Consider the following 92873-nt stretch of genomic DNA (forward strand, 5'->3'; position numbering starts at 1 on the left):
TTTGTGCTTCATTGATCGCGTCATCAAGCTCTTTTTCCGACAGATGTTTCACCAACTTGGTCCGACGAGAAGCCTTCATTAGCGCCTATACGCGCTCCGTAGATTCAAACATAGCGCAGACCACTCCAGACTTCTGGTTAGCAGTCAGAACTCAGAGAGTTCTGACGACACCCTCAAGCGTGAGCCGTCAGGCGAGCGATAGGGTGGGGTAGTTCACTCACACTCCGCATTGTCTGGACGGATAATTTGCCGTTATAAATAATAGGTAGCCGTCATCAGCTGCTTTTCGTATCAGCGCGGTGTTCGCTGATGAGTTCGTCGACCATGCTCGCGTTCTGTTCGCGTTTTCGCTCTTCGGCCCGCTGTTGCCAGTCGTCGATCACGGCTTCGATTTCCTCGTCATCCACGACTGCCAACTCGTCGATCTCTTGAATCGAGACGTCCTTGGCGGGACCAACCGGAATCTCAGCCTCAAAGAGCACCTCGTCGGCCGCATCCGACAGCCCGCCCTCCCGCAGGACGACACGGGGCTCGATCTCGGCCAATCGTTCGGCGGTGCTCCGGCCGGCTCCCGAGGCATCCCGGAAGTAGACGATATCGCCGCTCGTCAGGCCGATGTTCTCGTCGACCGCGTCGATCGCATGCTTGGTGAACTGGTCGACCACCTTCACCGAGACGAGGTTCCGGTCGCCAGCCCAGTCGACGTTCGAGTGGTCGAGTTTCCAGAGCTCCTTGAGTCGATCCAGCTTCGATTCCAACTCGTCGGCTCGCTGTCTGGCCTCGTCACGCTCGCGTTCGAGCCGATTGATCTCGCGGTTTCGCTGGGAGATCTCTCGGCGTTCTCTGGCCTCCTGGCGCTCTTTGCGTCGTGCATCCGACAGCTCCTTTTTATACTCCTCGATAGTCGACTCGCGTTCGTCGAGTGTCGCTTCGAGTTCGTCGGTGTGCGACTGCAAGCGGTCGACCTGATTTTCCAACGCTTTGATCCGCCGTTCCTCCTCGGAGAGCTCCCGCGGCTCGTGGTGCTGCTCCTCGTCGTCCGGATCGGGTTCGTCCGACAGCTCCCGCAGGGCGGCCTCGACCGAGGCTCCTCCGGCGACGACGTGGGCGATCACCTCCTCGCGGTCGAACTGTCGGGGGGTTTTGCGGGCGATCCGATCGAACTGGTCTTCGTGGTCGTCGTAGGCATAGAGGGCTGCTGCCATCGCATCGCGCTCGTGGTCGTTTTCGTACTCGTGGTCGCGGGTCCGGTGGACCTTTTCATCGATTGGAATATCGCTTGGTGGTATCCAGCTCGTCGCGTCGAAGCTCCGCCGGAACTTTTCGACTGTTTGGGGCATCGGCGTCACGTCGGCAGCGACGATCAGTGGTCGACCGCGGTCGATCAGCCACTCGATGAGTTCGGCGGTGTCGACGGTTCGGCTCGAAAACCGATCCAGGACGCGCCCATCGAGCGAGACGACCGCCGCCGCGGTGGTCGTGCCGGGGTCGATGCCGACGATCACCCGGTCGCGCCGCGTGACGAGGGGTTCGTAGCTGATCCCGTCGCGCTGCTCGCGCTCGATTTCGATTCGCGTATCGCCCGCACGGTGGCTCGAAACCGGCAGTTCGGATGGTGTCGCTTCGACAGTGAACGTTGCGTTCGAAAAGCCACCGTACTTTTCGGTGATGTCAGTCTCGAACTCCAGGTTCGCCTTCTTCAGCTTGGATTCGGCCTTTCGGGCCATCCGTTTGACGCTGCCGTGAATCCGGCGTGTGTAGCGGTCCTGGCTCCAGCCGCCCTTGCCGGTCGACCGCCCCCGAGAAACCTTGACGGTCGTCGTGTTCGTAAACGCCGAAACCTCACAGCCGACGTTGGCCGCGGCGAGTCGGGCGGCAGCCTCGGCCTCCTTCATCGGCTTTTTGCCGTATGGGACGCCGTGACGGGCCGCAACCCGCGAGAGGGGTTCGGGCCGCTCGTCGCCCGTCACTTGGACGAGCGTCGTTGCTGAAGGGAGCCGCCGGAGAAAGCCGACGAGGGCGTCTTTGTCCTCGGCGAGTTCGTAGACGTTGTCGGTCGCCAACAGCGCTGGCTCGTCGTTTTTGATCAGTCGACAGAGTTTGCGAAACGAGACGACGTCCCGCTCGATTTCGCCATCGTCCAGGACGGCGAGTGCGTAGGAGGGCGCATCGCCGCGAATGTCGCCGCTCTGGATGTCGACGCCGAACACCGGCCCGTCGAGTGCGTTCGTCCGGACGGTCACACCCTTGATAGAACCGCAGGCAGTAAATACTCCACGCCGTCGGTGACACACAAACCGGTCTCATGGACCAGTCGGTGGTAGGTCAACTGCTGCGTCAAGGGTCGGTCGACTGTCGCGTCAAGGGTCGGTCGACTGTCGCGTCAAGGGTCAGTCGACTGTCGCGTCGACGTTAGGCCGCGGTCGTTGGGGGTGTGTCGTGGCTATCGCTGGAGCTCGCTTCGACGAGAATTCGAACCACGGTCACGAGCGATGTGCCCATGTTCGGCCCACCTTTTCGGACGAAAGCGTGGCAGGAAACCGAAGCGGGAAGCTCGGCCCGCGGTCGTTCGGCGGCAAGCACTACCGGAAGCTGCGGTCGCTCGCACCGAAGCGTTTGATGAAGCTCTCGAACGCCACGGTCCGAAAGCTCCGTGTCCAAGACGACACAGTCGACCGACCGACGGGCGAGCATCGAACGGGCCGCCGAGAGCGTCGACGCACAGTCGATCGACAGCTTGGGAGATCGGCCGAATGCGGCGGTCGTGTAGTCGCCGAACAGCGAGTCGTCGGTGACCACGAGCAGCCGAACAGCGGAGGTGACCGTCATACATATCGCTCCGAACGCAGTGCCGAAAAGGGCTGCTACGAGGGCTACTGTGTGCTCTATAGTCGACGAGACCGTAAGCCGGCTTACTCGCTGGGATACGGAAGTTCGAGAATCTGGCCGTCGGTCGCGATAAACACCTCGCCGTCGAACGCGGCTTCGGCCTCCCGTCTGATGGGTGATGGGTCGGCCGCATAGCGCGAGGAGATGTGTGTCAGTGCGAGTCGCGTTGCTCCGGCGCGAGCGGCGATCTCACCGGCTTCGCCACCAGTCGAGTGGGCAGTCGACCGGGCGCGGTCGGCGTTGTCGGCCGCGAACGTCGCATCGTGGATCAGGAGGTCCGCATCCTGAGCGACCTCGACCGTCGCGTCGACCGGTCGCGTATCGCCCGTATACACTACTTTTCGGCCCGGTCGTGGCTCACCGACGACTTCGTCGGGCTCGATCACGCGGCCATCGTCAAGTTCGATCGACTCTCCGGTGTGGAGTCGACCGTAGGCGGGTCCCGGTGGAATCCCCAACTCCGTTTCGGCTTTCTCGCGATCGAACCGGCCGGGGCGGTCGAACTCGACGAGCACGTAGCCGACTGCATTGGTCTGGTGATGGGTCTGGAACACCTGAACCTCGTACTCGTCGGTCTCGCGGACGACGTCACCAGCGCTGACTTCGACGATGTCGACCGGAAACGCCGGTGTGTAGTCGCCGACCGTCAGCAGGGTCTCGATGTCGTGGCCCGTTCCCTGGGGGGTGTAGATGGTGAGTGGATCCTCGCGGCCGTTGAAACTCCAACTCTGGACGAGTCCTGGAATCCCGAGAATATGGTCGCCGTGGAGATGTGTAATAAAAATCGCCGTAATATCGAAGCCGGTACCGAACCGCATCATCTGTCGCTGTGTGCCCTCGCCACAGTCGAACAAGAGGCCGTCGCCCTCGCGGTTGATACAGATCGCACTGGGGGCCCGGTCGGTCGTCGGCACGGCCCCGCTGGTGCCGAGAAAAGTCACACGTAACGACATGGAAGGGAGTCGACCGCGGGCGACTAAACGCCCTTCGGAACGTCCGTGGTCGCTAGAGCGCCGCGAACGCGCGTGTCGACCGGACTCAAACGTACCTGAGCGGCAACATCAGGATCACGCCGAGCGCGATGCCGCCGACCAACTCGGGTTTCCCACCGCTGGGGACGTTCTCGCCGAGATCGAGTGCTTCGGGGATGAACTCCGAGACGACGAGATAGATCATCGCCCCGGCCGCAAAGCCAAAGCCGAACGGGAGGAACTCGCGGGCGACTCGGACGAACCCGAAGGCGAGCACCGCGCCGATAGGCTGTGGGAGACTCGAAAACACCGCCCACCAGACCAGTTTCCAGTTGGCCACGCCCATCGATTTGAGCGGGATCGAGATCGCTGTCCCCTCGGGGATGTTGTGAATCGAGATGGCGACTGTCATGAAAATCGCTAACACGGGCACGGTCGCGCCGAGAATCTGGGTCCCGCCCGCTAAGCCGATATCAGCAAATGAGACACCGACCGCAACCCCCTCGGGGAAGCTGTGGACGGTCAGAATCCCGAGAATGAGAACGAGCTTTTTGAAATCGGCCTCCTCGTACTCTTGGGGGTCGATTTCGGCGTCGACCAGCAGTTCGTGCGCGATAATAACGAGCAGCACGCCCGCGGCCATTCCGACGGCGATCTCCCACCCACTTCCCTCGCTGAGTCCTTCTTCGACGAGCCCGAACAGCGACGCCGAGACCATGATCCCCGAAGCGAGCCCCCACAACACGATGTTCCGCCGGTCGCTGATCGTCTCGAAAAAGAAAAACGGCAGCGCGCCGATCCCGGTCGCCAGCGCGGTGAGCAAGCCAGCGACGAAGACGAAGGTGAGGTTCCCCAGTAATTCCATCAACAGGCACTACTATCTGCGAAAGAATAAACCACCCGTCGACCGTATATGGATAATTATCGATCAGCCAGCCCAGAAAACGAGCATGTAATTAGCTGGCTGCTCAAATACATCTTGTAGTCATGCTCGAACTGTACCAATCCGAAGGCTGCCCACACTGCGCGAAAGTCCGTGAGAAGCTGTCGGAACTCGGCGTCTCCTACGTCATTCACAACCCCCGGCTGCCCGGCGACGTGGGTGGCGACGTGACCAACGACGTTACGCACGACGAACTGACCGCCGGTGGCGCAGATCAGATCCCGTATCTCGTCGACACCGCCAGCGGCGTCACGATGTACGAAAGCGACGACATCGTTGAGTACCTCGACGAACACTCCGGGTAGTCAGCCGCTACTTTCAAAACTCTTCGGCGTAGGGTCGGAGTTCGACGCCGACAGCATGATACCCGATACGAGGCCCGGTAGCGTGATATGAGGCCTCACAGCAGGACGTTCTGCCGGTCGCTGATCGTCTCGAAAGCGAAAAACGCGAGCGCGCCGATCCAATCGCCAACGCGGTGATGACTCCGGCGACGAAGACGAACGCGAAGGTTCCTCGCAGTGTCATTTGGTCTAGTACTCTCGTGTTAATATAACCGATTGTGACGCTGTGCAGGTCGCCAGAACCGCCCACTGTCCGACAAGCACATCGACGAGATGTGGCCCAGGACGTCTCGACGAGGTGCACCCGAGATGGACGTGTATGGATCTACGTTTGCGCTAGCGGTTCCACTCGATGCGGTACACCTCTGTGTCGACGTCGCGTTTCTCCTCGGTGTGGTGGTCGAACTGCCGGGGCATCTCGAAGGTGGCCGCGAAAGCGTGGGTCACCTCGCCGCCGTTGTCGGCAGCGAACGCCTCGATGAACTCCTGGCTGCCCGTGTTGTGCACGGAGTACGAGACGCGGGCGAGTTCGGCGGCGATTTCGAGAAAGGCTCGATCGGCACCCTCCTGGCCGTTTTGGGCGCCGAACGGCGGGTTCATCACGACCGTCACGGGCTCCGAAAGCCGAAGCGGTGGCCGCGTTGCATCCGCCTGTATCCAGTGAATCGGCGTGGTTGTCCCGACGCGTCGACGGTTTTCGATCGCGGTTCGGAGCGGCTGACGGTCGAGTTCGAGCGCCACGACTCGCTCGGGGCTCCGCAGGGCCGCCCCAAGGCTGAACATCCCCGTGCCAGCGCCGAGGTCGACGACTGTTCGAGCTTCGATGTCGCCCTGTAAGTCGGCCAGATGGATGACGTGGGCGGCCAGTTCTGGTGGCGTCGGATACTGTTCGAGCGACGCCCGTGGGTTCTCGAAGCCCGCGACGACCGCGAGCTGGCCTTCGAGTTCGCGTTTGGTCGCCATCTCAGTCTCCTCCGGTGATCGAACGGTCCCGGCCACACCGTGGGCGGCGATCAGGCATCATACAGTAGTTCTTCGCCGTCGACGCAAAAAGCCTTACAGCGAAATCGACCCTTGAAACAACGGCAGGAGGTGTCCCGATTGCACTAACAGAAAGCATACATAGCCGACTGGCTGCCTATGGAGACGCTATGCGGCCCGCCACCCGTCACGACACGAACACGAGACCTGTCGACGCCGATCCCGGTCGATTCAGGCGATTTCGTCGAGCCGTCGACCGTCGTGTCTGACGTTTATTTCATTAGACAAGTCGGTAATATTTCAATAACTTTTAAATATGGGTAGAACCACAAACCTTATAATGGAACGTCCGAGCAGGCAGCGCCAACAGGAGCGAGAATCGGAACAACAGTCGGACGAAACCCTCACCTGTCCGGAGTGCGGCTCAGATGAGATCATCACCGACGCCGATCAAGGCGAGCTGGTCTGTGATGACTGTGGGTTGGTTCTCGACGAACAGCAGATCGACCGCGGCCCGGAGTGGCGGGCGTTCAATCACTCGGAAAGACAGAGCAAATCCCGGGTCGGCGCACCGATCACCGAGACGATGCACGACCGCGGGCTGACGACGACCATCGACTGGAAGGACAAAGACGCCTATGGACGGTCGCTGTCGTCAGAAAAACGAAGCCAGATGCACCGCCTGCGCAAGTGGCAAGAGCGCATCCGCACCAAGGACGCTGGCGAACGCAACCTGCAGTTCGCGCTCAGCGAGATCGACCGGATGGCGAGCGCGCTAGGCGTTCCCCGGTCGGTACGCGAGGTCGCTTCAGTTATCTACCGACGCGCGCTCAGCGAGGACCTGATTCGCGGGCGCTCGATCGAAGGCGTCGCAACCGCCGCCCTCTACGCTGCCTGTCGACAGGAGGGCATTCCACGCTCGCTCGACGAGGTCGCTGAGGTATCGCGGGTTCCGCAAAAGGAGATCGGCCGGACGTATCGGTACATTTCGCAGGAACTCGGTCTCGAACTTCGGCCGGTCGACCCCAAACAGTTCGTTCCTCGGTTCGCCTCCTCGCTTGGCCTCAGCGAAGAGGTCCAAGCCAAGGCGACCGAGATTATCGACGTCTCTGCCGAACAGGGCCTGCTGTCCGGCAAATCGCCCACGGGCTTCGCGGCGGCGGCGATCTACGCGGCCTCGTTGCTCTGCAACGAGAAGAAAACCCAGCGTGAAGTCGCTGACGTCGCCCAAGTGACTGAGGTCACCATCCGGAATCGATATCAAGAACAGATCGAAGCGATGGGCTTCCGCTAACCCGTCGACACACCACGGACGTTCTCTGTCGAGTCGACCAACAGACTACCGAACGGTGTGTCGAAGCGTTCCAATAGTATACCAGTTTATTTGTGTTTATTCCAACTGTCTCGTTTCATTATACATCAATGATATTTATCAAAGAGAGATTCTAAAGGGAGGTGAGATGTTCACACGTCGGCGGGCATTACTGATGGGCGCGGTGGGGATGACAGCACTGAGCGGTTGTTCCGAGTTGGCGTCGGGAGACGAGCCGATCGCGAGAGAGGCCGATCCTGGCGAAGTCGACGCATCGGCGCTCGACGAGACGGGCCACGAACTCGAAGACCGACGCGAAGAGACGATCTCCCGAGAGGTCGAGGCCGCCGGGGAGTCCCGAGAGATCGAGGCGACCAACTACGCGACGATCTACACCAAAACGATCGGTGACACTGAGGCCGAAGGAAGTGTGTTCGGCGTCATCTCGACGCCTGCGTTCGAAGTCGCTGGTAAGTCGTTCAATCCGATCGCCGATGCCGACAACGAGGAGATCCTCGACTATGTCAGCGGTGAGTTCGGCGAACTCTCGGTCGACGAGGAGGTCGACGACACCGAACGGACCGTTCTCGGCGAAGACGCGACGATCTCGATGTTCGATGCGGAAGCCGAGTTCAACGGCGAACGGGTCCCGATCTACATACACGTGACCGCAGTCGAACACGAAGGCGACATCGTGATCGGTGCGGGAGCGTACCCACAAGAACTCGAAGATGCCGAAAAAGACAATATCACGGCCCTTTTCGATGGTATCGACCATCCGGTCGACGACGCCTCCGAGTGGGAGTAACGCCGGCTCAGGGTGATCGCCGGGATACTCGCGGAGCGAAAGCGACCACTATCGATCGACCACACCCATAGCTATATGTGTGTGAGCATCGTTGCCACGCATGGAGAAATCGCGAATGGCAAAAGGTACGGTTGCGTTCTTTAACGACACAGGCGGCTACGGATTCATCGAAACAGACGACGCGGACGACGACGTGTTCTTCCACATGGAAGACGTCGGCGGTCCTGACCTCGAAGAGGGTGAGGACGTCGAGTTCGACATCGTGCAGGCCGACAAAGGCCCGCGCGCGAAGAACCTCCAGCGCGTCTGACTGGCAAACGAACACCGGTTTTACTTATTTAGTACGACCGAGCGACCGCTGTGTTCTGGTGAGACCACCCACGTTGGAGTCAACCGAGCCACAGCAGCCGCACGTCGACGTCCTCGGGCGTCGCTTCCAAGCGACACCGCTCGCCGAGTCGACCACGGACTGTCTGACGCCACTGCTCGATGCGGGCAGTGTGCTGGCGTCGCTGCGCATCGAGATCGGCGTCAGCCGCTGACTCGGCGGTCTCGTCGGCGGTTGGATACGGCGGCACATCAGTCACGAGCGACTCCGGACCGAGATGGACCGGGTCGACGTCGCCGTCGTAGCTACCCTCGCCGCCAGCGAGATGAAGCCGGGCGCGCATTCGCCCCGAAAACGGCGGCGTGATTCGCAGGACTGCCCCACGATCGGCGCTCAGATTGGCTTCGAGTGCAGCGACGAGATCGTCGACCGTGATCGCGACCGAGCGGATCGCCGCCGGATCGACGTTTCCGACCAGCCTTTCGTCGGTGTCTCGCCTATGGTGAGTGGGCATACAGTCTGATTGGGCCGAATGGACCAAACCGTTTCGGCGGCACCCGAAAGACAATCGTTAAAAGCCGCGCTCCGGTCAGTAGTGGTATGAGCGAATCCGCACAAGAAACCGAGCGACAGTGCGTCTCCTGTGGCATCAAGGTCGCAGGCATGAACGCCGCGTCGTTCAGCTGTCCGGACTGCGGTGCCGATATCCACCGCTGTGCCAAATGCCGCAAGCAGAGCAACCTCTATGAGTGTCCCGACTGCGGATTCCGGGGGCCATAACGATGGGGAAAGTCGCCGCCAAAATGAAGGTCATGCCGTCCAGCCCGGACGTCGACCTCGACGACCTTCAAGAACGGCTCGAAGCCTCGCTGCCAGAGGGCGCACAGATCAACGGCTTCGAACGCGACAACGTCGCGTTCGGCCTCGTCGCACTCCTGCCGACCGTCCTCGTCGCCGACGGCGCTGGCGGCACTGAAGTCGTCGAAGAAGCCTTCAGCGGCGTCGACGACGTCGAAAGCGTCGCCGTCGAGAACGTCGGCCGCGTTTAACTACTGTTTTTCGCTGCACTGTTTCGGACGCTCCCGATAGCGTCCGCAGTAGTATCGTTGCACGCACCAGCGACGACTATCCAAAAATAATCGACTTCGACCTACCAAACACCGAGGATTTCGATTTCGAAGACGAGCGTGTTGTCGGCCAACTCGTGATTGAAGTCGACTTCGACGACGGTTTCACGAACCGCGGTTACGTCGCCGTGGAGCCCGTTTTCGGCATGGACGTGCATTCCCACTTCCGGGGGAGTGCCGACCATCCCCTCGAACGTCTCGGCGTCGTACTCGCGGACCCACTCGTCGTTGAACTCGCCGTATCCTTTTTCAGGTGGAATGGTGACCGTCTTCTCGTCGCCCTCGGCCATGCCGACGACCGCCTCGTCGAGGCCCTCGATTACGTCGCCCTCGCCGACCGTGAACGACAGCGGGCCGTAGTCGTCTTCGTCGGTTTCCTGTGCCTCGACGAGGCCGACTTCGGCAGCGACCTCGAAGCGCGAGGTATCGAAGACGCTGCCATCCTCGAAGCGTCCGACGTATTCGATCGTGGCACTGTCTCCAGTCTCGATACTCATACGCACGTCTCGGCGGTCGTGACAGTAAAACGAGTCGGTCGACCCGTCGGTTATCGCGCTTTCTCATCCGGTACCGGGTCGTCGATACCCAACAGCGCCGCACTCTGCTGCCAGAGCCGTTTTTGGGTTGTCCGGTCACGAGCGGCCCGCGATGGATTGATCGGCTTGCAGTCGACGAAGTAGCGACCCGACACGGCATCGACCCGAGGCGAAGCGGCGAGATACACAGCTGTTGCTGCTCCATCAGAGACCGTTGGAACCATCGGCAGTGCACTAAGTCCGCTCAAAATCCGGGGAAGTGGGCCGGGGAGGAACCGCCCAAAGCTGCTACCAGGGATCGCTCCCGGATGAAACGCGTTGGCAGTAATATGCCGATCCGTTTGGTCGAGCCGCCGGGCCAACTCAACGGTGAACAGAACGTTCGCCAGCTTCGACCGCTGGTAGGCCCGAAACCCCGAGTAGGAGTCGACCGACCGGATGGCCTCGAAATCGATGTCGACACCTCGGTGGGCGTCCGACGAGGTGGTGACAATCCGGGCGTCATCAGCCAGTGTCGGCAGCAACTCGGCGGTCAGCAGATACGGCGAGAGGTGGTTGACGTGGAACGTGTACTCGACGCCGAGATCGGTTAGTCGACCCTCCCGAAACAGGCCCCCGGCGTTATTGCAGAGCACGTCGAGTTCATCGGTCCACTCGCCGACGGCCACTGCGAGATCCCGCACGTCGTCGACGCTGGCGAAATCCGCCTTTTCAAATGTCGCCTCCCGTCCCATCGCGGTCAGTTCGTCGACGACCTCCCTTCCGGCGTCGGCGTCGCGGCCGTGGACCATCACGTTCGCCCCGAGCCGACCGACGGCGAGTGCGGTCTCGCGGCCGATTCCGCTGGTCGACCCGGTGACGAGTGCGTATTTCTCCGAGAGGTCGACACCGTCGACGCCAGCGATCCGTTCCGGTCGGTCTTCCATAGATAATCGAAGGGCTGGACGGCCAAAGGTACTCGGTCGCTGCAGACGTTACGGTCAGGGTTAGTTACTCGACGCCTTCGACGAGCCGCCGGAGCTGTTCGGGCGGCACTGCGCCACGGGCTGCGTACCCGTCGTAGGCGAAGGTCGGCACACCGGTGATCCCCTGCTGCTGGGCGCTGGTCCACTCGGCTTCGATCCGCTCGCGCAGATTATCGTCCTCTATCGCCGCACGGATTTCGTCGGGGTCGATACCCACCTCGTCGGCGAGGTCGGCGAGCACGTCTACGTCACCGATATCGCGACCCTCGGTCCAGAGTGCCTCGAAGATCGCCTCGTCGAACTCAAGCCACGTGTCATAGGGGTACTGTTCGGCAACGTAGTAGGCGGCGATCTGGGCACCGAAGGAGTCGACCTCGATGGCGAGATCAAGTTCCATCTCGACGTCGTATTTCTCTTGAAGGCGGCGAACGGACTGTTTGGCCTGCTCGAAGTAGGCGTCGTCCTTGCCGTCGTCGACCGAGTAATCGATCGTGCCGTCGGGGTTGCGTTTCCCGCTCCGGAGATCGAAGGGATGCCAGTCGATCGCCAACTCCTCGTCGCGGGTTTCTTGATACCGCGAGAGCGACTCGCGGCCGAGATAGCAGAACGGACAGACGTAGTCGGAGTAGACGGTGATCTGCTCAGTGGATTGCGTACTCATCGGTTAATCGCACGGGACTCAGCCGGAAAAGCAGGGTGGTGGTGTGAGCCGACGTTGCACAGCCGTGAGATCGAGCGACCAACTATTCTCTTATCAATCGCGTCACAATACGCAACTATGCTTCAACAGCTCCGAGAAAGCGGTCCAGGACTGCTCGTTCCCTTGGCATGGGTGTTCGTCGCGGCCGCCCATCTCGACCTCGTGGCATCGCGGTCGATCTTCATCGCCCACCTCGTGATGGCCGCGTTCATCACGTTCTTCCTGGCAACCGGCTGGGCCGACATGTCGACTGGCGCGCTCGCGGGCTGGCGGGCGGTGATGGTCGTCGGCCTCGCGGTGACACTCGCGGGGGTCGCGGGCTTTGTCTTCGATTCGACTCCCCTTCTCACAACGAGCCTCGTGGGGTGGATGGTCCTGCCCGCCGTTGGGTTGGCCTACACGGGTCGACTGCTTGACGACGCCGCGGTAATATATTTCACAAGTGCTGCCGTCGGAGGGTTTGGCGCGATTATTTATATACTCTCGCTGATTGGTGTTAGGTCCGGTCTCGTCGGACTCGCGTTGGTTGGGATTGGCCAGACGGTTGGGATCGTCGATGCCGTTGTTCGGTTTTAAGTAGGATTTGTATATGATCGGTCGACGGCGGTGGGACAGGGATTCGAACTCACTCACAGATCAAAGATCTGTTCGCTGTTCGAATCCCATCCACCGCAGCAGCCGCTCGCGGACGTTGCTCGCGGCAGAATGCGGTGGGACAGGGATTCGAACCCTGGAGGCCGAAGGCCACCTGCTTTCAAGGCAGGCGCAATAGTCCACTCTGCCATCCCACCCCGCGTCCGAACTGAGGTCGACGACGATAAAAACGGTTCTGGTCTGTGCTCAGACCCTAACGACGGGATGCCAGTTAACCGAGTCGTTGTCACATGTATTGGATTGCATCCAACCAACGACGCTAATCGAACCTCAATTGAACCATGACAACAGACTCGTTTGAGACACAAAAAGCACCAGCTAAAGACCGACACAACGGAATTGTATTAGTAACTGAACCAACCAGAAACAAACTGAATGAGAGACAAAGAATCGAGTACAGAAGCCATCGACGTGGGTTCATTGAATGGCTCTCACTCCGTGGAAAGTCACCAGATACAATGGAAGGATATGCCTATGATGTAGTCAAACGACGGGCATACGACACAGACGCCTTTTACAGATGGTTTTGGAAGGATGTGAACGATGGATACTCTACTGCCATCAATACGGATCATGCTGATGCGTACATCCGTGAGTTAGCACGTGGTGATACTTCTCGACACCACAAAGAAAACGTCGTGAAATCCCTCAAATCATTGTATAGGTGGCATTCAAATACCAAAGAGTGGACAACCTCCATTTCATTTGGAGCCACCAGTTCCCACGCTCCAAGGGACTATTTGACCCGCGAGGAACGAACAGCGATCCGTGAAGCAGCGTTAGTGTACGACAGCATCCCATCATATGCTGCTCTATCACCAGATGAAAGAAACAAATGGAAGCACTATCTCGCTGAAAGAACGGGTAAACCACTAAATGACGTTTCACCTGATGATTTTGAAGACGCAGAGTCATTCAAGTATGCTACCTTAGTATCTGTGAGTCTTGATACAGGGTTGCGACCTGCTGAAGTAGGAAAAGCACGGGTTTCGTGGGTCGACATTGATAATGCTGTTCTCCGAATACCGAGTAGCCAATCGGTAAAGAGTCGTGAAAACTGGATCGTCTCATTACGGAATACAACCGCTGAAATGTGCGCAACGTGGCTTAGGGAGCGTGAATTATACGACCGATATGAAGACAATGATCGACTCTGGTTAACCCGTCACGGAAACCCATACGGATCAGCGTCTCTCAAATACGTATTGGAAACTCTTGCCGACGTAGCAGGGATCGACACTGAGAACCGTTCACTAACATGGTACTCGATTCGTAATTCTGTTGGCACATATATGGCTCGTGAGGAAGGATTAGCAGCTGCTCAATCCCAACTACGTCATACGAATCCAAAAACAACGATGAAATATGACAAAACTCCTATTGAGGACAGACGTGATGCACTTGACCGTATGGGGTGACGATATTCAGTAACAACACATTTTTTGCCGTTCAGATATATACCTATGATAAGGATTCGTAGAAGACCAAGAATTGGGTACACTGCGAATGGAACCTACGGTTCATAGGGACTCGTACCAAAAGATAATATGCTATAAAAATTAGCAGATTTGTAAATAATACATTCTTTGTCTACAGCAGTCTCGTTAGTGGGTATATTTTTTATTTAGTGATTTAGTTTCAGATATTTTAACATAGGGCAACGTTTATGCGTGGTATGGTATTTCATGATTCTTTAAGTGGGGGTATGACCTACTTGTATAATGAAGGAGAGTCATGAGTTTCTATAGTTGAATAGTTATTCATCAACAATTACATTCATCAACAATGTCTGTGCGAAACACCACAATTGCCGTGAGTCCAGAAGAAAAGAATGAGCTAGACCAAATTGCCGAAGATGTTTTCGGAGAATCTGATTCTATTCCGTATGGATCGACAGTCTCGATGCTAATCACTGAGTTTAGAGATAATTAACCGACGTTTGTAGCATAGTGTAGCAATAGACCAAGCCGATAGTCTCGCAGTCGACAGATAGTTCCTAACTAAGACTACAACTAATTTTACGTCTCTATTTATTTAATTTTTTGGCATATAATTTCATACGCTATAAGATGATATAGAGACGAGACTGCCGAGACTGTCGGGACCAACTTATTCCCGATTATGTCTAATGAAGATACGAACAACGATAGCGACAGCAGTACCGAACAGTACAGTACTCACCAAGAAGCCGAACAAGCCGCTAAGAAGCTCTTTGAAGGAAATAACGAGGTTTCTATCAAGCAGATACAGAACTTCGATTGGAACCAGTTTGAGCTATCAGAGGCAGAATCAAACGTCAATCATCCACACCGTGAGCATCATATTTTGGCCTATTCGTACTGGATTGAAGGACTGAACCAGACGGAGATTGCAGAACGGTATGGATATACTCCATCCTGTATTTCCAAACAAATGGACCAGATTCCCACTGGTCCCGATCCGAGTAAGCACAATGGTTCAGTTGGGTTCTATTTCAATGATGGTCATGGGAAAATATACAGTATTTATGACGGAGAAACTGAATTTGTCTATTCCCACCGTTTACTTGCAGTAGCAGAATATGGGATTGATGCAGTCAAAGACAAGGTAGTTCATCATGAGACAGGCTGTGGCCTTGATAATAGGCCAGATTCAATTACACTGTTGGATACAGACAAACACACACATCTACATCGGACTGATGACTCGGAATTTGTAATTGAAGATCGGGAACCACGGCTAAGAAATGGTAATGCAGAACCTGATTCAATCAGTGCAGTCAAAGCGTGGTGTTCTCCCGTCGATGATGAAGATGGAGATGCTAATGCACCTACAGACAGTGTAGCATCCACTTCTGAAGGTAGCTCTGCCGACTAAGGGCAATGACTCTTAGTACCTCTCTTGGTGACGCAAAAGCGGCTCTCCGTACAAAAGAACGTCGTCAGAATCAAGAGTACGAACGTGTCGACAGTGAGCCTGCTGATCCGAGTTACATAAATCACACCCAACGGAGGAAAACACGACTTACTGAACCTTCGTTCAAAGTCGACCGATTGCCGAATCCCCTGGTTGAATGTGGGTGCAACTGTTGCCCTGATCTTGCTGATCCATTAGCAGATGACTCACTATTCAGAGACACTTATGCGGCTAACGTTTGTGATTCACCACGGCCTTTGACTCTTGAACGGGCAAGGAGGGTATATCTAAAATACAAACGGAGTGAGATGAACGACCCCGAAAAAACATCTCCGTTGGAACGTCTCAAAGGTCTTTACGGGAGAGTTCTTGACGGGGAACGGCAGTTGATGGATGACATGAACGATCCGTCTCTCATCTTTCTCTCGCTCCGTCAAAGTCCTATTAGAGAACAAAGCCTAGAACGTGAATGGATCGAACCACTCCGTCTATGCAGTGAGCTAAACAAGCCGTGGAGTAACGTCAGACGTACATTACAGAGGAAATTGTCGGGTTATCCACGGTGGGAGTATGTAGCCGTCACGGGATATACTCGGTCTGCTGCAACGCCACATATGCACGTTCTGGTATACGTAGAAGACGAATCAGACGATCTATCTATTGACATAGCAGATTCAGCAGTCAACTCCTATCTTCGTGGGAATGACTATGCCAACAAGGAACATCACCCCGTTATCGAGGGTGAACGGGATGCAGGTATCGTAGTCAATTCTGTACCACGAAATGACGACTATATCCACGATTCCAGTTACAAGAAAGCATTAGAGTACCGAGACTACCAATCGTTTGCACCCACGTCGAATTTTCTACTATACATGATGACTCAGTTACCTCATTGGGTACTCGATCACATATGGGATTCTCACAGTGACATTCATGCTAACTCAACTCTGGTTGATGGAGCTGTGATCTCTTGGGCATCAACCTATGATGATTACCGTTCGAGTAGGGGGTTCCCTGATTGATCGGGAAGTGAAGACTACTATGGGATACTAACGACATCCCTTCACGTCTGTTGGTTTTCTTAATTCTACAGTGTGCGATCCACTCGTGAAAAGATATTTGTGTAAAGGGAATTGTCTATCTGTATGACTAAAAATTATCCCTCTGATTGGAACTCCCGTCGAAAGAAAGTCTACAAACGGGATAATCACACCTGCCAAAACTGTGGTATCAGTGGTGGGCCAAATGGCTCAGTAGAACTTCACGCACATCATATTGTACCTAAATCAAGTGGTGGTAGTCATAAACTCAGTAATTTACAGACGCTCTGTTCTGACTGTCATAAGGCAATTCACGGCAATAGCATGGCCCCTACTGGTGAATCTCAGTTTGATGATAAGCTCAGCAAAATTAATTTCTTGTCAAAATTACTCAAATTACTCCCAAATAGTATTAAAAACTGTCCCATTTGTAAAAACAGCAGTTTTAATTATTACAACTACAATAGTAATGAAGAAAATTACAACCTTCTTATCTGTACTTCTTGTTCTTCTGTTTTCAAAGATAAAAACCAATATACGCTAATAGACGGTGATAGAGAATATTTAATAGATCAGATTGGCGAAGATATTTTAAAAAAGATATACAATGAGGAACTATCAGCTCACGCATGGAAAATAATCCGTGGAAATACAACGAAAAATCTTGATATAAATGTATTAATTGAAAAGTCACAGTCGAAATTTCAATTACAAAAATATGTTACTGTCCTTGTTTTTCTGACTTTCGTGACTGGCATCCCAATTATAATGGCATTATTTTTACCAGATTGGCCAGTATATACCATTTTTATTGTATATTTAATATTCATATTGCTGGTGAAATGGGTATACCCAATGACTACTGTGGATGAAAAAGATGTACTCAAGAAAACGAATTAATATATCTAAGGTGCATGATGTACGGCCCTATTATTGGAACATGATATAGGTTAGGAATCAGATTGTTTTGAAGTCACCCACTATGCATAACAAATCAATACGGACAGTCAAGAATATTCACAGTGAACACAAATCGAGACGTTTTGCTCTTGTGGCAGTGTAATTCCGATAGAGACGGTATTTGGTCTATTAAATACACATACACAGTGGAGCATGGGATGCCCTCACATACTCTCACAATATCCAATTGAACGCTAATAATGACCGTGGGGGGTACCCTGGGGTCAATAGATGGTAGGAGGTCACAGTCTCGACATCCACCAATTGGATCAGCAGTATTATTTCCGTAGTAAGATTCTTAAACCAATAAACTGAATTCACGATTAATTATATATGCAAACCAGACATTCATTGAAACGTGATGTACGAATTAATCACAGACGATACTGAATGGAAAACGATCAATCGACTCGATCTGGTCGAAGACAGACAACAAGTTGAGATTAACTATGGTGCGAGAGTTACTGATCTTTCACCCCCAATTAGAAACCATTTGGTGAGTGTAGCCCGTAATTTGGAGGTTGAATTTCAGGAAGAATTGGGCTGTGAGAATCCTGTTCGTGAAGATACTGTTAGTGAATTACCCCTGTTTCGTGAGGAAGTAGTCCTACAAGCATATGCACCATTCGATGGCAGTAGAGCTGAAGCACAAGCAGTCTGCAACATAGCAAAAGGGTATGAGGCTCGATTTCGGAGGGAACTACTCCGATTAAGAGAGAAGTTCGATGAATACACCCCACCAATACCAGTTGATGAACTTGATGATGACCACCGCATTGTAGAGAGGTTGGATCAACTCGACTGGAACAACTGAACTATCGTAGCGGTCCAATGGCTTTTCTGGTGGAACCAGCAGAGGATTCGACCGCCACATACGATTTGAACTAATACACGGATTAATACAATAACTGTGTACAGATTCTCTTTGATACTACTGAGACGGTTAATTACAGGTGTTTCAAGGTCAGCATGGTCGGATCGAAACGTCTCCGATGGAATTAATACACGGTAAATTAACTATCCGTGTATGGTAGACATAGATGATTCAGGCGTAGAGGTGAAGTGTTGGCTTAGTTACCCCACAGAGATAGAACAGTTAGCAGACAAAGCCCGTGATGTCGACTGGAAACGACGTATTGCCGTTCTCTTGATGGGAAAAGTTGGGCTACGGGCTTCGGGTGTTCCGACAGCAAAACCCCAAGGACTGATCTACAACGACGAAGGAGAGTATTGGCAACTCACCGTGAAAGGGAAAAACACCAAAGGTGGTGAGAAGACCACGAGAGACGCTTTCATTCCCATTGAAGTGAAGCGAGAGTTGACAAATTACGCCAAAGAACGAGATATTAGTCCATCAGAACCACTCGTTGATGTGTCGACCGACTCTGTGCGTCGATGGGTTAGAGAAGCCGCTACGGAGCTTGCAGAGGATACAGGAAACGAACGGTGGGATGATGTATCGAGTCATGACCTCAGAAGATCGTGGGCCAATCATCACCTTGTCGAGAAGGAGGTGAACCCGCGGGTTATGATGAGTATCGGTGGATGGAGTAGTTACAATGCAATTGAACCCTATCTTACCAAACCATCATCATCCAAGATTGGTTCTGAAATGAACGGACTTAATCACTGATCTACGTTTCCAAACGTCTATCCTACACACGTCTCTTATGAGACGTTATTTCCCAAAGCGTGTCGTGGTGGTCGACGGCGTTTGTCGCGCCAGCGATCAAACGGCAAGATCCACCCGACCGCGCATACCCCCTTTCCTAATATAGAATTACTCTGTTAGAACAAGTTTGATCAATTCTGCTTGGATTGGCTACAGGCTATCTCGGATCATCTTTATTGTCTAAGAGTCGGTTGTGGGACGTGTGACAACGACAGGGATGGTAACGATGGAGAATGCTCATCTCCCCGAAAACAGGTCACAAGGCCACCTGACTTCGGTTGCAAAGAGTCTCACTGTTTGCAACCCATGAAAGTCTGTGAGGCAAAGCCGCTACTGGCTTTCGACAAGGCAGGCGCAATAGTCCACTCTGCCATCCCACCCTCGTCCGAAATGAGGGCGACCGACCATCAAAACGGTTCTGGTCGACGCCACACCAGCCGACTCACCCGAGTTTGTCGACCGCCGTCAGATAGCTCACGTACAGTACCACCGCGAGCACGAGCGCTCCGGCGAGCACGGTCAACCCCACGTAGTCGTCGGTAGCCACATCGGGATTCTCCCAGAGAAAGACCGCCCCCTCGACCGCAAAGACGAACAACGCCCCGTAAACCACCGTCAGGGCAAGTGCACGAACGAGCGCATACAGTCCGAGCAGTCGACTGTTGAGCAACTCGATCGCAAACAACAGCGCGAAGACGAGTATATAAATCGGTTCGGGAAACGCCTCGCCCAGCTCGCGGCCAGCCTCGATCGCCTGCACGCCGTAGTAGGAAAGCGCCAGCAACACAGCGCCGATAAGGGTGACCGTCACGCCGTAACCGCTGGGGGCTGCCGTCGACGTGAGCCCCGGGTCGTCGTTCGTGGACGTATCTGCCATTCCCTCCCAGTATCCACCGACTGCGGTTAGTTAGCCGGTGCAAAACAGCCAACTCCCAGTAGACGTCTCGATAGCCCGCCGTCGGGCGAAGTAAGCACCACCTACTGGGGGTCGACCACGAGTGTCGGGCCGTCGGCACCGTCGACTGCGTCCAGTCCGCGCTCGTGAACGAACGCGGCGGTGTACTCGGGGACGATCCGTTCGGCCGTAAAGCGCGCCCGAAGCATCGAAACCAGCGACAACAAGTCCCGGCCGGTATCGACACGGGGACTCATCGGCAGGAACTCGGTATCGAGGCCCGCGTCGACCGCGCGGTTGGCGAGTCGCTGGAGTTCGAGCCCCTCGAAGCTCTCGCTGAAGTCGATCGGCTCGGTGAACCCGGCGTAGAAGCTTCGGCCCTCGGAGGCAGGCCCGATAACGACCTGGTTGGTCCGCAGCTTCATTGCCGCCGAGTCGACGACGAGCCGGCTCATCAGCGGGGCGGTTCCGAAGACGACCGCCGCCGAGGCGACGTCTTCGGTTTCGAGTAGGTGCGTGACCGTGTTGCCAGCGCGTGCCGAGACGGTCGAGCCGACCTGTGGTTCGAACCGCACGTCGGACACGTCGTCGAGCGTGTCAGCGGCGATCGACCGGAGTTCGGCGGCCGGATCGATCTCGGTGTGATACGCGGCCGGGAACTGGTCGGCGGGCAGGTAGTTGACTAACAGTTCGCCACCCGAGCGGTCGACGGCCAGGAAGGTGTCGCGGAGCATCGCCTCGTACAACTCGGCGACAGCGGCCTCGCTCAGCGGGCTCGTCTCGGCCAGTTCCGGCAGAACCAATCCCGCACGCGGTGGCTTAGCGAGAACGGCGATTACAGTCATATCTCACCGTTGGTCGGTGGCGTCTTGAACGCGATGATATCCTTACCTGCTTTGTCGACCCTTCGTCTGGCGGTAGTCACGAGAAAAGATGTCGTTGAGAACGTGGTCGACGAACGCCTCGCTGTCGGCGTCCGTTTGGCGATCGAGTTCGAGCATGGCCACGAGTTCGAAGCCGCGACCGCGGATCGTCGTGGCGTGGTCGGCGTCGATATCGAAGCTCTCGGGGCTTCGAGTCGTGTACTCCATGGCGAGCGATTCGAGCACGCGCTGGCCGATCGGCACGATGATCTGCGGGTTGATCATCCGGATCTCGGCGTTGAGATACGGCTCACAGATATCGATTTCCTGGTCAGTCGGCGAGCGTTCGGGATGTCGACACCGCGTCAGATACGTACAAAAGGCGTTCTGCATGTCGGGCTCGGCGGCGTCGGGCTCCGAGCGGACGAAGCCAAGTTCGCCCAAAATCCATTGGAGCCGTCGGCCCTCCGCATCGCCGGTGAAGGGAATGGCAGTTTCGTCGGCTCCCTCGCGGGGTGCTTCGGCGACGAAGAGGAACTCCGCACCCACGTCGCCGTAGCCGTGAACCACGTTTCGACGCGTCTCGCAGAGGTCGCAGTTCGTACACTGCTCGTCCATGCCGAACGGGTTTTCGAGCTGCGGTTGGTGAGCGTCCACACACGACCCACGGCCGCCGACAGTAAAACCGATACGGTTAGGCATCGAACTCAGCCGAACAGAACGAGCGCCGCCTCGGCGTCGGTCGCCAGCTCTTCGATTTCGGGCGCGTAGACCGTGATGAGATAGATTAGCACGAGTAAGATCGAGTTGTAGATGCCGTGGACGAGCGCGACGACCGTCAGGTTCTCGGTCCACTCGTAGAGGCTGCCGAAGACGATCGAGCCGCCGACCAGCGCGGTCATTGAGGCGGCCGTCGACAGGAGGCCGGCCTCGCCGAAGCCGTGGGCCGGGATGTGGATCAACGCGAAGATCAGACTCGCGAGCAGGATCGCCGCCGCCGGGCCGAACGATTCGCGGAGTCGACGCTGGATAACACCCCGATACAGGAGCTCTTCGAAGGGGCCGACAACGAGGAGCATGAGCGGAACCAAATATAAATAAAAGGAAGGGTCGACGTCGCCCAACTGCCCGAGGGCGTGTTCTGAGGGCTCGACGCCGACCAGCAGGCTCAGCTGGGTGATAATCGAGGAGACGAAGATAACCCCGAACGGGGCGATGACGATGAGCGCTGCCTCGACGAGCGTCGGTCGCCGAATCGGGACGTACGACAGCCCGCGACCGGTCGACCGGAGATAGAGGACTGAAACCCCGCCCATGACGAGCACCTGGCCGATCAGTAGTTCGATCCCAGTGAGAACGATCTGCGAGTCTGGAAGCGAAACGCCGAGTTCGGAGGTGAGAAACAGCAGCGGAAACACGACTGCGAACGTGAGCCCGATCGTACCGAACCCGAGACCCGTAGCGACACCGACCGTGCGGAGTTTGTCACGGATCGACGCAGTGCCCCGTGATTTGTCGTACGGTGGCGCTGTTTGCGATGCGTCTGTCTCGGTCGATTCGCGGGCTGGTTCGGTTGGCCGGCTGGCCGTCGAGGTCGACTCGATTGCCGACTCGGCCCCGTTTCCTGCGGCGCCGTTGTGTTCGGAGTCGGTCGAAGGGTCTGTGGGGTCACTCATAGGTATCTGTGGTCGGTGTGCGGAGGGCCATGCATGAGGATCAGTACGACTGCGATGCGCAAAAGACTCGTGCTTTATCAACAACCAGTCGCGTTGGTCGACCTCAGACAACGCCGAGGACAACGGCCACCCAGCCCGCGGTCACCAGCAAACCCAGGCCGAACAGACCGCTGTTGGCCAGGCGATTGTTGGCCCGTGCCAGCGACACTGAGAACGTCCGGCGCGACAGCGGCCACAGGTAGTTTACGCCCGCCGGCGTCAGTGTGTCACCGATCAGATGGGCGATGACAGTCAGCGCACCGATCCCAAAGCCGACCGTCGACAGTGCAACCCCCGGGTCGACTTCGACGACGGTTTCGGCTCCCATGCCGATCGCCCAGCCGACGCCGCCGACGAGTGCCGCAAACGCGAGCGAGTGGGTCGGCCCCCGGTGTTCGATCAGCGGGAGGCGATGGTCGACGTCCGGGAGCATCGTGAACCAAACCATACAGAAGCCCGTGATCGCGGCGAGTTCGCCGTGGCCGAGCGAGGCGAGCGTGTAGCCGATCGGCGCGAACACGAGCAGTGAAACGCCGAGATGGCCTTTACGATACATAGCGACGGGTTTCACTGGGGTAGCAAAAGCCGTTCGACTCCGAGAGCAGTCGATCGAAGCGGCGTGTGTGTCGACCTCACGCATGAAATCAGATCACATGATGCTATCGTTTAACTGTTCGGGGCTCCAACTACAGCTGTGTCTGAAGAATCTGGGCGGAAGAACCTCCGCATGCCGAACGACAACGAAATGTTTGCAGTCGTCACCGACATGCTCGGCGCGGGCCGAGTCAGGCTTCGGTGTAACGACGGAAAAGAGCGTATGGGCCGCATTCCCGGTCGAATGCGGTTCCGAACGTGGATCAACGAGGACGACATCGTCCTCATCGAGCCGTGGGACTGGCAGGACGACAAAGCAGATGTCGAGTGGCGCTACTCCGGACAGGACGCCGCACAGCTCCGCCAAGAAGGCCACATCGACTGAACACCGATTTCTTCGAGCCCTCGTGTACGCCAGAGAGCCGCAGGACTCGACGACTAGTCTTCCGAGCGCGTCGTCGTCCGGATCGGCTCACCGAGTTCCGAATCGACACCGTCTGAGAACTGGCTGCCAGTTCGACTGCGAGCCGACGCTTCGACGGGATCGACCGTCGAGGCCTGGTCATCGGCTGCAGTTCCATCGGTATCATCGCGTGGTAACGAGAGCGTGACGACCGCTCCACGAGGGTTTTTGTTCTCGATCGAGAGCTCTCCGTCCATCCCTTCGACGATCCACTTGACGAGCCAGAGGCCGAGTCCGCTGATGTGTTTGAGAGGTGTTTCGATGCCAGCTGTGATCACGCGGCGTTCGGCCTCGGGGATCCCCGGACCGTTGTCGCTGACTTCGAGTTCGATCCAGTCGGTCTCGGTCGACTCCGAGACAACGACATCGATCTCGGGTTCGTCCTGATCGTTGTGTTCGATTGCGTTTTCGATGAGGTTCTGAACGGCAGTCCGAACGAGGCTATCGCCCCAGATCGCGGCCTCGTTGATTCGGGTCCGAATCGAGGCGTTCGTGTACGACGCATGGATTGCAGTGACCTCCTCTTCGACGATTCGTGCGAGATCGATGCGCTGGAACTCCCGATCCTGCCCGTGGAGTCGTTGGTCGATCTTCCGAACTTTCTCGCCCAACCGAACTAGATTCGACGCCTTCTGTTGGATCGTCTCGGCATGACCGACGCGTTCGGAGTCGAGTGCTTCGGTCAGGATCTCTGCATGACCCACGACGACGTTCATATCGTTACGGAGGTCATGTCGAAGCACCCTGTTCATGACCTGTCGGCGTTGTTGGTGCTGGTAGCGTTCGGTGATATCACGGATGGTGACAACGACGTCATCGGCGACGAGCGATGAGTGGCCACCTCGAACGGTCGTTTCGACCATCCGCCAGTTTCGGTCGCCGGTTTCGATCCGATACTGCGAGTGTATCGTCTGGTCAGTCTCAACGACCGCCTGTATTTCTCCTTTGATCGCTTCCGTATCGTCTGGGTGAAACAGCTCGCCTACCTCTCGACCGACGAGTTCGATCTGTGTGTACGCCAACTCGGATTCGACTGACGGACTCACGTACGAGATCGTCCCGGAGGCGTCGACGATCGAGACGATATCGGTTGTGTGTTCGACAACCGCATCGAACTGCCGTTCTTGATCGCTCTGGGAAGTCAGATCCCGAAACACCAACAACCGACCATCGACAGCTGTCTCAACAGGAACCGGTTCGGTCGTGACGATGAAATGGGCCTCCGTTTTTGGGCCGGTCAAACGCAGTTCGACGCCCGCAGGATGGGGCCTGAGACGAACACTCCCACCATCGGTCCGTGAAACAGGGTTCGAATCCGACACCGAATCCAACCGTGAACTGAGATCGCGATCCGAACCGCCCGTGACGCCGAACAGTGCAGCTTGAACGTCGGATTCGTCCGTCTCGTTGCAGTACTGGAGCAGTTGCTCACCACCGGGCAGCACGCTTGCAGCATCACGACCGATAACCGAGGTTGGCAACGAAAGCTGTCGACGTGCCGCCGTGTTTGCCAGGCGAATCCGAGCCTCGTTGTCGACCAACACCACACCATCTTCCATTGTCGACAGCACGCGGCGTCGGGGAATTGGTAGCAGATCCAACAGATGGAAGCCGAAGATCCCAACCAACAGCAGCCCGGCCGTCGCACCCAGCCAAATCGGTGTGAGGTGGATCGCCGCTGTCGAGGGAGTGACGATCTGCTCGATCGGCCCGACCAGGGGCACTGTGCCAACCACAAGAAGGAGTACCACCTGCGGATGATACGCTCGATCAGTATCGCCGAGCGTGCGGACGAGATACAACAGCGCGAGGTTCCCCAACACGAACACGTAGGCTAAATGGAGCGCGTACAGCGGCTCTAAGGCCGGAAGCAGGACTGACTGGCCGCCAACCGACCCACTCGTCGATCCGCTAACAAATAGATCGTGGGCGGACGTCGTGAGCGCCGCACCCAGCATTCCCACCGGCTCGATTGCCAACAGTCCGAGCGTGGGTCGCGAGATGAGCCTGTCGGTGCCAGTGTAGCTGACAACAAATACGAACCAACACGTACTGTACGGAATCGCTCCGAGCCACAGCCAGCCCAACGCGGCGTAGCTGTCGGCGGGCTCGACCAGCAGATAGCCCACATACCCAAACGCCCACAGTGCTCCTGAAACCGAGAGACCAATGAACGAATAGCGGAGCAACCGAGACGCCGTCTGCGTTGTTCTGAACGCAACTGCGGCGACGATCATCAAAAGAAGCCCAGAAAAAGACACCAGTTCGAAAACCGGAAGGAACGTAAACATATGTTCTCTCAGTGTCCGATCTAATCTATCCTGTATTAACATGCTCGTCTTAAGTATCGATTTTGAGAACCATGGATCGAAGCGGTGAGAGACGGGCCTCAGTCGTGAGATACCAACCGTTGTTGAGGGTGCTGAACAAGCGTCGGGAGTGTGGAGCGATGGCCGACTGTCAGTGATCGAGCGCGTAAATTCCATGCATCCGTCACGTTGTTTATATACTATCCGGTCGTTCGTACGGCTGAATGGATGTGCGCCGCTTGGTCCGCGGCCGGATCGACTGGCCCGATCTCGAGACTGTCGCTCGATCGATCGCAGAGCGGTACGACCGCCAGGACGTCCGCGTCCGGTTTCTGGACGCTGATAACTGGCTGTCGACGCCGATGGTCGTCGACGAGAACCTGTTTGTCAAAGTCATTAGCACGCAGAACACACGGGTGCAAGCGCTGTTTACCACCGGACGGAACCTCGGGGCGTTGTCGAGTGGTACGGAGGGTTTTTTCGAGTCGTTTCAGACACCGTACGAGATGGCACGCCACGAACTGGAGGCGACCGACCGAATGCGATCGCTCGGCGTCAACGCGCCCGAGCCGATCGAGGCCTTCGAGGTCGACGGCTTTGGCGTGTTGGTGTTCGAATACCTCCCGGCGTTTCGGTCGCTGGACGAACTCGACCCGGAGACCGAAACGCATCTGACTATCGAGCTGTTCGATGCACTGTCGACGCTGCACGACGCCGGGATGGCCCACGGCGATCTGCGGGCCGAAAACGTGCTTATTCTCAACGAAGAGTTGTTTTTCATCGACGCAACCAGCGTCAAAACCGAAGCCCGAGACTCGATTCGCTCCTACGATCTGGCCTGTGGGCTGGCCGCGCTCGAACCACTCATCGGTGCGCGAAACGCGGTTGACGCGGCGCTCGAACGCTACTCGGTCGACGCGTTGCTGGAGGCACTGAACTTCCTGAGCTTCGTCAAAATCCGACCGGACCACGATTTCGAGTCGGCCGCGCTCAGAAGCGAAATCGAAAAACGGGCGACCGATGCGCGGAACATCGAAGGCTGAATCCTGTGTGGATGGTTCGATCTATTCGGCTCTGGTGAAACCCTCTGTAGAATATAGCTGTGAACCGCTATGCAGAAGAATCAGAATATAAATGAAAGGATTGCGAGCACGACGAAGAGGATCACGAGCCACTTGGCAATATTCATGCTCAATCCGGCAACCCCGCTGGCCCCGGCAATCCCTGCAATAACCGCCAGCACCAGAAAGACAATCGCAAGGCCGAGAAGATCTCCGCCGAACTGGAGAGGAACGAACGCGGCTCCGTCGACTACGGTCTGAGTAAGTTCCATACCATTCGCTCGATCTCCACGCATATAGTTAATACACGGATATAAGATAACTAAAAAGAAGTATCTCCGTATAAGATAGCATTACTGCGCTGCAGAGTTCACCAAGATCGACTACTCAGCTGACGATATCTCGACGCTCGACTGCTCGTCAACATAGAACTCCCAGATGTAGAGCGTCGCAAGCGATCGATACGGGGCCCACGTTTCGGCACGCACTCGCATTTCAGCGCGCGTCTCGTCGCCGAACAGGGCGGTCATTCCACGGCGAACCGCGAGATCCTCGACCGGAAAGACGTCCGGTCGCCCGAGTCCGAACATGAGCGTCATTTTCGCGGTCCAGTCGCCGATACCTTTGATCTCGGTGAGTTCGTCGACCACCGCAGCATCGGATTGGCCGGCAAATCGGTCGGCGGTGACCTGTTCGTCGACGAACCAAGCGGCAACCGCCCGGACGTATTCGATTTTCTGTGGTGAGAGCCCGGCCTCGCGGAGCGTCGACGCTTCGGCAGCCACGAGAGCCTCGGGAGTGATCTCGACGGCAGCAAAAAGGCGTTGGCGGATCGTTCGGGCAGCTTGGGTCGAGATGAGTTGGTTGACGATCGAGGTGACCAGTCGCTCGAAGAGGTCGTCTGCCGGCTCGACTGACAGTTCGCCGTAGGCGTCGACGAGGGGTTCGAGATCCGTCTGGCGTAATCGGTCGTGTGCGTCAGCCACAGGGGGAGTCGACGGCGAGAAGCCAAAGCGATTGTGCCACGGACAACCTGAAACAGCAGGTGATGAGTGATCTACCAGCGGAGTGTGTATTAGAACAAGAAGATTATACACCCTGACATCATATACCGCACTGATGAGTGAGACAGACATCAGGGCAGGAACACGACTCACGCTCGATCTGTGGCACCCGAACTGCTGGGCAATCGATGCAACACGTGAGGTTCCGGGCGGCGTGTTGGCACACGCGATTTATACTAGCCCGACGACGGAGCTGAGTTCGGCGTCGGTCAACGGGTTGTTCACGGCGTTTGGTGATACCATCGAGGAGGTCGAAACGTTGCTCGACCACATCGACGCCTCGCCGCACAGCGGCGAGCTACTGGAACTCCAAGAACGGTTTGGAGCGGGACACGCCGCACCGGGCAACGTCGTCCGTGAGTTCTTCCTCGAATACAAGCCCGGTGACATGATCTGTCCAGTGCTGCTGGAACACGGCTTCGTCCACAGTGCTCCCGTCCGTATCGAAGACGGCCGCGAAACCTGGGAAGTCTGTTTCGCTGGCGAGCGGAGCGATATCGAACCCTCGCTTGAGGCTGTCCGTGCGGATGCGGGTGCCGATATCGAAATCAAGCGGCTTACTGCCGCCGGAGACGTTCGACAGCCCGAACGACAGCGTCGACTCGACTCGCTGACGCCCACCCAGCGCGAGGTGTTCGACCTCGCACGCGATGAAGGGTATTACGAATGGCCCCGCGGCACGTCGACGCGCGAGCTTGCAGAGCTATCCGATGTCTCGAAAACTACACTACTGGAACATCTCCGTAAAGCCGAAGCAAAACTGCTCAATCCGCGAGATACGACCTGAGCACCGACGTTAGTTGCCGACGATCGCCCGCAACGCGAAAAGGGCGTTTTCCTTCCGTTCGCGGAGTCGACGGTAGAAGTACGAGAACCACTTGTCGCCGTAGGGTATGTACTGGTAGGTCCGCACGCCGTCGGCCGCAAGCTCGGAGCCCTGCTGCTCGGTGAATCTGTGGGTCCTGCATTCGTCGCCGGTGGCGTGATCCTGGCGGTGGGTATCTATCTCGTGAGTACGACGCACGCGGAATGATCAATCGGTGTTATTCCCGACGTGGACGAGGCCAGCGGGCTGCTCGACAACCGAGATCTCTCGAATCTCTATCTCGGCGGGTAGCTAATCGCGGGCGTTTGTTTCCGTGGCTCTTGGCTACTCCGGTGAAAACAGACAGTATGCAGACAGTACCACTGATTGTCGTGCAAGATATAGAGACTGTAGTCAGTACGCAGCCACCAATTACTGTGTTCGGCAAAAAACACAGATCTCCGAACCGTGCGACGAGGCGACGACCGCGCCGCCGGCTCAACCGGTCGTCTTCCGGCCGGTTATCTCGTAGGGGTCGAGTTTGTAGATCAACATCTCGACTTCGGGGACAGCCTCGTCAAAGAGGCGAAACGGCGGAAATTGCTCGTTTACTTCGGTGTCGGTGAACCGAGCCTGCTCCTCTGCGGAGAGGGGGCGTATCTCGCCGCGGATCATCACACTCCACGAGTTGCCCCCCTCGTCCATCTCGTAGATGATGAACGTAGCAGTCTCTGTCGACTCCGCGTACACTATTTTGGTGCTTTCGGGCTCGTCGCTCACCCGAACGAGTAGCCGGGTACCGTCATACAGGTAGTTCAGCGGCACCGCGTAGGCGTCGTCGTCTCGGGCCAATGCGAGGACACCGTGGCCACGCTCTGTGAGTAGCCGGCCGATCTCCTCCTCGTCGATCCCTTCGGTATAGACGTACTCGACATGGTCCATGGGCTATGGATGGGTCGGTCAGCTAAAGAGGCCTCGTCCGTCCGACTCAGAGAAGCCCTGGTGTAGTCGCGTGGTTACATAACACTGTTTTCAGATCCATAGCATCGTTTGTATTCACTACTCAACGTTGTGGCGCTTTTGAGACACATCATTTGATCAACAACAACATGCAGAGGTTATATCCAACAGTTGTGCGTGACTGAATACAATGCTACTTCCTAAGCTTCACAATTTATCCGAGCCAGACATGAATATGTCAGTATGTCCCCAGACGCAAAGGAAATAGCCTTTACCATTGGCGGGATAGCGGTTACGCTTCTTGTAGTTGTGACTGTGCTATCGGAAATAACCCCACTTCTCGGGGGGCCATTTAGCCCAGTGCTTGACGTGCTAACTCTGGTCTATGAACTCCTCCCGTACCTTTTCGGTGGAACATTTCTAGTGCTTGGATACCTACTTTATCACTTCAATCAAGGTGGATTTGGGAGATAATAACCGGAGCCATCGCTGCATATGCGCGGTCCATTTTGCACGACACATCCAGACAGAATCTATGAATGAATGGTTTCGCCAGGATCTATTTTGATGATTGAAAGGAGGATCCACACTGCGTTTCAATGGGTCGGCACACCCCGAGTGACCCGGTCTCGGGTTACTCCCCGCCGCCGGTGACCGTGACGGGACGGTCGGTGTTGAGCAGGACCTCCTGGGTGACCGAGCCGAACAGCACCTTGCCGGCGGGCGAGCGTTTGCGACCCCCGAGGACGATGAGGTCGACGTCAAGGTCCTCGGCGTCGGCGATGATGTCGTCGGCCACCTCGCCGCTGTCCTCCAAGAGCTGGTAGTCGACACCGGCGTCTTCGAGGCATTCCTCCGCCCGGCGGACCGACGCGACGCGCTCGGCGGAGTTGAATCGCCGCAACTCCGCGGGCAGCTCCTCCGAGCCGGTCCCGTCGGTAAAGACGAACAAGAGGTGTGCTTCGACCTCCTCGTGGGCGTTCGGAAGGCTGGCAACGAACGCCGCCTGTCTGCGAGCACGGTCTTCGTTGTCGTCGATCGGAACGAGTACACGGTACATATGTTGGTGTTTGTAATTCAAAAGAGATTGTCAGTCCGTCTCAGTCGTCCTCTACTTTCACGTCGGCCGACAGTCCCTGTGCGAGTTCAATCTCGGGGGCGTTGTTGAGCGTCCACGCCGTTCGCTCGGTGACGGCTTCGATTACCTCGCGGGCCGAGGAGTAGCCGTTGCCCGACTTTTTGACGCCGCCGAAGGGTAACTGGACCTCCGCGCCGATACATGGGAGGTTCCCGTAGGCCAGCCCGAGGTCGGCGTGGTCGCGGTAGTAGTTGATCTGCCGGTAGTCCTCCGAAATGATCGAGCCCGCGAGCCCGTAGGGCGTCGCGTTCTGGAGTTCGACCGCGCGTTCGATGTCGCCGTCGTACTCGATGAGCGCGACGTGAGGGCCGAAGACCTCCTCGCGGATGCATTCGAGCGACTCGTCGTACTCGATCTCGTAGACGAACGGCCCGGTCCAGTGGCCATCCTCGTGACCCTCCGGAATTTCTTCCTCACTGAGTTCGCCTCGGTCGACCAGCACGTTCGCGCCCTCCTCGCGGGCTCGCTCGTTGCCAGCCAGCACCTTCTCCTTGTGTTCGGCCTCGATCAGTGGTCCCATGAACGTCGACTCGTCGAGTGGGTCGCCGACCGCAACCCGTTCGGCCGCCTCAACGTACCGCTGCTTGAACTCCTCGTAGACATCGGTGTGGACGATCAGCCGCTCGGCCGACACACACCGCTGGCCCGTCGTCTTGAACCCCGAGAGTACAGCCGCCGGGACGGCGAGATCGAGATCCGCTTGGTCAGTAATGACGACCGCGTTTTTACCGCCCATCTCGCAGGCCGCGAGTTTGCCGGGCGTGCCCCCGACCTGATTGGCGATATGGTGGCCGACCTCCGCCGAGCCCGTAAACAGCACCGTCGCGACGTCATCGTGGTCGACGATTGCAGCCCCCGCATCGCCGTACCCCTGAACCATGTTGAACACGCCATCCGGAATTCCGGCGTCGATCATGAGTTCAGCGATCGCCTGGGCACAGCGGGGCGTCTGTTCGGCGGGTTTCCAGACAACCGTATTCCCCTCGACGAGCGCGACCGCCATGTGCCAAAACGGAATGGCGATGGGGAAGTTCCACGGCGTGATACAGCCGACGACGCCGCGGGGCTTGCGGCGCATGTAGGCGTCTTTGGAGCCGATTTCAGAGGGAACAACATCGCCATGAGGATGTCGACCGTTACCTGCAGCCCACTCGACCATGTGGGCTGCCTCGACGATGTCGGCTGTGCCCTCGTTGATTTCCTTGCCACACTCGCGAGTGACGAGTTCGCCGAGTTCGTCGGTGCGAGCCTTCAGTTCCTCATAGACGTCCCAGAGGTACTCCGCGCGGTTCGGATACGAGAGCTCGCGCCACTCCTCGAAGGCCTCGTCGGCCGCCGCGATCGCGCGGTCGACGTCCTCGTCTGTGCCCCGTGGGAACTCGCCCAACTGCTCGCCCGTTGCTGGATTTTCACTGATGAATGTCTCGTCGGCATCGACCCATTCGCCGTCGATATAGTGTGCAAACGTCTCCATACATCATCTAGATTTTGTATGCCCGAATAGGTCACACCGACCATGGAAGGGCCCTTGTGCTCGCTGGCGTCCTGTCCCGACGACAGAAAAATGTAAACGATTCAGTCGACCCTGGCTTCAGCAACCCCCAGTTCGTCGAGGGCGACCTCGATGATCCGCGCCTCGACGAGCGCGCGCTGTTCTGTCAGGGGATCGTCGACCGAATCGAGAACCTCACGGCTTCGGTCGAGGAGTCGACGTTCGAGTTTGGTCTGGTCAGGGGCATCTTTTACACTATTTAATAAGGCCTCGAAATCCTCTCTGAGGTCGAACGAGGCGTAGGCGACGTTACACCGAGAAAGTGGGTGGTGTCCCAGGTCGAGCGCAAGGTCCGCAACGAGTTCCCAGTCGTCGGCACAGAACTGGAGGGTCACTGGACTGACGATGTCCTGCCAGGCGATCGGCCCGCTGTTTTCCATCAGCGTCACCGCCCGCGGCGGCACCTCGATCCGACTGGTGGTTTTGGGACCACCACAGAGACAACAGGGAGTGTCGGTTCGCCCAGTGTACATACGCGTTGTAGGGCGTCGACCGGTATGGTCCTTTGTGTCGAGTCGACTACTTGCGGGCGTAGGCTTTCTCGAAGCGGTCCGGCGGCAGCCGAAGGTCGTCGAGATCCTGTCGGTGTTTGACATTATACACTACCTGCATCTCGTCAGTTGTCGGCCGGCCGTTACACGAGAGGCGAATCCCCTGGTCGAGCAGCTCCTCAGAGAGGATGTGGTCGACTAACTGCGAGAGCTCGCCATCGAGCAGTGACACTGCACAGTTCGCACAGGCCCCGCCGCGACAGGCGTACGGCCAGGCAAAGCCGTTGCGTTCGGCCGCCTCCAGCAGGGTTTCGTTGTCTTCGACCTCGAAGTGGCCGAAGTCGACCGAGTCGAGATTCGCGGCGGCGGCCTTCTCGAAGAGGTCGTCGTCGTCGAGCTCCCAGCCGTAGTCGTCGAGCACCTCGTAGTTGAGAAAGTCGACCTGTGCCGGCTCGTCTTCCGGTTCAGTCGAGCCCTCCTGGTCGGAGACGAACTGCTCGTGATCCAGCTGGTCTTCGGGCGTTTCGGTCGACAGTTGCTCGTAGGCCGCTTTGACACGCTTGAACTCGGCCTCGGAGCCGCCGAGATCGGGATGCGTCTCTTTGACCCGCTGGCGGTAGGCCTGTTTGAGCCCGTCATCGTCTACGTCGGTGTCAACCCGGAGAATATCATACGGAGACGCCATGGAAAGAGTGGGATCTATCGATTGAAGGGCCTCGGCGAACCTTAAGCCGTCGACTTCGGCCATATTCGGTCGGGAGAATCGATCGTAGTTGGTTGGCACACTCGGCGGTCTATGGTCGTACACCGCGCACCGTTATGACCGCATACAGGGCACTTTTTGCCGCCTGCACGGAGAGGTTGCAGTATGGCGTACACCACTGTCGACGGCTGTTCGATCTACTACGAGACCACGGCCGCCGACCCCGAGGCCGCTACGGTCTTGTTGATCGGCGAACTCGGCTTTGGACCGTGGCAGTGGGGCTGGCAGTATCGTGCGCTTGCTGGCCTGTTCGAGACCATCGTTTACGACCCCCGCGGCTGTGGTCGGTCCGACGCACCACCGGGTCCCTACACGATGCGAACGCTCGTCGACGATCTGGTGGCCGTCCTCCGCGAGACGAACACCCGCCGCGCGCACCTCGTCGGCTGTGGGCTCGGCGGCTGTGTGGCCCTCGCGGCGGCCCGTCACACGACCCGCGCCGAGAGCCTGACGCTGATCGGCACCCCCGTCTCGGCCGAGGCGTTTGATTACGCTGACCTCCGCACGGATCCTGCCGATACCGTCGACCTCCGCGCGTCGACGACCGCGCTGCTTTCGGGCGACTTTTGCGACACACATCCCGAGGCAGTCGACCAAATCGTCGACTGGCGCGCCGACGAAGACGCCTCGCCTGACGCACAGCAGGCCCAACTGGCCGCCTTGGATGGTTTTGATGCCGAGCCACTCTACGAACTGACACGGCCGGCGCTCGTCGTCGCCGGTGGAGACGATTCGGTCGTCGACAGCGACGAGAGCCGTCGACTGGCCGACGATCTTCCACGAGGGGAATTTCACGAGTTCCCCGAAGCCGGACACCTGCTGACCGTCGAGCGGTCGGCCGCGCTAAACGACGAACTGGTCGGGTTTCTGGAGTCGACCGACGAATAATGAGTCCGTGAGACCGGCAGCAACCGCGTGCGACGCAAGGCACTTACTTGCGGCTCACCTGACAACAGATAATGGAACGGCTACGGTTTGGGCTTCTGCAGGCGGCTCACGACGACGAGAACACGACGCGGAACTTCAGACGCGAACTCGATGCCGACCTCGTCGAGTTCGACGTCAACAACGGCAATCTCCCGCCGACCACCGATTTCGACGCCCTGGTCGTCACCGGCTCGCGGGCGTCGGTCTACTGGGACGAGGAGTGGATCGACCCGCTCGTCGAGTACGTCGCCCAGGCGGCGGCCGAGGGTGTACCAATCCTCGGCGTCTGTTACGGCCACCAGGTACTGGCCGAAGCGCTTGGGGGTCGCGTCTCGGGGATGGACGCGTTCGAACTCGGCTACAACGAGGTCGAACAGGTCGACGACGACCCCCTCTTTGCGGGCATCAACGACCGTTTTACGGTCTTTACGAGCCACGGCGATTCGGTCATCGACCTCCCGCCGGGGGCGAAACTCATCGCGCGCAATGAATACGGCGTTCACGGCTTCCGCCGCGAGCACTGCTGGGGCGTCCAGTTCCACCCCGAGTACGACATCGAGACCGCCCGCGACATCGCCGAAAGCAAGCGCGAGCGACTCGGCGACGAGCAGGTCGACCGCGTGCTCGCCGAGATTTCGGCCGAGCAGTACAACGCCGCCTGTGAGGCCAAGCAGCTGTTCGAGAACTTTGCGGCGTACGCCCGCGAGCAAACCGCTGAGCGGGACGAGCTTGAAGCGACGGCCTAACGTTCGATCATTCTTTCTGTGGGCTCCGTCTTTCAACCTGAGTCGTAGAGAACGCCCTTAAGTAGCCGCCTCACGAGGATTCAGCAATGGCTATCGACCCAAATTTCGATGTAAATAGGGAGAAAGTCGGCGAAGAAAACGGGGTCGACGTCTGGGGCCCGGTCGATCCACCCGAGAAACTGGGCATCCACGGCACCCACGTCGCGGTCGACTACGACATCTGCGTGGCCGACGGAGCCTGTCTCGAAAACTGTCCCGTGGACGTCTTTACGTGGGTTGAGACCCCCGACCACCCCGCCAGCGAGCGGAAGGTCGAACCCACCCGCGAGGACCAGTGTATCGACTGCATGCTCTGTGTCGACATCTGTCCGGTCGACGCAATTGATGTCGACGGCAGTCGAAAATGACGGTCGTTCAACGACGGTGTTTATAAATACCCGACGAGACGGCGGTTTCTGTCATGAATCCCAGCGTAACAAGAACAAAGGGCCGAGAGGACCAAAACGGGGTCCCGTCGAGTCATCGATCCAGTTAGAAAAAGAGGATGCCGATGACGATCAACACGAGAATCACGAGCACAGCGAGGATGACGTTCGTATCGAGTCCTTGTGGGCTACTACTTCTGGTGTCAGTGCTTTCGGTACTCGGTGACTCCGAGGAGTCGGTCCCTCGGGCAGGGTTCGTCTCGTCGACGGGGGCGGACTCCTGGCTGACTGAGTCGTTGTCTGAAAGGTCGACGACGCCTTCATACTCGTCGCGAGTGTCTCTGACGAGCGTGAGCCGCGCGCCGGTTTCGGCGGCGATGTCGGCGTTCGAGAGTTCGTGGTCAGCCGCCGCCGTACGCAGGATCGAGCGCTGTTGGGCTGAAAGGTCGCTGGCGGCGACTGGGTCTGCTGTGTCGGTGTCTTCGGAGTCTTCAATTGCTTCATCAACGGGAGTTTCGACCGGCCGTTCGGCACCCTCGGCGAGTTCGACCTCGTCTTCGTACTCGTTGCGGGTATCTCTGACGAGCGTGATCCGCGCACCGGTTTCGGCGGCGATGTCGGCGTTCGACAGCGAGGGGTTCGACAGCGCGGTTTCCAGGATCGCTCGCTGTGTCTCGCTGAACGCCTCGTCGTCGGTCGTCTTCGTCATCGAGATGTCCCCCACACACTCGCCGTGCCGACCGAGTGTGATCGTCGACCACTGCTGTGATGCGCCACCGCACACTCATTGAACCCTGTTGGCATACACCTCTTTCACTCTAACCTACAGTAATCAATCTACCCCTGTCGACACCGTATCCTATCGACACCGTATTGCCTACAGAGTCGGCCCCGTTCTAACTGTCCAATCGACTGCGTTCAGCCGTTTTCGGGGTTGGAAAGCGGTACACCCTGGTTGAACTCCGAACTCGCTGAGACCGGGGTGAGTGATAACAAAGCCATCGATAGCCCGCACGACGTTATAGCGACTGGCTGTCGAGGCAGTGGTATGGCTGACGTACAGTCCGTAGACACCGAAGACGACTACATTGACGTCCGGTTCAACGATCCCGACCGCTACGAGACGATTCGGACGCCCGACTGGGCCGAAAACGCCGCCCAGTCTGTCTCGGAGAACGCGGAGGTCAGAACAGGCAAGCAGAAAGAGGGCGACGAGAGGGAGATCCAGAGCGTCCTTATACCAAAGACCGTCGACGCTCGCTATCGGACTCGTGCCGCTGTCGGTGCTCGCGTCGTTCTTTTGGCGAACCGCAACCGTCACCACGCTGACGGCCGCAACGCTACCGTTTACCACACCCGAACAGGAGCGCTGACCGAGTTATCCAACCGAAGTTTCGCTACCACAAGCAAAATTGTTTTATTGGCGGGGTCAGTCGACAGTGCCAATGCCAATTGCGCTGCCACACGACGCCAAGGCTGGACCGACCAAGTCTGAGGTTCGGTCGGTACTGCTGGGGAAACTCGATCTTAGCGACCGAGACCACTTCGCCGAGGTCGGCTCCTGTACCGGCGCGGTAACTATCGAGGCCGCTCGGCGCGCGGGTCGCGTGACCGCCCTCGAACGCAAAGCCGAGCGCCTGGAAGTCACGAAAAAGAACCTCGCGGCCAACGAGGACCTGATCAATGCAGAAGTCGACCTCAGAAACGCCGAGGCTCCCGAGGGACTTCCCGCCGAGGCCGACGCCCTCTTTTTGGGCGGGAGCCGGAACTTCGAGGCGGTGCTCGACCACGCCGTCGACACGGGTGTCGACCGGATCGTGATGAACGTCTCGCGGCTGGAAGTGGCTGGCCGCGCCACCCAGGCGTTCCGCGACCGGGGGATTCTCGAAGAGGTCGTCCAGTTTCAGGTGAGTCACGGCTACGAACTCGCCGGGGCGACGAGCTTCAACTCCGACAACCCCGTTTATATGCTCGTCGGGAGTGCCAGCGAGGACGGCGATGGCGGCACCGACGGCGAGCCGGTGGAGGCCACACAGTGACGCTGTACGGTATCGGGCTCGGTCCCGGACAAGCCGATCTGGTCACGGTTCGCGGGAAAGAAGTCCTCGAATCGGTCGACGTCGTCTACTCGCCCGGTCGACTCTCGCGGACGGTCGCGCTGAACCACGTCCCGGAATCAAAGATCGGGGACCTCGATTTCCCGATGACTCGCGACGAGGACAAACTTCGGGAGGCGTGGAAAGCCGCCGCCGCCGAAATCGCCCCGCGAGCCTGCGAGGGTGACGTGGCCTTCGTCACGCTTGGCGATCCGAACGTCTACTCGACGTTCGGGCATCTGCGCCGAACCCTCGATGCGTTTCATCCCGACGTAGCGGTCGAAATCGTCCCCGGCGTCAGCGCGATGACCGCCTTTGCCACCGCGTTGGATGTCGAAATCGAGGCCGGGGCGGGCCTCTCGCTACGGGAAGCCGCCAACGGCCACGCGCCGACCGGCCCGGATCGGATGATCCTCTTCAAAGTGACCGACGCGCCCGCGACTCACGAGAAACTGGTTGAGGCGGGCTACGACGTGACCTACGGTCGACGGCTCTACATGGAGCAAGGCGAGACGACCGTTACCAACGATCCCAGCGAGATCGACGATCGGGACTACTACACGCTGGCCTACGCAGTGAAACGGGATTTGAATATCGAGTCAGCGACCGCGACGTTCGCCGCTAGCGAGGCCGACGAACGCGACAGCGAGGAGGGCGAGGCATGAGCGACGAGTCAGGCGAAACGGACCCACAGTCCGCCATCGATGCACAAGGCGAGCGTCGACGCGCCGAACTCGACGACCGGATCTTCGATCACAGTGCAGGCGACGAGCAAACAGGAATTCCGTTCGTGGGAGCCGGTCCAGGAGACCCTCGCCTCCTCACAGTCGCAGGCAAGGAACTCCTCGAAGACGCCGACCTCGTCGTCCACGCGGGCTCGCTGGTCAACAGCGAAGTGCTCGACGAGTACTGTTCGCACGCCGAGACGGTCACCTCGATCGGGAAGGATCTCGAAGAGCTGATTCCGCTGATGCGGGATGCTTATAAAGAAGGCAGAAACGTCGTCCGGCTCCACAGTGGCGATCCGGCGATCTACGGGGCGGCACTCGAACAGATGGATGCGCTCGAACACGAGGGCATCCCCACGCATCTCGTCCCGGGCGTCACCTCTGCCTTTGCGGCGAGTGCGACCCTCAGAACCCAACTCACGCTCAATGAGGTCTCGAACCACGTCGCGTTCACCCGGCCGCAGGGCAAGACGCTGACCGCCGAAGAGGACCACATCAGCGACTTTGTCGGGATGGGCGACGTGACGACCTGCATCTATCTCGGTACCCACGCGGTCGCCGACACGATGGATCGACTCATCGAAGACGGCCACGACGAGGACATTCCGGTTGCGGTGGTCTACCACGCCTCGTGGCCCGACGAGGACGTGATGGTCGGAACTATCGGCACGATAGGTGACATTCTCGAAGATGCGGGCCACCGCGCCTCGGCGATGGTCATCATCGGCGAGGCAGTCACGGGCGCGGGCTACGAGCGGTCGTTCCTCTACGATGGCTGGGCGAACCGCGGTTCGAACAGCGATACCGATGCAAAAACAGCCGACCAGGAGACAACACAATGAGCACTGACAAAGACAGTTCAGAGAGCACAGACGGTTCCGGCGGCCACTGTAGTGTCGCCGACAGCGACGGCGAGGTCGCCGAGGAGATCGCGATCATCTCCTTTGGCCGAAAGATGGAGACCGCCGAAGAGATCAAGACGGGACTCGCCGACCGCTACGAGAAAATCGACATCATCGAGTACCACGGCACAGTCTTCGATGAGCACTGGGGCGAGTACGACTGTTTTATTGGCCTGATGGCCAGCGGGATCGCCATGCGCAAAACCGCCCACCTGCTCGACGACAAGTGGGACGACCCCGCGATCTGTGTCGTCGACGAAGAGCTCACCTGGGCCATTCCGATCACCGGCGGCCACCACGGCGCGAACCAAGTGGCACAAGACCTCGCCACGATGGGCGCGATTCCGGCGATGACGACGGCCTCTGAGGCCGCAGGCAAGCAGGGTGTCGAAGCCCGCGCGAAGGCGATGGATTCGCACGTGGTGAATGGTCGGTCGACGATCAAAACCAATCTCGCAGTCCTCGACGACAATCTCGGTCCAGTCGCCAGACTCGACGGCCCGAAAGCAGTCCTCGTCGGCGATGATGTAACGGTTCTCAAACGGAACAAAGACGAGGGAATCGTCATTGGGACCGGTAGCGTCTCGGGTGCGTCGGCCGAGTCGTTCATCGCGGCGTGGGAGACCGCCCTCAATGAGACCGACTACGGGTTCGAGGATGTCGACTTCGTCGCCACCGCGACCCGAAAGGAAGACGAGGAGGGACTTTTAAAAGCGGCCGAACAAGTCGGTCTCGGTGTCGTCGCCTTTGATAAGGAGACGCTGCTCGACCACGAGGGACCGACGCCCTCGCGGTCGAAGGAGTTGATCGGCTGGCCGGGCGTCTCGGAGGCCTCGGCGATCGCCGGTGGTCGTGAGCAGGAACTCCTGCTCGAAAAGATCGGCTACGAGAACGAAGTCACGGTGGCGATCGGCCGATGAGTAGCGAACTGGCCGACGCAGAGACGGCCGTCGACAGACCCGACGACTTCGGTACACTCTCGGTCGTGGGTATCGGGCCGGGACTTCCCGACGACATGACCCAGCGCGCCAAGGAGGTCATCGAGACCGCCGACTGCGTGATCGTCTCGGATCTCTATCAGGCATTCCTGCGCGAGGACGGAACGTTGCCCCCGAAGGATCAGGTCGACGACGATGGGTTTGTCACCCGCGAGAACGGTCACGAACAGGAGATCATCCGGTCGACGATGGGCCGACAAATAGAGCTTGCAAAGCTCGCCTTCGAGCGCGTCCGCGCGGGCGAGGACGTGGCCCACGTCTCGGGTGGCGATCCCTCGGTCTACGGCAAATCCGACCTGATCTTCAAGATGGCTGACGAAGAAGAGGCGACGGACATCCCCATCGAGATCGTCCCCGGTGTGACCGCTGCGCTGGGCGGTGGGGCGATGGTCGGCGCGCCGCTGTGTAACGATTTCTGCACCATCTCCTTGTCGGACAAGTGGCGTGGGTGGGACGAGATCGAACAGAAGCTGCGGGCCGCCGCCATCAGCGACTTCGTGATCGTTCTGTACAACTGCTGGCGCAACTACGAACGCGCGGTCGACATCGTCCGCGAGGAGCGCGTCGACGATGCGCTCGTCGCCATCGTCAACGACGCTGGCCGGAAGGACGCTGGCCGCAACGGCGAGGGCCACTTCATCACGACGCTCGGCGAGGCGACCAATCACGACGACAAAGTGTCGGGGATGGGCACCTCGCTGATCATCGGGAATCACGAGACCGAAACGTGGGAAAACGACTATCGGACGTTCCTCGTCACCCCGCGCGGCGGGCGTGACGTGGAGGATTTCTAATCATGAGCACGGACACAAACACGGACACGAGCACAGAGCAGAGAGGCGAATCGGCGAGCAACGAATCCGGCGGCTGTACGGCCAAGTCGGGGTCGACCAAACAACAGTCAGTCGACGAGAAAATCGGCTCGACGGTCGACGACTTCGACGCCGACCCCGGAAAACTCACGGCCGTGGGCCTCGGTCCCGGCCACCCGGAGGGGATGACACAGCGCGCACGCGCTGCGCTCCTCGAAGCAGAACACATCGTCGGCTACACCACCTACATCGAACTGTTGCCCGAGGAGATCACAGCGGAAGCAGACGAACTGTACGACACGCCGATGTGCGGGGAGGTCTCCCGAACGGAGGAGGCGATCGACCGCACGCTGGCGGGCAACGACGTGGCGATTATCGGCAGCGGCGACCCCAACGTGTATGCGCTGTCGGGGCTAGCCCTCGAAATTCTGGAATCGAAAGGTGCGACCGCTTCGATGGTCGCCTTCGAGGTCGTCCCCGGCGTCCCGGCCGCCCAGTCCTGTGGGGCCTTGCTTGGTGCACCGTTGGTCAACGACACCGTCTCGATTTCCTTATCGGATCACCTCGTCCCGATGCCGGAGATCGAATCCCGACTCCACGCGACCGCAGGCGAGAGTTTTACCATCGTGATCTACAACCCCTGGAGCCGCAAGCGACGCGACAACTTCGAGAAATGTTGTGAGATCCTGCTGGCTCACCGTGGCCCTGACACACCGGTCGGTATCGTTCACGGCGCAGGCCGAGACGACGAGGAGGTCATGATCACGACGCTTGACCAACTAGAGGAACTGGGCGAGACGGATATCATCGACATGACGACCACGATTCTCGTCGGCAACGAAGAGACCTACGTCTGGGACGACCGGATGGTCACCCCGCGCGGCTACGAGACCAAATACGACTACTGACCATGCGCTACGAAGTTACCCTCAAAAAAGACCCCTGCGACGGCATCTTTGCCTGTCTGACCCGCGACCCGCGGTTCGTCGAAGACGACGACGGACTGGCAACCATCGACCCCGACGGCGATCCGATCTACGACGGCGACGGCGAGGTTCGGGAGGTCGACGGCGACATCATCGCCAGCTTCGACGACGACCGAATTGATGAGGCCCGCCAAGCGGCCGCGGCGTGTCCGACGAACGCCATCGTCGTCGAGGAGGTAGAGCGATGAGCCTTGCCGCGCCCGAGGACCTGCTGGCGGGCCATCCGTCGACCGCGTATTTTTGGGGTCGCGTGGCCGGTGACGGCGAGGTCCACCGCGACCACCTCACGGTGTCGACCAACGACGAGCAAGCGGCCGAAACGATCAGCCGGATCGTCGACGGCAACGTCGACCACGAGACCACCAGCCGCGAGTACGCCCACAACACCGACCTCACGAAGACCGAAGACGAGTACACCGTCGAGGTGACGAGCGACGATCTGTTCGGGATGAGTGGCTCGCTCGGCCTCCCGGTCGACGGCCGCGGGAACTACCGATTTAGTGCCTTTGGGGACTACCGACGTGACCTGCTTCGCGGAATTCTGGAGGGCTGTGGGACGATCTGTTTCAAATCCTCAAGCGGCACTGTGGGTGTCTCGTTCGTCCATGACGACGCCGACCTGCTCGAACTCGTCCAACAACTCATCGACGATTGTCCGGTCGACGCGCCGTACGGCGACCTCTCGGCAACTTCGTCGGGTGGCTACTGGTTCGGTGTCGACGACGATGTCGCGGCCGAGTTCGGGATGTGGCTCTACGAAGGCACCGCCGAGACCGGTCTGTTTGCGCCGAGCCGACGCCGCAAACTGGTCCAGAGCCTCGATCAAGCGACCGACGTCGACTTCGATCGTTCACAGTTCGAATCAGATTCATGAGCCAGCTTCGGAACAGCATCTCGGCGGTCGACAACGAGGCCGTCCTGCTCGTGGGACACGGCTCCCGGCGCGAGAAGTCCAACGAGCAGGTCCGTGAGCTGGCGGCGATGCTCGAAGACCGGCTGGAGATCCCCGTGGATGCGGCCTTCCTCGAACTCGCCGAGCCCGCGATCCCGGACGCCATCGAAGGGTTGGCCTCGACTGCCGACTCGATAACCGTGGTCCAACTCTCGTTGTTCGCGGCAAGTCACGTCAAAAACGACGTTCCCCTCGCGGTCCAGCGCGCACGGTCGACCCACGAAGCCGAGATCAAAAACGGGGCCCACCTCGGCATTCACCCCGCGATTGTCGACCTCCTTGATGACCGAGCAGCGACGGTCGAAAAGGAGTTGGGCGTCGACCGCACGGTCGACGACGTTGCGGTGGTCGTCTGCGGTCGCGGATCGAGCGACCCCGACGCCAACGCCGACCTTCACAAGCTCTCGCGGCTGCTATATGAGGGCCGTGAGTTCTCGCACGTCGAGGCCTCGTTTATTGGAATTACTGAGCCAGTCCTGGACGACTCGCTGTCGACCATCGCCAAACAGCGCCCCGACGCGATCGTCGTTGTTCCGTATATGCTCGGTGACGGCGTGCTCACGGGTCGGATTCGGGAGTGGACCGACGACTTCGATTCGGAGTACCCCTACGTCGACGCCAAGGCTGGCGATCCGCTGGGGACTGACACGCGGCTCTTGGACGTGCTGGGCGACCGCTGGCAGGAGGCTCGGACCGACAGCGTCGAGATGTCGTGTGACACCTGCAAGTATAAGGTCGACCTCACGGGCTACGAGGAAGATACTGGTGGGGCGCGGGCGATGCTCCGAGCCTTGACGCATCAGGAAACGCATGCGGATCGAAGCGATGTCGACGACGATCCCCACACCCATGACGCCCCCGAAAAACACGTCGCGGTCTGTACGAACCAGACCTGTGCAGCGGATGGTGCGCCCGCCGTCCTGGAGCGGCTTCGCCAGGAGGCCCGTGACTCGGATCAGTGCGATGTGCGAATCACACGGTCGTCCTGCTTGGGGCGGTGTGGTGAGGGGCCGATGGTCGCCGTCTACCCCGAGAACGTCTGGTATGGGGGTGTCGACGGGAGCGATGCCGAACGGATCGTTTCGTCACACCTCGACCGCGACCGGATCGTGAGCGATCTGGTCGACCAAACGCTTTAATTATATTTAATTAGTTTTTGCGTGTTGATGGCCATTCGAATGTGAACAACCAGAAAACCCCCGAGCTATCGGCTCCCGCGGCTCGTTGCGTGCTTCGGCCGCGTAGCGGCCTGCAGTGCTTACTTCGCCGGGGTTCGCCGATAGCTCGGCCCCTTTCAATCCCACCCACAGCCCGTGGACCAGCCGCTCTCGGGCAGGACTGAAAGGGGCGACTTGCTCCAGGAAGACGGCCGACGCAAGCACCGGAGGCCGTAGGCCGAGGAGCACAGCGAGGCCCTCGACCGGAGCCAGTCGGGGCTTTCTGATTATTCGAAGCACTATCTGTAAAGTAAATCCAAGGCTATTATCGAACTCAGAGAAACAATCGAATTAGTGATATTGTCACTGGCTGACGTGCAAGATAGACTGCGCGTATCTTGCAGAGAATGTCATCGCGCCTGGAACGTGAATTCGATATTCTTGCGCAAACGCCTTGACTCGTGTCTACGCTCGTCTTTCGACCCCTATCACGAGTGTGACCAGCAGGTCGCATCGCCCCCAGCATCAGTCTCCAGCCGCCCGTTATCAGAAAAGACGACCCATTGGTATAAATATAATATTAAAAAATAGCTATTGGTATATATATGGTTTATAAGCGTTCAGATCATAAGTAATCTGATAACTATGCGAACCAGAGTACAGTTAGAACTGTCAGACCTTCGGGGGAAGTTGGCCAACATGAGTAGCTCGTTCGAATCGTGGCCACCTCACATCGTGTCTTCGGGACGTCTGTACACCACCATCTGGGCCTTATCGCTCGCCGTCGCGCTCTCGGGAATGATCGGTGTTGGGCTGGGCCCAAACACCCGGCCTGCGGGCTATGCGCTCCTTGCCATCGGCGGTACCGCCCTTGCGCTCTTCGCACTGTTGACAGAAATCAGGACGACGCCCAGAGGTGAGACGGGGGGAACACTTCACCCCGTTGTCGTCGCCACTGGGGGGGTGACGTTCGTTGTCGGTACCGCGTTCGCCGCCAACATCTTGTGGGCCACTCCAGCCCCGCTCGCGGTTCGGTTGGTAGTACTCGCCACCGCATTCCAGGCACTCCTGCTCACTGTCGACGTCCGCGCAGTCAGGCGCAGCGTCCGTGCTCGCGCCACGATGTTGGGCTTAAGCCATGGGTCGATATTCGCGGGGTCCCTGTTCACGCTTTCATGGGGGCCGACTGTACCGCGTGCGGGGCTGGTGCTGTACGCGAGTGGGTTCGCGTCGCTGCTGCTCAACGCGTTTTGGGCGCGGACGCTCATGTCGCAGACGATACCTCCCAAACCCGAGACGGATCGCCGGCGTTGGGAAGCCCTGCTGCTCGGTGCGGTCGTCGTCGGCATCCTCGGCGCGATCATGATGGCTCTGAGCGCACAGACAGGGACGCTGACGCTCCAATCGCCCGAGAGGCGTATCCTTGCGACTATGACCGGCATAGCGGCAATCGTCGCGCTTGCGGTGCTCGGTGCGCCTCGGTGGGCCCCACCCGTGCTTCGGTTCCTTGACGGCCCCGTCATGACTGTGGCACAGCACGTGCTGACTCTGTTTGTCATCGTGAACGCGTTTCTGTTGGGCGGGTTCGTCGCGGCGCCGTGGCTGCTCCCACCAGTCTTCGGTGCGTTCATGCTCCTCCTTCTCGTCAGTGTGGCGCTGAACTACGGGATGCTCGTTCACGCATGGCATCGAGATCGTGATAACGGACAGGCCGACCCTATATCTCTCGAAGATGCAGAGGTCACCGTGGTTGTCACGGCGATGAATGAAATCGATGCGCTCTCGGCGTCGCTTCGGGAGAATGTATCGGCGCTCGCGCCACTCCAGTTTCTCTTGGTGCCGGCGGCCCGCTCAACGGACGGCACGCAGGAGCTGATGTACGCGGTTCAGGATGACTACCCAGTCCGCGTTCGGGTCGTTGAGGCGACCGGAGGCTCGAAGGCTGCCGACCTGAACGCGGCGTGGGATCACGTTGAGACACCCTACGCTCTGATTCTCGACGCCGACGAGACGGTCGACCCGGCATTCGTCACCCGCGCCCTGGGAATCTTGACGGCGCAGCCGGACATCGGGATCGTTCAGGGACGGAAGGTGGCCACTGACACCGACGCCTCACGGCTGTCGCGGTTCATCAGCCCGGAACGACAGCACAGTACGTGGATCGACCACCGCTTCAACGCCGATATCCTCGCGGTGGCCCACTTCGCGGGATCAGCGGCAGTGCTTCGGCGAGAGGTTCTCACGGATGTCGGTGGCTTCTCGACCGACACGCTCACCGAGGATATCGACCTGACGGTCCGACTGTATCTCGAGACTGACTGGGACGTTGCGTACGTTCCGGAGATGGTGGCACGCGAGCTACTCCCGGGGACGCGGACGTCGCTGTTCGGGCAGCGCGAGCGGTGGACCCGTGGCTGGGCGCAGGTGGCCGGTCGCCATATCAGCGATGTCTTCCGTTCGTGGCGGCATCTCGGACCACGGCGGAGCCTTGGACTGTCGTGGGTGCTGTTCCTTGCGTTGAGTGCGCCGGTGTACGCAATCTTCCCGGCACTTGCACTCCCGACTCTCGCCCTCGATGTCTCGCTCGGTCTATCGCTGTCCGTAGTTGTCGCACTTACCGTCTTCCTCATTCCCGAACGTGCGGTGTCGTTCGCGTACGCGGTCTTCCACGATCCGGCAATCTCGGAGCTGGCGACTCCACGCCGCATTGTCGAGACGGTCGCCATTGCCTACCTGTGGATCGCCTTCGGCTGGATTCTCCAGTTCCACTCGCTGTACCTCCAGCTTGCTGGCGCCCCACAGACGTGGATAGTGACACGGAAAGCACAGTCGGTCGTGGCGTCACCCCCAGCGAACGCTTGAGCGAGCATTCGATCCGCTCCCCCAGTATCTCCCCCCGTATCCTCGGGATCGGATCGACCGTCTACGGGCTGTACGGGTCGGCCGACGAGTGAGTGGACGGTGGCTGGGTTCGTTCGGAACCGATGACAATCGCTAAAACAACGACACGGCAATCGTCAAGTTGCTGCATCCATCCTCTCTATGTTGCACGGTTGCACCTTACAACTCTGAAATAGACATTGCGTTTCACTATCTTCGATAAGAGCCAAATCCAAACTCCCGCTTCCAAAGTAAACAGCACCGTTTAGTCACTCACTCCACACAGATACGTATATGAGCTGTTACGAGATCGAAGCGCTCCGGCTCGGACTGATGAACATCCTCGGAACCGAAGACCCTGCGGCCCGCGAACACGCCGAAACAGAACTCGATGGCCACCTCACTGGCCCAATCGAAGCCCTCGCCGACGCCGACTCGCTGGCCGCTATCGAACGCCACCTCGACGCCGCCCTGGTCGACCTCGAAGAAGAAGTCGCAACCACCCCCAGCGACGATCCAGAGTACAACTATTTAAGAGGGAGACTTGTCGCTGTCCGGGATGCCGAACAAGCTGTCCACCGAATCACCGCCCAGAGCGAGAGCGTCCTTTCGGGGCTCGGCGACGCACACGATATGCTCCACGAGACGTTCCCGGTCGAAGACTAGCATGGCAGACTCGACCGACGCGTTCCGAACCGTCGACCTCGGCGAGATCGACCCGGCACGAAGCCGTCATATGTGGGCTCGGTCGAGTCTCGCACTCACCGACACCCTCGCCATCGTCGGCCAGTGGGACGGAACGATCACTGCGTTCGACCGTGATATGCTCGAACCAGCGTGGACAGTCGACCACGTCGACAGTCCCGGGCGATTGCTCGTGGTCGACGACCTGCTCATCGCGGGCGGCCGCGGTGACGCGGGCCGGATTGCGGCCTACGACGTCGCGACTGGCGAGCAGGAGTGGTCGTACGCCACCGCCCGCGACATCGGCGACCACTCCTCGGATCGAGTGTTCGAACAGCCCTATGTGGTCGACGTGGTCGCCACTGCGGACCGCCTCTTTGCGGCGGCCCGCCGCTACGAACGCGACGGCGAGACCCGACGCTGGCACAGCACCGTCTACGCGTTCGACCGCGATGGCGCGGTCGACTGGCGCTACTCGGTCGACGCTTCCCCCATTTCGCTCGCGGTCAATGCCGCGGGCGACCGGCTCGCAGTCGGCTACAACCGCTGCATGGGAGATCACGACCACGGCCTCGTCGTTCTCGATACCGCCACCGGCGAGCCGGCGTGGATGTGGGACCCCGGAACTGAAGGCGACCGCCGGGTGGGTGACGTCTCGTTCGACGGCGACTCGCTGGCAGTGACGAGTCACGGCGACAAACGCGGCTATCTGCTTGGCCCGGGCGGTCGTCAGCAGTGGCACGTCGACCTCGCGGTCCCGACCGAAGTCGACGGCGAAACGCTGTATGCCTACCCGAACCACGTCCATGCCCACGACGGCCGAATCGGCTTCCTTACGGGCAACACCTACGCCGTCGAGAGCCGCGAAACCGAGGGTCGACATCCAAACGAACATCGGCTGCTGATGATCGACGGCGACGGTGGCGAGCGATGGGACGCCGACCTCGGTGGCTTCGTCCACGGCCTCGCGGTCGACGGGAATCGGCTCGTTGTTCCCTGTGCGCAGAACTTCCGGGTTCGTGATTCGTCGACCCACGCCCTCCGAGAGTTCCATCTCGCTGGTGGTCTAAAGAGAGTGACCGCGGTCGACGGGATCGCGACCGCGGCGGCCATCGCGGGTGACGCGGTGGCAATGGTCGAAGAGCCGATCGTCTACCACGACGAGGGCGAAAGACGCGGCTCGTACGCGCTGCACCTCTAAGGGCTCCGAAGCCAACCCTCTTTGCGACGCCACTGCTACCGGACGTAATGAGTGCCGTCGACTCGGGCGACGAGGACGATCCGTTTGCCGCACAGCGCGAGCGCGTCGACAACCCGATGGGTCGACTCCTCGGCGACTACGGCCGACCCTACTGGCTGTCGGTCTCGCTGGGTATTGCCGCCAGCCTCGGAGCGCGACTGCTGGATCTGCTTCCAACTATCCTCTTGGGAATCGCTATCGATAGCCTCTTTCAGGGCGTCGAACCCTTCTCGCTCCCGCTCGTTCCCCAGACGTGGCTCCCGGCGGCTGAGGTCGACCAGTTCTTTCTCGTTATCGCCCTGATCACGGGCTCGTTCGTCGTTGGGGCGGGCTTTCACTGGCTCCGCAACTGGGGGTTCAACGCCTTCGCCCAGGACATCCAACACGACGTCCGAACCGACAGCTACGACACCATGCAGCGTCTCAATATGTCGTTTTTCGCCGACAAACAGACCGGCGAACTCATGTCGATTCTCTCGAACGACGTCAACCAGCTCGAACGTTTTCTCAATGATGGACTCAACTCCGCCTTCCGGCTGGTCGTCATGGTCATCGCCATTGCGGCCTACCTCATTTATCTCAACCCGCAACTCGCACTCGTCGCACTCTCGCCGGTCCCTCTTATTGCGATTTTCACCTACATATTTATCAAAACGATCCAGCCCAAGTACGCCGCCGTCCGTTCCAGCGTCGGGACGGTCAACTCCCGGCTCGAAAACAACCTCGGGGGCATTCAGGTCATCAAATCCTCGAACACCGAAGAATTTGAATCCGGCCGCGTCGACGACGTTTCGCGCGACTACTACGAGACAAACTGGGGGGCGATCACAATCCGGATTCGGTTTTTCCCTGGGCTCCAACTGCTGTCGGGTGCGGGGTTCATTCTCACCTTCCTCGTCGGCGGCTTTTGGGTCTTTTCGGGCTCGGGTCCCGGCCCCTTCTCCGGTACGCTCTCGACGGGTGACTTCGTCGTCTTCATTCTGTTTACCCAGCAGTTGGTGTGGCCGATGGCGCAGTTCGGCCAGATTATCAATATGTACCAGCGCGCTGAAGCGTCGGCCGAACGCATTTTCGGCCTCATGGACGAGACAGAATCGCTCGAAGCCGATTCGGAGACCGACGAACTGGTCGTCTCGGAGGGACAGGTCGACTACGACCAGGTCAGCTTCGGCTACGACGACCAGCCGATTCTCGACGGAATCGACTTCACCGTCGACGGCGGCGAGACACTCGCACTTGTCGGCCCCACAGGAGCTGGCAAGTCGACCGTTCTGAAACTCCTGCTTCGACTGTACGACGTCGACGATGGCGCGATCCGCATCGATGGTCAGGATATCAGGAATGTGAGCCGGACCTCACTCCGGCAATCAATCGGTTACGTGGGCCAAGAGTCCTACCTCTTTTATGGAACGGTCCGCGACAACATCGCCTACGGGAGCTTCGAGGCGGGCGATGGAGAGATCCGTGAGGCTGCCGAAGCCGCCGAGGCGCACAGTTTCATCCAGAACTTACCCGAGGGGTACGACACCATGGTCGGCGAGCGTGGCGTCAAACTCTCGGGCGGCCAGCGCCAGCGGCTGTGTATCGCCCGCGCCATGCTCGAAGACCCCGATATTCTCGTACTCGACGAGGCCACCTCGGACGTCGACACCGAGACCGAGATGCTGATCCAGCGCAGCCTCGACGAACTCACGGCCGATAGAACGACGTTCGCCATCGCTCACCGTCTGTCGACGATCAAGGACGCCGACCAGATCGTCGTGCTCGAAGACGGCCGAATCGTCGAACGCGGCAATCACGAGGAACTCATTCGGGAAGACGGCCTCTATGCACACCTCTGGGGCGTCCAGGCCGGTGAGATCGACTCGTTACCCGAGGAGTTTATCGAACGCGCCGCGCGTCGACAGGCCCGGACCGAGGCTGCCGAGGACTAATCGCTTAGAACGACCGGGTATCGTCGCTATCTGAATCGACCCCACGGTCACTCTGGCCCGGCTCGCCGACGGCCCCGTCGCCGACCATGTTGAGCACGGCCTGTCGGACCTCTCCGGCATCGGTGAACTGCTGGTCGGCATCGGTGTAGGGGCCGAGCACCTCGCCGAACGACTCCTCGCCACCGGGAAGTTCGAGTTCGTGGTCGCCATACTCGTCGACGAGAGCGTCTGCAGTGGTCGGATACTCGTGGGCCTCTAGCTCGTCGTCCAACTCGCCGAACTCGACGCCGAGTTCCCGGCTACCCTGGTCGGTCTCCTCGATTTCGATGTTTTCCTCGTCGTCAGCACCTGTGTTAGCCATAGCTCCTGAAAGAATGCCCGGCAGTCACAAACAGGTTTGGAGCCGTCGCACCGCCGACCAGTCGACTGTTTGGGATTTAAATAGCTTTCAGACCCTCGAACCGACATGCACCTCTCGGAGTCGACGTGGCCCCAGATCCGTGACCTCAACACCAGCCTCGCGGTCGTCCCGGTCGGCAGCACCGAACAACACGGCCCGCACGCACCGCTCGCAACCGACTGTCTCACCGCCGAGGCTGTCGCCGCCGCAGGTGTCGACCGGTATACAGACGAAACGGGCGTCGACGTGCCGATCGCCCCGGTGATTCCGGTCGGTATCGCCGAAGAACACCGCGCGTTCGACGGCACGCTCTGGGTGTCGCCCGACACGTTTCGAGCCTATGTCCGCGAAACAGTGGCGAGCCTCGCCCACCACGGCTTCGACCGCGTGGTGATCATCAATGGCCACGGCGGCAACAGTGACGCACTCCGTGAACTTACGGGGACGATCTCGCGACACGACACGGCCTACACGGTCGCGTTCACGTGGTTCGAGGCCGTCGACAGCGAGCTGGCGATGGGTCACGGCGGCCCGCGCGAGACGGCGGTGCTCCGGCATCTCCACCCCAGGTATATAAATGAAGCAGTAATCGAGGCGGCCAGAGAGGGGGCGAGCGACCACTGGGGCGAGTGGGTCGCGGGCGTGAATCTGGCCCACGACTCGGCGGAGTTCACCGACAACGGAGTTGTTGGCGATCCGTCCGAGGCGAGCGCCGAACTCGGCTCGGCGTTGGTCGACCAAGCTGCCACCGGGCTCTGTGAGTTACTGGAGGCTGTCGCAACGCGAAAGCGACCGTAATAACCGTCTATTCGGCTTCTTCGGCTTCCGCAGCCTCTGTGGCCTCGCCCGTCGACTCCGCACTGGCGGGTTCGTCAGTCGACACGGCCTCTTGGGCCTCGGTTAGCTCGCCGCGCAGGGCAGGAATCGTCGACGTGAGTTCGGCGACCTCGCCGCTAGCACCTTCGACCGTTTCGAGGAGCGATTCGACCGATTCGATTTCTTCTTTGAGTTCGTCAGGGTCGTCGAACGCGTCGGCGCGTTCGCCGAGCGTGAACCACTTTTTGGCCTGTCGGAGGTGGTCGGCAGCCTCGCCCACATCGAGCGCGGATTTGAGGCCGTTGAGAACGCCGAGAACGTTGTCGGCGCTGGTCTCCCAGATCGATTCGGGGGACGGCAGTTCAGCGCGGGCGGCTGCGAGCGCTTGTTCGACGTCGTCGCTCATTTCGGCGGCGGCCTCGCCGAACAGCTCGTCGTCATCGAAGTTGGTTTGGGACATATATAACGATTGGTTCGCACTCCTATAAAAACGAGCCCGAAAGTGAAAGTGAAAACCGCTGATATAGTGGCTGAAAACGCAGGTTAGTCGTCGACCATGGATCGGTTATGACTGGTTACTCGTCGACCGAGACGAGTTTCATCAGTGGGTAGCCGTCTTCCATCTCCATGCGCGTGCGCACGGCAACTTCCTCGTGGACGATCCGCATATCGACGGTCATCAGGCTGCCCGTGAGCTCCGTGTAGCCGTTTTCGTGGTCGATCGCCGCGTCGACGCGCTCGTCGTCGATGTCGACAGTGACCGACTCGCAGAACGGTTGGTTTTCGATCGCTTCGGCCATGGCGGTTTCGAGGCTGCGCGTGCTCTCGGGGCTCACGGGGGTGCCGGCGAACTGGTGGTACAGCGAGCCGAACTTGATTCCGGCTTCGAAACAGGCCTGTTGGACGTCAGTAACCATATCTGGGCCTTTGGCCGGGCGGGGTAAGGACTGTTGGGTTTTGGCAAAGGGTCATTACGCAACGGAACCGCGCGATACTTACGCTTCGTGCACGCTTTGCCGAATGAATGGCGCGATCTGTCCTTCTGACTGGGGCCGGTGGGCGTGTCGGCCAGGCCATCCTCCGGGATCTCGGCGCGGGCCACGACTGGCGACTGCTGGATCGTGAACCGCTGCCCCGTGGGAAGCTTCCGACTGGAATCGACAAACAGGACGTCTTCGTCTCGGACGTCACCGACAAACAGGCGGTCAAAACCGCCGCCGATGGCTGCGATGTGATTATTCACCTCGCGGGCGATCCGCGACCCAACGCCCCGTGGGAGAGCGTCCTGCGGAACAACATCGACGGCACCCAAACCGTGCTCGAAGCCGCCGTCGACGTCGGCGTCGACAAGGTCGCGTTTGCCTCGTCGAACCACGCGGTCGGCTACTACGAAACCGACGAGCGTAAACCCGACATCTACCGGACAGACGACGAGTATCGACTCGACGGCACCGAACTCCCACGCCCGAGCAACCTCTACGGCGTCTCGAAAGTCGCTGGCGAATCGCTCGGCCGCTACTACCACGACGAGTACGGCCTGTCGGTCGTCTGTGTGAGAATCGGCAACCTGACCGAGTCGCACCCGCCGCGAAACTACGAGCGCGGCCAGGCGATGTGGCTTTCGTACACCGACTGTGCGCATCTGTTCGACTGCTGTGTGACAGCCGACTACGGCTACGAGATCGTCTACGGCATCTCGGACAACGACCGCAAATACTACTCGATCGAAAACACTCGCAAGGTGTTGGGTTACGAACCGCGCGACAACTCCGCGGAGTACCACCTTGACGGCTCGCCGAAAGACGCACCGAAAGACGAGTCGACCGAAACCCACTCGGCCAGTTCCGAGTAGTCGACTACGAACCTCTTGCCCAGTTCTGAATAGTCGACTGAGGATTGTTCGCCGATATCCAGATAGGTTCTACGAGCACTGAGGAGTATTTAAACAACATCGACGGTGCGTTATCGCCAAAGAACCGACTGGGAATCGTTGGTGACAGTACTTCGAGTACCGGGTGTCGCTCAGGTCCACTGCCCGAGGACGTGCATAGCGCCTGTCACCGCCGCGGCGACCGCGACGTCCTGTCGACGGAGTCCGACCAGTCCAAGGATCCCCGAACTGTCCTCGTCGTCATTGTCGCGATCTTCGTCGTCTTCGTCTGGTTGGTCAGTCTCCTCTTGGGCTTCCGACTCGTTCGTCGTCGGGTCGTCACTGTCGTCCGACTCGATCATCTCGGTATCCGACTCGGATTCGGTCACGGTCAGTTGCCCACTCGCCTCGTCATCGTCAGTTCTGACCGTGTACTCGTACTCACCTGCTGGCAGTGTGACGAACTCCTCAGAGAGGTCGAGTGTGGTCGACTCGCCACCCTCAAGCGCAGTCGACTCGTTGCGGACGTTCGTGCCATCGATCTCGAACTGAACAAGTTGGCGGTCTTCGATCTCACCGGTGTTGTTGATCGTTGTCTCGATCGAATCGAGGCGTTGACCGCGTTCGACCTCCGTCTCGTTGGTTAGGTCTTCGATCTCGAAGGTGGCCGGGTTGTCGAGATCTTCGACGACCGTCACGCTGCGTTTGTCGAGCAGACGGGTTTCGTCAGTGCGGCCCTGCGAGTAGAACTCGACGTCAGCGCTCTCGCCCGGCTCGAACTCCGAGAAGTCCTCGGTGATCTCGAAACGGCGATCGTCGTCGATCTCGACGTCCTCGATCGTGACCGTTTTCGGATCCGGACGATCGGTCGCGACGATCTGCATTTCGGCCTCCGAGCCGGGCGCGATGTTCGTCTCGCCGGTAATGCGACCCTCCTCTTGTGCAGGGACGATCAGATTGTCGTCCAGCGTCGTTTCGCTGTATTCGAGCGACGGCTCCTCGAAGACGAACGAATCGTTGGCCGCTTCGGTCGTATCACTATCTCCGTAGTACGGGAAGTGTTCGAGGCCGTCGACCTCATCGACGCCGGGATCGAACGGTGCGGGCCGCTCGCCGCCAGCGAAGTCGTGGTCCTTGTAGACGTACCGACTGTCAGGTGGCGACTCGTAGCCGAAATCGAAGGTGAGTTCGTCACCGTCGCGTGGCTGCGAATCGAACGGATCGGTGCCCCGGGTGTCGATCATAATATAAAACCCGCCCACGAGCGGATCGTCACCAACCGTCTCGGTGTCGTTCCACTGGTCAGCGCTATCGTCCAGCAGGATGTGGAGATCGCTACTGTCGACGCCCCCGAACTGGAGGTCGGAACTGGGATTGTTGGGATGGGCTCGCTTGCTGGTTTCGAGTCCCATCGTAACACCCTCGTGTCGATCCAGCAGCGTCTGGACCCGGTCACCGCTGATCGACTCCTCGCCGTCACCGTCGGCGATCAACGGCGAGTCGGCGGCGCTGTCGCCGAGTAGTGCGCCGAACATCCCGGCCGACTGCACCTCGATCAGGACACGATCGCCGCGAGCGACTTGGTCGGTTTCGGTCGCTTCGCCGAGCAGCGTTCCAATATCGCCGGAGCCGATCGACTCGCCGTCGTCGAACTGCTCGGCCTGGTCGGCTGCCGATGGAGGAAGCGTGTACGTGGTCACGCCACCGACTTCGGGCTGGCTGAGCACGAGATTCGACCGCGCGACCGGCTGGCGGACGTCCGGAACGTCGTCATCGCGGTCGATCATCGAACCAGTCCCGCCAGCGACGAGCCGATAGCGCCCGGCCTGCAATGGGCTCGAACGCGCGGAGACGCCCATCTCCTCGCGGAACTCCGCGAGCGTCGAAGCCTTCTCGGCGCCGCTTTCGGTCTGGAACGAGACGTCCTCGAACGCGCCGGTGGGTTCGCTGTCGGCACCGATCTCGTGGTCGTAGCTCGTGACGTCACCACTCACGGGGATGTAGACGTCCTCAGAGGGGCGGTCAGTGCCGACCAGACGGGTGTTGATGACGAACGTCGTATCGCCCTCGACGCGGAGCACGTCGAGGTGGTTCTGGATGGACTCCCCGTCGGCGGTTCGATCACCGCCGAACATGATGTACGCCTCTTCGAGGTCGCCAGTCGAGATGTCGACCTCGATGAAGTCGCCTGCGGGCGTGTCGTAGCGCTCCTCGGAGAACTCGACGCCCTCGCCGTCGACGACGCTCGAAACCTCGGCCGACTGGGTCGACTCCTCGCCGAGCGCCGAGAGCTCGACGGTGTACTGACCGTTTTCGATTTCGTCGCTGTCGGGAACCTCGAACGTCGTCTCGCCCTCCGAAACGTCATCAAAGCCGACATCGAGCTGTTCGGAGGTGATCTCGCTTTCGCCATCTACAGTGAGCTCAACCGTGTCGGAGACCTCCTCGTCGAACGAGTACTCGACGGTCACCTCGTCGCCAGCCTGCCAGAACTCCGGCGTCACGGAGTCGATCTCGAGACGGACGTCACTCGTTCGTTCGAGCTTGGGGTTCTCCGTCGCTGTTTCGTCCTCTCTGATCTCGACTGTGGCGGACTCGGCGGCGTAATCGTCGTGGTCGAACGTCACCTCGTGCGTGCCGTACGGGATCTCGTCGACCTCGTAGGCGCCCTTGTCGTCGGTCCGTGTCGTCTCGCCGTCGACTTCGACCTCGATGTTTCGCAGTTGGTTCCCGTGTTCGTCCTCGACGGTTCCGTCGAGCGAGCCACTCTCGTGCGAAAGCTCGAAATCAGCCGTCGTTCCGCTCTCGGCAATCTCGGTCGACTCCGAGTCGCCTTCGAACGTCTTCGCGCTCGCGGTGATCGTCCGTTCGGTCCCGGTCGTACTCACAGGGACGTGGTCGATCTCGTACTCGCCATCACTGTCCGTTTCGGCATCGAGATCCTCAGCGTCCAACCCGGGCCAACTATCCGTATCGCCGTCGACTCTCACTGTCGCGTTGCCAACCGCATCCCCGTCAGTGTTCTCGACACTGCCGTCCACAGTAGCGAGGTTCTCCTCCATGTCGAGGTCAGTGTCGCTCGCCGAATCCTTCGAAACGGCGACATCATCGTCGTTGAATTCGTCAAAGCCGTCCTGTGTGGCAGTCAGCGAGACATCGCCAGTCGGGACTTCTATCGCATAGTTTCCGTCATCGTCAGTCTCAGTGGTGGAGGCTAAGTCCGTCTCCTCGATCAGTCGTTGATCGGCTTCGTCGTCCGGTTCGATCTCGACAACGACCCCCGGAATCTCGCCGTCGATCTCGCCGCCATCGGATTCGGCGGTCCCCGAGATCGTCCCGGTAGTTCGGTCGAGTTCGAAGTCCTCCGTTACCGGCGAGTTCGTCGTCGACACCGACACTGTTGTGCTGTTGGTTTCGTACTTGTCGTCGGTCACCTCCACCTCTTGGTCGTCGGACGGCACCTCGTCGATTTCGTACTCGCCGTCGGCGTTGGTCTCCGTTTCGAGGTGATCATCGTACCTCGTGACGTTGACCGTCGCGTCCTCGACCGGATCGCCAGCCGCGTTTGTCACCGTTCCTTCAATCGTGCCGTCGGCATCGCTGCCGTCGTGGTCGGCGACCGCACCGCCAGCGGCCAGCGCGGCCCCAACGACGACCAACAAGACGGATAACAGAACAATACGGTGATACTGACCGAAAGCTGGGGATCTCATTGGTGGCTCGCAGTAGGTCCAGATTGGATTACTGTCCTCTGTGGAGGTATTTAACCCTCTGGCTGCAATTCTCAGGTTGTATAATCAGTCGGTTTCGAGGGAGTGGTCGACCGGCGTTCAGATGGAAGGCTTGATGTGGTGACCTGTCATTGGGCCACTAACGAGTATGCCGGAGTGTACAAACTGTGGGACCGCGGTCGAGGGGGCGGTCAACTTCTGTCCGAACTGCGGCGAGCCCCAGAACGAGAGCGCGCGAACCCGGCTCAGCCAGACGATAGAAAAACGGGCGAAAGAGGCAGCACAATCACAAACTGGCTCGACAGCCAGCGGTTCGACGGACCCCCGAGAGGAACTGCTCGCCCGGGTGAGCTACGCGCTCGGATTTGTGCTCGTCGTTGTCGGCGTGTCGGTGCTTCCGAATCTCGGTGGAATACTCGTCTTGCTGGGTGGCGTGCTGGTGTTTCCACCCGTCCGGCTCCAGACCGCCCGTGTATTCGGCTCACCGCTCAAAGTTGAAGCCAACGCCGCCATCGCGGTGTTTTTGGCACTGATCGGTCTCGTGATCTTTTATATACTGTGACAGGGCTTCTGTCGGCCGGAGATGAATTCGATGGCGGAACAAACAGGAGTAAGCTACCACGCCCTGAAGGGCGTGGCATTCAGCGTGGACTCCCGTTCTAACCGCTAAGGGCGGTAGGCGAATACTCGCCATTCACGTTCAACGTCCCGCTGTTTAAGCGCACGCCTACGGGTGCGCCTCCACGCCCAGACTTTTGCTGGTCGCGGAGATACTTCAAGCCGATATTCTTCGCGGCGTTGTAATCCGCGTGAACATCATACCCGCACTTCAAACACTCGAACTCGTCCTGCCCGTTGTTGTGCGGGCGATTATCCTCGTGAGTGAAACCACACCTCGAGCAACGCTGACTCGTGTACGCCGGGTTGATCTGCTTCACCACAAGCCCTTCAGACTCGGCCTTGTATGTAACGTACTCGAACAAGCGGTGGAACGCCCACTTGTGAACCGCCTTCGCGTGCGGCAAGCGTTTGCGGATACCTTTCAGTTGCTCGAACATGATATGCGTACAGTCGTTCTCCAGAGCTTCGTCTACGAGTTCATTCGAAATAGTGTGAAGCAGTTGCTCGAAGCGTCCAGTCTGCTTGCGACCGACTCGTTGGACATTGATATGCGCCCAGCGAGTTCCAGTCTGTTGGAGGCCGCCTCGACGTTTCTGGTACTCTCGATGCCAGTGGTTGAGTTCGCCGCCGCTCCAGAAGCGTCCGGTTGAGGTGGTTGCGATGTTTGTGATGCCGAGGTCAACACCAAGGACGGAGACGTGCTTGGCATCGCCTGTGTCGGTATCATCGTTCTCCACGGCGGGCTTTGTCCGAACGTGGAGGTAGAAACAATCCTCAACCGTGTCGTAGTGGAGCGTAGCTCCCTTCACGTCGTAGTCATCGTTGAACAAATACCCCGAGTGTGGCGTGTCACGCTGTTCGTCGGGAAGAACGAACTCCGCAGTCACTCGTCCATCTATTGTGGCGAGTGTGGCGTGATCGTCGTTGACGGTGACGGTTCGTGCATCGTAGCTGGCGAACCGCGAGGTGAACACGGGCTTCGAGGCTTTCTTCCCTTCTTTCCAGCGTTCGATAACACCTTTGACGGCTTCTGCGGCGCGGTTTCGTGCGGCTTGCACGAGGTTGGCCGGGAGTGGTGAGCCGTCTCGAACGTCATAGTATGTGAGGTCGTGGAGTTTTTGCTTGCTGGTAATTTTCCAGTCTGGTTCCCACGCTACGTCTACGACGTGGTTGGCGGCGTCAAGGAAGTGATCAGTTGTCTGGTGGAGGAGGTCAGCGGCACTCTCGTCCACATTGAGCTTGATGGGGACAGTTCGGGTGCCTGAGTCTTCCACCATCTGTACTTCATATGTAGCACTTCGTATTTAAGTTGGTTTGGATTGGCGTGGGGGAGTCAGCCTGCTATCGAACGCGGTGTGTGTCCGGTTTGTCGGCTTCCTCCCGCGCCTGAAGTCGCGGGTTTCCGCCTTGCAGTCATTATGACTTCTACCGCCGACGCCAGACGACGAACGAAGCGACTGACAACACCGTCATCACCAGGCCGATCAGCGCCTGTGGGAACAGCAGGCCGAGCAACGTACTGACGAGGCCTCCATCACTGTCACCCTCGCTGTCGTCGCTCTCCTCGCTACTCTGGTCGTCCTCACTGTCGTCGGTACCGCTTTCTGCATCAGGATCGCCGACGGTGACCGTCCCGTTTGAACTGTCGCCATCGGTACTGATGGTGTACTCGACCTCGCTGTCCTCTTCAGGGGCGGTGAGTTCGGTCGAGACGGTCGTCTGTTCGTCTTCGTCGAGCGTGGCTTCGACTGTCGAGCGTTCGTCGCCGAGTTCGAAGCTGACCTCGCGGCTCTCGGTCGTCACCCAGTCGTTGGTCACCGTCGCCGACAGCGAGACGCTTTCGCCCGTCTCAGCGCGCTCGTCGACACTGAGTTCGGTGAACGTAAACGGCCCCGTCTCGTCGGACTGCGACGGTCGTTCGGCGGTTTCAGCCACACCTGTATCGGTCACTTGCACGGTGACCGCTTCGGGAAAGGAGTCGACCTCGGCGAAATCGGTCTCCAGCGAGCTGTCCGAAAAGCCCCGCAGCACGATCACGTCCTCGTCGGCATAGACGTCGTACATCCGATGTCGCATCTCGAACGGCTGGCGGTCACCGTACGGTGCGTTGTGGTCCCGGAGCAACCGGTCGCCCATGAACACCTGTTCGAGCTCCTCGAAATCGAGGTCAGGACTGGTGACGTTCACGTTGTAGCGTCCCCGGTTTGAGTCGAGTTCGAGCTCGCTGTCGGAGTCGACTGTGTTCGACTGGCCACCCTCGAAGCCGACATCGATCGTCTGGCGCTGGACTTCGAACGCCGTGGCGTTTTCGACACGCACCGTTCCATTCGCCATGCCGCTATCGAACTCGACGGCGTCGGTACGCTGGTCGCTCGGCACCAACAGGTAGGTGCCCGAAAGCTCGCCGGTCTCCAGCGACATCGCTCCGTCGGTAACATCGATCTCACGAACGGGGGTGCCCAACTCGTCGTCGCTCGTATCGTATTCGCGGAGCTGGAGGCGTTCGGCCTCGATTTCACTGTTCGGATCCTCGAAGCCGATGCGTTGGCCCTGCCAGTAGACGCCGCCGGAGTTCAGATGGTCGTCGGCGTCCGACAGCCGCTCGCCGTCTTCGTCGGTGTGCGACCACTGGATGTCCCCGCCCACCCCTGCAGCGCTGGCGGTCCCTGCGCCAAGACCGATCACGACGAAAACGGCGAGACCAACGAGAACTCCGGTCGACAGCCGAGTACGCTCGATCATCGATTACCCCGAAAAACCCGCGTGTTGTGCCCGAGTGCCTCTGTTCGTCTGGTGAGCGTACGGCTGATTCATATCATTGCTCTTTGATACTGATGTATGTATATCCATCGCCCAGAAAATTTTTTCAGTTGACATGTGGCAACAGGCAGAAGAATGTGAATCGAGCCTGGCAGTGAACGAATCGGTCGACCGATCACCCACTGGTGCGGGTCCATTTAAAAAGGATTCGCGTACGAGGCCGGTAGCTGCTGGTGTCGACTACGGTCCGTCGATGACCTCGAAGAAGTCGTACCAACCAGCCTCACGGCCCGCAAGCCAGCCGGCGGCATCCAGCGCTCCGTCGGCGAAGATGCTCCGGTCGCCAGCCCGGTGTGTCAGCGAGACCGTCTCGTTGCTGCCGCCGAACAGCACCTCATGTTCGCCAGCGACGTCGCCAGCACGGCGGGCGTGAACACCGATTTCGTTGGTCGACCGTGGAGCCTCGCCCTCGCGGCCGTGAACGCGCTCGGTGAGATCGTCTCGGACGGATTCGATGTCGGCGAGCAGCGTTTTGGCGGTCCCGCTCGGAGCGTCACGCTTGGCGTTGTGGTGCGTCTCGGTGAGTTCGATGTCCGCATCCGGCAGCGCGGCGGTCGCCTCTCGAACCGCCAGCCGGAGTGCCGCAACACCGCGCGAGAAGTTCGAGGCCTTGAGCACGGCCGTCGACTCGCTGGTCGCTCGCAGAGCCGCGAGCCCCGAATCGTCGAAGCCGGTCGTGCCAGTGACGAGTCCGACGCCAATCTCGGCGCAGGCCTGTGCGTACTCGACTGCGGATTCGGGCCCGGTGAAGTCGACGACGACATCTGGTTCGTACTCAGCGAGCAGGGCGGCAAACTCGTCGTTCGGATGGATTTCGACGCCCGAAATCGGCCCGTCGACCGGGCTGCGGTTGACTGCGAACTCGACCTCGCAGTCGGTGCGGTCGGCCGCGGCCGCCAGCACCTCACGGCCCATCCGACCCGCCGCGCCCGTGACCGCCAGCCGAACCATCAGTCCGAGACCTCCCCGGCGGGCTCGGCTTCGGAGGCCGCCGGTTCGCCATCGAGTTCGGCCAGTAGCGCAGCCAGTTCCTCGCGGTGTTCCTCAGAGAGTTCGGTGAGCGGCGAGCGAAGTCGACCGGGCGCGTAGCCGCGGATCTCCATGGCGGCTTTGACGGGAATCGGGTTCGTTTCGACGAACAGGTGTCGGGTGAGTGCGCCGAGTTCGTGGTGGAGCGCTCGTGCGAACGCGTAGTCGTCTTCGAGGGCTGCGCCGACCATCGCACACGTGCGCTCGGGTTCGACGTTGGCAACCACGCTGATCGCGCCGTGGCCACCGATCGAGCAGATCGGCAGCGTCAGCCCGTCGTCACCCGAGAGAATCGAAAACTCCTGGTCGCGGGTTCGTTCGATTACTTCGGAAATCTGATTCAGATCGCCGGAGGCGGCTTTGTAGCCCTGAATGTTCTCGTGTTCGGCGAGGCGAACCGCGGTGTCGACGGTGATGTTTTGACCGGTCCGGCTCGGGACGTTATAGACGATTTGGGGGACGTCGATCGCGTCGGCAACTGCTGCGTAATGCTGATACATCCCCTCGGGTTCGGGTTTGTTGTAGTACGGCGAAATGAGAAGCAGGGCGTCAGCCCCGGCGTCGGCGGCCTGCTGGGAGAGGTCGAGCGCTTCAGCCGTATTGTTTGAGCCAGTGCCCGCGATGACGGGGACGTCCTCGACGGCGTCGACGACAGCCTCGATGACCTCGACGTGTTCGGCGTGCGAGAGGGTGGCGCTTTCCCCGGTCGAACCGACCGGGACGAGGCCGTCGACGCCGGCGGTTTCGAGCCGCTGAGCGTCCCGTCTGAGTGTGTCGGTGTCGATACGATTGTCTTCGGTAAAGGGGGTCACCATCGCCGGAAAGACCCCGCTGAAGTCGATGGATGTCATGGATGGATTGGTGGTGTGTTGTCTTCTACTGTGGTATAGTCATCGGACGCTGCGAGGAATCGAAACACACCCGACACGGGCCGCCACGCCCGCACCGAGTTGTCAGAAAAAACGCTTCTTCGGGCGCTTCGGAGCCACTGCTGTCGACGGGCGGTCCACGATGTCGACACCAGTGGGAATCACACCGAACAGTGTGGTGCATCTGAACTTATATCCTGCGGTGCATACCGGCCGGTTCTCCGGCCACCCGATTCACGCACGTTCGTCGAGGTCGGTTTCCCTGCAGAATTATCTAATCGCAACACTGTACCACAAACTATACATCCAGTATTCCTGTAAAATCCGGCACTGCTCCGGACGAGTCGACACACCATGACGAACAGCGACCAGCCATTCCGATCAGTGGACGAGCGGTTCAAACAGCCCGTAGCCCAGCTTTCCGCGCTTGCACACGCTCTCAGATCGTGGGTCGTGGTTCGTTTTTCGGTCGACACGCGCTCGCTTGCGGCATTGCGGATTGCACTCGGGGTCATTTTGTTGGTCGACTTGCTCCACCGTTTCAGTACGATCGAGCTGTTTTACACCGACAGCGGCGTTTATCCGCTCTCGGCGTACGAACCGAGCTACTCGCAGTATACGGATCTCTCGCTCCACGCGCTGTCGGGTGAGCTCCTCTTCCAGCAGACGCTGTTCGTGGTCGCCGGCCTGTTCGCCGTCGCGTTTATTTTGGGCTACCGAACCCGGCTGGTCGGCGTCGTCTCGTTAGTGCTGTTGTTCTCGCTGCACGCGCGCAATCCCGCGCTTCTCAACGGCGGCGACCGTCTGCTTCGCGTGCTGTTGTTCGTCGCGCTCGTCACGCCGCTGGGCGAACGCTGGTCGATCGACGCGCTCCGCCGCGGCTCGGCTCGGTCGACGGTCGCCAGTTTTGGGACCGCCGCACTGCTGGTCCAGCCGCTGGTCGTGTTCACCTCGAACGCGATAATGAAACACGAGGGCGACCACTGGTATGCGGGCGAAGCGCTCAATATCGCCTTCAACAACGACGTGATGAGCATCTATCTGGGGAATATCCTGGCCGAGTATTCGACGTTGCTGTCGGCATTCACTTACATCTGGGTAGTCCTACTGGCGGGCTCGGTTGCGTTCTTGTGGCTGCCGACCGGCCGGCTCAGGTCGCTTGCCGCGCTGGGGTATATGGTCACCTTCTCGGGGATGATTGTGACCATCGATGTCGGCCTGTTTCCGCTCTGTCTGATCGCCTCGGTGATCCCGTTTCTCACCACGGCCTTTTGGAACACGCTGGCCCAACGCGTACCGGCTGACTGGCAAACTCGCCTGCCAACAGCGGCCGCTCTCGGCCCGCTGGGTCGACCACCCATCGAGCGTCGACTGCTTGACTCGCTTCGCGAGCGCGGCTACGCGTTCGCCGCCGACTACACGGTCGACTACGCCAAGTCGTTCGTGACGATTTTCGGGGTTCTCGTGCTCGTCTGGATGCTCGTGTTTTCGGGCGCAGCCGTCGCCGAATACGACCTTCCCGACGAGATCGACAACCCACATCTCGACCAACAAGACTGGGGACTCTACACTCCGGATCCGTCGGACACCTACGGCTGGTTCGTCGTTAGAGCCGATGTTGGCGACGAACGCGTGAGTGCCGACCTCCACGGCACGGCCGATGAGGTCGACCATCCGACACACGCTGAGTCGGCCTATGGCAGTTTCCGCCATCGAAAGTACATGGAGGTGGTCCACAGCTCCGGACTTTCGGATCCGGACAACTCGATCCCCAAATCGTACGCCGCGTGGGCCTGCGAGGAGGTGGCCGCAAGCCACGACCGCGAGGTCGACAGCGTCACGCTCTACTACATGGACCAACCCAGCCCGATCGACGGCGAGCGCGAGGAGCCCGACGACGAGACGGTTTTGGAACACTCCTGTCAGTAACCTCGATTGCGATCAGACGCGTCGTTCGCTAATCTCGTCGGCGATGCGCTCGCCGGGTCGACGAAGCTGGCCCGATTCGACCTCGTAGACGTAGCCCGAAACGGTCACGTCGTCCGGGATGAGTGCGGACTGCTCGAGATATGCGACCTGAGCGGCACACGCCTCGTCGATGTCGTCGGTCATTTTCACCCACTCCATGAGGTCGGCGTCGCCGATGTTTAGTTCGGGAAGCGACGGATCGAGGTCGACGGTAGCGAGATCGCCGGCCTGGTCGACCAGTCCCTCGCGAACCGCCTCGTCGGGTGCCGACATCATGCCGCAGTCGGTGTGGTTGATGACGATGATCTCGTCGGTCTCGAAGAAGTTCGTCGTCAGGGCGGCCGACCGAATCACGTCGTCGGTCACTTTGCCGCCGGCGTTGCGGAACACGTGTGCGTCGCCGGGTTCGAGACCGAGAGCCGCTTCGACGGGGATGCGTTCGTCCATACAGGCGACGACGAGCAGGTTCTTGTTTGTCGGAATGCCTTTGCGTCGGCGGCGGGCCCAGTCGTCACGGTCGTCGACCACGCTGTCGACGTGGTCGTGATGGTGGTGGTGCCCGTCTGAGTCCTCATGGTCTGCGGTGTGGTCTGTCATCACCTACACGAGGTGGTGAAACTCATTGAATCTTGACGTTCGGCGGGTCAAAAACGGGAGACGGATAATCAGATTCTCGGTGTCGCTCAGAGCACCAATCCGCTCGTATCGACGTAGAAGTACGCGATCAGCGCTGCGGCCAGCACCCACTGGCCGAGTCGGACGTCGTCGACCTCGCCGACGGCGGCTTTGATAATCGGGAAACTGATGATCCCGGCGGCCAGCCCGTCGGCGATCGAGTACGTCAGCGGCATGATCGTGATCGTCAGCGCGGCCGACACTGACCAGGCAGGGTCGGTCCAGTCGATGTCGACGACGCCTTTGAACATGATGATGCCCACCAGCACCAGCGCGATAAACGAGGCGTAGCTCGGAATCGCCGAGGCGATCGCGACGAACGGAATCATACAGACGAACAGCCCGGCGACGACGAGCGTCGTCAGCCCAGTCCGGCCGCCGGCCTGGACGCCGGTCGACGACTCGATGTACGTCGTCACCGTCGAGGTACCCAACATCGCGCCAACCGTGGTGCCGACGGCGTCGGCCATCAGCGGTTTGTCCATCTCAGGAAGTTCACCCTCGTCATCGAGGAAATCGCCGAACTGCGCGATGCCGATGAGCGTCCCCGCGGTATCGAAGAAGTCGACGAAAAAGAACGTCAGGACGACGAAGCCAAAGGTCAGTGGATCGATATCGGAGAGTCCGTCGGCGAACGCCCCGACCAGTGGCGTGATGTCGTACTGGACGTTCGTCACGGCCGCGGCGAGCCCCTGGTCTTCGACCGTCGAGAGCACCTGCTCGTCAACGAGCACGCCGCGGTCGACGACGCCAGCGAGCGTCATCGCCCAGCCAGCGATGGCCGTCGTCAGAATACCGATAACGAGTGAGCCCGTAATTCCGCGAGCCCACAGCAGGAGCGTCAGGACGACGCCCGCGAGCCCGAGCAGCGTCACCGGGTTCGAGCCGACCGAGCCGAGTGTAACCAGTGTATCTTCGTTGGCGACGACGACCTGGAGCTCTTGCAGACCAATAAATAACAGAAAAACACCGATACCGGCACCGACCGAGAACTTGACCGGTTCGGGAAACAGATTGATGATGTACTCGCGTGCGCCGACGGCGGTCAAGAGAATGAAGATAACACCCTCGACGAAGACGGCCGCCAGTGCGGTTTGCCATGGAATACCTAAACCAAGAACGACCGTGTAGGCGAAAAACGCGTTCAGCCCAAGACCGGGTGCCAGCCCGAACGGGCGGTTGGCGTACAGACCCATGACCGCCATGGCGACGACCGAGGCGAGAATCGTCGAAATCGCGATCATCTGGAAGACCTCGGCGTCGCTGTAGCCTTCGATCTGGATCGCCGCCGAGAGGATGTCCGGGTTGACGACGATGATGTAGGCCATCGAGAGAAACGTCGTCACTCCCGCGATCAGTTCTGTACGAACGTCAGTGTCGTGTTCGTGTAAGCCGAAAAAGTCTTGTAGCGCCATTAGTCGTGTGTACAGCTTAGCGAGAATGTCTACTTACCTATTGCTATCTCTCGATAGAAATGAGAGACGTGTATCACATTATATAGTCGAAACGTTGGCAGTCGACCGACCAACGCCGAATGTTTCTCAAGAAATCGAGATTTGGCACGCATTCACAATCCCCGTGACAGTTACTGTCTCACGATTTGTGCACGCGCTGTGCCAACCCGCCATCAATTGATACGCGCTCGTCTGTAACTGGCTCTGATGACTGATTTCGACCTGCTGTTCGACGCTGTCGACCTCGGTGCGCTCACGCTTGATTCTCGACTCGGGCTGGCACCGATGACCCGAACCTCGGCGACTGTCGACGGGCTGGCAACCGCCGAGATGGCGCGCTACTACGCGAAGTTCGCCGAGGGTGGCTTTTCGCTGATTCTCACCGAAGGCACCTACCCCGACCCGCGCGGACAGGGCTACGACAACCAACCGGGGCTCGCAACTGACGCGCAGGCCGCTTCGTGGCAACGGGTGACCGACGCCGTCCACGAGGCAGGTGGGGCGATCATTGCACAGTTCATGGACGCCGGCCCGTTGGTGCAGTCCGCGGTCGGTGAGCCCGTCGGGCCCTCACCGGTCACCCCGAAAGGCGAACAGCTCCCGATCTACGGTGGCGAGGGATCGTTCGAGACGCCCCGGGAACTGTCGACCGACGAGCTCGTCGAGATCCGCGAGTCGTTCGTCGCGGCGGCCGAACGCGCCGTCGAAGCCGGCTTCGATGGGGCCGAACTTCACGGTGCGAACGGCTATCTGCTGGATACGTTCCTCTCGCGGCATCTCAACGACCGTACCGACGAGTACGGTGGTTCGCCCGCGGCCCGCGCTCAGTTTCCAAAGGAGGTTCTCGACGCCGTCCTTGCGGCCACGCCCGAGTCGTTCGTCGTCGGCATCCGCCTTTCGCAGACGAAAGTCAACGACGACGACCACCACTGGACCGCCGCCGAGGCCGAAACGTACCTGTCGACGCTCGACGGCGGCGACTACGTCCACGTCACCAACCCCGATATCACGACACCCGCGTTCGACGAGACGGACCAGACGCTCGCCGAACTGGCCGTCGAGTACGCCGATACGCGAGTTATCGCCAACGGTGGGCTCGGCGATCCGGTCGACGCTCGCGGGGCCATCGAATCCGGGGCGGATCTGGTGACACTGGGGACGAGCGCGCTGGCGAACCCCGATTGGCCCGCTCGCGTCTCTTCGGGCGAGCCGCTGGCCGTCTTCGACTTCGAGGCGATGTTGCTCCCGGAGGCAACCATCAAGAGCAGCGAACTCCCGGCCGACGACTAGCTTCTCGGCGATCTATCGCTCAGTAGCTGCTGGTCGACCCGCCTCATGGTGAGAGGAATGAACTACAAACGTCTGGAGCCCTTCGTTGGAGTATGGAGTTACTCAAATCCATCACCAAACACGAGCGCACCGTCCGCCTCGTGTCGACTGTCGGGCTGGCAGTTATCGCGGTTCAATCATTTATAAAGGGCAACCGGAAGCGTGGGCTGCTGGCGGCCGGCGGGGCGGTCACCGTCGGCGTAGTCACGCCAACACTTGATTCGACGCCGGTTGATCTGGAGCGCGTGGTCGACGTGACAATCGATTCCGATGATGACGACTTAGTGTGTTCAGTCTGCGACGAGCCAATTGTTCCGGGTCAGTCGCGTCGACCGAACGCGGTCGACGAACCGGTTCACGAGGCGTGTCTGTAGCGGAACGAAATGGATTCCCCAAGCGCCTTCGTAGAACGTCGTAGCGTTCGACATCTGCTTCAGGCTATCGCAGCGTTACGATACTAGAGAGGGTACTATTCGTTCGTGTGCTCGGCGTCTACCGTGCCTGATTCGAACGACTCCCATTCTGTTGCTGTTCCGAGAATATCCATCAGGGACTCGACGACAGAATGCAATTCCTGAATCTGCCGCTGCTGGTGGGACACAGTTCGTTCGAGTTCGTTGACGTTCGAGTCGGCCTCCTGTCGCTTCTTTTTGGACTGCTGGAGCTTTTGAGAGAGTTCCCCAACAGCTTCAGAGAGATGCGAAATATCTTCTTCGGCCGCAAGCCCGTTCTCACCCGGGTTCTGCAGCACGTTCCGATGGGCCTGGATCGCCTCAGCGACGCTTGCACTCCCACTGGGGAGATCTATTGTCAGTGGACTGGACGCGGCGCCTGTATCCACTTCGGTGTCGGTCCGACCACTGTGCTGTCGGGGTTCTTCATTCGTCTTCTCTGCTCTATCACTACTCATACCGTCAATTTGTACGTTGTCGATAATAAATCATCGTCAGACACAATCGATACCGATTACATTTTTCAGTAGGGCATGTCGACTCACTCTGCGGCTGGTATACACAACGGGTAGAATGAGGATGCCGCCTCCCCGATTTGAACTCACTCGCACGGTCGCTCCGCGCTGCGTGCTCGCTGCTCAAATCGGGTCGGGAGGATTTTCACTGCTCAGCGAACTCAGTCGCGTTGCTCTCTCGTGGGTTCGGAGGAAAATGCCGCCTCCCCGATTTGAACGGGGGACAGCTCGATCTTCAGTCGAGTGCTCTCCCAGGCTGAGCTAAGGCGGCGCGCATTCGAACCGAGGGTCATGGCAGTAAAAAGGATTTCGAAGACGGCGCGGCGACAGGCAACCGAGATAGTCGACCTCACCCCCATTCACGCCGGACTCCCATACCGCTCACTCCCCGTCGACCGCTGTATTCACCAACCGAAAGACCACATCGCCCCCGGCGCGTTCGATCACGACCGACTCGATGAGCGCCCCTTTGTGGTCTCCAGTCCCGGCAAACGTCGCTGGCGCGCGGAACTCCGCCTCACCGCCCAGTTCGCCGAACGACTGTCGACCGCCGTCGACGAAAGAGAGGCTGATTCGCTCGAACGTTGGCGGCTCGCTTTCGAACTCTGCTGGCGTGACGGTCACCGCCGAACCCTCGAAGACGGTGGCGTACGACCCCGGCTCGCAGTCGGGCTCGGGGTTCGTGACCGTAATGTCGCTTGTTTCCTCGGTGATCGAGTCGACCACGCGGCCGGGCGAGCCGAACCACGCCTGCCCGTCGACCGGTGGGTCCCACTGTTTGAACGAGCCGTCGACGAAGCGCAGGCGCACGTCGTCGGGGCGCGTGTGGCGAACCGAATCGCAGTCGAACGCCAGCTCGTCGAACACACAGGGCCCCTCGCGGACGACGGTTTCCGAGAGGTCCCACGCGCGGACAGTCACATCCTCAATGGGGCCGTGAAACGTGTCGACCGTTCCAGCTACCCCCGGCGAGAGTCGGCCGTCGCCACTGAAGCCGAACTCGGTGACACCACTATACTTACCTGGAAACAACACCGACGTGCCGTCAGCAAACCGGAGTTTTACGTAGTCGTAGGTTTCGGCGTCGACGCGGACGTAGTAACAGTCGAGACTGATTGCTGGATCGAACATGTGGAGGTGTCCTCGGGCCCGCGCCGGATGAGTGGCCAGCGAGCCAGGGTTGATACTCTATTGGGTGCCAGCCTGGTAGCCGTTGTGCTCAGTTGCTGGTCGATGCTCCGGGTGGTTGTTTTTCCGGTCGACTCGGTTATTTATATACGGTTCGGGCCGGGTCGAACCTCAGTCGCAGCAAAGCAGCTCCCTGGTTCGGTTCACCCTCCCCGAAACAGATTTGTGACTCACCGTTCGGTTCGTCACAAAATCTGATGGGCTCGGGCGGAGTCGAACCACCGATCTCAGCCTTGTAAAGGCCGCGTCATAACCACTAGACCACGAGCCCGCATCCGACTAAACTTCCCGCGGCCGAATAACGTTTTCCTTCCGACTCGGCCAACCGTCGACGCTGTCGGGTGTCGTATCCCCCGGTCTTGCTCGCAGATCGATCTCTGGGAAACTGTCCGCTAATGGGTTTGCGAACCGGAACCCAGAGACGGTGACCTCCTCCGTCGGAACCCATTTACCGATACCGCTGTTGGTGTCGACGATGGCGTCTGTACCCCGATGGCTGGTGATCGGTATCGTTCTCAGTATGCTCGCCGTTGGTGGCGCACTGGCAGCCGATCTCGGCGTGTTTTCGCAGGGCGACTACGCGTGGACTACCGTCACCGCCGTCGACAGCGAGACGAACGACGAACTCGCCACCGTCGACGTCCGAATCGCCGATACGCACGAAAAGCGGATCACGGGTCTCAGTGACACCGACTCGCTGGGTCCGAACGAGGGAATGCTGTTCGTCCACGACTCAGACGCCACTCGAAGCTACGTAATGCGGGATATGGCGTTCCCCATTGACATCGTGTATATAAACGCCGACCGTGAGATCACGACGATCCACCACGCCGAAACCGAATCCGACCAGTCGGATCTCACACCGTACAGAGGCTCCGGGCAGTACGTGCTCGAACTCCCGTACGAGTACACGACCGACAACGGAATCGAGGAAGGCGATCGGATCGAGATTCCTGATCAGTACCGCTAACACCAGCGTCACTTGCTCCGTCGGTACTCGGTCGACTCCCCGGGTGATAAACCACAGAGAAGTGCCATGGCTTTCGTCGACCGTCTCTCGTGAGAACCCTCACAAACGGATTAGTTCTCGAATCGACAAAATACTGCCACAACAGCAACCGTCGACGAGTGTTCCACGTTCAGGTACCGTCAAACCGGCAGACCCGATGCCAGTTAATGTAGTAAAGATAATAATTTTATGGAGAATGTCACATCAAAAAGAATATTAACAATGGATTTGACACAATACTATGGCTGAACCGTTGGACGGGCTAGATATTTCAGAGGGGGACGAAACGCAGCTTCGGGGCATAACCGCCCCGGATGAGGGCGACGACTACATCACCTCATACTACAACATTCTCAAAGCGGTCGAACAGAACACGGTGTACTTTCGCGAGGATGCAGCCGACCTTCCCGACTCCCCATACGATTCACTTGTCGGGATCGCTCCATCGACCACGGATGAAACAAACCGCGAGACGGTCCATATCTACGATGGCTCGGCGTGGGTCGACACGTTCGAATCAGTCGAAGATTTGGCTGATGGCCTCCAAGAAACGATAGACGACAACGAGGCCGACATCGAGGAGATCTTTGCAGATATCGGCGATGTCGGCGATACAAATCTTCAAACTCAGATTGGCGATAACGACGACGAGATCAGTGCAATCACTAGCGATATCGGATCCGTTCCCGACGACACCAATCTCCAAGACCAGGTCGACACGAACAAAATCGGTATCAGTAACAACTCCAGTGATATCGGTAACGTTCCTTGGGGAACTGACCTGCAAACCCAAGTCGACACCAACGCCGACGATATCAGCGACAACGCGAGCGATATCGGATCTGTTCCCGACGACACCAATCTCCAAGACCAGGTCGATGTTCTCGGAGGTGATCTCGACGATCTCGAAGATGATGTTGGAGACGTTGGACAATACGATCCCGATCTGGCCACACAGATCGATAATCTCGATGGTGGTATTACTGATCTCGAAGGTGATCTCGACGCTCTCGAAGATGATGTTGGAGACGTTGGACAATACGGCCCCGATCTGGCCACACAGATCGATAATCTCGATGGTGATATTACTGATCTCGAAGGTGATCTCGACGCTCTCGAAGATGATGTCGGAGACGTTGGACTATACGACCCCGATCTGGCCACACAGATCGTCAATCTCGAAAATGACATCGATGGTTTTGATGGAGTTTCTGGCCTCAAATCCGGCACAGAATATATAGAAAGAGTCCAAGCAGAGGATCTAGATGAAGATATGCACGACGGGAGAAATGGCTACATAACGTATGACTTGGTAGAAGAAACGTTTGACTTCGATTCTACAATACATTAGTATACGCTACCATTGAAACTCAGCCATGGACAAGCATCGAACACTATTATGGCGGTGTGATCACGACTAACATAAACTCGAGCGGTACTGTCACTGGTTTCTTTATTATGAACTGGGAGTCGGAAGTTAAAGTTTCGATTTCATACATGTACTATTGAAGTTAACATAAATAGGAACGTACGTGGTGTCAGTAAACTCGGCAGTATATAAATGAAAAACAATAATCACGTGAAATACACTTATGTGTAGATTTACAGACGATTCTTGGGAGGCAGGTGAAGGCAGCTATCAAACCGTCAAAAGGTTCATCGCGTATGGTGATGATAGATAAGTGTACACACAGGATCTGAAGGATTTCAATACAGTAATATCCGTCACACTACTTTCGGCTTCGCGGGAAAATGGGTTGGACGACCTTGGGACCGGTTGCTGGACGTAACGGATAGAGCTAATTCCCGCATCCAAACCACCCTACTCGGCGATTACTCCGGGTTACAATACTAAGAAACGAACTGTCCCGTGTTGCAATGATCGACTAACAGCGACTTTCAGCGTCGACACTGATTGGTTGGCTGCCGCCCACAACGAGCCGATCATCGACCCGCTGGAACCGCTCGATTGCGTCGAACCACACATCGCTGATCACCACTTTCGATACCCCGTCGACCCACTGAGATCACTCTGTAGAACTCACGCCTCGATAGTCGAAACGACCGCCTGAAACACCGAAATCGCGCGTTTAGCCTCCGCGCCATCCTCGACAAACACGAGCGTCCGCGGTGGGTCGGCCGCTTTCGGTCGAACCCGAAACCCCGTGTCGGCGGCCGACTCGGCCGCAGTGTCGGGAGCGACCCCGAACTCGATGCGGGCGCGGTCGGGCTGGACGAACACGCTCGTGAGGATCGTCCGCTCGGCGTCGGCGTCGACCGTCGCCTTCCCGCGCGGGCCGACCGTGATGGCGTCGGGCTCGGAGACGTGCGCAACGCGGTAGGCGAGCGCGCCGTCGGCTGTCGGTTCGACATCGGGGCTGGCGTCGACCACTACCACGGAAGCGAGTCGATCGCGGTCGCCGGTGAGCTCCGAGGCGAGCAGTTGAGCGATCCGGGTGCCATCGCGGAGTCGATCCTGTACCATACAGGTGGTCTGTTCGCCGCGCGTTAATCGCCTTCGAGTTCCGCACGGACCGTCTCGACGACACCCGTACAGTCGACGCCGTTGCGTCGGGCGACGAGCACGGCGGCCGTTTCGAGCGTTACTCCGAGTCGGCGCTGGGTGTCGTTGGTCGAGGCCACTGCCTCCTGTTTGGACAACCCACCGGCCTCCATCAGCGCCAACAGCTGTTCGAACGTCGACTGCTCGCGCAGAATGTCGGTGCTCGGGGTGAACCCCTCGGGGATTTCAACGGCGTCGACATCGAACGTCGGCCGGAGGTCGCCGTCGGGGTCGTCGGTCGAAAGCAGTCCGCGACCGACCGCGACGTCGATCAACCGTTTGGCTTGGTCGGGCGAGAACCATTCGCGGTCGAGCGAGAGCGCGACGACGAACTCGCCTTCACCCAGCGATCGAGTTCCCTGCTGGCGGAAGGGAACGGCGACGGCGATCTGGAGACTCATACCGAGAAAATCGTCGACAGGGAACTAAAGCTTCCGACGTTCGTCCCGAGACAGACTACCGATCACGAACGGCCGCGAGATCGGCGTGCGTGTTGATGTTGTCGAACACCGTCGGTCCGACGTGGGCGTCGACGACGCGTTCGTCGACGACCAGCGGGTCAAGCCGCGAGACGAACGCGTCGAGTCGGTCTACCCCTGTTGCCTCGGCTTCGCGGCAGGCAGCCCTGGCCGCGCGAACGTGGACAACCGCTGGCAACGGCTGGATTTGGCCGTCGAACCGGGCGACAGCACCGGTCCGGGTTCGCGCCCGGGAGAAGAGAAAATCGAGAAAGGCCGCCGGAACTGACGGCATGTCACAGGCGACCACGGCCGCATACGTCGACGTCGTCTCGGCAAGCGCCGTTCGGAGACCAACCAGTGGCCCTCGGTCGGGAACCGGATCGACCGCGAACCGGACTGCGAACTCCTCAAGCGCTGCAGCGAACGCCTCGCGCTGGTCGCGCCGGCAGTTGACGACGAGTTCGTCGACCGCTGGCGCGAGCGAACTCACGACGTGCCACAGCAGTGGCTTGTCATCGAGTGGCGCAAGCGCCTTGTCGACGGTCGGAAACCGTGTCGACTGACCGCCGGCGAGCACGATGCCCGCGCGGCCCGTGTCGATGGTTCGGTGGTGCGAGATGGGGTCTGTGGTGGCTGAGTTGTCATCCATTGGCAGCAGGGCGGTGTCGGAACGGTGAATCGTTCATGCGAGTCCCAAAGACACTGTTGGTACCTGTATGACCATACGTATACTAACTGTGTTAAAAACATTGTTTCTGTTCTCTATTCAGCCTACTACTAATCATCTATGTTGAAATTTCGTTTACAAGGAACTGGATACCAATTCGAAGAGTGTGGTGCTGCGGAACACGATGCAGGTTCCCGACATCAACTCGTGTGCGGTGGTGACACGCGTCGACAGCTTCGGGGCTTCGACGGTCTTAAGCGACCCTGGTGCTAATCTGTGTGGGATGAGTGACCCGGCTTTGGACGTGGTCGAATTCGTTCTGACGACCCATCTGTACAACGAAACGCGGTCGTTGGACGAAAACGATCTTCCGCCTCGGTTCAGACAGGTGTTTTGGACCGAGAACCGTTCGTCCGACGAGACCGAACAGACCGTGACAGCCGAGCCACAGCCGCCAGGTGGTATCGAGCGGCCGTTGCGAGCCACCGAGTCGGTGATTCGCACCGCGACGGGCGTCGACCGGCCCTGGGAAGCCGTCTCCAGTCTGCTGTTCACCCAGCAGGACGAGTTCTCCGGCGAGACCACGCTGACCCAGCCCGAGATGGCGATCGAGTGGTATCTCGACCGGGCTGACGCCGAGCGAATCAGCACGAATCCGACAATCGTGTCGGCTGTCGAAGACAAACCGTCGGTCGATGTGAGCTACGAGGAGGCTCGCGAGAACAACCGACCGATTCAGGCCGACCGTGTGTGGATCGATGCGCTCCTGTCGCAGTACTTCGACGATGATGACGACGCCGAGATGCTCGATCTCGTCTCTGTCCGCGCACCGGAAGAAATCGAGATGCAGCTCGACGATCTCGTGTTGACCGGCGATCAGGAAGGCGAGATCCTCAAGATCGTCAAGGCGATCGAACACCGCGAGTATCTCGCTTCGATCGGACTCAGAGAGATCGGTAAACTGCTGTTCGTCGGCCCACCTGGAACTGGCAAAACGACTATCTCACGCGCGTTGGCGCACGAACTCGGCTTGCCGTTCGTCGAGGTCAAGCTTTCGATGATTACGAGCCAGTATCTCGGCGAAACAGCGAAAAATGTCGAAAAGACGTTCGAGGTCGCAAAGCGCCTGTCGCCGTGTATCCTCTTTATCGACGAGTTCGACTCGGTTGCCAAAACCCGCCGGTCGGACGAACACGCCGCGCTCAAACGCGCAGTCAACACCCTGCTGAAGTCGATCGACGACATCTCGCTGATCCGCGACGAAGTCCTTTTGATCGGCGCGACCAACCATCCAGACCAGCTCGACGCGGCGGCCTGGCGGCGGTTCGACGAGATCGTCAACTTCCCGAAACCCGACCGCGGAATGCGCGCGGACATTCTGGAAGTCGTCACCCGACGGATGGAGATCGCCGACTTCGATCCTGACGAAGTCGCCAGCCAGACCGAGGGGCTGACCGGCAGCGACCTCCGGATGGTGCTCCGCGAGGCGGTTCTCGAAGCGCTGACCGAAGAACGGATGACGCTGACCCAAGCCGACCTGCTCGATGCGGTCGCGGACTTCGAAGAGCGAGACAATCTCAAGAACATGGATATGATCGACGGCGACGGAGCGACACTCACCGGCAGTGGGAGCGGTCACGATCATGAACATGATCACGAGCATGACCACGATCACAATCATGACGGCCGCAACGGCCACGAGGAATCGACCGGCGATGCAGCCTCGAAAGGTGACGAACAAACCGTCGACGCCAAGCCACAGGACCAGGCCCACTGAGATGAGCCACCCACGGCAACGACGATGCTAGTCACGCTATTAGGGACGGGCGATACGACGGGTACCCCGACAGTCGGCTGTGAGTGTGAAACCTGTCAGCGCGCCCGAGAGCAGGGCATCGAACGGAGCCGGTTTTCGGTCCACATCGAAAACGAACGCACCGACGAATCGATACTCATTGATTTGAGCCCGGACTTTCGCCACCAGTTTCTCGACGCAGGCGTCGACCTCCCGGATGCGGCGGTTATCTCCCACATCCATTTCGACCACATCGACGGGTTAGGAAATGCCTACCGGGTGTTCGATTCGCTACCGGTGTACGCCGCAAACGAGGTCGACCCCGCAACTGGCGAGTCGGTCGCCGAAACCATCCGTGAAAAGTACCATTATCTCGACACGGTATCGGTCCACGACGTCACGCCGTTCGAATCAGTCGAAGTCTGTGGGCTCGAACTCACGCTCGTTCCGGTCGACCACCCGCCGCTACTGTGTTATGGGCTGGTTGTCGAAGATCCCGAGACGGGCGCGAAACTCTCGCTGTCGGGCGACACCAGCTACGACGTTCCGACCGAGTCCCGAAAGCGACTCGCCGACCCGGATCTGTTTTTAGTCGACGGTATCGTTCCCGCCTCGCTGTGTGAGTATCATCCAATCGGTGGCAAAGACCACGACGCCGGGGGGATTCCACGGACGTTCGGCACCAAACATATGACCCGTGAAGGCGCACTCTCGATGGCGGAAGCGCTCGATGCAGGGATGACACGGGTGGTCCACACGGCCCATTTTTATCCCGCGGACGAAGCTTTCGACGAACCACTGGCGGTCGACGGCGAACGCTACCGACTCACCGCGAGCGGCGTCACACGGCTCGATACGGAGCCACCGCGCCACCGGTAGGAAACGCCTACTCTCAGTAGCCTCTTTCTACTGTTCGAGAATCTCGACGAGGTTCCCGTCCGGATCCCGCACGAAGCAGATCCGAGTCCCGGTGTCAGTGGTCTGGGGCCGACTCACCGTCTCGACAGTCGACGACAGTTCAGCGTACAGGTCATCGAGTGAATCGACGTCGAAACCAATGTGCGTCGTTCCGGTCGCGTTGAGCTGTGGCTCTGAGACGCCTTCGATCTGTGGGTCATACTCGACGAGTTCGATTCGGATCTCGCCGCCATCGAGGTGGGCAAAGCGTGCGTTCGCTCCCTCAACGCCGACGGCCGTCTCGAATGCCTCGCCAGCAACCTCGAATCTAGCGCTGACCGAGAGTCCGAAGACCGTTCTGTAAAAGTCGACCGAACGGTCGAGATCGCTGACAGTGAGTCCAACGTGGTGTGTCTGTACGTCAGCCATATCTTAGGTGCTCCGGCTAGCAACCAAAGCGTATCGAATCGAATGCCTAAGAGATGCTCCAGTCCCTCTCGCAGTAACCACTGCATACCGGTGGTTGGTTGGGGGTCTCGACCGTCTAGGTCAGGAGGGCGATGGTGTTGGTCATCTCTGGGACCGTTCACAAAGCACAACCAGTAGTATGTGCAGTACCGTCGGTCGATTACACTGACTACTGGCCGTCTAACAAAAGGTCTGATCGGCCGTCGACGAACTATGTCTTTGAGACGGGCGGTCTCGTTCAGGAGGCCGTATCGGCAATCAACGTTCCGTATGAGACCGACTAGGGCGGGATGGCAGTGAGGCAGTCGCCCAACCAGAACCGCTTTGCGTCTTCTCGAACACCTCTGAGTATGCAAACAGTCGTGCTTGCGGCGGGAGAGGGTACACGAATGCGCCCGCTGACGGCCTCCCAACCGAAGCCGATGTTGCCGGTGGCGGGCAAACCGCTGCTCGAACACACACTCGATCGGGCGGTCGAGGCGGGAGCCAGCCGGCTGATCGTCGTCGTCGGCTACGAGTCCAACCGCGTCCAAGACCACTTCGGCAGCCAGCACCACGGCGTCGACATCGAATATGCGGTCCAAGCCACCCAGCGGGGAACGGCAGACGCGGTCAGTGCAGCCGCGCCACTGCTCGTCGACGAGCCGTTTGTCGTGCTTAACGGAGACTCGCTCTACGATCAGGAGTCGCTCGACACGTTGTACAGCAACGGCCCCGCCGTCGGCTCCTATCGGGTCGACAATCCCAGTGCCTACGGCGTACTTCAACTGAGTGAACAGGACGACAGCCGGATCACCGGTGTCGTCGAAAAGCCGGCGAACCCGGCGTCGAACCTGATCAACACCGGGGCGTACGTCTTTCCGGCGGCCGCCATTGACCTGCTTGAAGTCGAGCAGTCCGAACGCGGCGAGTTGGAGCTGACTGATGTGGTCGAAGCGGTCTGCAACCGGGTTTCGGTGACGGCGGTTCCGTTCGACCGGTGGCTGGATGTCGGTCGACCCTGGGAGCTGCTGGCGGCTAACGAGTGGTTACTCGAAACCCTGTCGAGCCGGTGTGATGGCGACTGCAGCGAACGATCAGATCTCAGTGACAGTGTCGTCATCGAAGCGGGTGCAACCGTCAAATCCGGCGTGACGATCGAAGGTCCCGTTTACATAAGCGAGGGTGCGACCGTCGGGCCGAACGCCTACGTCCGTGGGTCGACGTATCTCGGCCCAGGTGCCAAAGTCGGCCACAGTGTCGAGATCAAAAACAGCATTCTGATGGCCGACGCCACCGTCGGCCACCTCTCGTACGTCGGCGACAGTATCCTGGGCCAGCGGGTCAACTTCGGAGCTGGCACGAACGTGGCGAACCTCAGACACGACGGCGAGCCGGTCAGACAGACCGTCAAAGGCGAGCGCGTTTCTACCGACCGGCGGAAGTTCGGCGTTATCGTGGGCGAAGACGCCAAAACTGGAATCAACACCGGCCTGAATGCGGGCGTCGTGCTCGGTGCATCGGCGAAGACAGCGCCGGGCGAGGTTCTCATGCGTGATCGCTGGGAGTAGGCGCTGACTACTGCAGCGAACGCACCCGTTCGACGGCTTTTTCGCAGAGTCGGTTGGCCGCAGCCTCGCTTCGGGCCTCGGCGGTGACCCGAATCAATGGCTGTGTGCCGCTGGCGCGAACGAGGAACCAGCCGTCGTCGCTTTCGACCCGAACACCGTCGGTCGTGTCGACGTGCTCGAACTCCGCCCGGACGTGGTCAGCCACGCGATCGATGACGGCCTGTTTGTCGTCGACCGTGATGTTCTCTCGATACAGTGGGTAGCGCTCGATCTCGTCGATCCGTGTGGACAGTAGGCCCTGACTACCGACGAGGGCAGCGAGTTTACACGCTGCCAGCGGGCCATCCGGACACAGCGTCTCGTCGGGCCAGATCCACGCCCCCGAGGGCTCACCACCGAACACGGCCGCTGGGTCTGCTGCGGCCTCCGCGACGAACACATCGCCAACCTTAGTCCGAACCAACTCGCCTCCAGCGGCTTCAACCGCATCGTCGACACAGAGGCTGGTGTCGACCGGAACCGCGACGACACCACCGGCCTCGCGGACCGCACGCTGGGCGAACAGGGCGAGCAGTACGTCTTTCGGAACGAACGTTCCAGTTTCGTCGACCGCCAGCATCCGGTCGGCGTCGCCGTCGTGGGCGATGCCGAGATCCGCATCGGTCGAACCGACCTGTGCACAGAGCGCGGTCAGCGTTTCAGCCGTGGGTTCGCTGGGTCGTCCCGGAAACGAGCCGTCGGGCTGAGCGTTGAGTGTCGTGACGTGGGCGCCCAGCGAGCCGAGCGCCGAGGCGGTGACGCCGCCGACGCCGTTGCCGACGTCGACCACGATCTCGAGACCAGCAATGCCATCGGAGTCGACCGCGTCGACGAGGGCCGCCTCGTGGGATGCGGTGGCGGTCGAATCCGCACGACGGTCGCCTGATTCGTCCCACGAGGCGAACGCGTAGGCCTCTTCGTCGACGATTTCGGTGATACGGTCGCGGCGGTCGGTATCGAATGCCTGTCCCGAAGGTGTCCAGAGCTTGATTCCGTTGTCGGGGGCGGGGTTGTGTGAAGCGGTGATGACGACACCAGCATCAGCACCGAGACGGCTGATGCTCCGTGCCAGTGTCGGTGTCGCAACCCGACCGAGATCAATCACGTCGGTTCCGCACTCGGCCAGTCCAGCCGCGACCGCATCGGCCAGAAACCGACCGCTGTCGCGGGCGTCACGGCCGATGAGGACCGTCGAGGCACCGTCGGTGGCCACCGCTCGTCCAATCGAGAGCGCGAGCTCCGCGGTCACTGTCTCGCCGACGGGGCCGCGGACCCCACTTGTTCCGAACATACCACTCATGTCACGGCCACCCACATTAGTTACTCGACAGCTACGTGGCCTGCGCGACCGTATCAGCCACGTACAGAGATACTGTAAGCGGTATGTCGATATTTGTATTCACTGTTTGGTGAATAGTAACGAGGCCATACACTGGCCGTAGAGACCGTTTTCTATCACCGCAAGGAAAGAGTATAAGGTCACAGAGACAGGTTGGCATGGTATGGACGCAATTGTTCTTGCCGGAGGCTATGCGACCCGAATGTGGCCGATTACACGGAACCGACCGAAGATGCTGCTACCGGTCGGCGACACGACAGTGATCGACAAAACGCTCGAACAACTCGAAAACGAAGAAGATATTTCCGACGTATATATAAGTACGAACGAGGCGTTTGCCGCCGATTTCGCCAGCTACGTCGACGAACAGGGCTACGAGAAACCCGAGCTCTCGGTCGAAGACACGAGCGACGAGGACGAGAAGTTCGGCGTCGTCGGCGCGCTCGCCCAACTGATCGACCGCGAGGGACTCGAAGACGATCTGCTCATCATCGCTGGCGACAACATGGTCGGCTTCGATATCGCCGACTTCGTCAGCTTCTTCGAGGAAAAAGAGTCGCCTGTGTTGGCAGCCTACGACGTCGGCGACCGCGAGCGCGCCAAATCTTACGGTCTCGTCGAACTCGATGGCGAGGAAGTCGTCGACTTCCAAGAAAAGCCCGACGAGCCCAAGACCACGCTCGCCTCGATCGCGTGCTACGCCTTCCCGGCCGATGTGCTACCGCAGTTCGATACCTATCTCGCGGACGATCAGAACCCCGACGAGCCGGGCTGGTTCCTCCAGTGGCTCCAGAACCGCCAGTCGGTGTACGCCTTCACGTTCGACGACATCTGGTTCGATATCGGCGAGGCCGCCGCGTATCTCGACGCTGTCGACTGGAACCTCAGTGGCGAGCCGCTGGTTGCCGACGACGCAACGGTCGAAAACAGCGAGCTAAACGGGTCGACGCACGTCATGTCCGGGGCAACCGTCACGGATTCGACACTCACTGACTCGCTTGTCTTCCCCGACGCTACCGTCGAGAACGCCGAACTCGTCGAGACTGTCTTCGACGAGAAGGCGAGTATCGACGGGATCGACCTTTCGGCGAGTCTGATCGGTGCGTACAGCCAGCTCAGCGACGAGTAAGGGTACGCTACCAGAAGTAGGAAGTTCCTACCATTGCAGTAACCCGCTATTCTGTGTTTTCGACGCCGGTGATCTCGAACCGTGCACCCTCAGACGAGCTCTCGGTGACAGTGATCTTCCAGCCGTGGCCTTCGACGACCTGTGTCACGATCGCGAGACCGAACCCGGTGCCATCCTCGCTCGTGGTGTAGCCGGTCTCGAAAACGGTTTCGCGGTCGGCTTCCGGGATCCCCGGTCCGTCGTCTTCGAGAAAAAGCCCGTTTCGAGTTCGCCCACTGTGACGGTAACCTCGGACCCTGCGTGGTCGACGGCGTTGCGAATCAGGTTTTCGAACAGCTGTCGTAGTCGGCTCGGATCGGCGAGAATCGTCTGGTCGGTCTCGGTCCTGAGGGTCGCTGATTTCGTGTCTACGGTATGCCAGCAGCGTTCGGTGAGCTCCGCTATGTCGACCGATTCGTACTCGCCGACGGCCTGGCCCTCGCGGGCGAGCATCAGTAGATCGTCGATCAGGGTTCGCATCCGGCGGTGAGCCTCCTCGATGTGGTCCAGCTGATCGCTTTCACACTCTCGCTTGGCCAACGCGATCCGTCCAGCCATCACCGAAAGCGGGTTTCGAAGATCGTGGCTCACCGTCCCGACGAACGCATCGAGTTGGTCGTTCTGCTGTTGAATTCGGTGTCGAGAGCTCTCCAACTCGCTGACATCATTCAGCACGACCGCGTACCCCCGTTCGGTGTTCCAGTCGGTAATCCGCGAGACAGCCACCGAGTAGTGACGCTGGCGGCCCGCTATCACGATCGTCACTGGTTCGTCGGGAACAACAACCCCTGTCGGCGTGATGATCACCGACGCAAGCTCGGGAAATACGGTTGCAAGTGGGTCACCCAGTTGGTCTGCGGTCAGTGTTTCGACGAGGTCTGTGGTTGCCGTGTTGAAGTCGACGATCCGAAACCGGGTATCGAGCGCAATGTAGGGGTCGACGAGATAATCGAGAGTCTCGTCACGGGCGACGGCTGAGAGCGTTCCCTCGCCGAACCGGAGCGTCGAATACCCGACAGCGAGCGCGTGGGTAGAGCCAGTGAATGCGTAGTACTCGTAGGTCGGCACCAACAGGAGATCAGCGTGCGAGAGCGCGACAGGAACGAGCCCGAGGACGCCACCAACCATGAGAACGACGACGAGACGCCGTTGTTGACGCCGTGACCTGAAGAACAGCTCTGCGAAGTAGTAGACCAGCGTTCCGAGCGCACCGAAGCTGAACACGACCGCCAGCAGCCACCCTGGGCCGTACTCGACGGTGAACCGCGGAAACGGCGCGGTCGGAAAGTCGACCGACCGCCAGTAGAGGCCGTGAAATGGCCCCGTAAAAACGAGGAGCGCCAAGGCGGCGTAGATGACGGTCGCGACCCGACATAACCGATTCGTCACGGGGTTCCGCCCGGAGTAGGCCGTAGCGAACAGATAGGTGAAATAAATGGCTGACAGCCCCACGAACGCCCACAACACGAACAGTAGATAGGCAGTTGGCTGGTGTGTCACGGTGACCGACACTGCCGACAGCACCGACCACACCGAGAAGTTCCCCATCCAGAGGCCGAACCACCGTTTTGACGAGAGGTCGGTGGCGGTAACCACCCAGTAGGCGAGCACACCGGTTTCGACTGCGGTGGCCGCGTGACCACCGAAGTGGAGAATATGAAGGAGAGCGTCGGAAACTATTCAGTATGTGCACCTATTACGAACTGTTATTTAATCTCTGATTTTCGATTATCAGACATGATTCTACCCGTTGGGAGATATCCATCGCCCACGATCCCTCACGCCATGTCGGCCTGCTGGGTGACGACGGTGACCGGCACGTCGACGCCCGTCCGCTCGCGGATCCGTTCGTGGATCACACTGGCGTCCGGCGGCGAGTCGCCAGCGGCGTGGATCGTCACCCGACTCGGCTCCTGGGAGATCAGTTCGGCGCGGTATTCGACGTCGACGGCCAGCAGCTCGTCGGTGGTCTCTTCGGCAACCGCTTCGACCGCGGTCTCGAACGCCATGTTGTCACGGGCATCGAGCGAACTCGCCGCCAGAAACGACGTGAGAACGAGCACGGTGAGGCCGAAGGCGACGAGTCGACTGAGGGCGACATGCCGGGCCTGTCTGGCGTCGTACCAGTGGGTCGGGGTGTAGCGTTTGAGCCAGATCGCGACGATCCCGGCGACGTTGATCGACAGCAGATTGACGAGGACGAGCACGCCCGCCCCGATGGCGAGCCGGGAGTCGGCGTAGGCGATGCCGAGGCCGACCGAGGCTGCCAGGGGAATGAGCGCGACGGCGATCATCACACCGACCAGCGCCTCGTCGGCCCCCGAGGTCAACGCCAGCGCGCCAGCGGTGCCGGCTCCGAGTGCGACTGCCAGCGCGAGCAGGCCGGGATGGGCGCGTTCGGCGATCTGGGCGATCAGTAGTAGATCGAGATCCGGCGCGAGCGCCAGCCGGTAGACGGCCGCCGCGACCGTGCCGCTGAGGATAGCGACGACGAGACCGACGGCCTGCGAGCGAATGCCGTCCCAGAACAGTTCGTCGTCGTTGATGACGGTGCCGACACAGGAGGCCATCGCAGGGCCGATCAGCGGGGCGATTACCATCGAGCCGACGACGACCGCCGCGCTGTTCTGTAGCAGGCCCGCGGTGGCGACGACCGCGCTGATCACCGTCAGCGCCAGAAAGTTCGGTGTGCTCCGTGAGAGACCCCGCGCCTTGGTCCGGAGTTCATCCCGTGAGATCCGGACGTCCTCGGGCGTCTCGTTTTCGGACTCCTGCTGCTCGAACTGCTCGGAGACGATGGTCTCGACGTCGCTGATCACCATGTAGCCGTCGCGCTCAACGCCAACCGCCCGGAGGTTCTCAATGATCGACTCGACATCGTCGGACTCGGCAGGAATGTAGACGATGTCGCTGTACGAGGAGTCCGAGGTCTCCTCGGCCATGGCGTACTCGATCTCCTCGCGGTCGAGAACGTCGACCACCGTCTGTCGTTTCCCCTCCGGAATGAGTGTCTGGATTAGGCGCATAGGTCAGTCGGCGGCCGTGGGCTGGCTGTGTCGGTTCGGCATGAGCCTTTCGAGAACCTCCGAATACTGCATAAGAACGGTTCCGAGAATGCTCATCGAGAGCACGTAGCCGACTGCGAACGCAGGAATCGTTTGGGTGAACACCGTGCCGGTTCCCGCGGCGGCGATCGTCGCGATAATGAGCGAGAACTCCCCGCGAGTCACCATTCCGGCACCGACCCGAACCGACCGCGTGTGGCTGAGCCCATAGCTCTGGCCGCTCCAGTAGCCACTGATCAGTTTGCTCGGCGTCGTCACAACGACTGCGACGGCCAGTATCCCGAGCACGCCGCCGAACACGAGTGGGTCGGTGATGAGCCCGATCCAGAAGAAGAACACCGCCGCAAACAGATCTCTGACCGGTTCGAGTAGTGTCTCCAGTTCGTGAACGTGGCTGGTCGAACTGAACGCCATGCCGATGAAGAAGGCCGCGACCGCCTCGCTCACGCCGACCGCAAGCGCCGCACCCGCGACGAGTACGGTGAGGCCGACCGCCCGAAGGAGAAAGTACTCGCGGGAATCCGTTCGCAACAGTCGTTCAAACATGTCGGAACCGTACTGAACGAGCACCAATAGCCCGATGATAAACGCGATGGCAATCCCTACTGACCGGGTTGCCTGGCTGAGGTCACCACCGCCGATCACAATCGCCGAGACGACCGCGAGATACACCGCGATAAACAGATCCTCGAAGACGAGTGTACCGAGCATCGGGTCCGACTCCTCGTTGGCGATCCAGCCCAGGTCGATCAGTGATTTCGTGATGATCGCGCTCGAGGAGATGTAGATGATGCCCGCCATCAGCAGTGCGGCGACCAGCTCTCCGAAAAAGTAGTAGCCGAGCGCGAAGCCGACCGGGAAGTTGACGGCCAGATCGATCAGCCCGACTTTAGCGATCCGATCGAGGTTGTCGAGCAGGCGGTCGAGATTGAATTCCAAGCCCAAAAAAAAGAGCAGAAAGACGATGCCGAGTTCCGCACCGATCTCGATGAACTCGGTTTCCTGGATCGCGGGTAGGCCGAGTCGACCGATGACGAACGGACTAGATACCATCCCGGCGATGATGTAAAACGGGATCACCGACAGCCCGATCCGATTGGCAACAACGCCGCACAGCGCGGCGACGCTGATCATCACGCCTACTTCTAACAGGAGGGTACCCGAAGCCATGTAACAGTATCCGAGTCTGAGAGTTCCGCCCGTATAAGCGTGTGCGAATCGCGGTCGATCGTTTTTCGACCGTTTCGGCTGGTTCTCACCGTCGACCGGATGAATACTTATGACTCGCTCGGTACAGTATTCGGTATGGATATTTACGAGACGGACCTCCCTGGGGTCGGAAAACGGTTCGAACTCCCGGTTCACGACGGGTCGGCACTCGTCGTGGTCGTCCACAACACCGGCAAACACGAGATATTTAAAAAAGAAGACGAGGACGCGGACGCCGACCGCATTATCGAACTCAGCGAGGACGAGGCCAAGGCGATCGGCTCGATTCTCGAAGACGTCCACTTCCAGCCCAGCGAGATCGATATGAGTTCGACGATGATCGGCGGCGATACCGTCATCGAGTGGTACACGCTCGACGGGAGCTCGCCGCTCGTGGGCAAAACGCTCAAAGAAAGCGAGATCAGGGACGAAACCGGCGTCACCGTTATCGCGGTCGAACGGGGGCCGGACGCCTATCCCAGCCCATCGCCGACGTTCAGGCTCGAAGCCGACGACATACTCGTGACAATCGGCCGAAGCGACGAACAGGCTGCCCTCGAAGCGATGCTCTCGTCGACCGTCACCGACGAACCGAGCGATTGACACGGCTGGCACTCCAAGTATGGGTATGGCTGAGACGAACTTCCGCGAATTCGTGCGTTCGGACACCATTCTGCTGGCGATCGTGTTGTTCGTCGGTATCGCCGGCTCGGGGGTTGCCCGCTGGTGGCTTGGAACGCTCGGATTAGACACGGTCGGCGCAATCGTCTTCGTGATGGGGTACGGCGGTATGGTGTTCGTTCTCTGGTACGGTTGGATTCGGCCGCTGGATATTAGTGGGCCACAGTAGCTTGCCGCTGGGCTGAGATCGTAGCTCGGCGGCAGGGTGGCCAGCCGAATAACGGAAGTTTAATGCGCGTTTCACTGCGACCTACGAATAAGAATGCTGCCGCTACAGCTCGTCGACCAGTTCCTGTTGAACTACGACATCGGGCAGGTCCTACTGCTAGGGTTCGTTCTGACGACCGTTGGGGCACTGCCGCTCAAATCCCAGCAACTGATCGGCCTGAACACGATCCTCTTCGGTGTGATATTTATTATGACGCCCGTATCGATGCTGAACTCGACCGCCTACCTGTTTTTGGGGCTCACACTGATGATCGTCGGCCCACTGGTGTACGTCACCGCCAAGGAGTAATCGCGTGTCGACACTGACCGCTGTCGATCGACCGCGCCAGCCATATGGCACGCGCCGGTCGGGTTCGCTATCTTTTTTATACAACTGCGATAACCCAGCCGCATGATTACGGTTCGAGCGCCAGCGACGAGCGCCAATCTCGGCAGCGGGTTCGACGTGTTCGGTGTCGCGCTCGATCGGCCCGCCGACGTGATCCGCGTCGAACGCGCCGAGCGCACATCGCTCGAAATCACGGGCGTCGGCAGCCAGTATATCCCGACCGACCCGGAGCGGAACACGGTCGGTGCGGTGGTCGACGCGCTCGACGCGCCCGCACGCATCGAGATCGACAAAGGGGTTCGGCCCTCGTCGGGGCTCGGCTCGTCGGCCGCGAGCGCGGCGGGCGCGGCGGTCGCGCTCAACGAACTGTACGACCGTGGCCTCACGCGCGAGGAACTCGTCCCGATCGCCGCCGAAGGCGAGGCGGTCGTCTCGGGAGCTGCCCACGCAGACAACGTCGCGCCGTCGATTCTCGGCGGCTTTACGATTGCGACCGCACAGGGCGTCCACTCGGTCGACGCTGACATACCACTGGTCGCCTGTCTCCCCGAGATTGCCGTGTCGACGCGGGATGCCCGCGGCGTCGTCCCCGAAACCGCGAGTATGGAGCAACTAGTCGAAACCGTCGGCAACGCCGCCACGCTCACGATGGGGATGTGTCAGTCCGATCCCGAACTCGTCGGCCGCGGCATGGCCGATCCGCTCGTCACGCCCGCCCGTGCGAAGCTCATTACGGGCTACGAGGAGGTCGAAGCGGCGGCCCGCGAGGCCGGCGCGGTCGGCGTCACCGTCAGTGGAGCCGGCCCCTCGATGCTCGCAGTCTGTCAGGAAACTCAGCGTCGAGCTGTCGCGACTGCGATGCTCGATGCGTTTGCAGCAGAAGGAATCGAAGCACGAGCCTACCAGACGCGAGTGAGTCGGGGCGCGACGCTGTTTTGAATTAGGAACTACCTACTACCGCTCAGACGCCGCGGCCCTGGAGCCGCTCTTCTTCCGGAATCGTGTCATTAGCCTGTCCTTTCATGCCACCACCGGCGGTGGTTGCGATCTCGGCGAGGCGCTCGGGGTCGTCCCAGTTCGAGACAGCGTCGACGATGGCGTTGCCCATCTGTTCGGGCTCCTCGGCACCGAAGATTCCTGAGCCGACGAAGATCCCGTCACACTGGTGGTGCATCATCAGCGCAGCATCCGCCGGCGTCGCGATTCCGCCTGCCGCGAAGTTGACGACGGGGAGTCGACCCATCTCAGCGGTCTCGTGAACGAGTTCGCGGGGTGCACCGTGTTCGCGAGCCCACTTTTCGCGTTCCTCGAAGTCGAGGCCTTCGAGCGTGCGGATCTGGTTCATCATCGTTCGCTGGTGTTTTACCGCCTGGTTGACGTCGCCAGTGCCGGCTTCGCCCTTCGTGCGGATCATCGCTGCACCCTCGTGGATGCGCCGCAGCGCTTCGGGGAGATTGCGCGCGCCACAGACAAACGGCGAGGTGAACTCGCGTTTGTCGATGTGGTACTCGTCGTCGGCAGGCGTGAGCACTTCCGACTCGTCGATCATATCTACGCCCAGGGCTTCGAGAATCTGGGCCTCGGTGTGGTGTCCGATGCGGGCTTTGCCCATGACGGGAATCGAGACCTCGTCGATGATCTCGGTGACGTTCGCGGGATCGGGCATCCGTGCGACGCCGCCGCGTTTGCGGATGTCCGCTGGGACGGCTTCGAGCGCCATCACCGCGACCGCCCCGCAGTCCTCGGCGATCCGTGCTTGCTTACGCGTGACGACATCCATAATGACGCCACCTTTCTGCATCTGTGCGAAGCCGCGTTTGACCAGTTCGGTGCCGCGCCGAAGCGTCTCGAGGTCAGTCGGGTCCGACATACCTTACATTGGGTGTGAGCACACTTAACGCGTGTTCTTCGGACGCCTCTCGACGCCTTGGTCGACCGAATTCCCGGCCTCTCATCGAGAAAAGTGGCACGTATACAACACATATATATTAACCATATCTACCAGATGTAGTAGTAGGGATCAGTTACTGAATCTGTAACTGGCCAGTACGGCTAACTACTTCTTACTAATACCTATTCAGAACGGTACACTGGGTATGAGACGCCCACAGGAGCCATCGGTGCTAATCCCAACGGGATTCGATTCGAGTAGCTACTCGTGTGTCCGATCGCTGGCTCGACAGGGCATCAACACGATCGTCGCCTCCGAACACACCGACGTGCCTGCGGCCGCCTCTCGGTTCTGTGACGAGCGTCACCTGATTCCGTCGGCCTACGAGGACTTGCTGGCCTACAAGGACGCACTGGTCGGCATTGCGGCTCGCCCGGACGTGAAGACGATCGTTCCGATTCGTCCACACGACCCCTATCTGTTCGCCAGGTACGCCGAGGAGTTTAACCACTACGTCGACCTCCCGACGCCCGGCACCGAACTGCTTGGAACCGTCCACGACCGGATGCGACTCGCCACTGCGGCCGAGGCGGCCAGCGTTGCCGTCCCCGAAACCAGACTGCTGACCGACGTCGACGACTGGGATTGCGAACTCATTATCAAATCGCGCTACAACCTCCTGACGGATTCGTACCTGATGGCCTACAGCAACGCCGAGTCCGAGACGGTCAAAACGATCACCCACCTCGATCCAGGTGAGCGTCCCGACACCGACGCAATCATCACGGAGATGAAACACGTACCGATCGTTCAAGAGTACATTCGGAGCGCCGACGAGTACGTCTTCGGCGCGCTCTACGACCACGGCGAGCCGCTGGCGACGTTCCAACACCGCCAGATCCGCGGCGACTCGTACACCGGCGGCGGCGGTGTTTATCGCGAAACGGTCTCGATTCCCGAACTCGAAACCGCGGGCCGAACCCTTCTAGACAGTCTCGACTACCACGGGTTGGCCTGTATCGAGTATATGGAAGACGCCGACACCGGCGAGTTCGTCCTCACCGAGATTAACCCACGGATGTGGCAATCGTTGCCCTGTGCGGTCCAGGCAGGCGCCGACTTCCCGCACTACTACTGGCTCTTGTCGCAAGGAACCCCCGAACTGATCGACCACCACTACGAGGTCGGCTTCGGAAGCCACCTCCTATACGGCGAATTGGGTTACCTCCTGAGCATTCTCCGGGAGGAGTCGCCGCTGGTCGACAAACCGTCGTTTCTCGACGAGCTCCGGGCGGTTGCTCGGTCGTGCTACGAGATGCCGCATTTCGACAACGTCAGGCTCGACGATCCGCTGCCGTTTGTCCGTGGACTCCGACACGTTATCAGAACGAAACAACGCTCCTGACGCAGCAGTCGACAGTAAAAAAACCGCAGTCGGTAGTTCGCTACTCGCGGCCGAACATCTGGCGCATGTTTGGTGAAATTATAGAAATATTCTATAAACATTTATTAATCGACTCTCCATGGATATCCACATGCCCCGGAACGGGAGAGATCAGATCAATATCGCGGTCCAGCCTCAGATCAAGTCCGAGTGGGAGGAGGCCATCGAAGAGACAGGACGTTATGAGTCAATGACGCAGTTAATCCGCGATTCCGTCGAAAACGAATTGAGACGGATCGGATACAAAGACCCTATCACAGAAGATATCCCTCACGGAGGTTCCCAATCGGTCGATATCGATATAAGCGGTCTTGAAGATGAACTCGCAGAAGTGAAGGAAGAGCTTCGCGGCGTGAACCAGCGAATCGAGCGAATCAGCCTCGCCACCGACGCTCAACAGAACACCGAGTTGATGGACTTAGCGAGTAAACTCCACGATGAGCTACCTCGAATCGCTTCCCCTGAAGACTTATCCGAAAAATCACCGATGGAATCTGGTGCATGGGAAGGCCAACCGTGGCGACTTGCACAAGAAGTTGAAAACTCAGAATACGACGTTACCCGCGCGCTGGCACTGCTTGAACAGCAGATGAGCCGTGTCAAGAGTACGACCGTCATCGCCGACGGATCTCCACATAACGTGTATTATGTCCAGCAATAACAGGGCGGATGTCACTTCGGAGGAGCTCACAGGAGCTTGTCGGGATCTCCACGAAAAGTACTGCGCGTTTCTCAAGGGGAGTGGGAAGTCTACGACACTCCAGACCCGGCGATCATGCCTTCGGCAGTGGATGCAACACTGTCAACAGGGAGGAATTGATCCGAAAATTGCCGAAGAAAGCGATGTCCGTGAGTTCATCGATCAGAACCTTCACAAAGCGGATACGATGGTTGGGTCACTACTCTCCACTGTCTCCGTTTTCTATATTTGGGCCTGTAGAGCCTGTCCAAGAAATATCGGCAGAGAACTCACATGACGTAGACCTTATCTAGCAGAAAATCCTGTACAGCGTAAGGATTCACCCGTGACGTTCAATTTTATCCGATACGATCAAGATCAGCAACA

General features: G+C 59.4%; 96 protein-coding genes, 3 tRNA genes and 2 pseudogenes. 51 read left to right on the top strand and 50 right to left on the bottom strand.

Annotated features, from left to right (window positions below):
- Nucleotides 1-275: 275 nt before the first annotated feature.
- The 4 genes from O2S87_RS02220 to O2S87_RS02235 form a co-directional block, all read right to left on the bottom strand.
- The gene (locus O2S87_RS02220; protein ID WP_475407173.1) at nt 276-2243 is read right to left on the bottom strand and encodes a DUF460 domain-containing protein; all 1968 of its coding nucleotides are present in this window, start codon (nt 2241-2243) and stop codon (nt 276-278) included.
- A gap of 169 nt (nt 2244-2412) precedes the next feature.
- A complete protein-coding gene (locus tag O2S87_RS02225; RefSeq protein ID WP_475407174.1) occupies nt 2413-2829 on the bottom strand; it encodes a response regulator in 417 nt (138 codons plus the stop codon).
- 83 nt (nt 2830-2912) lie between these two features.
- On the bottom strand, nt 2913-3842 hold the full coding sequence (rnz, locus tag O2S87_RS02230) for a ribonuclease Z (RefSeq protein ID WP_475407175.1): 930 nt from the start codon (nt 3840-3842) through the stop codon (nt 2913-2915).
- A gap of 85 nt (nt 3843-3927) precedes the next feature.
- Nucleotides 3928-4725: a ZIP family metal transporter gene (locus tag O2S87_RS02235; RefSeq protein ID WP_475407176.1), complete on the bottom strand. Its 798-nt coding sequence runs from the start codon at nt 4723-4725 to the stop codon at nt 3928-3930.
- Nucleotides 4726-4847: 122 nt separating this feature from the next.
- On the opposite strand from O2S87_RS02235, the gene O2S87_RS02240 reads away from it, so the two are divergent.
- Entirely contained in the window at nt 4848-5108 is a 261-nt protein-coding gene (locus tag O2S87_RS02240; RefSeq protein ID WP_475407177.1) for a glutathione S-transferase N-terminal domain-containing protein, read from the top strand.
- A 13-nt stretch (nt 5109-5121) separates the two neighbouring features.
- Here O2S87_RS02240 and O2S87_RS02245 read toward each other — a convergent pair whose 3' ends face one another.
- Nucleotides 5122-5331: a hypothetical protein gene (locus O2S87_RS02245; protein ID WP_475407178.1), complete on the bottom strand. Its 210-nt coding sequence runs from the start codon at nt 5329-5331 to the stop codon at nt 5122-5124.
- Between the two features lie 152 nt (nt 5332-5483).
- Entirely contained in the window at nt 5484-6110 is a 627-nt protein-coding gene (locus tag O2S87_RS02250) for an METTL5 family protein (RefSeq protein WP_475407179.1), read from the bottom strand.
- Between the two features lie 358 nt (nt 6111-6468).
- On the opposite strand from O2S87_RS02250, the gene O2S87_RS02255 reads away from it, so the two are divergent.
- The 3 genes from O2S87_RS02255 to O2S87_RS02265 all read left to right on the top strand — a co-directional run bounded on the left by O2S87_RS02255 (nt 6469) and on the right by O2S87_RS02265 (nt 8558).
- Entirely contained in the window at nt 6469-7422 is a 954-nt protein-coding gene (locus tag O2S87_RS02255; protein WP_475407180.1) for a transcription initiation factor IIB, read from the top strand.
- Nucleotides 7423-7588: 166 nt separating this feature from the next.
- Complete coding sequence (locus O2S87_RS02260; RefSeq protein WP_475407181.1) at nt 7589-8248, top strand: DUF6517 family protein; 660 nt, start codon at nt 7589-7591, stop codon at nt 8246-8248.
- Nucleotides 8249-8363: 115 nt separating this feature from the next.
- Nucleotides 8364-8558: a cold-shock protein gene (locus O2S87_RS02265; protein ID WP_475407182.1), complete on the top strand. Its 195-nt coding sequence runs from the start codon at nt 8364-8366 to the stop codon at nt 8556-8558.
- Nucleotides 8559-8637: 79 nt separating this feature from the next.
- Here O2S87_RS02265 and O2S87_RS02270 read toward each other — a convergent pair whose 3' ends face one another.
- Nucleotides 8638-9090 carry a DUF8009 family protein gene (locus O2S87_RS02270; protein WP_475407183.1) on the bottom strand — a complete coding sequence of 151 codons (453 nt, stop codon included), beginning with the start codon at nt 9088-9090 and terminating at the stop codon, nt 8638-8640.
- Between the two features lie 86 nt (nt 9091-9176).
- Between O2S87_RS02270 and O2S87_RS02275 the strand changes: the two genes are divergently transcribed.
- Nucleotides 9177-9356: an HVO_2753 family zinc finger protein gene (locus O2S87_RS02275; protein ID WP_475407184.1), complete on the top strand. Its 180-nt coding sequence runs from the start codon at nt 9177-9179 to the stop codon at nt 9354-9356.
- 2 nt (nt 9357-9358) lie between these two features.
- Entirely contained in the window at nt 9359-9625 is a 267-nt protein-coding gene (locus tag O2S87_RS02280; RefSeq protein WP_475407185.1) for an elongation factor 1-beta, read from the top strand.
- Between the two features lie 101 nt (nt 9626-9726).
- Here O2S87_RS02280 and O2S87_RS02285 read toward each other — a convergent pair whose 3' ends face one another.
- From O2S87_RS02285 to O2S87_RS02295, 3 genes are all read right to left on the bottom strand, one after another.
- The gene (locus O2S87_RS02285) at nt 9727-10200 is read right to left on the bottom strand and encodes an FKBP-type peptidyl-prolyl cis-trans isomerase (RefSeq protein ID WP_475407186.1); all 474 of its coding nucleotides are present in this window, start codon (nt 10198-10200) and stop codon (nt 9727-9729) included.
- Nucleotides 10201-10250: 50 nt separating this feature from the next.
- A complete protein-coding gene (locus tag O2S87_RS02290) occupies nt 10251-11165 on the bottom strand; it encodes an SDR family NAD(P)-dependent oxidoreductase (protein ID WP_475407187.1) in 915 nt (304 codons plus the stop codon).
- Nucleotides 11166-11229: 64 nt separating this feature from the next.
- Nucleotides 11230-11865 (bottom strand): DsbA family oxidoreductase, encoded by a 636-nt coding sequence (locus O2S87_RS02295; RefSeq protein WP_475407188.1) that lies wholly within the window; start codon nt 11863-11865, stop codon nt 11230-11232.
- Between the two features lie 117 nt (nt 11866-11982).
- Between O2S87_RS02295 and O2S87_RS02300 the strand changes: the two genes are divergently transcribed.
- Nucleotides 11983-12480, top strand: coding sequence for a hypothetical protein (locus tag O2S87_RS02300; RefSeq protein WP_475407189.1), 498 nt, complete (start codon nt 11983-11985; stop codon nt 12478-12480).
- 132 nt (nt 12481-12612) lie between these two features.
- Here O2S87_RS02300 and O2S87_RS02305 read toward each other — a convergent pair.
- Nucleotides 12613-12695, bottom strand: a tRNA-Ser gene (locus O2S87_RS02305).
- 144 nt (nt 12696-12839) lie between these two features.
- Between O2S87_RS02305 and O2S87_RS02310 the strand changes: the two genes are divergently transcribed.
- From O2S87_RS02310 to O2S87_RS02330, 5 genes are all read left to right on the top strand, one after another.
- A complete protein-coding gene (locus O2S87_RS02310) occupies nt 12840-13976 on the top strand; it encodes a tyrosine-type recombinase/integrase (protein WP_475407190.1) in 1137 nt (378 codons plus the stop codon).
- Between the two features lie 703 nt (nt 13977-14679).
- The gene (locus O2S87_RS02315; RefSeq protein WP_475407191.1) at nt 14680-15414 is read left to right on the top strand and encodes a hypothetical protein; all 735 of its coding nucleotides are present in this window, start codon (nt 14680-14682) and stop codon (nt 15412-15414) included.
- Between the two features lie 1187 nt (nt 15415-16601).
- Entirely contained in the window at nt 16602-17396 is a 795-nt protein-coding gene (locus tag O2S87_RS02320) for an HNH endonuclease (protein ID WP_475407192.1), read from the top strand.
- A gap of 421 nt (nt 17397-17817) precedes the next feature.
- Nucleotides 17818-18270 carry a hypothetical protein gene (locus O2S87_RS02325; RefSeq protein ID WP_475407193.1) on the top strand — a complete coding sequence of 151 codons (453 nt, stop codon included), beginning with the start codon at nt 17818-17820 and terminating at the stop codon, nt 18268-18270.
- Between the two features lie 213 nt (nt 18271-18483).
- Nucleotides 18484-19089, top strand: coding sequence for a site-specific integrase (locus O2S87_RS02330; protein WP_475407194.1), 606 nt, complete (start codon nt 18484-18486; stop codon nt 19087-19089).
- A gap of 481 nt (nt 19090-19570) precedes the next feature.
- Here O2S87_RS02330 and O2S87_RS02335 read toward each other — a convergent pair whose 3' ends face one another.
- From O2S87_RS02335 to O2S87_RS02355, 5 genes are all read right to left on the bottom strand, one after another.
- Nucleotides 19571-20005, bottom strand: coding sequence for a hypothetical protein (locus O2S87_RS02335; RefSeq protein WP_475407195.1), 435 nt, complete (start codon nt 20003-20005; stop codon nt 19571-19573).
- Nucleotides 20006-20106: 101 nt separating this feature from the next.
- Nucleotides 20107-20868: a hypothetical protein gene (locus O2S87_RS02340; protein ID WP_475407196.1), complete on the bottom strand. Its 762-nt coding sequence runs from the start codon at nt 20866-20868 to the stop codon at nt 20107-20109.
- A gap of 42 nt (nt 20869-20910) precedes the next feature.
- The gene (locus O2S87_RS02345) at nt 20911-21543 is read right to left on the bottom strand and encodes a uracil-DNA glycosylase (RefSeq protein WP_475407197.1); all 633 of its coding nucleotides are present in this window, start codon (nt 21541-21543) and stop codon (nt 20911-20913) included.
- Nucleotides 21544-21593: 50 nt separating this feature from the next.
- Nucleotides 21594-22562, bottom strand: a complete 969-nt coding sequence (locus O2S87_RS02350) for a lysostaphin resistance A-like protein (protein WP_475407198.1) — start codon at nt 22560-22562, stop codon at nt 21594-21596.
- 103 nt (nt 22563-22665) lie between these two features.
- Nucleotides 22666-23157, bottom strand: a complete 492-nt coding sequence (locus O2S87_RS02355; RefSeq protein WP_475407199.1) for a metal-dependent hydrolase — start codon at nt 23155-23157, stop codon at nt 22666-22668.
- A gap of 138 nt (nt 23158-23295) precedes the next feature.
- On the opposite strand from O2S87_RS02355, the gene eif1A reads away from it, so the two are divergent.
- Nucleotides 23296-23580, top strand: a complete 285-nt coding sequence (eif1A, locus tag O2S87_RS02360) for a translation initiation factor eIF-1A (protein ID WP_475407200.1) — start codon at nt 23296-23298, stop codon at nt 23578-23580.
- A 53-nt stretch (nt 23581-23633) separates the two neighbouring features.
- On the opposite strand, the gene O2S87_RS02365 is transcribed toward eif1A, so the two are convergent.
- Nucleotides 23634-25949 carry a histidine kinase N-terminal 7TM domain-containing protein gene (locus O2S87_RS02365; protein WP_475407201.1) on the bottom strand — a complete coding sequence of 772 codons (2316 nt, stop codon included), beginning with the start codon at nt 25947-25949 and terminating at the stop codon, nt 23634-23636.
- A gap of 242 nt (nt 25950-26191) precedes the next feature.
- On the opposite strand from O2S87_RS02365, the gene O2S87_RS02370 reads away from it, so the two are divergent.
- Nucleotides 26192-27010 (top strand): RIO1 family regulatory kinase/ATPase domain-containing protein, encoded by an 819-nt coding sequence (locus tag O2S87_RS02370; protein ID WP_475407202.1) that lies wholly within the window; start codon nt 26192-26194, stop codon nt 27008-27010.
- 80 nt (nt 27011-27090) lie between these two features.
- Here the strand turns inward: O2S87_RS02370 and O2S87_RS02375 are convergent, their stop codons facing one another.
- Together O2S87_RS02375 and O2S87_RS02380 are read right to left on the bottom strand one after the other, a co-directional pair.
- Nucleotides 27091-27300: a DUF1328 domain-containing protein gene (locus O2S87_RS02375; protein WP_475407203.1), complete on the bottom strand. Its 210-nt coding sequence runs from the start codon at nt 27298-27300 to the stop codon at nt 27091-27093.
- A 111-nt stretch (nt 27301-27411) separates the two neighbouring features.
- The gene (locus O2S87_RS02380; RefSeq protein WP_475407204.1) at nt 27412-28014 is read right to left on the bottom strand and encodes a DNA-3-methyladenine glycosylase family protein; all 603 of its coding nucleotides are present in this window, start codon (nt 28012-28014) and stop codon (nt 27412-27414) included.
- 133 nt (nt 28015-28147) lie between these two features.
- On the opposite strand from O2S87_RS02380, the gene O2S87_RS02385 reads away from it, so the two are divergent.
- Nucleotides 28148-28879 (top strand): helix-turn-helix domain-containing protein, encoded by a 732-nt coding sequence (locus O2S87_RS02385; RefSeq protein WP_475407205.1) that lies wholly within the window; start codon nt 28148-28150, stop codon nt 28877-28879.
- Nucleotides 28880-28888: 9 nt separating this feature from the next.
- Here O2S87_RS02385 and O2S87_RS02390 read toward each other — a convergent pair.
- Together O2S87_RS02390 and O2S87_RS02395 are read right to left on the bottom strand one after the other, a co-directional pair.
- Nucleotides 28889-29038: pseudogene (locus O2S87_RS02390) on the bottom strand (proline dehydrogenase family protein); the annotation flags it as partial.
- 357 nt (nt 29039-29395) lie between these two features.
- Complete coding sequence (locus O2S87_RS02395; RefSeq protein WP_475407206.1) at nt 29396-29839, bottom strand: pyridoxamine 5'-phosphate oxidase family protein; 444 nt, start codon at nt 29837-29839, stop codon at nt 29396-29398.
- Nucleotides 29840-30100: 261 nt separating this feature from the next.
- On the opposite strand from O2S87_RS02395, the gene O2S87_RS02400 reads away from it, so the two are divergent.
- Nucleotides 30101-30331, top strand: a complete 231-nt coding sequence (locus O2S87_RS02400; protein WP_475407207.1) for a hypothetical protein — start codon at nt 30101-30103, stop codon at nt 30329-30331.
- Between the two features lie 160 nt (nt 30332-30491).
- Here the strand turns inward: O2S87_RS02400 and O2S87_RS02405 are convergent, their stop codons facing one another.
- From O2S87_RS02405 to fer, 4 genes are all read right to left on the bottom strand, one after another.
- Nucleotides 30492-30917, bottom strand: a complete 426-nt coding sequence (locus O2S87_RS02405) for a universal stress protein (RefSeq protein ID WP_475407208.1) — start codon at nt 30915-30917, stop codon at nt 30492-30494.
- A 40-nt stretch (nt 30918-30957) separates the two neighbouring features.
- The gene (locus O2S87_RS02410) at nt 30958-32469 is read right to left on the bottom strand and encodes an aldehyde dehydrogenase family protein (protein ID WP_475407209.1); all 1512 of its coding nucleotides are present in this window, start codon (nt 32467-32469) and stop codon (nt 30958-30960) included.
- A gap of 101 nt (nt 32470-32570) precedes the next feature.
- Nucleotides 32571-33020 carry a DUF7960 family protein gene (locus O2S87_RS02415; protein WP_475407210.1) on the bottom strand — a complete coding sequence of 150 codons (450 nt, stop codon included), beginning with the start codon at nt 33018-33020 and terminating at the stop codon, nt 32571-32573.
- Nucleotides 33021-33066: 46 nt separating this feature from the next.
- Entirely contained in the window at nt 33067-33723 is a 657-nt protein-coding gene (fer, locus tag O2S87_RS02420; protein WP_475407211.1) for a ferredoxin Fer, read from the bottom strand.
- Nucleotides 33724-33906: 183 nt separating this feature from the next.
- On the opposite strand from fer, the gene O2S87_RS02425 reads away from it, so the two are divergent.
- From O2S87_RS02425 to O2S87_RS02435, 3 genes are all read left to right on the top strand, one after another.
- Nucleotides 33907-34689: an alpha/beta fold hydrolase gene (locus tag O2S87_RS02425; RefSeq protein ID WP_475407212.1), complete on the top strand. Its 783-nt coding sequence runs from the start codon at nt 33907-33909 to the stop codon at nt 34687-34689.
- 71 nt (nt 34690-34760) lie between these two features.
- Nucleotides 34761-35474, top strand: a complete 714-nt coding sequence (locus tag O2S87_RS02430; RefSeq protein ID WP_475407213.1) for a type 1 glutamine amidotransferase — start codon at nt 34761-34763, stop codon at nt 35472-35474.
- 86 nt (nt 35475-35560) lie between these two features.
- Entirely contained in the window at nt 35561-35881 is a 321-nt protein-coding gene (locus tag O2S87_RS02435; protein ID WP_475407214.1) for a 4Fe-4S dicluster domain-containing protein, read from the top strand.
- Between the two features lie 124 nt (nt 35882-36005).
- Here O2S87_RS02435 and O2S87_RS02440 read toward each other — a convergent pair whose 3' ends face one another.
- Complete coding sequence (locus O2S87_RS02440) at nt 36006-36608, bottom strand: hypothetical protein (protein WP_475407215.1); 603 nt, start codon at nt 36606-36608, stop codon at nt 36006-36008.
- Between the two features lie 339 nt (nt 36609-36947).
- On the opposite strand from O2S87_RS02440, the pseudogene O2S87_RS02445 reads away from it, so the two are divergent.
- The 14 genes and pseudogenes from O2S87_RS02445 to O2S87_RS02510 form a co-directional block, all read left to right on the top strand.
- Nucleotides 36948-37151 (top strand): annotated as a pseudogene (locus tag O2S87_RS02445) (hypothetical protein); the annotation flags it as partial.
- 193 nt (nt 37152-37344) lie between these two features.
- Complete coding sequence (gene cbiT, locus O2S87_RS02450; protein ID WP_475407216.1) at nt 37345-37938, top strand: precorrin-6Y C5,15-methyltransferase (decarboxylating) subunit CbiT; 594 nt, start codon at nt 37345-37347, stop codon at nt 37936-37938.
- The gene (locus O2S87_RS02455; protein WP_475407217.1) at nt 37935-38660 is read left to right on the top strand and encodes a cobalt-factor II C(20)-methyltransferase; all 726 of its coding nucleotides are present in this window, start codon (nt 37935-37937) and stop codon (nt 38658-38660) included. Before cbiT ends, O2S87_RS02455 begins: the two co-directional genes overlap by 4 nt.
- Nucleotides 38657-39565: a cobalt-precorrin-4/precorrin-4 C(11)-methyltransferase gene (locus tag O2S87_RS02460; RefSeq protein ID WP_475407218.1), complete on the top strand. Its 909-nt coding sequence runs from the start codon at nt 38657-38659 to the stop codon at nt 39563-39565. Before O2S87_RS02455 ends, O2S87_RS02460 begins: the two co-directional genes overlap by 4 nt.
- The gene (gene cbiG, locus O2S87_RS02465) at nt 39562-40545 is read left to right on the top strand and encodes a cobalt-precorrin 5A hydrolase (RefSeq protein WP_475407219.1); all 984 of its coding nucleotides are present in this window, start codon (nt 39562-39564) and stop codon (nt 40543-40545) included. Before O2S87_RS02460 ends, cbiG begins: the two co-directional genes overlap by 4 nt.
- Nucleotides 40542-41417 carry a precorrin-3B C(17)-methyltransferase gene (locus O2S87_RS02470; RefSeq protein ID WP_475407220.1) on the top strand — a complete coding sequence of 292 codons (876 nt, stop codon included), beginning with the start codon at nt 40542-40544 and terminating at the stop codon, nt 41415-41417. The genes cbiG and O2S87_RS02470 overlap by 4 nt, the downstream gene beginning before the upstream one ends.
- A gap of 2 nt (nt 41418-41419) precedes the next feature.
- Nucleotides 41420-42343 carry a precorrin-3B C(17)-methyltransferase gene (gene cobJ / locus O2S87_RS02475; protein WP_475407221.1) on the top strand — a complete coding sequence of 308 codons (924 nt, stop codon included), beginning with the start codon at nt 41420-41422 and terminating at the stop codon, nt 42341-42343.
- A 2-nt stretch (nt 42344-42345) separates the two neighbouring features.
- Nucleotides 42346-42609: a ferredoxin gene (locus O2S87_RS02480; RefSeq protein ID WP_475407222.1), complete on the top strand. Its 264-nt coding sequence runs from the start codon at nt 42346-42348 to the stop codon at nt 42607-42609.
- Nucleotides 42606-43295 carry a cobalamin biosynthesis protein gene (locus tag O2S87_RS02485; protein ID WP_475407223.1) on the top strand — a complete coding sequence of 230 codons (690 nt, stop codon included), beginning with the start codon at nt 42606-42608 and terminating at the stop codon, nt 43293-43295. Before O2S87_RS02480 ends, O2S87_RS02485 begins: the two co-directional genes overlap by 4 nt.
- Entirely contained in the window at nt 43292-44512 is a 1221-nt protein-coding gene (locus tag O2S87_RS02490) for a CbiX/SirB N-terminal domain-containing protein (RefSeq protein WP_475407224.1), read from the top strand. The genes O2S87_RS02485 and O2S87_RS02490 overlap by 4 nt, the downstream gene beginning before the upstream one ends.
- 717 nt (nt 44513-45229) lie before the next feature.
- Nucleotides 45230-47392, top strand: coding sequence for a glycosyltransferase family 2 protein (locus O2S87_RS02495; protein WP_475407225.1), 2163 nt, complete (start codon nt 45230-45232; stop codon nt 47390-47392).
- 312 nt (nt 47393-47704) lie between these two features.
- Nucleotides 47705-48076, top strand: coding sequence for a DUF3209 family protein (locus tag O2S87_RS02500; RefSeq protein ID WP_475407226.1), 372 nt, complete (start codon nt 47705-47707; stop codon nt 48074-48076).
- A 1-nt stretch (nt 48077) separates the two neighbouring features.
- Nucleotides 48078-49295 carry an outer membrane protein assembly factor BamB family protein gene (locus tag O2S87_RS02505; protein WP_475407227.1) on the top strand — a complete coding sequence of 406 codons (1218 nt, stop codon included), beginning with the start codon at nt 48078-48080 and terminating at the stop codon, nt 49293-49295.
- Between the two features lie 47 nt (nt 49296-49342).
- A complete protein-coding gene (locus tag O2S87_RS02510; RefSeq protein ID WP_475407228.1) occupies nt 49343-51268 on the top strand; it encodes an ABC transporter ATP-binding protein in 1926 nt (641 codons plus the stop codon).
- Nucleotides 51269-51272: 4 nt separating this feature from the next.
- On the opposite strand, the gene O2S87_RS02515 is transcribed toward O2S87_RS02510, so the two are convergent.
- A complete protein-coding gene (locus O2S87_RS02515) occupies nt 51273-51629 on the bottom strand; it encodes a DUF5789 family protein (protein ID WP_475407229.1) in 357 nt (118 codons plus the stop codon).
- Nucleotides 51630-51734: 105 nt separating this feature from the next.
- On the opposite strand from O2S87_RS02515, the gene O2S87_RS02520 reads away from it, so the two are divergent.
- The gene (locus tag O2S87_RS02520) at nt 51735-52466 is read left to right on the top strand and encodes a creatininase family protein (protein WP_475407230.1); all 732 of its coding nucleotides are present in this window, start codon (nt 51735-51737) and stop codon (nt 52464-52466) included.
- Nucleotides 52467-52473: 7 nt separating this feature from the next.
- On the opposite strand, the gene O2S87_RS02525 is transcribed toward O2S87_RS02520, so the two are convergent.
- On the bottom strand, nt 52474-52944 hold the full coding sequence (locus O2S87_RS02525) for a DUF5790 family protein (RefSeq protein ID WP_475407231.1): 471 nt from the start codon (nt 52942-52944) through the stop codon (nt 52474-52476).
- Nucleotides 52945-53059: 115 nt separating this feature from the next.
- Nucleotides 53060-53401 (bottom strand): dihydroneopterin aldolase family protein, encoded by a 342-nt coding sequence (locus O2S87_RS02530; protein ID WP_475407232.1) that lies wholly within the window; start codon nt 53399-53401, stop codon nt 53060-53062.
- Between the two features lie 107 nt (nt 53402-53508).
- Between O2S87_RS02530 and azf the strand changes: the two genes are divergently transcribed.
- Nucleotides 53509-54336 (top strand): NAD-dependent glucose-6-phosphate dehydrogenase Azf, encoded by an 828-nt coding sequence (gene azf, locus O2S87_RS02535; protein WP_475407233.1) that lies wholly within the window; start codon nt 53509-53511, stop codon nt 54334-54336.
- Nucleotides 54337-54506: 170 nt separating this feature from the next.
- On the opposite strand, the gene O2S87_RS02540 is transcribed toward azf, so the two are convergent.
- Nucleotides 54507-58067, bottom strand: coding sequence for a carboxypeptidase-like regulatory domain-containing protein (locus tag O2S87_RS02540; RefSeq protein WP_475407234.1), 3561 nt, complete (start codon nt 58065-58067; stop codon nt 54507-54509).
- 166 nt (nt 58068-58233) lie between these two features.
- On the opposite strand from O2S87_RS02540, the gene O2S87_RS02545 reads away from it, so the two are divergent.
- Nucleotides 58234-58647, top strand: coding sequence for a hypothetical protein (locus tag O2S87_RS02545; RefSeq protein WP_475407235.1), 414 nt, complete (start codon nt 58234-58236; stop codon nt 58645-58647).
- 97 nt (nt 58648-58744) lie between these two features.
- Here O2S87_RS02545 and O2S87_RS02550 read toward each other — a convergent pair whose 3' ends face one another.
- From O2S87_RS02550 to dapA, 4 genes are all read right to left on the bottom strand, one after another.
- A complete protein-coding gene (locus O2S87_RS02550) occupies nt 58745-59983 on the bottom strand; it encodes an RNA-guided endonuclease InsQ/TnpB family protein (protein WP_475407236.1) in 1239 nt (412 codons plus the stop codon).
- Nucleotides 59984-60131: 148 nt separating this feature from the next.
- Complete coding sequence (locus O2S87_RS02555) at nt 60132-61448, bottom strand: hypothetical protein (protein WP_475407237.1); 1317 nt, start codon at nt 61446-61448, stop codon at nt 60132-60134.
- A 258-nt stretch (nt 61449-61706) separates the two neighbouring features.
- Nucleotides 61707-62477 carry a 4-hydroxy-tetrahydrodipicolinate reductase gene (dapB, locus tag O2S87_RS02560; protein WP_475407238.1) on the bottom strand — a complete coding sequence of 257 codons (771 nt, stop codon included), beginning with the start codon at nt 62475-62477 and terminating at the stop codon, nt 61707-61709.
- On the bottom strand, nt 62477-63406 hold the full coding sequence (gene dapA, locus O2S87_RS02565) for a 4-hydroxy-tetrahydrodipicolinate synthase (RefSeq protein WP_475407239.1): 930 nt from the start codon (nt 63404-63406) through the stop codon (nt 62477-62479). The genes dapB and dapA overlap by 1 nt, the downstream gene beginning before the upstream one ends.
- A 372-nt stretch (nt 63407-63778) precedes the next feature.
- On the opposite strand from dapA, the gene O2S87_RS02570 reads away from it, so the two are divergent.
- On the top strand, nt 63779-65353 hold the full coding sequence (locus O2S87_RS02570) for an HTTM domain-containing protein (protein ID WP_475407240.1): 1575 nt from the start codon (nt 63779-63781) through the stop codon (nt 65351-65353).
- A gap of 12 nt (nt 65354-65365) precedes the next feature.
- Here O2S87_RS02570 and O2S87_RS02575 read toward each other — a convergent pair whose 3' ends face one another.
- Nucleotides 65366-65989, bottom strand: a complete 624-nt coding sequence (locus tag O2S87_RS02575) for a beta-class carbonic anhydrase (protein ID WP_475407241.1) — start codon at nt 65987-65989, stop codon at nt 65366-65368.
- Between the two features lie 86 nt (nt 65990-66075).
- Nucleotides 66076-67482, bottom strand: coding sequence for an NCS2 family permease (locus O2S87_RS02580; RefSeq protein WP_475407242.1), 1407 nt, complete (start codon nt 67480-67482; stop codon nt 66076-66078).
- A gap of 246 nt (nt 67483-67728) precedes the next feature.
- Here O2S87_RS02580 and O2S87_RS02585 point away from each other — a divergent pair, with 246 nt between their 5' ends.
- A complete protein-coding gene (locus O2S87_RS02585; protein ID WP_475407243.1) occupies nt 67729-68811 on the top strand; it encodes an oxidoreductase in 1083 nt (360 codons plus the stop codon).
- A 92-nt stretch (nt 68812-68903) separates the two neighbouring features.
- Nucleotides 68904-69224 carry a hypothetical protein gene (locus O2S87_RS02590; RefSeq protein ID WP_475407244.1) on the top strand — a complete coding sequence of 107 codons (321 nt, stop codon included), beginning with the start codon at nt 68904-68906 and terminating at the stop codon, nt 69222-69224.
- 95 nt (nt 69225-69319) lie between these two features.
- Here the strand turns inward: O2S87_RS02590 and O2S87_RS02595 are convergent, their stop codons facing one another.
- The 4 genes from O2S87_RS02595 to O2S87_RS02610 all read right to left on the bottom strand — a co-directional run bounded on the left by O2S87_RS02595 (nt 69320) and on the right by O2S87_RS02610 (nt 71276).
- Nucleotides 69320-69760 carry a hypothetical protein gene (locus O2S87_RS02595; RefSeq protein WP_475407245.1) on the bottom strand — a complete coding sequence of 147 codons (441 nt, stop codon included), beginning with the start codon at nt 69758-69760 and terminating at the stop codon, nt 69320-69322.
- 254 nt (nt 69761-70014) lie between these two features.
- Nucleotides 70015-70088: transfer RNA gene (locus tag O2S87_RS02600), tRNA-Phe, on the bottom strand.
- 110 nt (nt 70089-70198) lie between these two features.
- Nucleotides 70199-70948 carry a hypothetical protein gene (locus O2S87_RS02605; RefSeq protein WP_475407246.1) on the bottom strand — a complete coding sequence of 250 codons (750 nt, stop codon included), beginning with the start codon at nt 70946-70948 and terminating at the stop codon, nt 70199-70201.
- A 255-nt stretch (nt 70949-71203) separates the two neighbouring features.
- Nucleotides 71204-71276, bottom strand: a tRNA-Val gene (locus O2S87_RS02610).
- A 204-nt stretch (nt 71277-71480) separates the two neighbouring features.
- On the opposite strand from O2S87_RS02610, the gene O2S87_RS02615 reads away from it, so the two are divergent.
- Together O2S87_RS02615 and O2S87_RS02620 are read left to right on the top strand one after the other, a co-directional pair.
- Nucleotides 71481-71975 (top strand): DUF192 domain-containing protein, encoded by a 495-nt coding sequence (locus O2S87_RS02615; protein WP_475407247.1) that lies wholly within the window; start codon nt 71481-71483, stop codon nt 71973-71975.
- Nucleotides 71976-72255: 280 nt separating this feature from the next.
- Nucleotides 72256-73365, top strand: coding sequence for a hypothetical protein (locus tag O2S87_RS02620; RefSeq protein WP_475407248.1), 1110 nt, complete (start codon nt 72256-72258; stop codon nt 73363-73365).
- Between the two features lie 690 nt (nt 73366-74055).
- Here O2S87_RS02620 and O2S87_RS02625 read toward each other — a convergent pair.
- From O2S87_RS02625 to mobA, 3 genes are read right to left on the bottom strand one after another with little or no spacing between them, the layout of a single operon-like run.
- Nucleotides 74056-74499 carry a DUF7993 family protein gene (locus O2S87_RS02625; protein WP_475407249.1) on the bottom strand — a complete coding sequence of 148 codons (444 nt, stop codon included), beginning with the start codon at nt 74497-74499 and terminating at the stop codon, nt 74056-74058.
- Between the two features lie 23 nt (nt 74500-74522).
- On the bottom strand, nt 74523-74978 hold the full coding sequence (locus O2S87_RS02630) for a DUF2240 family protein (RefSeq protein ID WP_475407250.1): 456 nt from the start codon (nt 74976-74978) through the stop codon (nt 74523-74525).
- A 55-nt stretch (nt 74979-75033) separates the two neighbouring features.
- Nucleotides 75034-75687, bottom strand: coding sequence for a molybdenum cofactor guanylyltransferase (gene mobA / locus O2S87_RS02635; protein WP_475407251.1), 654 nt, complete (start codon nt 75685-75687; stop codon nt 75034-75036).
- 301 nt (nt 75688-75988) lie between these two features.
- Between mobA and O2S87_RS02640 the strand changes: the two genes are divergently transcribed.
- Together O2S87_RS02640 and O2S87_RS02645 are read left to right on the top strand one after the other, a co-directional pair.
- Nucleotides 75989-77482 carry an ATP-binding protein gene (locus O2S87_RS02640; protein WP_475407252.1) on the top strand — a complete coding sequence of 498 codons (1494 nt, stop codon included), beginning with the start codon at nt 75989-75991 and terminating at the stop codon, nt 77480-77482.
- Nucleotides 77483-77506: 24 nt separating this feature from the next.
- Complete coding sequence (locus O2S87_RS02645) at nt 77507-78379, top strand: MBL fold metallo-hydrolase (RefSeq protein ID WP_475407253.1); 873 nt, start codon at nt 77507-77509, stop codon at nt 78377-78379.
- Between the two features lie 27 nt (nt 78380-78406).
- Here the strand turns inward: O2S87_RS02645 and O2S87_RS02650 are convergent, their stop codons facing one another.
- Complete coding sequence (locus O2S87_RS02650) at nt 78407-78826, bottom strand: VOC family protein (protein ID WP_475407254.1); 420 nt, start codon at nt 78824-78826, stop codon at nt 78407-78409.
- Nucleotides 78827-79215: 389 nt separating this feature from the next.
- Here O2S87_RS02650 and glmU point away from each other — a divergent pair, with 389 nt between their 5' ends.
- A complete protein-coding gene (glmU, locus tag O2S87_RS02655; RefSeq protein WP_475407255.1) occupies nt 79216-80415 on the top strand; it encodes a bifunctional sugar-1-phosphate nucleotidylyltransferase/acetyltransferase in 1200 nt (399 codons plus the stop codon).
- Between the two features lie 7 nt (nt 80416-80422).
- Here glmU and glmM read toward each other — a convergent pair whose 3' ends face one another.
- Entirely contained in the window at nt 80423-81745 is a 1323-nt protein-coding gene (gene glmM, locus O2S87_RS02660; protein WP_475407266.1) for a phosphoglucosamine mutase, read from the bottom strand.
- Nucleotides 81746-81956: 211 nt separating this feature from the next.
- On the opposite strand from glmM, the gene O2S87_RS02665 reads away from it, so the two are divergent.
- Nucleotides 81957-82922 carry a nucleotidyltransferase family protein gene (locus O2S87_RS02665; RefSeq protein ID WP_475407256.1) on the top strand — a complete coding sequence of 322 codons (966 nt, stop codon included), beginning with the start codon at nt 81957-81959 and terminating at the stop codon, nt 82920-82922.
- A 46-nt stretch (nt 82923-82968) separates the two neighbouring features.
- Here the strand turns inward: O2S87_RS02665 and O2S87_RS02670 are convergent, their stop codons facing one another.
- The 4 genes from O2S87_RS02670 to O2S87_RS02685 form a co-directional block, all read right to left on the bottom strand.
- Nucleotides 82969-83151: an ATP-binding protein gene (locus tag O2S87_RS02670; RefSeq protein ID WP_475407267.1), complete on the bottom strand. Its 183-nt coding sequence runs from the start codon at nt 83149-83151 to the stop codon at nt 82969-82971.
- Nucleotides 83067-84641, bottom strand: coding sequence for a sensor histidine kinase (locus O2S87_RS02675; protein ID WP_475407268.1), 1575 nt, complete (start codon nt 84639-84641; stop codon nt 83067-83069). Before O2S87_RS02675 ends, O2S87_RS02670 begins: the two co-directional genes overlap by 85 nt.
- Before the next feature lie 98 nt (nt 84642-84739).
- Nucleotides 84740-85987: a TIGR00341 family protein gene (locus O2S87_RS02680; protein WP_475407257.1), complete on the bottom strand. Its 1248-nt coding sequence runs from the start codon at nt 85985-85987 to the stop codon at nt 84740-84742.
- A 3-nt stretch (nt 85988-85990) separates the two neighbouring features.
- Nucleotides 85991-87196, bottom strand: a complete 1206-nt coding sequence (locus tag O2S87_RS02685) for a cation:proton antiporter (protein WP_475407258.1) — start codon at nt 87194-87196, stop codon at nt 85991-85993.
- A gap of 135 nt (nt 87197-87331) precedes the next feature.
- Here O2S87_RS02685 and O2S87_RS02690 point away from each other — a divergent pair, with 135 nt between their 5' ends.
- The 4 genes from O2S87_RS02690 (at nt 87332) to O2S87_RS02705 (ending at nt 89411) form a co-directional block, all read left to right on the top strand.
- Complete coding sequence (locus O2S87_RS02690; RefSeq protein WP_475407259.1) at nt 87332-87838, top strand: cation:proton antiporter regulatory subunit; 507 nt, start codon at nt 87332-87334, stop codon at nt 87836-87838.
- A 25-nt stretch (nt 87839-87863) separates the two neighbouring features.
- The gene (locus O2S87_RS02695) at nt 87864-88085 is read left to right on the top strand and encodes a DUF7996 family protein (protein ID WP_475407260.1); all 222 of its coding nucleotides are present in this window, start codon (nt 87864-87866) and stop codon (nt 88083-88085) included.
- Nucleotides 88086-88178: 93 nt separating this feature from the next.
- Entirely contained in the window at nt 88179-88433 is a 255-nt protein-coding gene (locus O2S87_RS02700) for a DUF8006 family protein (RefSeq protein ID WP_475407261.1), read from the top strand.
- 102 nt (nt 88434-88535) lie between these two features.
- Nucleotides 88536-89411, top strand: a complete 876-nt coding sequence (locus O2S87_RS02705; RefSeq protein ID WP_475407262.1) for a homoserine kinase — start codon at nt 88536-88538, stop codon at nt 89409-89411.
- Between the two features lie 22 nt (nt 89412-89433).
- Here O2S87_RS02705 and pdxS read toward each other — a convergent pair whose 3' ends face one another.
- A complete protein-coding gene (pdxS, locus tag O2S87_RS02710; protein ID WP_475407263.1) occupies nt 89434-90342 on the bottom strand; it encodes a pyridoxal 5'-phosphate synthase lyase subunit PdxS in 909 nt (302 codons plus the stop codon).
- A 226-nt stretch (nt 90343-90568) separates the two neighbouring features.
- Between pdxS and O2S87_RS02715 the strand changes: the two genes are divergently transcribed.
- Together O2S87_RS02715 and O2S87_RS02720 are read left to right on the top strand one after the other, a co-directional pair.
- Nucleotides 90569-91768 (top strand): carboxylate--amine ligase, encoded by a 1200-nt coding sequence (locus O2S87_RS02715; RefSeq protein ID WP_475407264.1) that lies wholly within the window; start codon nt 90569-90571, stop codon nt 91766-91768.
- A 118-nt stretch (nt 91769-91886) separates the two neighbouring features.
- Nucleotides 91887-92468, top strand: a complete 582-nt coding sequence (locus tag O2S87_RS02720) for a hypothetical protein (RefSeq protein WP_475407265.1) — start codon at nt 91887-91889, stop codon at nt 92466-92468.
- Nucleotides 92469-92873 lie beyond the last annotated feature (405 nt).

Source organism: Halohasta sp. A2 (assembly GCF_056175805.1).

Excerpts from the sequence above, each read along its gene's own strand:
- O2S87_RS02225 (WP_475407174.1), bottom strand. The coding sequence starts at position 2,829 with ATGACGGTCACCTCCGCTGTTCGGCTGCTCGTGGTCACCGACGACTCG.
- rnz (WP_475407175.1), bottom strand. The coding sequence starts at position 3,842 with ATGTCGTTACGTGTGACTTTTCTCGGCACCAGCGGGGCCGTGCCGACG.
- O2S87_RS02235 (WP_475407176.1), bottom strand. The coding sequence starts at position 4,725 with ATGGAATTACTGGGGAACCTCACCTTCGTCTTCGTCGCTGGCTTGCTC.
- O2S87_RS02240 (WP_475407177.1), top strand. The coding sequence starts at position 4,848 with ATGCTCGAACTGTACCAATCCGAAGGCTGCCCACACTGCGCGAAAGTC.
- O2S87_RS02245 (WP_475407178.1), bottom strand. The coding sequence starts at position 5,331 with ATGACACTGCGAGGAACCTTCGCGTTCGTCTTCGTCGCCGGAGTCATC.
- O2S87_RS02250 (WP_475407179.1), bottom strand. The coding sequence starts at position 6,110 with ATGGCGACCAAACGCGAACTCGAAGGCCAGCTCGCGGTCGTCGCGGGC.
- O2S87_RS02255 (WP_475407180.1), top strand. The coding sequence starts at position 6,469 with ATGGAACGTCCGAGCAGGCAGCGCCAACAGGAGCGAGAATCGGAACAA.
- O2S87_RS02260 (WP_475407181.1), top strand. The coding sequence starts at position 7,589 with ATGTTCACACGTCGGCGGGCATTACTGATGGGCGCGGTGGGGATGACA.
- O2S87_RS02265 (WP_475407182.1), top strand. The coding sequence starts at position 8,364 with ATGGCAAAAGGTACGGTTGCGTTCTTTAACGACACAGGCGGCTACGGA.
- O2S87_RS02270 (WP_475407183.1), bottom strand. The coding sequence starts at position 9,090 with ATGCCCACTCACCATAGGCGAGACACCGACGAAAGGCTGGTCGGAAAC.
- O2S87_RS02275 (WP_475407184.1), top strand. The coding sequence starts at position 9,177 with ATGAGCGAATCCGCACAAGAAACCGAGCGACAGTGCGTCTCCTGTGGC.
- O2S87_RS02280 (WP_475407185.1), top strand. The coding sequence starts at position 9,359 with ATGGGGAAAGTCGCCGCCAAAATGAAGGTCATGCCGTCCAGCCCGGAC.
- O2S87_RS02285 (WP_475407186.1), bottom strand. The coding sequence starts at position 10,200 with ATGAGTATCGAGACTGGAGACAGTGCCACGATCGAATACGTCGGACGC.
- O2S87_RS02290 (WP_475407187.1), bottom strand. The coding sequence starts at position 11,165 with ATGGAAGACCGACCGGAACGGATCGCTGGCGTCGACGGTGTCGACCTC.
- O2S87_RS02295 (WP_475407188.1), bottom strand. The coding sequence starts at position 11,865 with ATGAGTACGCAATCCACTGAGCAGATCACCGTCTACTCCGACTACGTC.
- O2S87_RS02300 (WP_475407189.1), top strand. The coding sequence starts at position 11,983 with ATGCTTCAACAGCTCCGAGAAAGCGGTCCAGGACTGCTCGTTCCCTTG.
- O2S87_RS02310 (WP_475407190.1), top strand. The coding sequence starts at position 12,840 with ATGACAACAGACTCGTTTGAGACACAAAAAGCACCAGCTAAAGACCGA.
- O2S87_RS02315 (WP_475407191.1), top strand. The coding sequence starts at position 14,680 with ATGTCTAATGAAGATACGAACAACGATAGCGACAGCAGTACCGAACAG.
- O2S87_RS02320 (WP_475407192.1), top strand. The coding sequence starts at position 16,602 with ATGACTAAAAATTATCCCTCTGATTGGAACTCCCGTCGAAAGAAAGTC.
- O2S87_RS02325 (WP_475407193.1), top strand. The coding sequence starts at position 17,818 with ATGTACGAATTAATCACAGACGATACTGAATGGAAAACGATCAATCGA.
- O2S87_RS02330 (WP_475407194.1), top strand. The coding sequence starts at position 18,484 with ATGGTAGACATAGATGATTCAGGCGTAGAGGTGAAGTGTTGGCTTAGT.
- O2S87_RS02335 (WP_475407195.1), bottom strand. The coding sequence starts at position 20,005 with ATGGCAGATACGTCCACGAACGACGACCCGGGGCTCACGTCGACGGCA.
- O2S87_RS02340 (WP_475407196.1), bottom strand. The coding sequence starts at position 20,868 with ATGACTGTAATCGCCGTTCTCGCTAAGCCACCGCGTGCGGGATTGGTT.
- O2S87_RS02350 (WP_475407198.1), bottom strand. The coding sequence starts at position 22,562 with ATGAGTGACCCCACAGACCCTTCGACCGACTCCGAACACAACGGCGCC.
- O2S87_RS02355 (WP_475407199.1), bottom strand. The coding sequence starts at position 23,157 with ATGTATCGTAAAGGCCATCTCGGCGTTTCACTGCTCGTGTTCGCGCCG.
- O2S87_RS02365 (WP_475407201.1), bottom strand. The coding sequence starts at position 25,949 with ATGTTTACGTTCCTTCCGGTTTTCGAACTGGTGTCTTTTTCTGGGCTT.
- O2S87_RS02370 (WP_475407202.1), top strand. The coding sequence starts at position 26,192 with ATGGATGTGCGCCGCTTGGTCCGCGGCCGGATCGACTGGCCCGATCTC.
- O2S87_RS02375 (WP_475407203.1), bottom strand. The coding sequence starts at position 27,300 with ATGGAACTTACTCAGACCGTAGTCGACGGAGCCGCGTTCGTTCCTCTC.
- O2S87_RS02385 (WP_475407205.1), top strand. The coding sequence starts at position 28,148 with ATGAGTGAGACAGACATCAGGGCAGGAACACGACTCACGCTCGATCTG.
- O2S87_RS02395 (WP_475407206.1), bottom strand. The coding sequence starts at position 29,839 with ATGGACCATGTCGAGTACGTCTATACCGAAGGGATCGACGAGGAGGAG.
- O2S87_RS02400 (WP_475407207.1), top strand. The coding sequence starts at position 30,101 with ATGTCCCCAGACGCAAAGGAAATAGCCTTTACCATTGGCGGGATAGCG.
- O2S87_RS02405 (WP_475407208.1), bottom strand. The coding sequence starts at position 30,917 with ATGTACCGTGTACTCGTTCCGATCGACGACAACGAAGACCGTGCTCGC.
- O2S87_RS02410 (WP_475407209.1), bottom strand. The coding sequence starts at position 32,469 with ATGGAGACGTTTGCACACTATATCGACGGCGAATGGGTCGATGCCGAC.
- O2S87_RS02415 (WP_475407210.1), bottom strand. The coding sequence starts at position 33,020 with ATGTACACTGGGCGAACCGACACTCCCTGTTGTCTCTGTGGTGGTCCC.
- fer (WP_475407211.1), bottom strand. The coding sequence starts at position 33,723 with ATGGCGTCTCCGTATGATATTCTCCGGGTTGACACCGACGTAGACGAT.
- O2S87_RS02425 (WP_475407212.1), top strand. The coding sequence starts at position 33,907 with ATGGCGTACACCACTGTCGACGGCTGTTCGATCTACTACGAGACCACG.
- O2S87_RS02430 (WP_475407213.1), top strand. The coding sequence starts at position 34,761 with ATGGAACGGCTACGGTTTGGGCTTCTGCAGGCGGCTCACGACGACGAG.
- O2S87_RS02435 (WP_475407214.1), top strand. The coding sequence starts at position 35,561 with ATGGCTATCGACCCAAATTTCGATGTAAATAGGGAGAAAGTCGGCGAA.
- O2S87_RS02440 (WP_475407215.1), bottom strand. The coding sequence starts at position 36,608 with ATGACGAAGACGACCGACGACGAGGCGTTCAGCGAGACACAGCGAGCG.
- cbiT (WP_475407216.1), top strand. The coding sequence starts at position 37,345 with ATGCCAATTGCGCTGCCACACGACGCCAAGGCTGGACCGACCAAGTCT.
- O2S87_RS02460 (WP_475407218.1), top strand. The coding sequence starts at position 38,657 with ATGAGCGACGAGTCAGGCGAAACGGACCCACAGTCCGCCATCGATGCA.
- cbiG (WP_475407219.1), top strand. The coding sequence starts at position 39,562 with ATGAGCACTGACAAAGACAGTTCAGAGAGCACAGACGGTTCCGGCGGC.
- O2S87_RS02470 (WP_475407220.1), top strand. The coding sequence starts at position 40,542 with ATGAGTAGCGAACTGGCCGACGCAGAGACGGCCGTCGACAGACCCGAC.
- cobJ (WP_475407221.1), top strand. The coding sequence starts at position 41,420 with ATGAGCACGGACACAAACACGGACACGAGCACAGAGCAGAGAGGCGAA.
- O2S87_RS02480 (WP_475407222.1), top strand. The coding sequence starts at position 42,346 with ATGCGCTACGAAGTTACCCTCAAAAAAGACCCCTGCGACGGCATCTTT.
- O2S87_RS02485 (WP_475407223.1), top strand. The coding sequence starts at position 42,606 with ATGAGCCTTGCCGCGCCCGAGGACCTGCTGGCGGGCCATCCGTCGACC.
- O2S87_RS02490 (WP_475407224.1), top strand. The coding sequence starts at position 43,292 with ATGAGCCAGCTTCGGAACAGCATCTCGGCGGTCGACAACGAGGCCGTC.
- O2S87_RS02495 (WP_475407225.1), top strand. The coding sequence starts at position 45,230 with ATGAGTAGCTCGTTCGAATCGTGGCCACCTCACATCGTGTCTTCGGGA.
- O2S87_RS02500 (WP_475407226.1), top strand. The coding sequence starts at position 47,705 with ATGAGCTGTTACGAGATCGAAGCGCTCCGGCTCGGACTGATGAACATC.
- O2S87_RS02505 (WP_475407227.1), top strand. The coding sequence starts at position 48,078 with ATGGCAGACTCGACCGACGCGTTCCGAACCGTCGACCTCGGCGAGATC.
- O2S87_RS02510 (WP_475407228.1), top strand. The coding sequence starts at position 49,343 with ATGAGTGCCGTCGACTCGGGCGACGAGGACGATCCGTTTGCCGCACAG.
- O2S87_RS02515 (WP_475407229.1), bottom strand. The coding sequence starts at position 51,629 with ATGGCTAACACAGGTGCTGACGACGAGGAAAACATCGAAATCGAGGAG.
- O2S87_RS02520 (WP_475407230.1), top strand. The coding sequence starts at position 51,735 with ATGCACCTCTCGGAGTCGACGTGGCCCCAGATCCGTGACCTCAACACC.
- O2S87_RS02525 (WP_475407231.1), bottom strand. The coding sequence starts at position 52,944 with ATGTCCCAAACCAACTTCGATGACGACGAGCTGTTCGGCGAGGCCGCC.
- O2S87_RS02530 (WP_475407232.1), bottom strand. The coding sequence starts at position 53,401 with ATGGTTACTGACGTCCAACAGGCCTGTTTCGAAGCCGGAATCAAGTTC.
- azf (WP_475407233.1), top strand. The coding sequence starts at position 53,509 with ATGGCGCGATCTGTCCTTCTGACTGGGGCCGGTGGGCGTGTCGGCCAG.
- O2S87_RS02540 (WP_475407234.1), bottom strand. The coding sequence starts at position 58,067 with ATGAGATCCCCAGCTTTCGGTCAGTATCACCGTATTGTTCTGTTATCC.
- O2S87_RS02545 (WP_475407235.1), top strand. The coding sequence starts at position 58,234 with ATGCCGGAGTGTACAAACTGTGGGACCGCGGTCGAGGGGGCGGTCAAC.
- O2S87_RS02550 (WP_475407236.1), bottom strand. The coding sequence starts at position 59,983 with ATGGTGGAAGACTCAGGCACCCGAACTGTCCCCATCAAGCTCAATGTG.
- O2S87_RS02555 (WP_475407237.1), bottom strand. The coding sequence starts at position 61,448 with ATGATCGAGCGTACTCGGCTGTCGACCGGAGTTCTCGTTGGTCTCGCC.
- dapB (WP_475407238.1), bottom strand. The coding sequence starts at position 62,477 with ATGGTTCGGCTGGCGGTCACGGGCGCGGCGGGTCGGATGGGCCGTGAG.
- dapA (WP_475407239.1), bottom strand. The coding sequence starts at position 63,406 with ATGACATCCATCGACTTCAGCGGGGTCTTTCCGGCGATGGTGACCCCC.
- O2S87_RS02570 (WP_475407240.1), top strand. The coding sequence starts at position 63,779 with ATGACGAACAGCGACCAGCCATTCCGATCAGTGGACGAGCGGTTCAAA.
- O2S87_RS02575 (WP_475407241.1), bottom strand. The coding sequence starts at position 65,989 with ATGACAGACCACACCGCAGACCATGAGGACTCAGACGGGCACCACCAC.
- O2S87_RS02580 (WP_475407242.1), bottom strand. The coding sequence starts at position 67,482 with ATGGCGCTACAAGACTTTTTCGGCTTACACGAACACGACACTGACGTT.
- O2S87_RS02585 (WP_475407243.1), top strand. The coding sequence starts at position 67,729 with ATGACTGATTTCGACCTGCTGTTCGACGCTGTCGACCTCGGTGCGCTC.
- O2S87_RS02590 (WP_475407244.1), top strand. The coding sequence starts at position 68,904 with ATGGAGTTACTCAAATCCATCACCAAACACGAGCGCACCGTCCGCCTC.
- O2S87_RS02595 (WP_475407245.1), bottom strand. The coding sequence starts at position 69,760 with ATGAGTAGTGATAGAGCAGAGAAGACGAATGAAGAACCCCGACAGCAC.
- O2S87_RS02605 (WP_475407246.1), bottom strand. The coding sequence starts at position 70,948 with ATGTTCGATCCAGCAATCAGTCTCGACTGTTACTACGTCCGCGTCGAC.
- O2S87_RS02615 (WP_475407247.1), top strand. The coding sequence starts at position 71,481 with ATGGCGTCTGTACCCCGATGGCTGGTGATCGGTATCGTTCTCAGTATG.
- O2S87_RS02620 (WP_475407248.1), top strand. The coding sequence starts at position 72,256 with ATGGCTGAACCGTTGGACGGGCTAGATATTTCAGAGGGGGACGAAACG.
- O2S87_RS02625 (WP_475407249.1), bottom strand. The coding sequence starts at position 74,499 with ATGGTACAGGATCGACTCCGCGATGGCACCCGGATCGCTCAACTGCTC.
- O2S87_RS02630 (WP_475407250.1), bottom strand. The coding sequence starts at position 74,978 with ATGAGTCTCCAGATCGCCGTCGCCGTTCCCTTCCGCCAGCAGGGAACT.
- mobA (WP_475407251.1), bottom strand. The coding sequence starts at position 75,687 with ATGGATGACAACTCAGCCACCACAGACCCCATCTCGCACCACCGAACC.
- O2S87_RS02640 (WP_475407252.1), top strand. The coding sequence starts at position 75,989 with ATGAGTGACCCGGCTTTGGACGTGGTCGAATTCGTTCTGACGACCCAT.
- O2S87_RS02645 (WP_475407253.1), top strand. The coding sequence starts at position 77,507 with ATGCTAGTCACGCTATTAGGGACGGGCGATACGACGGGTACCCCGACA.
- O2S87_RS02650 (WP_475407254.1), bottom strand. The coding sequence starts at position 78,826 with ATGGCTGACGTACAGACACACCACGTTGGACTCACTGTCAGCGATCTC.
- glmU (WP_475407255.1), top strand. The coding sequence starts at position 79,216 with ATGCAAACAGTCGTGCTTGCGGCGGGAGAGGGTACACGAATGCGCCCG.
- glmM (WP_475407266.1), bottom strand. The coding sequence starts at position 81,745 with ATGTTCGGAACAAGTGGGGTCCGCGGCCCCGTCGGCGAGACAGTGACC.
- O2S87_RS02665 (WP_475407256.1), top strand. The coding sequence starts at position 81,957 with ATGGACGCAATTGTTCTTGCCGGAGGCTATGCGACCCGAATGTGGCCG.
- O2S87_RS02680 (WP_475407257.1), bottom strand. The coding sequence starts at position 85,987 with ATGCGCCTAATCCAGACACTCATTCCGGAGGGGAAACGACAGACGGTG.
- O2S87_RS02685 (WP_475407258.1), bottom strand. The coding sequence starts at position 87,196 with ATGGCTTCGGGTACCCTCCTGTTAGAAGTAGGCGTGATGATCAGCGTC.
- O2S87_RS02690 (WP_475407259.1), top strand. The coding sequence starts at position 87,332 with ATGGATATTTACGAGACGGACCTCCCTGGGGTCGGAAAACGGTTCGAA.
- O2S87_RS02695 (WP_475407260.1), top strand. The coding sequence starts at position 87,864 with ATGGCTGAGACGAACTTCCGCGAATTCGTGCGTTCGGACACCATTCTG.
- O2S87_RS02700 (WP_475407261.1), top strand. The coding sequence starts at position 88,179 with ATGCTGCCGCTACAGCTCGTCGACCAGTTCCTGTTGAACTACGACATC.
- O2S87_RS02705 (WP_475407262.1), top strand. The coding sequence starts at position 88,536 with ATGATTACGGTTCGAGCGCCAGCGACGAGCGCCAATCTCGGCAGCGGG.
- pdxS (WP_475407263.1), bottom strand. The coding sequence starts at position 90,342 with ATGTCGGACCCGACTGACCTCGAGACGCTTCGGCGCGGCACCGAACTG.
- O2S87_RS02715 (WP_475407264.1), top strand. The coding sequence starts at position 90,569 with ATGAGACGCCCACAGGAGCCATCGGTGCTAATCCCAACGGGATTCGAT.
- O2S87_RS02720 (WP_475407265.1), top strand. The coding sequence starts at position 91,887 with ATGGATATCCACATGCCCCGGAACGGGAGAGATCAGATCAATATCGCG.